At 47.3% G+C, this 115,343-nt stretch carries 101 protein-coding genes and 1 pseudogene (1 of these 102 running past the window's edge); 32 read left to right on the top strand and 70 right to left on the bottom strand.

Translation table 11 applies throughout. The features are described from left to right. The 3 genes from HXW94_RS01120 to fabG all read left to right on the top strand — a co-directional run. On the top strand, window positions 1-512 hold the 3' portion of the coding sequence (locus tag HXW94_RS01120) for an ATP-binding cassette domain-containing protein (RefSeq protein ID WP_178365050.1). Its footprint begins 250 nt before the window's first position; only the last 512 of its 762 coding nucleotides appear in the window; the start codon falls outside the window, past its left edge; the stop codon is at window positions 510-512. Next, window positions 493-1,413: a SufB/SufD family protein gene (locus tag HXW94_RS01115; protein WP_178365049.1), complete on the top strand. Its 921-nt coding sequence runs from the start codon at window positions 493-495 to the stop codon at window positions 1,411-1,413. The genes HXW94_RS01120 and HXW94_RS01115 overlap by 20 nt, the downstream gene beginning before the upstream one ends. A 235-nt stretch (window positions 1,414-1,648) precedes the next feature. Beyond that, on the top strand, window positions 1,649-2,386 hold the full coding sequence (gene fabG, locus HXW94_RS01110) for a 3-oxoacyl-ACP reductase FabG (protein ID WP_178365048.1): 738 nt from the start codon (window positions 1,649-1,651) through the stop codon (window positions 2,384-2,386). 85 nt (window positions 2,387-2,471) lie between these two features. On the opposite strand, the gene HXW94_RS01105 is transcribed toward fabG, so the two are convergent. The 5 genes from HXW94_RS01105 to HXW94_RS19760 all read right to left on the bottom strand — a co-directional run bounded on the left by HXW94_RS01105 (window position 2,472) and on the right by HXW94_RS19760 (window position 6,310). Then, a complete protein-coding gene (locus HXW94_RS01105; RefSeq protein ID WP_178365047.1) occupies window positions 2,472-3,542 on the bottom strand; it encodes a cytochrome c3 family protein in 1,071 nt (356 codons plus the stop codon). Window positions 3,543-3,962: 420 nt separating this feature from the next. Further along, window positions 3,963-4,787, bottom strand: coding sequence for an HAD-IIA family hydrolase (locus HXW94_RS01100; protein WP_178365046.1), 825 nt, complete (start codon window positions 4,785-4,787; stop codon window positions 3,963-3,965). A gap of 85 nt (window positions 4,788-4,872) precedes the next feature. Further along, window positions 4,873-5,661: an alpha/beta fold hydrolase gene (locus HXW94_RS01095; RefSeq protein ID WP_178365045.1), complete on the bottom strand. Its 789-nt coding sequence runs from the start codon at window positions 5,659-5,661 to the stop codon at window positions 4,873-4,875. Window positions 5,662-5,679: 18 nt separating this feature from the next. Continuing rightward, complete coding sequence (locus HXW94_RS01090; RefSeq protein WP_178365044.1) at window positions 5,680-6,216, bottom strand: GNAT family N-acetyltransferase; 537 nt, start codon at window positions 6,214-6,216, stop codon at window positions 5,680-5,682. After that, the gene (locus tag HXW94_RS19760) at window positions 6,185-6,310 is read right to left on the bottom strand and encodes a hypothetical protein (RefSeq protein ID WP_281357782.1); all 126 of its coding nucleotides are present in this window, start codon (window positions 6,308-6,310) and stop codon (window positions 6,185-6,187) included. Before HXW94_RS19760 ends, HXW94_RS01090 begins: the two co-directional genes overlap by 32 nt. Window positions 6,311-6,520: 210 nt before the next feature. On the opposite strand from HXW94_RS19760, the gene HXW94_RS01085 reads away from it, so the two are divergent. After that, the gene (locus HXW94_RS01085; protein WP_178365043.1) at window positions 6,521-7,798 is read left to right on the top strand and encodes an MFS transporter; all 1,278 of its coding nucleotides are present in this window, start codon (window positions 6,521-6,523) and stop codon (window positions 7,796-7,798) included. Between the two features lie 20 nt (window positions 7,799-7,818). On the opposite strand, the gene HXW94_RS01080 is transcribed toward HXW94_RS01085, so the two are convergent. From HXW94_RS01080 to HXW94_RS01060, 5 genes are all read right to left on the bottom strand, one after another. Continuing rightward, window positions 7,819-9,267 (bottom strand): cobyrinic acid a,c-diamide synthase CobB, encoded by a 1,449-nt coding sequence (locus HXW94_RS01080; protein WP_178365042.1) that lies wholly within the window; start codon window positions 9,265-9,267, stop codon window positions 7,819-7,821. 20 nt (window positions 9,268-9,287) lie between these two features. After that, window positions 9,288-9,545, bottom strand: coding sequence for a dissimilatory sulfite reductase D family protein (locus HXW94_RS01075; protein WP_178365041.1), 258 nt, complete (start codon window positions 9,543-9,545; stop codon window positions 9,288-9,290). Between the two features lie 104 nt (window positions 9,546-9,649). After that, on the bottom strand, window positions 9,650-10,798 hold the full coding sequence (gene dsrB / locus HXW94_RS01070; protein WP_178365040.1) for a dissimilatory-type sulfite reductase subunit beta: 1,149 nt from the start codon (window positions 10,796-10,798) through the stop codon (window positions 9,650-9,652). 15 nt (window positions 10,799-10,813) lie between these two features. After that, window positions 10,814-12,139 (bottom strand): dissimilatory-type sulfite reductase subunit alpha, encoded by a 1,326-nt coding sequence (gene dsrA / locus HXW94_RS01065; RefSeq protein ID WP_178365039.1) that lies wholly within the window; start codon window positions 12,137-12,139, stop codon window positions 10,814-10,816. A 202-nt stretch (window positions 12,140-12,341) separates the two neighbouring features. Then, window positions 12,342-13,010: a tetratricopeptide repeat protein gene (locus tag HXW94_RS01060; protein ID WP_178365038.1), complete on the bottom strand. Its 669-nt coding sequence runs from the start codon at window positions 13,008-13,010 to the stop codon at window positions 12,342-12,344. A gap of 239 nt (window positions 13,011-13,249) precedes the next feature. Between HXW94_RS01060 and dapA the strand changes: the two genes are divergently transcribed. Next, window positions 13,250-14,287 (top strand): 4-hydroxy-tetrahydrodipicolinate synthase, encoded by a 1,038-nt coding sequence (gene dapA / locus HXW94_RS01055; protein WP_178365037.1) that lies wholly within the window; start codon window positions 13,250-13,252, stop codon window positions 14,285-14,287. Window positions 14,288-14,342: 55 nt separating this feature from the next. Here the strand turns inward: dapA and HXW94_RS01050 are convergent, their stop codons facing one another. Further along, on the bottom strand, window positions 14,343-15,182 hold the full coding sequence (locus tag HXW94_RS01050) for a YkgJ family cysteine cluster protein (RefSeq protein WP_178365036.1): 840 nt from the start codon (window positions 15,180-15,182) through the stop codon (window positions 14,343-14,345). A gap of 276 nt (window positions 15,183-15,458) precedes the next feature. Here HXW94_RS01050 and galU point away from each other — a divergent pair, with 276 nt between their 5' ends. Then, window positions 15,459-16,334: a UTP--glucose-1-phosphate uridylyltransferase GalU gene (galU, locus tag HXW94_RS01045; protein WP_178365035.1), complete on the top strand. Its 876-nt coding sequence runs from the start codon at window positions 15,459-15,461 to the stop codon at window positions 16,332-16,334. Window positions 16,335-16,337: 3 nt separating this feature from the next. On the opposite strand, the gene HXW94_RS01040 is transcribed toward galU, so the two are convergent. The 3 genes from HXW94_RS01040 to HXW94_RS01030 form a co-directional block, all read right to left on the bottom strand. Further along, complete coding sequence (locus HXW94_RS01040; RefSeq protein WP_178365034.1) at window positions 16,338-16,937, bottom strand: lytic transglycosylase domain-containing protein; 600 nt, start codon at window positions 16,935-16,937, stop codon at window positions 16,338-16,340. Between the two features lie 7 nt (window positions 16,938-16,944). Further along, window positions 16,945-17,331: a hypothetical protein gene (locus HXW94_RS01035; RefSeq protein ID WP_178365033.1), complete on the bottom strand. Its 387-nt coding sequence runs from the start codon at window positions 17,329-17,331 to the stop codon at window positions 16,945-16,947. Between the two features lie 66 nt (window positions 17,332-17,397). Further along, entirely contained in the window at window positions 17,398-20,667 is a 3,270-nt protein-coding gene (locus HXW94_RS01030; protein ID WP_178365032.1) for a UvrD-helicase domain-containing protein, read from the bottom strand. A gap of 129 nt (window positions 20,668-20,796) precedes the next feature. Here HXW94_RS01030 and HXW94_RS01025 point away from each other — a divergent pair, with 129 nt between their 5' ends. Then, the gene (locus tag HXW94_RS01025) at window positions 20,797-21,762 is read left to right on the top strand and encodes a thioredoxin family protein (protein WP_178365031.1); all 966 of its coding nucleotides are present in this window, start codon (window positions 20,797-20,799) and stop codon (window positions 21,760-21,762) included. Window positions 21,763-21,878: 116 nt separating this feature from the next. On the opposite strand, the gene HXW94_RS01020 is transcribed toward HXW94_RS01025, so the two are convergent. Next, window positions 21,879-23,105: an HD-GYP domain-containing protein gene (locus tag HXW94_RS01020; RefSeq protein WP_178365030.1), complete on the bottom strand. Its 1,227-nt coding sequence runs from the start codon at window positions 23,103-23,105 to the stop codon at window positions 21,879-21,881. Window positions 23,106-23,263: 158 nt separating this feature from the next. After that, window positions 23,264-23,671 carry a hypothetical protein gene (locus tag HXW94_RS01015; RefSeq protein ID WP_218576516.1) on the bottom strand — a complete coding sequence of 136 codons (408 nt, stop codon included), beginning with the start codon at window positions 23,669-23,671 and terminating at the stop codon, window positions 23,264-23,266. Window positions 23,672-24,011: 340 nt separating this feature from the next. Here HXW94_RS01015 and HXW94_RS01010 point away from each other — a divergent pair, with 340 nt between their 5' ends. From HXW94_RS01010 to HXW94_RS01000, 3 genes are read left to right on the top strand one after another with little or no spacing between them, the layout of a single operon-like run. Next, complete coding sequence (locus HXW94_RS01010; protein WP_178365028.1) at window positions 24,012-25,643, top strand: hypothetical protein; 1,632 nt, start codon at window positions 24,012-24,014, stop codon at window positions 25,641-25,643. Between the two features lie 48 nt (window positions 25,644-25,691). After that, window positions 25,692-28,010, top strand: coding sequence for an ABC transporter substrate-binding protein (locus tag HXW94_RS01005; protein WP_178365027.1), 2,319 nt, complete (start codon window positions 25,692-25,694; stop codon window positions 28,008-28,010). Between the two features lie 2 nt (window positions 28,011-28,012). After that, the gene (locus tag HXW94_RS01000; protein ID WP_178365026.1) at window positions 28,013-28,453 is read left to right on the top strand and encodes a PaaI family thioesterase; all 441 of its coding nucleotides are present in this window, start codon (window positions 28,013-28,015) and stop codon (window positions 28,451-28,453) included. 135 nt (window positions 28,454-28,588) lie between these two features. On the opposite strand, the gene HXW94_RS00995 is transcribed toward HXW94_RS01000, so the two are convergent. Beyond that, on the bottom strand, window positions 28,589-29,128 hold the full coding sequence (locus tag HXW94_RS00995; RefSeq protein WP_178365025.1) for a gamma carbonic anhydrase family protein: 540 nt from the start codon (window positions 29,126-29,128) through the stop codon (window positions 28,589-28,591). Window positions 29,129-29,268: 140 nt separating this feature from the next. Here HXW94_RS00995 and HXW94_RS00990 point away from each other — a divergent pair, with 140 nt between their 5' ends. Next, window positions 29,269-30,375, top strand: coding sequence for a DHHA2 domain-containing protein (locus tag HXW94_RS00990; protein ID WP_178365024.1), 1,107 nt, complete (start codon window positions 29,269-29,271; stop codon window positions 30,373-30,375). A 274-nt stretch (window positions 30,376-30,649) separates the two neighbouring features. Here HXW94_RS00990 and efpL read toward each other — a convergent pair whose 3' ends face one another. Beyond that, complete coding sequence (efpL, locus tag HXW94_RS00985; protein ID WP_178365023.1) at window positions 30,650-31,216, bottom strand: elongation factor P-like protein EfpL; 567 nt, start codon at window positions 31,214-31,216, stop codon at window positions 30,650-30,652. Between the two features lie 464 nt (window positions 31,217-31,680). Between efpL and HXW94_RS00980 the strand changes: the two genes are divergently transcribed. The 4 genes from HXW94_RS00980 (at window position 31,681) to HXW94_RS00965 (ending at window position 37,664) form a co-directional block, all read left to right on the top strand. Further along, entirely contained in the window at window positions 31,681-34,224 is a 2,544-nt protein-coding gene (locus HXW94_RS00980) for a glycogen/starch/alpha-glucan phosphorylase (RefSeq protein ID WP_178365022.1), read from the top strand. After that, window positions 34,221-35,264 (top strand): putative nucleotidyltransferase substrate binding domain-containing protein, encoded by a 1,044-nt coding sequence (locus tag HXW94_RS00975; RefSeq protein WP_343054529.1) that lies wholly within the window; start codon window positions 34,221-34,223, stop codon window positions 35,262-35,264. Before HXW94_RS00980 ends, HXW94_RS00975 begins: the two co-directional genes overlap by 4 nt. 221 nt (window positions 35,265-35,485) lie before the next feature. Then, entirely contained in the window at window positions 35,486-36,712 is a 1,227-nt protein-coding gene (locus HXW94_RS00970; RefSeq protein WP_178365021.1) for an argininosuccinate synthase, read from the top strand. Between the two features lies 1 nt (window position 36,713). Then, a complete protein-coding gene (locus tag HXW94_RS00965; protein WP_178365020.1) occupies window positions 36,714-37,664 on the top strand; it encodes a radical SAM protein in 951 nt (316 codons plus the stop codon). A 113-nt stretch (window positions 37,665-37,777) separates the two neighbouring features. On the opposite strand, the gene epmA is transcribed toward HXW94_RS00965, so the two are convergent. The 10 genes from epmA to lpxC form a co-directional block, all read right to left on the bottom strand. Next, on the bottom strand, window positions 37,778-38,689 hold the full coding sequence (gene epmA, locus HXW94_RS00960) for an EF-P lysine aminoacylase EpmA (protein WP_178365019.1): 912 nt from the start codon (window positions 38,687-38,689) through the stop codon (window positions 37,778-37,780). 18 nt (window positions 38,690-38,707) lie between these two features. Continuing rightward, window positions 38,708-40,021 (bottom strand): histone deacetylase family protein, encoded by a 1,314-nt coding sequence (locus HXW94_RS00955; RefSeq protein ID WP_178365018.1) that lies wholly within the window; start codon window positions 40,019-40,021, stop codon window positions 38,708-38,710. A gap of 10 nt (window positions 40,022-40,031) precedes the next feature. Then, window positions 40,032-41,726, bottom strand: a complete 1,695-nt coding sequence (locus HXW94_RS00950; protein WP_178365017.1) for a hydantoinase/oxoprolinase family protein — start codon at window positions 41,724-41,726, stop codon at window positions 40,032-40,034. Window positions 41,727-41,819: 93 nt separating this feature from the next. Then, window positions 41,820-42,716 (bottom strand): selenium metabolism-associated LysR family transcriptional regulator, encoded by an 897-nt coding sequence (locus tag HXW94_RS00945; protein ID WP_178365016.1) that lies wholly within the window; start codon window positions 42,714-42,716, stop codon window positions 41,820-41,822. Between the two features lie 19 nt (window positions 42,717-42,735). Then, window positions 42,736-43,278, bottom strand: coding sequence for a pantetheine-phosphate adenylyltransferase (gene coaD / locus HXW94_RS00940; RefSeq protein WP_178365015.1), 543 nt, complete (start codon window positions 43,276-43,278; stop codon window positions 42,736-42,738). Beyond that, window positions 43,232-43,843 carry a 16S rRNA (guanine(966)-N(2))-methyltransferase RsmD gene (gene rsmD / locus HXW94_RS00935; protein WP_178365014.1) on the bottom strand — a complete coding sequence of 204 codons (612 nt, stop codon included), beginning with the start codon at window positions 43,841-43,843 and terminating at the stop codon, window positions 43,232-43,234. The genes coaD and rsmD overlap by 47 nt, the downstream gene beginning before the upstream one ends. Beyond that, window positions 43,843-45,201 (bottom strand): sigma-54-dependent transcriptional regulator, encoded by a 1,359-nt coding sequence (locus HXW94_RS00930; protein ID WP_178365013.1) that lies wholly within the window; start codon window positions 45,199-45,201, stop codon window positions 43,843-43,845. The genes rsmD and HXW94_RS00930 overlap by 1 nt, the downstream gene beginning before the upstream one ends. 33 nt (window positions 45,202-45,234) lie before the next feature. After that, window positions 45,235-47,457: a sensor histidine kinase gene (locus HXW94_RS00925; protein WP_178365012.1), complete on the bottom strand. Its 2,223-nt coding sequence runs from the start codon at window positions 47,455-47,457 to the stop codon at window positions 45,235-45,237. Window positions 47,458-47,479: 22 nt separating this feature from the next. Then, window positions 47,480-48,049, bottom strand: a complete 570-nt coding sequence (locus HXW94_RS00920; RefSeq protein ID WP_343054519.1) for a DUF4390 domain-containing protein — start codon at window positions 48,047-48,049, stop codon at window positions 47,480-47,482. Between the two features lie 28 nt (window positions 48,050-48,077). After that, a complete protein-coding gene (gene lpxC / locus HXW94_RS00915; RefSeq protein ID WP_178365010.1) occupies window positions 48,078-48,947 on the bottom strand; it encodes a UDP-3-O-acyl-N-acetylglucosamine deacetylase in 870 nt (289 codons plus the stop codon). An 89-nt stretch (window positions 48,948-49,036) separates the two neighbouring features. Here lpxC and HXW94_RS00910 point away from each other — a divergent pair, with 89 nt between their 5' ends. From HXW94_RS00910 to mtgA, 4 genes are all read left to right on the top strand, one after another. Further along, the gene (locus HXW94_RS00910; protein ID WP_178365009.1) at window positions 49,037-50,584 is read left to right on the top strand and encodes a YifB family Mg chelatase-like AAA ATPase; all 1,548 of its coding nucleotides are present in this window, start codon (window positions 49,037-49,039) and stop codon (window positions 50,582-50,584) included. Between the two features lie 287 nt (window positions 50,585-50,871). Further along, a complete protein-coding gene (locus HXW94_RS00905; RefSeq protein ID WP_178365008.1) occupies window positions 50,872-52,578 on the top strand; it encodes an IS1634 family transposase in 1,707 nt (568 codons plus the stop codon). Window positions 52,579-52,702: 124 nt separating this feature from the next. Continuing rightward, window positions 52,703-53,338: a flavodoxin family protein gene (locus HXW94_RS00900; protein WP_178365007.1), complete on the top strand. Its 636-nt coding sequence runs from the start codon at window positions 52,703-52,705 to the stop codon at window positions 53,336-53,338. A gap of 51 nt (window positions 53,339-53,389) precedes the next feature. Next, the gene (gene mtgA, locus HXW94_RS00895; protein ID WP_246293675.1) at window positions 53,390-54,082 is read left to right on the top strand and encodes a monofunctional biosynthetic peptidoglycan transglycosylase; all 693 of its coding nucleotides are present in this window, start codon (window positions 53,390-53,392) and stop codon (window positions 54,080-54,082) included. On the opposite strand, the gene HXW94_RS20260 is transcribed toward mtgA, so the two are convergent. The 7 genes from HXW94_RS20260 to HXW94_RS00860 all read right to left on the bottom strand — a co-directional run bounded on the left by HXW94_RS20260 (window position 54,083) and on the right by HXW94_RS00860 (window position 60,288). Next, window positions 54,083-55,201, bottom strand: a complete 1,119-nt coding sequence (locus HXW94_RS20260; protein WP_246293674.1) for a peptidylprolyl isomerase — start codon at window positions 55,199-55,201, stop codon at window positions 54,083-54,085. It lies immediately after the preceding gene. 78 nt (window positions 55,202-55,279) lie between these two features. Further along, complete coding sequence (gene iscB, locus HXW94_RS00885) at window positions 55,280-56,572, bottom strand: RNA-guided endonuclease IscB (RefSeq protein WP_178365006.1); 1,293 nt, start codon at window positions 56,570-56,572, stop codon at window positions 55,280-55,282. Window positions 56,573-56,983: 411 nt separating this feature from the next. Continuing rightward, window positions 56,984-57,733 (bottom strand): ketopantoate reductase family protein, encoded by a 750-nt coding sequence (locus tag HXW94_RS00880; protein ID WP_218576515.1) that lies wholly within the window; start codon window positions 57,731-57,733, stop codon window positions 56,984-56,986. 196 nt (window positions 57,734-57,929) lie between these two features. Further along, window positions 57,930-58,433 carry an RNA-dependent RNA polymerase family protein gene (locus HXW94_RS00875; RefSeq protein WP_246293673.1) on the bottom strand — a complete coding sequence of 168 codons (504 nt, stop codon included), beginning with the start codon at window positions 58,431-58,433 and terminating at the stop codon, window positions 57,930-57,932. Between the two features lie 103 nt (window positions 58,434-58,536). Continuing rightward, window positions 58,537-58,776 (bottom strand): group II intron maturase-specific domain-containing protein, encoded by a 240-nt coding sequence (locus tag HXW94_RS00870; protein WP_246293682.1) that lies wholly within the window; start codon window positions 58,774-58,776, stop codon window positions 58,537-58,539. After that, on the bottom strand, window positions 58,683-59,780 hold the full coding sequence (gene ltrA / locus HXW94_RS00865) for a group II intron reverse transcriptase/maturase (RefSeq protein ID WP_343054517.1): 1,098 nt from the start codon (window positions 59,778-59,780) through the stop codon (window positions 58,683-58,685). Before ltrA ends, HXW94_RS00870 begins: the two co-directional genes overlap by 94 nt. A 292-nt stretch (window positions 59,781-60,072) precedes the next feature. Beyond that, entirely contained in the window at window positions 60,073-60,288 is a 216-nt protein-coding gene (locus HXW94_RS00860; RefSeq protein WP_343054516.1) for a reverse transcriptase domain-containing protein, read from the bottom strand. Window positions 60,289-61,642: 1,354 nt separating this feature from the next. Between HXW94_RS00860 and HXW94_RS00855 the strand changes: the two are divergent. The 4 genes and pseudogenes from HXW94_RS00855 to HXW94_RS00840 form a co-directional block, all read left to right on the top strand. Continuing rightward, a pseudogene (locus HXW94_RS00855) lies at window positions 61,643-61,984 on the top strand (YihY/virulence factor BrkB family protein); the annotation flags it as partial. Window positions 61,985-62,049: 65 nt separating this feature from the next. Further along, window positions 62,050-62,778: an ABC transporter ATP-binding protein gene (locus tag HXW94_RS00850; protein ID WP_178365004.1), complete on the top strand. Its 729-nt coding sequence runs from the start codon at window positions 62,050-62,052 to the stop codon at window positions 62,776-62,778. A gap of 7 nt (window positions 62,779-62,785) precedes the next feature. After that, window positions 62,786-65,149 (top strand): ABC transporter permease, encoded by a 2,364-nt coding sequence (locus HXW94_RS00845; RefSeq protein ID WP_178365003.1) that lies wholly within the window; start codon window positions 62,786-62,788, stop codon window positions 65,147-65,149. Window positions 65,150-65,155: 6 nt separating this feature from the next. Then, window positions 65,156-66,376, top strand: coding sequence for an efflux RND transporter periplasmic adaptor subunit (locus tag HXW94_RS00840; protein ID WP_178365002.1), 1,221 nt, complete (start codon window positions 65,156-65,158; stop codon window positions 66,374-66,376). Window positions 66,377-66,454: 78 nt separating this feature from the next. On the opposite strand, the gene HXW94_RS00835 is transcribed toward HXW94_RS00840, so the two are convergent. The 20 genes from HXW94_RS00835 to HXW94_RS00740 all read right to left on the bottom strand — a co-directional run bounded on the left by HXW94_RS00835 (window position 66,455) and on the right by HXW94_RS00740 (window position 85,861). Beyond that, entirely contained in the window at window positions 66,455-67,642 is a 1,188-nt protein-coding gene (locus tag HXW94_RS00835) for a cation:proton antiporter (RefSeq protein ID WP_178365001.1), read from the bottom strand. A 103-nt stretch (window positions 67,643-67,745) separates the two neighbouring features. Continuing rightward, complete coding sequence (iscB, locus tag HXW94_RS00830; RefSeq protein ID WP_178365000.1) at window positions 67,746-69,038, bottom strand: RNA-guided endonuclease IscB; 1,293 nt, start codon at window positions 69,036-69,038, stop codon at window positions 67,746-67,748. A 245-nt stretch (window positions 69,039-69,283) separates the two neighbouring features. Continuing rightward, window positions 69,284-70,174 carry a F0F1 ATP synthase subunit gamma gene (locus HXW94_RS00825; RefSeq protein ID WP_178364999.1) on the bottom strand — a complete coding sequence of 297 codons (891 nt, stop codon included), beginning with the start codon at window positions 70,172-70,174 and terminating at the stop codon, window positions 69,284-69,286. Then, the gene (locus HXW94_RS00820; protein ID WP_281357780.1) at window positions 70,152-71,726 is read right to left on the bottom strand and encodes an alternate F1F0 ATPase, F1 subunit alpha; all 1,575 of its coding nucleotides are present in this window, start codon (window positions 71,724-71,726) and stop codon (window positions 70,152-70,154) included. The genes HXW94_RS00825 and HXW94_RS00820 overlap by 23 nt, the downstream gene beginning before the upstream one ends. After that, entirely contained in the window at window positions 71,692-72,453 is a 762-nt protein-coding gene (locus HXW94_RS00815) for a F0F1 ATP synthase subunit delta (protein WP_178364998.1), read from the bottom strand. The genes HXW94_RS00820 and HXW94_RS00815 overlap by 35 nt, the downstream gene beginning before the upstream one ends. A gap of 10 nt (window positions 72,454-72,463) precedes the next feature. Then, the gene (locus tag HXW94_RS00810) at window positions 72,464-72,739 is read right to left on the bottom strand and encodes a F0F1 ATP synthase subunit C (protein ID WP_178364997.1); all 276 of its coding nucleotides are present in this window, start codon (window positions 72,737-72,739) and stop codon (window positions 72,464-72,466) included. Between the two features lie 16 nt (window positions 72,740-72,755). Then, window positions 72,756-73,493 carry a F0F1 ATP synthase subunit A gene (locus HXW94_RS00805; protein WP_218576514.1) on the bottom strand — a complete coding sequence of 246 codons (738 nt, stop codon included), beginning with the start codon at window positions 73,491-73,493 and terminating at the stop codon, window positions 72,756-72,758. Further along, window positions 73,490-73,795 carry an ATP synthase subunit I gene (locus HXW94_RS00800; protein WP_178364996.1) on the bottom strand — a complete coding sequence of 102 codons (306 nt, stop codon included), beginning with the start codon at window positions 73,793-73,795 and terminating at the stop codon, window positions 73,490-73,492. Before HXW94_RS00800 ends, HXW94_RS00805 begins: the two co-directional genes overlap by 4 nt. Before the next feature lie 69 nt (window positions 73,796-73,864). After that, on the bottom strand, window positions 73,865-74,161 hold the full coding sequence (locus tag HXW94_RS00795) for an AtpZ/AtpI family protein (RefSeq protein ID WP_178364995.1): 297 nt from the start codon (window positions 74,159-74,161) through the stop codon (window positions 73,865-73,867). Next, on the bottom strand, window positions 74,154-74,546 hold the full coding sequence (locus tag HXW94_RS00790; protein ID WP_218576513.1) for a F0F1 ATP synthase subunit epsilon: 393 nt from the start codon (window positions 74,544-74,546) through the stop codon (window positions 74,154-74,156). The genes HXW94_RS00795 and HXW94_RS00790 overlap by 8 nt, the downstream gene beginning before the upstream one ends. Beyond that, a complete protein-coding gene (atpD, locus tag HXW94_RS00785; protein ID WP_178364994.1) occupies window positions 74,543-75,940 on the bottom strand; it encodes a F0F1 ATP synthase subunit beta in 1,398 nt (465 codons plus the stop codon). Before atpD ends, HXW94_RS00790 begins: the two co-directional genes overlap by 4 nt. A gap of 73 nt (window positions 75,941-76,013) precedes the next feature. Continuing rightward, window positions 76,014-76,238 carry a ChaB family protein gene (locus tag HXW94_RS00780; RefSeq protein ID WP_178364993.1) on the bottom strand — a complete coding sequence of 75 codons (225 nt, stop codon included), beginning with the start codon at window positions 76,236-76,238 and terminating at the stop codon, window positions 76,014-76,016. A gap of 62 nt (window positions 76,239-76,300) precedes the next feature. Then, on the bottom strand, window positions 76,301-76,909 hold the full coding sequence (locus HXW94_RS00775) for a DUF502 domain-containing protein (RefSeq protein WP_178364992.1): 609 nt from the start codon (window positions 76,907-76,909) through the stop codon (window positions 76,301-76,303). 215 nt (window positions 76,910-77,124) lie between these two features. Continuing rightward, on the bottom strand, window positions 77,125-78,558 hold the full coding sequence (gene lpdA, locus HXW94_RS00770) for a dihydrolipoyl dehydrogenase (RefSeq protein ID WP_246293670.1): 1,434 nt from the start codon (window positions 78,556-78,558) through the stop codon (window positions 77,125-77,127). A 113-nt stretch (window positions 78,559-78,671) separates the two neighbouring features. Beyond that, a complete protein-coding gene (locus HXW94_RS00765; protein WP_178364990.1) occupies window positions 78,672-81,527 on the bottom strand; it encodes an MASE3 domain-containing protein in 2,856 nt (951 codons plus the stop codon). Between the two features lie 18 nt (window positions 81,528-81,545). Continuing rightward, a complete protein-coding gene (locus tag HXW94_RS00760; RefSeq protein ID WP_246293669.1) occupies window positions 81,546-82,208 on the bottom strand; it encodes a response regulator in 663 nt (220 codons plus the stop codon). Window positions 82,209-82,492: 284 nt separating this feature from the next. Further along, window positions 82,493-82,912, bottom strand: a complete 420-nt coding sequence (locus HXW94_RS00755; RefSeq protein WP_178364989.1) for a response regulator — start codon at window positions 82,910-82,912, stop codon at window positions 82,493-82,495. Between the two features lie 275 nt (window positions 82,913-83,187). Further along, window positions 83,188-84,648 (bottom strand): DNA topoisomerase I, encoded by a 1,461-nt coding sequence (locus HXW94_RS00750; RefSeq protein WP_178364988.1) that lies wholly within the window; start codon window positions 84,646-84,648, stop codon window positions 83,188-83,190. 17 nt (window positions 84,649-84,665) lie between these two features. After that, the gene (locus HXW94_RS00745; protein WP_178364987.1) at window positions 84,666-85,079 is read right to left on the bottom strand and encodes a hypothetical protein; all 414 of its coding nucleotides are present in this window, start codon (window positions 85,077-85,079) and stop codon (window positions 84,666-84,668) included. A gap of 11 nt (window positions 85,080-85,090) precedes the next feature. Beyond that, window positions 85,091-85,861, bottom strand: a complete 771-nt coding sequence (locus HXW94_RS00740) for a ParA family protein (RefSeq protein ID WP_178364986.1) — start codon at window positions 85,859-85,861, stop codon at window positions 85,091-85,093. A gap of 205 nt (window positions 85,862-86,066) precedes the next feature. Between HXW94_RS00740 and HXW94_RS00735 the strand changes: the two genes are divergently transcribed. The 3 genes from HXW94_RS00735 to mfd all read left to right on the top strand — a co-directional run bounded on the left by HXW94_RS00735 (window position 86,067) and on the right by mfd (window position 92,576). Next, complete coding sequence (locus HXW94_RS00735; RefSeq protein WP_178364985.1) at window positions 86,067-88,007, top strand: formylglycine-generating enzyme family protein; 1,941 nt, start codon at window positions 86,067-86,069, stop codon at window positions 88,005-88,007. A gap of 29 nt (window positions 88,008-88,036) precedes the next feature. After that, on the top strand, window positions 88,037-88,924 hold the full coding sequence (gene xerD / locus HXW94_RS00730) for a site-specific tyrosine recombinase XerD (RefSeq protein WP_178364984.1): 888 nt from the start codon (window positions 88,037-88,039) through the stop codon (window positions 88,922-88,924). 169 nt (window positions 88,925-89,093) lie between these two features. Further along, entirely contained in the window at window positions 89,094-92,576 is a 3,483-nt protein-coding gene (gene mfd, locus HXW94_RS00725) for a transcription-repair coupling factor (RefSeq protein ID WP_178364983.1), read from the top strand. Window positions 92,577-92,677: 101 nt separating this feature from the next. On the opposite strand, the gene HXW94_RS00720 is transcribed toward mfd, so the two are convergent. Together HXW94_RS00720 and HXW94_RS00715 are read right to left on the bottom strand one after the other, a co-directional pair. Further along, window positions 92,678-92,845 (bottom strand): hypothetical protein, encoded by a 168-nt coding sequence (locus HXW94_RS00720; RefSeq protein ID WP_178364982.1) that lies wholly within the window; start codon window positions 92,843-92,845, stop codon window positions 92,678-92,680. Between the two features lie 191 nt (window positions 92,846-93,036). Beyond that, the gene (locus tag HXW94_RS00715; protein WP_178364981.1) at window positions 93,037-93,972 is read right to left on the bottom strand and encodes a DMT family transporter; all 936 of its coding nucleotides are present in this window, start codon (window positions 93,970-93,972) and stop codon (window positions 93,037-93,039) included. Window positions 93,973-94,411: 439 nt separating this feature from the next. Here HXW94_RS00715 and HXW94_RS00710 point away from each other — a divergent pair, with 439 nt between their 5' ends. The 3 genes from HXW94_RS00710 to HXW94_RS00700 all read left to right on the top strand — a co-directional run bounded on the left by HXW94_RS00710 (window position 94,412) and on the right by HXW94_RS00700 (window position 96,813). Next, window positions 94,412-95,170: a basic amino acid ABC transporter substrate-binding protein gene (locus HXW94_RS00710; protein WP_178364980.1), complete on the top strand. Its 759-nt coding sequence runs from the start codon at window positions 94,412-94,414 to the stop codon at window positions 95,168-95,170. Between the two features lie 118 nt (window positions 95,171-95,288). Further along, window positions 95,289-96,083: an amino acid ABC transporter permease gene (locus tag HXW94_RS00705; protein ID WP_246293668.1), complete on the top strand. Its 795-nt coding sequence runs from the start codon at window positions 95,289-95,291 to the stop codon at window positions 96,081-96,083. Then, entirely contained in the window at window positions 96,076-96,813 is a 738-nt protein-coding gene (locus HXW94_RS00700) for an amino acid ABC transporter ATP-binding protein (RefSeq protein WP_218576517.1), read from the top strand. Before HXW94_RS00705 ends, HXW94_RS00700 begins: the two co-directional genes overlap by 8 nt. Window positions 96,814-96,872: 59 nt before the next feature. Here HXW94_RS00700 and HXW94_RS00695 read toward each other — a convergent pair whose 3' ends face one another. Beyond that, window positions 96,873-97,577 carry a LysE family translocator gene (locus tag HXW94_RS00695; protein ID WP_218576512.1) on the bottom strand — a complete coding sequence of 235 codons (705 nt, stop codon included), beginning with the start codon at window positions 97,575-97,577 and terminating at the stop codon, window positions 96,873-96,875. A 91-nt stretch (window positions 97,578-97,668) separates the two neighbouring features. Further along, the gene (locus tag HXW94_RS00690) at window positions 97,669-98,577 is read right to left on the bottom strand and encodes a LysR family transcriptional regulator ArgP (protein WP_178364978.1); all 909 of its coding nucleotides are present in this window, start codon (window positions 98,575-98,577) and stop codon (window positions 97,669-97,671) included. 230 nt (window positions 98,578-98,807) lie between these two features. Between HXW94_RS00690 and HXW94_RS00685 the strand changes: the two genes are divergently transcribed. Next, window positions 98,808-99,422 (top strand): LysE/ArgO family amino acid transporter, encoded by a 615-nt coding sequence (locus tag HXW94_RS00685; RefSeq protein WP_178364977.1) that lies wholly within the window; start codon window positions 98,808-98,810, stop codon window positions 99,420-99,422. Window positions 99,423-99,941: 519 nt separating this feature from the next. Here the strand turns inward: HXW94_RS00685 and HXW94_RS20255 are convergent. Then, window positions 99,942-100,133 (bottom strand): helix-turn-helix transcriptional regulator, encoded by a 192-nt coding sequence (locus HXW94_RS20255; RefSeq protein WP_178365070.1) that lies wholly within the window; start codon window positions 100,131-100,133, stop codon window positions 99,942-99,944. A 781-nt stretch (window positions 100,134-100,914) separates the two neighbouring features. Between HXW94_RS20255 and HXW94_RS00675 the strand changes: the two genes are divergently transcribed. Next, on the top strand, window positions 100,915-101,766 hold the full coding sequence (locus tag HXW94_RS00675) for a PEP-CTERM sorting domain-containing protein (RefSeq protein WP_178364976.1): 852 nt from the start codon (window positions 100,915-100,917) through the stop codon (window positions 101,764-101,766). Window positions 101,767-101,843: 77 nt separating this feature from the next. Further along, window positions 101,844-103,922 (top strand): DUF3160 domain-containing protein, encoded by a 2,079-nt coding sequence (locus tag HXW94_RS00670; protein ID WP_178364975.1) that lies wholly within the window; start codon window positions 101,844-101,846, stop codon window positions 103,920-103,922. Between the two features lie 259 nt (window positions 103,923-104,181). Here the strand turns inward: HXW94_RS00670 and HXW94_RS00665 are convergent, their stop codons facing one another. The 10 genes from HXW94_RS00665 to potA form a co-directional block, all read right to left on the bottom strand. Next, the gene (locus tag HXW94_RS00665; RefSeq protein WP_178364974.1) at window positions 104,182-104,934 is read right to left on the bottom strand and encodes an acyl-CoA dehydratase activase; all 753 of its coding nucleotides are present in this window, start codon (window positions 104,932-104,934) and stop codon (window positions 104,182-104,184) included. 8 nt (window positions 104,935-104,942) lie between these two features. Next, window positions 104,943-106,223, bottom strand: coding sequence for a double-cubane-cluster-containing anaerobic reductase (locus HXW94_RS00660; protein WP_178364973.1), 1,281 nt, complete (start codon window positions 106,221-106,223; stop codon window positions 104,943-104,945). Window positions 106,224-106,406: 183 nt separating this feature from the next. After that, entirely contained in the window at window positions 106,407-107,738 is a 1,332-nt protein-coding gene (locus HXW94_RS00655; protein ID WP_178364972.1) for a (Fe-S)-binding protein, read from the bottom strand. An 81-nt stretch (window positions 107,739-107,819) separates the two neighbouring features. After that, complete coding sequence (locus HXW94_RS00650; protein WP_178364971.1) at window positions 107,820-108,305, bottom strand: hypothetical protein; 486 nt, start codon at window positions 108,303-108,305, stop codon at window positions 107,820-107,822. A gap of 14 nt (window positions 108,306-108,319) precedes the next feature. Further along, a complete protein-coding gene (locus tag HXW94_RS00645) occupies window positions 108,320-108,631 on the bottom strand; it encodes an IscA/HesB family protein (protein ID WP_178364970.1) in 312 nt (103 codons plus the stop codon). A gap of 519 nt (window positions 108,632-109,150) precedes the next feature. Continuing rightward, on the bottom strand, window positions 109,151-111,106 hold the full coding sequence (locus HXW94_RS00640) for a PAS domain-containing hybrid sensor histidine kinase/response regulator (protein ID WP_178364969.1): 1,956 nt from the start codon (window positions 111,104-111,106) through the stop codon (window positions 109,151-109,153). 315 nt (window positions 111,107-111,421) lie between these two features. Continuing rightward, entirely contained in the window at window positions 111,422-112,462 is a 1,041-nt protein-coding gene (locus tag HXW94_RS00635) for an extracellular solute-binding protein (protein ID WP_178364968.1), read from the bottom strand. Then, the gene (potC, locus tag HXW94_RS00630) at window positions 112,459-113,229 is read right to left on the bottom strand and encodes a spermidine/putrescine ABC transporter permease PotC (RefSeq protein WP_218576511.1); all 771 of its coding nucleotides are present in this window, start codon (window positions 113,227-113,229) and stop codon (window positions 112,459-112,461) included. The genes HXW94_RS00635 and potC overlap by 4 nt, the downstream gene beginning before the upstream one ends. A 4-nt stretch (window positions 113,230-113,233) precedes the next feature. Then, window positions 113,234-114,088, bottom strand: a complete 855-nt coding sequence (locus HXW94_RS00625; RefSeq protein WP_178364967.1) for an ABC transporter permease subunit — start codon at window positions 114,086-114,088, stop codon at window positions 113,234-113,236. After that, window positions 114,075-115,166, bottom strand: a complete 1,092-nt coding sequence (gene potA, locus HXW94_RS00620; RefSeq protein WP_343054511.1) for a spermidine/putrescine ABC transporter ATP-binding protein PotA — start codon at window positions 115,164-115,166, stop codon at window positions 114,075-114,077. Before potA ends, HXW94_RS00625 begins: the two co-directional genes overlap by 14 nt. Window positions 115,167-115,343 lie beyond the last annotated feature (177 nt).

Here is a 115,343-nt window from a genome sequence, read left to right as displayed (position 1 = left end):
GAGAGGGAATCGCTTATGGATTTCAGCATTCGGCTCGCTTTAAAGGGGTGACGTTCAGGGATCTTCTGGCCATTGCCGCCGGCACAGATGACGAAGGAAAATTGATGGATATCCTGGCCAGAGTGGGCTTCTGCTCCCTGGATTTTCTTGACAAGCCTGTGGATTCCACACTTTCCGGCGGCGAGATAAAGAAAATCGAACTTGCCACCACCATTGCCCGGCATCCGGGTCTGGCGATATATGATGAGCCGGATACGGGGATAGATCTTTGGACCATAGAGCCCATGGTTAAGCTGATCAAACGACAAATCACGGACTATGAGACAACAACTATTGTCGTCAGTCATAATAAGGCGTTTCTTGAAGCGGCAGACTGCCTGGTGCTCATAAAGGAAGGGCAGATTGCCTATACCGGCGATCTGGAGGGCGCCAAGCCGCTGCTCAGCGATTTAAGTGTTTGCAGGTATACAGACTTATGTGAAGGAGAAATTGATGCTCAATGCTATAGATAAAAAATTATTAAAGGCCGTGGCGGATCTGGACCACATGCCCAAAGGTCCATTCAATATCCGAAAAAATGGAAAACTTTTATCACGTGAGGTGTCCGGCAATATCAATATCGAATCCAATGAAGACGGCACCGGCATTGTGGTAACCGTTAAACCGGGCGTGATCGATGAATCGGTACACATCCCGGTGATCCTCAGCCAGGCCGGTCTTCATGATGTGGTATACAATACGTTTATCATCGGGGAAGGTGCCGATGTCACCATCGTTGCCGGATGCGGCATTCACTGCGCAGGCAGCGGAAATGAAGGTCACGAAGGCATCCATGAATTCCGGGTGGGTAAAAACGCCACGATACGCTACCAGGAAAAACATGTTGCCACAGGTGAGGGAAAAGGTAAACGAACCTTAAATCCGACCACAAAGGTATACCTGGACGAAAATGCCGTGGTCGAGATGGAACTGACCCAGATCGGCGGCGTGGACGAGGCAAAGCGGGTGAATGAAGCAGAATTGGGTGCAGGCAGCGCCCTTATTGTCACCGAGCGTATTTTGACGGAAGGACACCAGATCGCTGTATCGGAAAACAATATTGTTCTCAAGGGTGATAACAGTAAGACCAACCTGGTATCCAGATCCGTGATTAAGGAGGACTCTAAACAGGATTTCTACGCCAATGTGGAAGCAAGGGCCAAAAGCTTTGGTCATATCGAATGTGACGCCATCATTATGGACAACGGCGTGAATGAGACCGTACCGGCCCTGCGCGCCCTGCACCCGGACGCAGAGCTAACCCACGAAGCGTCCATCGGAAAAATCGCCAATGACCAACTGATCAAACTGATGAGTCTAGGCCTCACTTACGATGAATCCGTGGACAGAATCATCCGGGGGTTTCTGAAGTAACGACAATGGCGATGCCACCGCCATCTTTGGCCATCGATAACACGTGCGGTTAAAAACGCAAAGGGGATTGAAAATTTTTCCAATCCCCTAAATAAAAATGATGGGACAGGCGCGATGATTATGGATCAGAGCAATTTTTTGTAACTTTACACTGATATAAAAAATCGGTATAGTTTTATTTTTTCAGCTTAACAAAAACTGGATCATCGAGTCATACATTTAGGATAATCTTTGCATGTCCCAGAAAATAAATACAAAAACCGCCCTCATTACAGGAGCAAGCCGGGGTATCGGCCGGGCCACCGCCATTGAACTTGCAAGGCAGGGGTATTACACCTTTATAAATTACCACTCAAACAAAGAGGCTGCCGTCCAAACACTTGAACAGGTCCAGGCCACAGGTTCCAAAGGGGATATCATTCAGTTCGATGTAGCGGACAGGGAACAGTGCAAAGCCGCAGTTGATAATATCATGAGCCGGTGCGAAACCGTTGATGTGCTGGTAAACAATGCAGGGATTGTGGATGACGGCCTGTTCGTCATGATGAAGGCAGAGAGCTGGGACAATGTGATTCGAACCAGCCTTGACGGATTTTACAATATAACAAAACCGATCCTGAAAAAAATGGTACGTCAAAAACAGGGAGCCATTGTCTCCATCGCATCTTTATCCGGCCTGACAGGCAACCGGGGACAGGCCAATTACAGTGCGGCCAAAGCCGGAGTTATCGGTGCCAGCCGCAGCATTGCATCTGAAGTGGCACGGCTTGGCATTCGAATCAATGTTGTGGCACCAGGTCTCATTGAAACCGACATGACCAAGGATTTGCCCATGACCAATGTCAAAACTATGATTCCCATGGCCCGTGTGGGCCGGCCTGAGGAGGTGGCACAGGTGGTCAAATTCCTGTGTTCAGATGATGCATCCTACGTTACCGGCCAGGTGATCTCAGTCAACGGCGGCATGTTTTAAGAGCCAATGGGTTCCGGTAATGGGATGTGAGCGCGTAATGCACTCACCGCCCATACCGGAACAATATCCATTTTTAATCTATTCGCTATTCTTCGTATTTGTATTCAACTGCCAGTTTTTTCAAATCATCCTGTGTGAAGGGTTCGGCATAAAGCGCCATCTGGGTGAGAGGTTTTGTTTTTGGTTCGAAAGGAACCCACTGATCCCCTTTCTTTTCCAAAAAGGGCCAATCCAAAAGCTCTGGAACGGCAGGAATCACCCCCTTGTAAAATTCAAGTTTGTCGTCCTTAAATACGGCCGTGGTAAACCTTTGGGATGACGCAAGCGTTTTAACCGCTTCCGTGGCGTGGCATTGCTCACATTTTCTTCCTTCTCTCATAATTGAATGGGTCAAATAAGGCACATAAGAGACAAACGGTTCATTATTTTTCCCAACTAATGTTTGAATGGTTCCGCTTGTGACTTTTCCTTTGAATTTTACTAAAAGCAAAAAGTCTTTGACTTTCTTTGTAAAGCTTTTGGGCTTGGATTTTGTCTCAGCAAGTACGCCGAAGTGACAATTATAACATGTCATGGTGTTTTGTACATGACAAGCGTTGCATTCCAATTTGCCTTTATGGACGGTATGGGACCTGGTGTCAGGAGGCGCGGGATATTCTTCCGCGTCTTTTGTGTGACAGTTTGTGCATGCCGTATCCATTGCTCCGTCTTGCCTCATACTGGTATAAAATTTTCCATCTCCGTGAACTTCTCTTTTGCTATGACAATCCATGCAGTCCATGTCGCTTTCCGCATGGACCCCTTCGCATGCCATCGCCTCATCATACTTGATTGTGGCTTTCTCACGGGCATGGCATTTAAGGCAGACTTGCTTTGACCGGGCCGATTCGGCTGAATAAGCACACCCGTCTTCTGTTTTTTTGAGGTGACAATCATCACAACTTTTTACATGGCAATTTTTACACCCAAGGCTGTCATACGGCACGCCGGTTATCGCCATGAAACCATCTTTGGCCTCATACCAATAACGCATCCCTTCACCGGTGTAATGTAAGCTTGAGTGGAAGCAGTCCTTTTGTTCTTCGGCATCGACAGGCCCACCAAACAGAATCAGGACTGATGCAAAAAATAGGGTAAAACAAAATTTGCACTTCATCTTTTCTCTTTCTCCTTTCATTTTATTAATAACGAACTATAGCCAACAGTTTTGCCATAATGAAGCATAATTACGATAGACCCAATCACTAGGAGATCGCTCCAATAAACGCGCATAACGAATTTATCGAATCTCAATATCTTGTATCGAATTTAATTAGGTCATACAAAACATCAAGCGAAATCCTAGTTATGGACACCGTCCCATATTTTTCAAAATTCAAGGAAAAAGTCAATCAACAACATAAAGAATGCAATATTTTAAGTTCAGAGTATAGGAATTTCCCATTTCCCAGCACCCAGCACCCAGCACCCAGCACCCAGAACCCAGAACCCAGAACCTATAACCTAACAGCCCACCCAAAGGGCGCTAATTTAATCTATCAGCACGGGAATATTTTTTTGTCTTTGATTATGGCCGTTACAAGTCCTTTTCCACCCGCTCTCGTCTTGACAATATCGTATCAGGATCAATTTCACCCAAATGATTAAAAATATAATCCGGCTGATAAGGAAAACGGGTCATGTTCTTTCGGGTGGTCACGCCTGTAAGAACGAGACAGGTTGTCATGCCTGACTCCAGGCCCCCAATAATATCGGTATCCATTCTGTCACCGATCATAAAACAGTTTGCTGAATGAACGCCCATTTTTTTCCGGGCCCAGAACATCATTGCGGGATTGGGTTTTCCAAGAAAGTAAGGGGCAATTCCGGTCACTTTCTCGATAGGGGCAACCAAGGCACCACATGCAGGCACCGGCCCCCGAAGCGTCGGGCCGGTTAAATCCGAATTCGTTGCAATAAATTTTGCGCCTTCCCTGATCAGGTGTGTGGCTTCAATAATTTTTTTATAATCATATTCCTCGGTCTCCGCAAGCACCACATAATCCGGATTTTCTGAAGTAATTCTTATTTTATTTTTCTCAAGTTCTTCTATAATACCCTGTCCACCGATAACATACGCGGAACAATCCACCGGCTTTTGAATTTGTAGAAAACTTGCTGTAGCCATGGCCGAAGTATAAAAACAATCCGCTGTTACATTAATTCCCATTTTAGAAAGACGGGTCTTGAGCTGTCTGGGTGTGTAATAAGAATTATTGGTCAAAAATAGAAACTTGAAATTTTTCTGTTTAAGGCGCCTCACAAAATCCAGCGCACCGGGAATCAGTTTTGATCCTGTGTAGATGACACCATCCATGTCAAGAATAAATGATTTTTGATATGTCCGTTTATCCGTTCTCATCCTGAAAAATTATTATACACTCCCATTGCCACGCCTTGAATACGAATGAAAATTCTAAACCATATTTTGGAAGATTTTATTCCGATCATGGGCCTAAGAAATCAAGTAGCGCGGAATTAAATGCTTCCGGTTGTTCAATGTTTACCATATGACCGGCAGCGGACAACATGCACAGTTGGGCGCCGGGAATCCGCTCGGCCAGATCCGTTGATTTTTCCGGTGGAATCGCCTTGTCCTCCTGGGCACCCATAACCAATACCGGAATCTTCAACTGGGGCAGCAACGCCGATGAGTCGCCCCGATCGCGAATCGCCTCTAACCCCAAAACCAAACCGGCGGGAGAGGCGGCCGCCATCCAGCCGCGAACCGCATCCACCAATTCAGAATGCTCAGCAACAGTCCGGTCTGCAAAAAGAAGCGGGGTAAAAGCAGTTGGCACCGCATCCGGCCGACCGGCTTTAATCTCGGCGATCAGGTGGTTGCGTTTAGCCCGGGCGGTTTCATCATCGGCATCAGCGCGGGTAACGGTAAAACAGGCAGCGGAAAACCGTTCCGGATACCGGGCCAGCAGGTTAAGCATCACATACCCGCCCATAGACATGCCGCCGACCACGGCTTTCTCGATACTTAGATAATCCAGCAGCGCAATCAGATCATCGGCCAATAGATCCGTCGAGCCGGCATCAGTGCCCGCCGCACTCTCCCCGAACCCCCTCAGATCGGGAACGACAGCCCGGAAACCGGCGGCGGCCAAAGCCTGGGTCTGGGGTCGCCACATTTGCCGGCAAAGAGGAAATCCATGAATCAACAATACTGCGGGGCCCTCCCCTACGTCATCATAAGCCAATTGAATACCATTAAGCTCCGTTTGCATAAAACCTCCCGGAATATATTACCAATATTTTTGATCCATTAGAGCTTTAACGCACATTGTAGACCCATTTACAGGAGAAACATTTTCACTGATTAAAGATTGTGCAAGCCACCCATTCGGATAAGTCAGTTTTAAAGGCGCTTTTATTATTTCTTCTGAAATATTTTTAAAGCTGACTTTTGAATAAAAATCAGGATCGCCATATGTAAGTAAAAGCTCTACGTTGTTTTGTTTTAAATAATCAATTGCAAATTTTATTAGATTTTGACCTATGCCTTTTTTCTGGTGTTGTGTTGCAACGGCAACAGGGGAAAGGATGAAGGCATTCAGGTTGGTTTCCGTTGTAAAACGTGTAAAAAAAATAGAGGCTATGATTTTATTCTTATCAATCGCAACAAAGCAGAAGATATCTTCTGGTTTTGTTGTCTTTTGAAGTTCTTCAACGAGGTTACCAATAAGCGTACCTTCAGCAGGGGTTTCGGATTCAGTGAAAACATCTGTAAATAATTGTTTTATTTCTTCTTCACAGTTTGTTTTTAATATCTGATATTTCATCACCAAATTTTCCGGAAATGGTTATGGCAATGCCTTTGGGATGAATATAGCCGTCGGTGACTGCCTTTCCCATCACAATTAATAAATCCCGCATTTTCAAAATTTTTTCTGAATTTCCTGATTTTTTTGAACATAATAAAAATGATATCAATATGATAGCAAAATATCAAGGTGTTCTTTTGAGGAGGCAAACGACAAGCTCAGCCCACCGGGAGGATGCCCGGTTGAGACATATTTCAAGTGCTTGATAATCTTTTTATTCTCTGCTATACCCTGCTTGAAAAAATTGCAGGAGTACGGTTTCATGCAGCAGAAAAAAATTTTTTACGGCTGGACTATTGTTGCCGTGGCTTTTTTGATCGGCCTAACACAGGCCGGTGTATTCCAGAATGTCCTGTCTATCTTCCTCAAACCCATGGCCGAGGAATTTGGATGGAATCGTTCCATCATCACCGGTTCCATCGCTGTTGGTTCCCTAGCCGGCGGAATCCTGTCCCCTCTGGTTGGTCCTCATCTGGATCGCTATGGCCCACAAAAAGCGGCGTTCTGGGGAATTACCATTCTAAGTGCGGGCCTGATTGCACTTTCACAACTATCTTCAGTCTGGCAACTGTACCTGTTTTTCGGAACCGGCCGGATGATTGCGTCCGGTCTGCTGGCGCTGGTGGTCACAGTTAGTGTCTCTAACTGGTTTATTGAAAAACGGGGACGAGCCATGGGGATTTCCCAGCTGGGCAGCCGCATTGGCATCGCTTTTCTCCCCTTGCTGGTGCAGTATATCATTCTTTCTTATGGATGGCGGACGGCCTGGGCGGTATTGGGAATTATTGTATTTGCATTTTCAGCACTGCCAAGTTTGATTTTTCTAAAACGAAGACCGGAAGACATTGGATTGCTACCGGATGGGAACGCACCGGAAAAAAGTTTGGGAAGCAGTGAAGAAAGACCGGACGAAAAAAAACCGGCGTCTCGCTTTAACATAAAAAAAGAGCCGGTATGGACCCGGAAAACCGCCTTTCGTACCACTGCATTCCGGCAGCTGGTGTTTATCATGTGTGTGATTTATATGGTTGGGGCCGGCTCTAATTTTCACCTGTTTCCATTTATGACGGACCAGGGATTGCCGCCAACCATGGCGGTTTTGGTCATCACTGTTTTATCGGTTTGCGCCGCATTGGGTGGGGTGTTATTCGGCTTTCTGGCAGAGCGGATCTCTGTGAAAAAATTAATGGGAGGGGTTCTGATCACCATTGGAATCATCTTCTTTATGGTTTTCTGGGCTGTCAAAAAACCGGTATGGATGTTTATCTTTGCCGTTGTGTACGGAACGATTCGTGGCGGCGTTCTGCCATTAATTTTTCTACTTTGGACGGAATTTTACGGCAGAAAATCTTCCGGAACCGTGCTGGGGATTGCCGGCCCTTTCCGGTTGGCTGCAAACGCAGCCGGGCCCGTATCCGCGGCGATCTGTTTTGACTTTTTCGATAACTACTGGATTCCCTTCTCAGTGTTTAGTTCTCTCCTCCTCATGGCCGGATTTTTGTGCTTGATCGTAAAACCGCCCGTCAGCAAGCCGGTTTAACGGTGATGTGATGGGGATGGTTATTGGCGTGAGGCTTTAAATTGTCTGGCTTTAGCAATCAGAGCGGGTGCCCAGCTGGTGCTGGTGGAACCAAGGGCATGGATGTGGGTATAGGTGCCAAAGGTATTATCTTTAAAAAATCCGTCTTTCTTTTCAATAATACCTTTACCCCGGGTCATTTTAAATGCCATGGCCGTATTCTCATAATCAATGGAAATCACATTGGAATATCTGAATTCATGACCGCGCAGCACTTCTCCCATGGTATAAAAAGGATTTTCATTGACCACCTCAACCTCCGTGTATCCATGGCCCTGAGGACGCCTGGAAAGCCCGAATCGTAAAGGTAAAATCCCGGCCATGGGGTAAACGACATTATCAAGGCAAATGCTATCACCAAGGAATATCAGGCCGCCGCATTCCGCGTATATGGGCAGGCCTTTGCGTGACAGGGTTTTTAAATTTTCCTTGAACACATGATTGTTAGACAACTGGGTCGCATGCGTTTCAGGAAAACCGCCGCCCATGTAGATGGCATCAACGTCAGGGATGTCGGACTGGGATAAAGGACTGATGAATTCAATCTTGGCACCCAGATTTTCCAAGGCCTCAATATTATCCGGATAATAAAACTGAAATGCCGAATCCCGGACAACACCAATGGTCACAGTGGACTTATTTATTACCGGATTTTGGTTTTCTTTTGTGTTAATTTCCGGAACAGCGCCCTGCCGGGCATTGTCAACAACCGGCATACCCTGCCCCTTAAAACTAGTAGCCAAACGAAACAATTCATCAATATCAATATTGTCCAGGGTCACCTGCCTGGCCCGGGTCAAAGAGGCATCGCTTTCGCCGTGTTCTTCGGACGTGACAAGCCCCATATGGCGTTCAGGGAAATCTTCCTGCTTAAGCTTTGGTAAAGCACCAAGAACAGGTATATTGCAGAAATGTTCAATATTTGCCCGAATTTTTCCCTCATGGCGCTTTCCTGCCAAACGGTTAAGGATAACACCGCAAATATTGACACCAGGATCAAACCGCATGCAACCCATGAGTACCGCAGCCATGGTGCGGGTGGATTTTGTGCAGTCCAGCACCAGGACCACCGGCAAATCCAGCAGTTTGGCAAGTTCGCTTGTGGAGGTAGTCCCGTCAATGTCAATGCCGTCAAAAAGCCCGCGGTTGCCTTCGATCAAGGCAACATCACAAGATTGAGAATGGGTAATATAAGAATTTTGTACGACGGACTGGGCACACAGATAGGTATCAAGATTATAGCAGGGGCGACCGGCTGCCCGTGATAGCCAGCCGGCGTCAATATAGTCAGGTCCCTTTTTAAAGGGGGCCACTGTTATATTCCGGGATCTCCATGCGGCAGTTATCCCGAGGGATATTATTGTCTTACCTGAACCACCCCTGAGTCCGGCAATGACAACTCCAGGGACTTTTTCCCGACTGACGTTCATGAATTAAGCTGCAATTTTTTTTATTCTTCTTTCTCGGAAGCGTGCTGGATGCCGGCACCTTTGAGGCCATACATGGTAGTGGATCCGGAAGACCAGAATTCAAGAATCCCATCCTCAACCATTTTGTTGACAACCTTTTTGATCATTCTAGGTTTGTCATCAGGAAAAATTTTATAAAAATCTTTAATGTAGAATTTTGTTTTTGTTTTGGCCTTTTTTTCCAGCCAGTCAACTACTGCTTTGGTAGCCGCTTCTTTATCATCAAGAAGTTCGCTCATAATAAGACTCCTTTTTATTGAAAGGGGTGAACCGGAGAACAAAATGCCCTCCGGTCCATCCAAATTTAATTATGCTAAATTCAAAAAAATACTCGTAGCTATAATTAGAATTTAAAATTAGTGGACTGACGCCAGCTCATGTAGGCCTGCTGACGGAAGTCGTCAATCAGATGATGCGTGAAGTCAAGCTCACAAGCTTCAAAGAATTTTTCCCATCCAATTCTCTCTGCCCAGTCACCCAGCCGTTCGTATTTGTTGGCGCCGTTTGAATAGGCGTTAACCATCTTTTTAATGGCATCGGTCATGGACGGCCAGCGGGGCATTTCGTTGGGCAGGAAGGCCACAACAACCTTGGAGAACTTGGGATCGGAAATCCGGTTGGACACCTTACCACCCGCCATGAGAACGATACCGTCGCCTTCAGTGTCGGCAAGCGGCATGGAGGGGCACATGGTGTAGCAGTTACCACAGTACATGCAGCGTTCGTTTTTAACGTCAACTGATTTTACTTCAGTACCGTTGGGCAGGGTCACTTTTGAGGGTTTGATCGCTGCGGTGGGGCATGCAGCGACGGCCAGCGGAATTTCGCAAACCTTGTCCAGGTATTCATGGTCAAGCATGGGCGGTTTTCTGTGATAGCCGAGGATGGCGATATCAGAGCAGTGAACCGCGCCGCACATGTTCAGGCAGCATGCCATGGAGACACGAAGCTGAGCCGGCAGTTTCATCTGCTGGAAATCATCAAAAAGCGCATCCATGGTAACCTTTACGGTACCGGAAGCATCCGTGGCAGGGGTATGGCAGTGAATCCACCCCTGGGTGTGAACGATGTTGGTCACGCCGGCACCGGTACCGCCGATGGGGAATTTCTGGGAACCACCAGCAAACTTTCTGGAAGCCAGATCGTTCTTCAGGGGCTCTACTTTATCCTTGGAGTCAACCATGAACTCAATGTTGTTACGGGTGGTGAAACGTACATACCCGTCACAATGTTTGTCTGCAATGTCGCAAATTTCATTGATGTGTGTGGTGGACATCAGACGGCAACCGCCAACCCTTACGGTGTAGACTTCATCTCCGGAATCGGCAACATGAACCAGCACGCCGGGTTCCAGGATTTCATGATGATCCCATTTGCCTTTATTGTTTGCGATAACAGGAGGATAAAAGTCGTGATAGTCTCTGGGACCGATGTCGGTAATTCTGTTTTCCATCGGTTTTTGGGGGTTATACCCTGTAGAAATAAATGCCATTATGATTCTCCCTTTTTATCTTAAGTGATGTTTTCTGAATTCGTCAACGTCACGTTCCCAGCCACCCGGCACTTCGTCTTCTTTCCAGAAGATGTAGGGGTTGGTTCTCGGGTAGGCAACATGCTGGGGCTGAGCTTCAATGCCGGTTACTTCGAGAAGTTTCTGGAAGCCCTGGCGCATGATCAGCTCACCAAGACGCTCACGGTTCTTGCCTTCTTCCATCCACCAATCCCAGATGTTTTCAATGATTTCTGTAATTTCTTCGTAATCATTATCGGCATTGACTTCAACAAAGGGAACCAGCAGTGAACCCATCTGGGCACCGTCGAGGATCGGCGCCTTGGCACCGCAGAGAATGGACAGACCAGTCTCTTTACCAATCTTCAGGGCTCTAGGCATAACATTGATACAGTGCATGCAGCGGGTGCAGTGTTCATCATTAATGGTCAATTCTTTGTTTTCAAACTTCATGCAGCCTGTGGGGCAAAGGTTGATAACTTCTTTTTCAATGTCAAAGGGGCCCCAGTCTTTACCTTTGTGGGCACCGGCATTGGCAGGATATGCGGGATCTTGTTCAACATATTTGTTAACTGCGTCCTGATCAATACGGATATTGTCTTTCCAGGTACCGATGAAAGACATATCGGAACGTGCGATGGATGCAACACAGCAGTTGGGGCAGCCGTCAAATTTGAACTTAAACTTGTACGGGAAAGCCGGACGATGCAGCTCATCCTGATATTCGTTGGTCAGGAAATGGCAAAGTGCGGCGGTATCATAGCAGGAATATTCGCATCTGGACGTACCAAGACAGTCAGCAGGCGTTCTAAGGTTAGAACCGGAACCACCCAGATCCTGGTTGAAGTCATGGGTCAGTGTCCAGAACACTTCTTCCAACTGGGGAGTGGTGGTACCCAGCAGGATGATATCGCCGGTGGCGCCATGCATATTGGTTACGCCGGAACCCCTGAAATCCCACAGGTCAGTCAGTTGTCTGAGATATTCAGTGCTGTAATATTTACCGCAGGGCTGGTTTACACGCATGGTGTGAAAATGCTCAACACCGGGGAACAGATTGGGCTGATCGCAGTAACGGCCGATAACGCCGCCGCCGTAACCGAATACACCAACGATGCCGCCGTGTTTCCAGTGGGTCCGCCCATGTTTGTAAGAAAGTTCTACAACACCAAGAAGGTCGTCTACACAATCCTGGGGGATCTGGAATTCAACGCCTTTTTCGTTTTTGGCTCTGACTTCTGCCTGTTGTTTCAGGTCAGAAACAAAGCTAGGCCACGGGCCGTTTTCCAGCTCGTCCAAGAAAGGAGTTTCATGCTTAGCCATTTACTTACCTCCGTTAAAAGTTGATTTACATGCAACAATGAAAAGATTTTCCAAACTTTTCACCAATATTCTTTTTTCCTATTCATTTTAAAACGTTAGTGAAAAATAAACGCTTTAAATCAGACATTATAAGCAAATAAACATAGCTGATATAGAATTTATACGTCCGCATGTCAATAAAAACCTGTCATCGCAGGTGTGATTATACGCTCCGGTGGGGGGAAAGCTCATCCAGAAGTGCCGGGTTGACTTCAAAACCCAAATCCACGGCAATATCACAATGCTTGATGGCTTGTTTGTAATCTTTAAGTTCAAGATAGGCCACTGCCAGGTTGTTATGGGCAATGGGAAATTTGGACTGCACAGAGAGGGCCTGAAGATTGGCCTTGATCCCCTCTTCCACCAATCCTTTCATGAAGTAAGCCGTTCCCAGGGTGGTATAGGCTTGAACAAAATTTTTGTTATGGATAATGGCTTTTTTTAAATTTTTAATTGCCTTGTCCACCTTTTCCTCGTCTTCCTTAGGATTTTTGCCGTCCACCAGCTGCAGCAGAACAAAACCCATATTGGCATAACCTTCTGCAAAGCCGGCCCGGGCTTTGGTGGCCCGCTGGTTGAACCGGAAACACCCCTCAATGTCTCCCCGTTGAAGGCAAATCCCGCCAAGCTGAACATAGGCCTCTGCCAGGGTGGGGCTGCAGTCAATGGCATCATGGAGCTCTTGTTCTGCTTCCGCAAACTCCTGTTTTCCAATCAGCGCAACAGCCAGGTTATAGTGAGTTGTGCCACATTCGGCATTTTGGACCAGTGCTTGCCTGAGCCGTGCGATTTGCTCGTCTGCATTTTTGGGCAAATTTTTGGAATCGGCCATTTATGTCTCCTTTGGCTCTTTATATGACTTTATCATTGTGTTTAAACAAAATTTTAATATAATAAATTCTTTTATTCGGGTGTCAAGGTCTTTCGGGAAAACTTAAAATGCCTGCCCGGTAAGGCCCATGATCAGATTTAATTCTGATCATGGGCCTAAAGCATTGACACAACATTTTTTTTTGGCAAATTGTTTTATCCGCGCATGCAGCGCAAATAACCATCAGGAGTTTTTAAGTTATGAAACAAGGATGCTACACAGCACTCATCACCCCGTTCACCCCGGCAGGAGATCTGGACCGGGACGGCCTGTCCGGGCTCATCGATTTTCAGATTGAAAACCGGATTACCGGAATTCTTGCCACCGGCACCACTGGTGAAAGCCCGACATTCAAATGGGACGAACATAATTTAGTTATTGATCTGATTGCCAAACAGACCAAGGGTAAATGCAAGTGCATCGCCGGCACCGGCTCAAACAACACGGATGAAGCATTAGCCGGCACATCCCATGCTGCGGAACAGGGTGTGGACGCTGTCCTTCTGGTGGACCCCTATTACAATGGGCCGTCCTCCCTTGAAATCCGTCGGGAATATTATGAGCTCGTGGCAAGGGAAATCGCGGGGATGACTATTATTCCTTATATCATACCGGGACGTACCGGTGCGCAAATGCTGCCCCAGGATCTGGCCATACTTGCGGACAACTGTGCCAATGTCACCAGTGTCAAAGAAGCCACCGGAAATATAGACAACATGCGGCTGACCCGAAAACTTTGCGGGGACGGTTTCAATATCTTTTCCGGGGACGATGCCCTGGTCTGCCAAATCATGGCGGATGAACAGATCCGGGCCTGCGGGGCCATTTCCGTCATGTCAAACATTGCGCCGGCAACCATGACCCAAATGGTTGAACTGCTCAACCAGGGTAAAACCCAAGAGGCCCTTGCCCTTCAGACCGCATTGTCTCCTTTGCTGGATCTTGTGGTCATCACCACTGAAGAGGAAAGCAAGTACGGGCCTGTCACCTGCCGGGCCAGAAATCCCTTGCCCTTGAAAACCATGATGCAGATTCTTGGCATGCCGTGCGGCCCCTGCCGGGCACCCTTGGGGAAAGTCACCCGAAAAGGCTTTGATCTTGCGCTTTCCGCATTAAAAAAAGTGCAGGCGGACAATCCGGAAATTCTTGCGCCGGCAGCCGCTTTCTTTAACCTGGATATCGATGCCCGGCTGAATGATTCGGCGGTTCATGAAAACCTATGGTATGATAATTATTAAATAACACAGGCGCGCTACATAAAATTTTCTGTGGCGCGCCGGTTTACTTTATGCATTATTCTTTAGCAGCTGTTGCGTCCCCGTTTTTCTCTTTCGTATTAAACATCTCCTCTCCGGTATGAAAAAAGGTGGTTTTCAGCCATTCAAATCCAAACTGGAGCAATTTTACGTCATCATCCTTAATCTGAGCCACGCGTTCTTCCGGGATGTTGTACCTGGTAAGAAAAGAAGATTCAAACACGAACTGTTTAAATTTATCGATATTATAGCATACCATAAAAAACATCTGCTTGGCCTGTTCGGACAACTTCATACTGGACGGTAACGATTTTTTACGGACCATGAGATCCAGCCAGCCGTCATTGACCTCATCGCGCAGATCCACGCCCTGGTCTTCACGCCATTCCGCTACGGTCCATTCGTCGGGTTCATCAAAGCCTTTGCAATGGGGCTCCTTGATCATGAAAAAAAATTCGTCTTTATCATCTTTATCACCCTGCTCTCCGGAATAACTCAAAGATCCCACACCAAGGGGATAGTACCGGCAAGTGGTCGGCCGGTCTTCGTAAATCATGCATCCCTCTTTGTCCCGGACAAACGGGCAGGACTTGCGCTCATCATCCAGAAGTTTAAGCGTGACCACAGGCAAATCCGCTTTTTCAAGAAGCTGGGGCGTGGTAAATATGGACAGGAATTTCTCCGAATCTATATCCAACTTTTTGCGCATGGTTAAAATATCATAGGGGGTGAGCATAATATCAATTCCCCTGCAGCATTCGGTAAAACAGGACACACCTTTATGACATTTAAATTTGAACCGGCTTTTAAGGTTAAGTTGCTCCGGCGGAATTTCCGCCCGGATCCGGTTTGCATCGGTCTTATTTTCAGCGTTCATTCACTATTTCCTTATCAATTAATAACAAGCAATACAAAGGGCAGAAACTATACTGGAAATACGCAATAATGTCAATCGGATAGCAAGACCTTCCCTGTGAAAGCATCTGTAACGCCTGTGGGATTGTTCACTTTAGGTTTGACACAATTGTCCTGCTCCTCTAAAAACAAAGTAGTTTGAACATAAAAAACTTCAACAAGATATTCGGGTCTGTTCTGACAGGCCCTTCCCCGAACAGCAGGAAAAATTTCAGTATCAAACATTCAAGGAGGCATTATGAAAGTAAAAAAAGCGGTATTTCCGGTAGCAGGTCTCGGCACCCGGTTTATCCCGGCGACCAAGGCCATGGCCAAGGAGATGCTGACCGTGGTGGACAAACCAATTATCCAGTATGCTGTTGAAGAGGCGTTTGACGCCGGCATTGAACAGATCATTTTTGTCACGGGCCGGGGCAAAAAGGCCCTGGAAGACCACTTTGACCGCAGTTATGAATTAGAAACCATGCTCAAAACCAAGGGAAAAACAGACCTGCTGCGGCAGATCAATGAACTGGTTCCCAGAACCGGCACCATTGTATACACCCGCCAGCATGATCCGCTAGGGCTTGGCCATGCCATCTGGTGCGCCAGGGACATTGTGGGGGACGAGCCCTTTGCCGTGCTTCTGGCCGACGATATGATCCAGACCCAGGACAAGCCGGTACTTTCTAAAATGGTAGAAAAATTTGAACGCTTCCGGGCCTCCATTGCCGCTGTTATGGAAGTGGAAAAGGATCAGACGGATAAATACGGCATTCTGGATACAGGCCCGTTAGAAGAGGATATGGTAAAAATCAATGACATGGTGGAAAAACCCAAACCCGAAGAGGCGCCGTCCAACCTGGCCATTGTGGGCCGGTACATTCTTACCCCGAAAATATGGGAATATCTTGGAAAAAAACAGACCGGTGCCGGCGGCGAGATCCAGCTCACGGATGCGATGAAGGGACTGTTAACCGAACAGCCGATCTTTGGATATAAATTCAAGGGCACCCGGTTTGACTGCGGGGACAAGGTTGGATTTCAAATGGCCAATCTCTCCTACGCTCTTGAACGGCCGACAATGCGCGACCAACTTCTTGATTTCATAAAAACGATCAAGACTGAGCCTTGATTCTCAGCTGCTTTTATACCGTGAATACAAGGACATCACCCTTTGTACATAAGTCTGGGTCTCTTTATAGGGCGGAATATTCTTATATTTGTCCACAGCCGAAGGGCCCGCATTATAGGCAGCAAGCGCCAAGGCAAGTCTTTCATTATACCGATTGAGCATCCGCTTCAAATACCGGGTGCCGCCCATGATATTCTGGGACGGATCAAAGGGGTTTGAGATATTCAGGGCGGCATTGTTCCGGGGCATGATCTGCATAAGCCCCCGGGCCCCTTTACTGGACACGGCCCTGGGGTTAAAACCGGACTCCGCATGAATTACGGCCTTGATCAATGCGTGGTCCACACCAAAAGCCCTGGCAGCGTTGAGAATAATATTATCGTAGACATCAGGCCCGGCCTTGAATCTTCTTGTCCGGGTCTGTACCCTGCCTACCCTCTTTTCCTTGAGATAAAGGGTATACCCTTCGTCCGTAGGCGTATTGGTAAAATGCACCACCCCATCGGCGTCAATATACCGGTATATATCCCCCAAGGCTGTGCAGGGGTACATCATACACAGGCATATAAAAAGAAAGAATGCCGCCCAAGGATGCGGAAACATTATCTTCCTATTTCTTTTTGCCCTTTTCAACCCGATCCCTGTACGCTTTTAATGCAAGTTTCTCCGGAAATTTAGGGTTGGCCACGTATCGACCGGTATTTTCAAGAAATGCATTTACCAGATTTTCCAGCACGGCATCCTTTTCATGATCCATGATCATGTTGCGTTCCAGCCGGTAACGATATTCAATGGGAGATCCTAATGTATCCAAAATATCATTAAATTTACTATCAGACAACGGCTCAGATGCGAACAATGACGCTTCCACAGGAATCTTCATTGTCGCGGTCATAATCACGACCCAGGCATCTGCCCCGATTTTTCTTGAATCGTCAAAAATTTCAAGGCAGTGGCCATGGTTGAATTCTATTTTTTTATAAGGTGTCGGTTCCATTTTCAAATTTTTGCTTTGCTGATTCTCGATGATCGAGTGATTGTTATCACATGTTTTGGGAAAAATTTAAAATAATTCCAGTTGAATATCCCTGGATTTTTGTTTTTTAACCCGCTTTTTTGCCTTTTTATACCGGGCCAGTTCCGTTTCAATATCATCAACAAAACAGGACCGGATTCTTTGCTGCTCCCGGCCGAATATGCGTCTTTTTCGTGCATATGTCAAATAGAGCATCTCCTTTGCCCGGGTCATGGCCACATAAAAAAGGCGGCGTTCTTCATCCGGATCTTCCACGCTTTTTCCGTCCCGGGCAAAGGGGATCATGCCGTTCTCGCACCCTGTAAGAAAAACCACTGGAAACTCAAGACCTTTGGCCGCATGTATGGTCATCAAGGAGACCTTTTCAACCCGTTTGTCCAGAAAATCAGGGTCCTGATCCAGCCTTAAGGCGTCCAGAAGATCACAAGGAGAGGGATACCGGTCTGCCAGCGTGTTGAGCCGCTGCCATGCGGCTGCCAGTTTCTCATCGGTTTGGCCCAGGGCCGCGATATCGAGCCAGCCACCCAAGGTACCAAGCAGCGCGGACGTGTCCACGGGGTCTGAAAGCGCCTCAATCCCGGGTAAAAACTGCGCAAACTGCTGTCGGTCTGCGTCACTGCCACGGTTAAGAAAAATCCGCACCAGGGCTAACAGATCTTTTATGCCTGCCATGTGGATCCAGTGCTCCCGATCTGCGGTCTGAAAAGGAATGCCGGCCTTCTCAAAAGCCTTGACAAAGGCCAGAGCCTGCTGCCGGGTGCGGTAGAGAACGGCAAAATCGGAAAAGGCATATTCCCTGTCCCCCCCGGAATCCGGACCCGTACCCTTATCCATGGACAGAAAAGAGAGTCCCCCGACACCTTTTTCAATGATTTTTCCCACGGCAACCGCTTCGGCGCTTTCGCCGGCCGTTTCATTAATCGAAATTTTTTGTTTGCCGTCAACGCTTGCATAAATTTTATGTGCCTCATTTTTCACCTCATCGCCGGTACAAATGACTTGAAAAGAGGCGTCCAGGATGGTTTGAGTGGATCGGTAATTTTGACGCAGGCGGATCTTTTCACATCCGGGAAAATCCTGTTCAAACCGGTTGAAAAACCGGCTGTCCGAGCCTCTGAACCCGTAGATGGACTGATCGGGGTCCCCAATTACAAAAATGTGACTGTTTTCTGCAAGAAGTCTCACCAGCCGATACTGGCCCAGGTTCAGGTCCTGGTACTCATCCACAAAAATAAATTTATACTGTTCTCGCACCTGTTCCAGCAGGCCCGCATCCTGGGAAAAAAGCCTGAAGCAGATGAAAATCAAATCTTCAAAATCCGCCAGACCGCGTTCCTGAAGAGTCCGGTCATAGGCTTCGTACACCTCGGGCCATATCGGATCAAAATCTTCAATGGCGTTATCTGTTGCGTCCCCCTGACGTTCATCACCAGGTTCCTTTAATTGCTGCTTTTGGCGGCTGATCCAGGCATCCAGTTTTGACACGATTCTTTTGGGTACCTTTTTTTCGCCCGTCACTGCTTTGGCAGCCCGTGCCAGCACCTCCAGACGCAGATCGTCTTCCATAAGCCCGCGCTTGAAATCTGAATAACGCTTAAGCATTTGAAGGCAAAAGCCGTGAAATGTGGCCGCCGTAACAAGCTGACCGCCCTGGGGAATAAAGGATTCAATCCGGTCGGCAAGTTCGCCGGCCGCCTTATTGGTAAAGGTCAACGCCAGGATATTTTCAGGCGCTGCCTTGTTTTCCCGAAGCAGCCAGGCGATTCTGGCCGTAAGGGTACGGGTTTTTCCCGTGCCCGGTCCTGCCTGGATCACCACGGCCCTTGATGGGGATTTAACCGCCCTGCCCTGCTCCGGGTTCAGCCCGTCCAGGATATGTCCGGGAACAACCGGGGGCACGGTCTTTTCTTTTTCAGTTGAAGGCGATGCTGCATCTTTGCTTTGGGGCTTTGGGCGGGAACGCTGTGCGCCGTCACTTGTTTTTGGGGCTTTTTTACGGGGCAAAGGCGCGCCAAACAAGCTTTCTTCGCCCTGGAGATGCGCTTTTTCCTCCCGGGTAAAAATATTGACCTGTCCATACTCACCGTCATACCCGGGATCAATGTGAATATCCCCGTCTCTCACCTTTTGTATGGCCCGGGCCAGTAAGGGCACACCAGCACGTTCAATGATTTCAAGCGAAAGCTCTGTGAGAATGGCAAGTTCCGGCCCCAGGGCATTGACAGCCTTATCATAATGGGTTTTGACCTTTTTGGTATTGGGACCCACCCCCAAAATCTGGGATAAAATATCAGCCAGGGGCACCACATAGGAATAGGGATGCCGGTTTTCTGGTTTAAACCCCTCAGGTCTGTCGGCCAACTCCCGAACCCGGTAAAGGACCCCCAGGGTCAGGGGTTTCCCGCATTCAGGACAAATCCCACCCAGCGCCGCAGTCTCATCGGGATTGAGACATACCCCGCATTTGCGATGGCCGTCATAGTGGTATTTTCCCTGGTGGGGATACATATCCAGGGTGCCTTTGTAGGCGTTCAGATCATGGGTTTCAAGGGCACGTCGCACCGCATCAAAGGTTAGATCCGTATCAAACACCGACGCATTGCGGCCCATAAATTTTGGGGAATGGGCATCGGAATTGGATATCAGCCGGACCCTGTCCAGATCTTTCACCCGCCAGTTCATGGGCGGGTCTGATGACAGGCCGGTCTCACAGGCAAAAATATGGGAACTTAAATCACCAAAGCATTCCTCAATGGTATCAAACCCGGACTTGGACCCGAACATGGAAAACCACGGGGTCCAGATATGGGCCGGGATGAAAAAACCCTGGTCGGATGTTTCCAGCATGATCTCCAGCAGATCCCTGGCATCCAGCCCCAGAATGGGCCGGCCGTCGGATTTGATGTTGCCGATGGCATCCAGGCGGGCATTGAATTTTTTTACTGTATCCAGATCCGGCATATAGATCAGGTTATGGTTTTTGCGGACCCTTGCGTCCTTTTTATATATATTGGAAATCTCAGACTGAAGGATAAAACGCACAGGCCCTTTGCACGAAGCCGGTACATCGGCGTCAATCTGTCTTGCAATTTCATCTTTCAATGCAAACAGCCCGGGTTCGGCAGGCTCAAGCTTTGTCTCTATCTCCCGGATCCAGGCAGGATGGGTAAAATCCCCTGTGCCCACCAGGGTAATGCCTTTCACCTGGGCCGTGTGGTAGATATGTTCCAGATCCAGATTTTTGGCTGTGGCCCGGGAATATTTTGAATGGATGTGCAAATCTGCTATAAATCTCATGAAACTTGTCCGTGGATAATTATTTAATGTCAGGTTATTATGTACATGATTTGCCCTTAATTTAAAACCTGAATTCTGATAAGTATCAAACGAGACCGGTAACCCACCCAAGCCAACTGGAGGACAATTATGGACAACACGACAAAAGAACAAATCAAGGCATGGACGCCTTTGGGACGCCCAACCTTAGGCATTGCAGACACAGAACATCCCGAGCAAAAAACCTTCAAGGCGTTTGCTCGCCAATGGCAGGAGATCTCGGATTCCATATCCTGGACGCCCAGCAATAGACCTGCGGATCTGCCCGGCTTTTTCCTGAAAAAAAATATTCTATATTCCGCCCTGCCCCTGGAACGTGAACTGTCACCTTTTTTAAAAGGCCTGAACGCTCTTGACAAACCGAATCCGGGTGATGGTATTCAAAAAACATTGGATAATATCGAAGCGCCCTGCCGGCTGACCCTGTATATTGCCCTGCAATGCCCCCACTGCCCGGGAATGGTTGAGCGGCTCATCCCCCTTGCAGGTGCCTGTGAAAACATTCACCTTCACATCATTGACGGTTCCCTGTTCCCTGAAAAAGCCCAGAAAGATAAGGTCATGTCCGCCCCCTGCCTGATTCTGGATGATGATGCCGCCCGGTGGACCGGGGCTGTGACGGAAGAAGAAATTCTGGACATGATCGTCAACAAGGAGAGCATGGATCTGGATACAATGGCCCTGAAAACCATACTGGAGGATGGCCGGGCAGAGTGGATCACCGGACAGATGCTCGCGGCCGACCGGTTGTTCAAAGGATTTTCCGGACTGCTTCTTCACGACACCTGGTCTGTGCGTTTAGGGGCCATGGTGGTGGTGGAAGCCCTGGCCGAAGAGGCGCCGGCCCTGTGTGCTGAGCTGGAAAAAATTTTAATTGAGGCATTCAGCACCAAAGATGTTCCTGTCCAGGGTGACATTTTATACGCACTGGGAGAAATCGGCACCCCTGATACCCGGGACTGGATCGCCGCCCATCAGGCGGCGCTGTCCCACGAAGATCTTAAGGATGCGGCAGCAGATGCAATTCAATCTATTGAGGACAGGTTTAGTCTCTAAAAAATAAATTCAGGGAATCACCTATCTAAGGAATGAGACCGAAATAACTTAACCTGGGAGCGCAGGCGTCCCGCCTGATAGGAACGTCAATTCCTCTGGTGAAGTGTAGCGCCTCTTTAAATAAGCTCTGAAAGGTTAAAACTTTTTGATTCGTTAATTGTTATGATGAATCTTTTCATCAGCTCTTTGTCAAAACAATGCGCCATGCCCCGATCTCTTAACTTCAGCCTTACCTCGACTCTTTTTTTTGCTTCCTCTTCCAGCATCATCCGTTCTTTGAGTCTTTGTATTTTTACGTCACGCTCATTTCTTACGATTGCTTCAATTGGCGCTTTTTTATTCTGTCGAGCCTCTTGTTCAAACTTATTAAGCACTTCAACCTGGGGATTCTCACCCATCATAATTCTCAAGGCTTCAAAAGGAGTTTTCGCCTTTTTATAAGGTCGTTCGGCAGTAAGAGCTTCGAACACATCTATGATATGAATCGCTTTTGCAATTAATGGAATCTGATCTCCTTTTAATCCACAAGGATAACCGCTGCCATCTTCACTTTCATGATGGTATAAAATCGCCTGCATGGCAAATTTAGGCAACCCGCTCTCAAATAAAAGACTTAGCGAATAAGATGTATGGGACTGAACAGTTATATATTCAAGGTTATCCAGTTTTCCCCTTTTGTTGAGAATATTCTCCGGGATTTTTATCTTACCGATATCATGCATAAAACCTGCAACGGTTGCTTTTATCAGCAAACTCTTTAAATCAAGATCATAAGATGCTTTAAACAGATCTTTGTTGGCGTTAATGAATGCTGCAAGAATCCAACCGACTTTAATTGAATGCACATGGGTGTTATAATCATGCCCGATCAGTTCTGCAAGACATTCAAGAGAGTTTGAATCAGAAATAAAGTCGATCACCTGAGAAACAAGCTTTTCAACTTTTTCAATAGCTTTGGGACTAATAACAGAATCATTGTAATGGGAATCAAACACGTCTTTTATCACATTGGTGCTAACTTGAGTAAAGACTTTTGTTTTCTTTTTTGTTTCCAACTTGTCGAGCATGAGTATATAACCAAGATTTTCTTTGATGTGCGCTTCATATGATGTCAGGTGTTTCTTGTGAATATAAACAACCTTCCAGGATTTTAGTAACTTGATAACCGTTTCAATCGGTGTTGAATCAAAATCCATGATTAGGCATCGGAATCGATAAAGATTATCTTTTTTCGGATATCTTTCAAAGATAGCAAATTCTTCTAAATATTCAGGATTAAGCATTAGCGGGTCGATAGGATAAAAGGAGCTGCCATCGTCAAAATACTCTGTTTTTAAATCCATTCGCTATTCCTTTTGCAGTAACTTACAAATTGTCTTTTTATTATTACGGTAGCGGTTGTATAATGGTATTTATGCTCTCGCCCCGACCCATTTCAAAACAGCCTTTAATAGCAGATGAATATGGGTGCTGGGTGCTGGGTGCTGGAAATTCCATGAACTTATTCACCCAGAATTTGGATTATCGAGATATTGTTTATGGGGACAATGCGTTTTTCGATCTGGGTTGAAAAGAAAATGTATTTCCTTGCCTTGACATTTTTTAATACCAGATGGGTTCCTGTTTCCGACAAACCGGCAACATCCGCTTTTAAAAACGACTTGGTATTCAGTGCGGCATCTTTTTCCTTGAATACCAGTTTGACTGTTTTGCCCACCAGATTGAGATAGTCACCCACTTTTTCCAGTTTGAGCAACCCGTCTATTTTCAATTGCGCTTTTTTTGTCATGAGACAGCCTTTGTTTTTCGACTTCTTGTTATTTTTTCGGGCTTCATCATATTCAGCCATGAATGAGAAATTGGGTGAGATTACAGCAAATTTTTCACCACTCGACATAGAATTATGCAAGATAAGCCCTCCAATTCTGGTCTTTTTGACATCTTCCAGGAGGCAACATTACTCTTGAAATACGCAAAAATCAAATGAATTTAGATTCTTAACGATGAATCGTCAGCTAATTGTAGGGGCAGACCACCGTGTCTGCCCTAACGAGGGCAACCACAGAGGGATTGCCCCTACGAAAAATGGTCAAGAATAGAATCAAGCCGGATATTTCAATGATCGGTATAAAAAATGATGCGTCAGCACTGCAGTTCAGGAACAGGCATTGACAATTCCCACCCATATTCATAAAGTCAGATCAATTTAACCGAACCGGCCGAACAGCGCCCTTTTAAAAGGAGAAAATATGAAAGCGCCCAGGACCTGCGTCAGCCCCCAAGGGCGGTTTGTGGTGGGAATCCATGCGCCTGAATTTACTGTGGATAATTTCAGGCACAAGACCATTAAAGATATGCTTGGCCGCCTTCCTGACGGCGGGCCTGTGGAAAATTCGACCAATTTTCCCCAGGGCCAGATCCGGACAGACGCAGCGGATCGAATTTATGAAATCGCCAATGCGTTTCCATTCCGGGGAAGCACCTTTATCAATTCAGCCTGGGCGGACCGCAAGGCAGAGCGTCCTGATACCATAAAGCTTCCCCCCCGGCCGGACTGCTCCTTCACCACTTGCCTGGAACAATGGCAAAAGGACAAGGGGGTGCCGCAAGCGTCTGTGACCGAACTGCCGGCACGGCTTCCCCGCCCCCTGAAACTGGCCCTGGCCCAGGCATCTACGGACCCGGCGGATCTTTGTGCCCTTGCCGGTCTTGCCTGCGACTTTGTGTATGATAAGGGAGAAGACCAGCCCCCCACGGGTGTTGCCTTTGAAAAAAACGATCAAGGCAGAATCTTCCCGGTCATCCACGACCATGATCTTTATGATGTGCTTGGCAACAACCCGGCCCTGCCCGATGCCTATAAAGAAGTAATGGTCCTCAAACCCGGCATCCAGGGGAACAGCCCCATTGTGGGAGAAAGCCTGGACAATACCCATGTGTTTGAATATATGCGGGCCAACTCATATATTCCCTGGGGCCATTATGCCGACAACATGGCCAATGACCGGATCCGCTACCGGGCCAATGACCTGACCCCGTCTGATATGACAGGTATCCGGCATCTGTATTACCAGCGCATCTATGTACGCGTTGCCCGGATGCTTGGTGTGACGTTGCCGGCAACAGGCCGGTCTTTATCCTCTGATGAACTTGAGTCACTGCGCATGAAGATCACGGAAGCCCCGGCATCGGCTGATCACAGCCCACTGGACAAAGATGCGCCCGTTTTCACCGGGGCGTTATGGGGATGGAATTTCGGATTCGGGTTTGCCCAGTCCGGACACCGGCTGCATGCCTCTCACCAGATGATCCACCAGCAAAACGCCATGATTCCGGAACGTGTCCCGGACAGTGACGGCAAGCCATATGCCTGCTTTGCCTGTGGAGATCTTGTGGCTGACTTTATCCAGGATTACAAAGCCGCCCACAACGCAGATTTTTTCACCGCCTTTATCAAGGCCATTCGAAACAACCGGCGAACGGACATGAACCCGGACGGCCCCAACGACCTGGTGGTATGGGAAAATGACAAGGTCATGCTTTTTGCTCCCAAGGCCCAGGTGAGTGAATGGGAGCTGATGCTGATGACCAAAGCCCCCTGCCCCCATGTGCTTTGTGCCGATACCGCAACCCGTAATGCCCTGGACACCGGCATCCACATCGCCATCCAGACCCTGGAAACATTAGGCGCACAGATGGTCACAAGCGTAGAATTTTCAGGCCGGTTTAACAGCCCGGTCACGGGACAGCACCTTGTGTATTCGTTTGTCCCACGGCTGCCCTATGCGCCGGGCACCTTTTCCGAAGCCCAGATGCGTTTTATCGGTGGATGCTATCCAGAAGATTTTTCCTTTGCCTGCCGGAAGGTACTATCGCTCTGATGACCGAAGAAACAACCCTGTGATTCCATATTTTTTAAGGAAAACCCTGTGATAAAAAATCTGAACTATCTGCGGCTTTTACCGTCATCCCAAAGTGCCATGTGCTACACCCTGATCGCGTTGATATTGATTTTCAGCGGTAATGCGGCCAATGCGTCAGACAAAATATCCCTGCAGCTGGCATGGAAACATCAATTCCAGTTTGCCGGATACTATGCCGCGCACCATAAGGGGTATTATCGCCGGGCCGAACTTGACGTTTCCATCGTTGAAGGCGGTGTCGGCAAGTTTGCCAGAGAAGCGGTTCTCAGTGGTCGTGCGCAATATGGGGTCGCCGGCGCCGAACTGCTTTTGCACCGTAAAGACGGCGACCCTTTTGTCGTACTTGCACCTGTTTTTCAGCATTCGCCCTCGGTGCTTTTGGCCAGGAAAGATTCAGGCATCGTTAACCTTCAAGGCCTTATAGGCAAAAAAGTGATGCTGCTGCCCGGGAATAAAGACGCCGATATACTGGTGGCCTTTTTGAACGAAGATATATCGCCTGATAAATATCAACGGATCGATCAATCCTATAACCTTGAAGACCTTATTCAAAAGCGGATCGACGCGGTGAGTGCCTATGTGACGAATGAGCCCTGGCAAATGCGGCAAAAAGGTGTGGCACCGATGGTCATCTCCCCCATGGTTTACGGCGTGGATTTCTACAGTGATTGTCTATTTACCACAGAAAAAGAAATTAAATCGCATCCCAAACGGGTACAAAAATTTTTACATGCCTCTTTGCTTGGTTGGGAATACGCCATGGACCATCCCCAGGAAATTATTAACTTACTTGTGGAACGCTACAAAGTAAATAAGACCAAAGAACATCTGCAGTATGAAGCCCGGGAAATTAGAAAAATTATGATGCCTGATCTTGTTGAAATCGGACACATGAATCCGGGACGATGGCAGCACATCAAACGAACATACGAAAAACTGGGATTGATTGATGCCGCTTTTTCACTGGAGGGCTTTCTCTATACACACTATAAGCCAGACGATAAACAGATCAAACAGATTCTATCCGGTGCACTGGGCGTCATTGGTTTATTTGCTGTTGGTTGCGGGGTCTTATTTCTATTTAACCGGAGACTGGCAGCAGAAATTAAAGAACGCAAACAGGCCCAAAAAGAGATGGCAAGGCAAAAGGAAAGAGCTGAACAATATCTGCGTGTGGCAACGGTTATGTTTGTCAGCCTTGATCTTGACGGTAACGTCAATATGGTCAATGAGAAGGCCTGCGCCATATTGGAATGCAATAAAGAAGAGATTATCGGCCGGGACTGGTTTGATCTGTTTGTGCCTGACTCTGTGCAATATGATGTTAAAATTCTGTTTAAAAACATGATTAACGGCAATATCACCGGCTCGGAGTATTATGAAAATGAAATCATGACCTCAAAAGGGGAAATAAGATATATTGCCTGGCATAATACCACGGTCCGGGATGACCATGGGAAGATTGTCGGTGTACTATGTTCCGGTGAAGATCTTTCCGAAAAACGAACGCTGCAGGAACAGCTGATCCATTCACAAAAAATGGAATCCATCGGCAGCCTTGCCGGTGGGATCGCCCATGAATTCAACAATATACTTACAATCATTATCATTAATAATGAAATGAATATGCGCGAACTGTCCGAGTCAAATCCGGCCCTGCGGCGTGCAAAGAGAATCGAAGTGGCCGGGATACGGGGTAAGGATGTCGTGAAACAGCTTTTGACCTTCAGCAGGCAGGACAGCCCCACCCAACAGATCATTGACATGAGATCTATTGTGCAAGAGGCCATGGAACTTATTCGCTCATCAACACCGGCAAATATCGAAATTCAACTGAACATCGCAAAAGAAATTCACCCAATTTGGGGGAATGGAACGCAGATCAACCAGGTTATTATCAATTTGTGTAGAAATGCGATTGATGCAATGCCCGATATGGGTGGTCTTCTAACGGTGGCGCTGTTCAACGAAATTGTGGCAGACGGTTTTGTCAGGCCCCACCCCGCCTTAAAGCCAGGCAACTATGCAAAATTAGTTGTTACTGACAACGGCATTGGGATGGAGGAGAAGACTCTGAGCCGCTTGTTTGAACCATACTATACAACAAAACCAATCGGCAAGGGAACCGGTATCGGGTTAGCGGTTGTTCATGGGATTATCAAGAGACATCAAGGGTTTATAGATGTTCATAGTCAGATAGGCCGGGGGACGACGTTCACGCTTTTTTTCCCGGCTTATGAAGCAAACCGGCCGGTGCAGGAGGGCACAGCGCAAGTGGTTTATCCCAATGTCACCATTGACCCGGATCAGTTAAAAATGGATTAGCTATGTTTGATTACCCCTTATATCTAAAACAGCTGACAGCAGGAGAACCGGTCAATAACCCTTTTCTGGATTTTTTACAGATAAAGGTCGAAGCGGTTGAAAAAGGATATGCACGGTTCAGCATGGAAATCCGGCCCGAATTTATCCAGGGTGCCGGCATCATGCAAGGCGGTTTGGGTGTTGCCTTATCCAGTGAAGCAACCGCCCATGCGGTGATGAGTACCCTGGCCCCAGGCGAAAACCTGACAACTATTGAACTGAAAAACAACTTTCTTTCCATGGCGTCCAAGGGACGTCTGATCGCCGAAGCCACGGTGTTCAAACGGGGCCGGACACTTGTTCTTGTGGACTGCATCGTCAAAGATGACACAGGCAAAGATATTTCAAAAAGCAGTGCCACTTTGATGGTGATTCCGCCAAGGAATGAGACCGAAAGAATCTAACCTGGGAGCGCGGGCGTTCCGCCTGCATCGTTACTGCAGACGGGACGCCCGCGCTCCCGGATATAAATTAGCGCCCTTTGGGCGGGCTGTTAGGTGCTGGGTGCTGGGTACTGGGTACTGGAAATTCCTATACTATCACTGTGTGATTTCATAAAACAGAGCTTTGTCGGCAAAGGTTTTGGCGTTCCCTGCATAGTGGTTGGCGGAAGTTTTCATCATCTGCTTAATTTGTTCTTTGTCTTTATAGCTCTTTTTCACCTTTCCCGGAGATCCGATGACAAGGGAGTATGGCGGAATAATTGTTTTTTCCAAGACCACCGCCCCCGCCGCGACAACCGATCCGGTACCGATAACCGCCTCATTCATCACCGTAGCCCCCATACCGATCAGACAATCGTCTTCAATGGTGCAGCCATGGAGACAGCACTGATGGCCGATGGTGACACCGCTGCCCACCGTTAAAGGGACCCCTTCATCCGCATGGCACATGGACAGGTCCTGGACATTTGTCCTTTCACCGATGCTGATTGTGGCTGTATCCCCCCGGATTACCGTTTGAAACCAGACCGATGCGTTCTGGGCGATATGCACATCACCAATGATTTGAGCCGTTGGGGCAATAAATACGGAATCATGAATTTTGGGCTGGATATTTTTGTAGGCGTACAACGTCATTTTATCTCTCCTTTTAATCATTTTATTGAATTTATTCTGTTCAGAGCTTATATTTTTAATTTATTAAAATAATACCTGCCGTTTCAAAAGTACAACCCACAAAAGGAAAAATTAGTTGAAAAAAATAAAGGACAGCTTCCATGGAGAATAAAATAGAAGATCCGGTCAACCAATTTTTGTCTGATGCCCGGTCCAGGGCCCAAACCCATGATATTGACATGCTGGTTTTCGGCAACGAAGCGGCAGACCTGGATTCCGTGGTATCTGCCATCGGTCTTGCCTGGGTGCTGGGAAACGGCAAAAAGCCCTGTGCGGCATTGCCCTTGATCCCCATTAAAAGAGATGATTTCCGCCTGAAAACAGAAAGTCGGTGGGTACTCTCCCAAACAGGCATTGATGCGGACTCCCTTTTTTTCCTGGACGATCTCCTGCCATTAGACGCACTCATGTCCCGGGTCAGGGGATTTGCCCTGGTGGACCATAACCAGCTGGCAGACGGTTTTTCAAAATATGAAAAAAAAGTCAAGATCATCATGGATCACCATGAAGACTTAAACCTATACCCCAATGCCCTGCGCCAAATTGAACCTGTTGGTTCCTGTGCCACCCTGGTAAGCGAAAACCTGATCAATGGTAGTGGAGAGGACGCCGCAAAAAAAATTCCACAAAGCATGGCCGCTCTTTTGTTGGGGACCATTCTGATTGATACCGTCAACCTTACCCCCAACGCCGGGCGGGCAACCCCCAGGGACCATGCCGTGGTAGCGCATTTGCAACCCATCGCCGATCTGGACACAGACAATTTTTACCAGGGAATCCGTGCCGCCAAATCAGACATCAGTGGCATGGACACAAGGGACCTGCTCAGGCGGGACTGTAAAACATTTCGATTCAACAAGGTCAGCTGCACCGTTGCATCGGTACCTTTGGCACTTGAACAATGGATGGTCAGGGACATGAATCTTGCCAAGGGCATTGAAACCTATGCCGGGGAAATGCAGGCGGATATCTTGATGACCATGAACACCCAGCGCACCCCTGAATTTTCACGAGGGATCGCAGTGTTCTGCAAATCCCCCGTTCTTTTCACAACCATTTCCGCCATGCTGGCATCCAACCTTGATCTGGAAGTAATCCCCCCGCCACAGGGTTTTGCGTGCGGCGACGTTCATTTTTATCGCCAAGGCAACTTGAGCCTGTCCAGAAAAAAGCTTGAGCCTATGCTGGATAAATATTTTTGCTCATGATCATCATTTGGACCACCGTGTAGATTGGGTTAAACGAAGTGAAACCCAACATTTTGTAATTGTTGGGTTTCGTTCCTCAACCCAACTACCATAGGCTACCATTGGCCGAAACGATGATCAAGGCCATATTTTTCAAAACTCGAACAACCGTTACTTTACCCTATTGATCTGCTCGGCAAAACAATGAAACTAAAGAGACCAACAAGGCAATTCTAAAATGGGCGCCGCAGGCGCTTCACCTCTTGTTTCTTGTATCCTGTCTCTAGTTTCTTGCTCAAGCCCTGGATATATATTTTCTGGTTTCGGTATTGACCTTGACCATCTCTCCGTTTTCAAGATATTCAGGCACCTGGATTTCAATCCCGTTGGAAAGAGTGGCAGGTTTTGTCCGGGCCGTAGCACTGGCCCCTTTGATGCCCGGCGCAGTTTGTGTGATTTCAAATATAAGGGAGGCGGGGATTTCAATGGCCACCAGATTGCCGTCAATGAACATGCCCATAATATCTTCCATGCCGTCGGTAAGCCATACCAGTTCATCTTCAAGGCTGTCTTCGGCAATCATATACTGCCCGTATTCCACAGTATCCATGAACACATGCAGATCCCCGTCCGGATAGAGATACTGGACAGTTTTTCGTTGCAGATCCACGTCATCAAGCATATCATTGCCTTTATATGTATCTTCATATTTCTGCCGGGTCTTGATACTGCTGAACCGGACCTTGTAAAGGGTGACAGCGCCCCTTGCCGACGGGGTTCTTACATCAATATGTTTAACCAGGTAAGGTTCCCCGCTGATCTCCACCACCTGGCCCTTTTTTAAATCACATGCTTTTGGCATCTTTGCCTCTCCTAAAAAATAAACCTTTGATTGCTTTTATAATAGACATTATACCGATTTTGGCTAACTGTTTGATTTTATTATATTGTCTAAAAACACTCTTCTAATAAAATCAATGGGTTGTGAAAGATCGGTATAATGTCTAATGTACTATTCTTCTTCCGGCTTATGCAGTACCACTAAAGAATCCGGATCACGGTCTACTATTTTCAATGCAACTTTAGCCTGTAATGACAATCCCATTTATCCCCTCCCCCTTGTAACTTTTTGCACAATACTATATCCAGGGGCGCAGTAGTTCAACAACAATTCTAAATTTGTTTAAACTTCGGCAAAAACTTGATCATCAAGTGTTATCAGTTAAAAATGATGGAAAATTTTATGCGAATGGTGTATTTGAAAAGCAAACCATCGCTCCTAAGAAAAATCAAATGGCTGGAATCCCAAAGATTTTGGAGAATTAAATGACACGGACAAATACAACTGACTGTAACAGCCATACCAACGACAGCAATAACATTAAAAAATTGAAACGTGGTTTTGCCTACAAGCTCTTTTATCAGCAGGGGGTGTGGCCGCAAAACGCATCACTCAACGATTATTACCTGGCGGTGAGCTATACGGTGCGGGATAGAATGCAGAAAATGTTTCTCAATTCGATTCGAGCCCTTCAGGAAAAGGACAGTAAAATTGTCGGCTATCTGTCAGCCGAGTTTTTGATGGGACCCCATCTGCACAACAATCTTATCAATCTGGGTCTGTATGATCAAGTATCCCGGGCGGTTGAAGAGTCTGGGCTTGACATCAAGCAGATCATCGACCATGAGGAGGAACCCGGCCTTGGCAACGGCGGTCTTGGCAGACTTGCTGCCTGTTATCTGGATTCCTTGGCAACGCTTCAGATTCCAGCCATTGGGTATGGTATCCGTTATGAGTTTGGTATGTTCGATCAGGAGATTGAAAACGGATGGCAAAAAGAGCTGGGCGATCGCTGGCTTCATCCCGGCAACCCCTGGGAGTTTAAAAAGGCGCATATGGCGGTGGAGATCGGGTCCGGCGGATATACGGAGCGCTACACGGACGACCATGGCAACCTGAGGGTTCGCTGGGTTCCGGCAAGAATGGTCAAGGGAATCCCCTACGACACACCGGTTATAGGGTACCGGGTCAACAACGTAAATCTGCTCAGACTATGGAGCGCCGAGGCCCCAAAGAGTTTTGACTTTGACGATTTTAATGTTGGTGACTATCAAGGTGCGGTGCATGAAAAAATCATGGCCGAAACCATTACCAAGGTGCTCTATCCCAACGACGAGCAGTTCCGGGGCAAAGAGCTTCGCCTCTTACAACAGTATTTCTTTGTCAGCTGTTCCATGCAGGACATGGTTCGTATCCACCTGTTTCAGTTTCCAAACCTGGACAACTTCCCCGATAAATTTGCCGTCCAGCTCAATGACACCCATCCGGCCATTGCCGTGCCTGAATTTATGCGGCTTTTGATTGATGTTCACCACTATAGTTGGGAGCAGGCATGGGATATCGTCACCCACACCTTTGCCTATACCAACCATACGCTTCTTCCGGAAGCCCTGGAGAAATGGTCGGTGGATATGCTGGGCCGTTTGCTGCCCCGGCACCTGGAGATTATTTATGAAATCAACAGCCGATTCCTCGATCTTATCCGGATTAAATACCCGGGTGACGTGGACGTGGTACGGCGGATGTCCATCATTGATGAATCAGGCGAGCGTTATGTGCGCATGGCACACCTTGCCTGCATTGGCAGCCATGCAATCAACGGGGTGGCAGAACTCCACACAAGGCTCTTAAAAAATCATACCCTGGCTGATTTCCATCGTTTGTGGCCGGACAAACTTACCAATGTCACCAATGGGGTGACACCCCGCCGCTGGATGGTACTCAGCAATCCGCGTCTTGCCCGATTGATCAGCTCAGCCATCGGCGATGGCTGGATCACCGATTTGTATAAGCTCCGGAAGTTAGAACCGCTGGTCGATGATCCGGCATTCTGCGAAAAATGGCAGCAGGTCAAATTTGAAAACAAGCAGGATATCTGCGCCATGTTCTCCTGTGACTGTGGTCCGGTGTTTAATCCCTATGCCCTCTTTGACGTTCAGGTTAAACGGATCCACGAGTATAAACGTCAGCATCTTAACCTCTTGCACATCGTCAACCTGTACCACCGCCTTAAAAACAATCCTGATCTTGATGTCCCGCCCAGGACCTTTATCTTCGGCGGTAAGGCTGCGCCGGGCTATACCATGGCCAAGCTTATCATAAAGCTTATCAATTCGGTTGCCGATGTGGTCAACAGCGACCCCGACGTTAAAAATCGCCTGCAGATTCTGTTCATCCCCAACTTCAACGTGCAGATTGGCCATATGCTTTATCCCATGGCCGACTTGAGTGAGCAGATTTCCCTTGCCGGCAAAGAAGCGTCGGGCACGGGGAATATGAAGTTTTCCATGAATGGTGCCTTAACCATCGGAACCCTGGATGGGGCCAATGTGGAAATCCGGGAAGAGGTTGCCCCGGAAAATTTCTTCCTGTTTGGTATGGACGTTAACGCGGTCGAAGATTTGAGAAGGGCCGGTTATAATCCCCAGACAATCTATAACCAAAACGAGGGACTCAAAGCGGCAATTAATCTGATTGCCATGGGCCATTTTTCCCATGGTGATCAAGAGCTGTTCCGGCCTTTGATTGATTCCCTGCTTTATCATGATCCATATATGGTGCTTGCTGATTATCAATCCTATGTGGAATGCCAGCAGAAGGTGGGGGAGGTGTTTCAGGATCCCGGAAGATGGACAAAAATGGCCATACGCAATGCCGCTCGAATGGGAAAATTTTCCTCGGATCGCTCCATTGCCGATTATTGTCGGAAAGTTTGGAAGGTCAAGCCCTTGCCGGTTGAACTCAAGCTGCAGCGATTGCCGGAGAATGGGTTTAAATTTCCCCATCGCGATAAAATTGTGCGCACCTGATTATACGGAGGACGGTCTATATTATTGGTGATATCTACAAACACACGGATATTGACAGAATAAAAGAGGTAACGGCAAAGATTCCCGAGCTGCTGGTCAATCTGGTCGCTACCGGGGCAACAGCCATGAGCGCAGGGTACCTGATTACGTCCATCACAGATGCCGTCACGACCCGCCTGCTTCAGTTGGCCGAAAAAAGACTGGGGCCTGCTCCCGTGACCTACGCCTGGGTCGCCGCAGGCTCCCAGGCACGAGAGGAACAGATTGCCAAGTCGGATCAGGATAACATCCTGATCCTGGCGGATGATTACATTCCAGAAGAACATAGCAAATACTTCAGTCTGCTGGCCAGACATGTCTGTGAAGGACTCAACACCTGTGGTTACATTTACTGCCCCGGCGACATGATGGCGACCAACTATGATTGGCGCCAACCCCTGAAAGTCTGGAAAAAAAATTTCAACCAGTGGATTGACCGGCCTGAACCCGAAGCCCTGATGCTGACCAGTGTTTTTTTTGATTTACGTTGCATATACGGTAACCGCAGCCTGTTTCAAGCGTTGCGTGATCATGTGTCAGGCAAGACCCGCGGCAATCGTATCTTCCTGGCCCATATGACAAGGAACGCACTTTCCCGCCAACCACCGCTGGGGTTTTTCCGTAATTTTGTATTAATCAAAGGAGGGGAACACGACCATACATTTGATATCAAGCTCAACGGTATTGTCCCCATTGTGGACCTTGCCCGTGTCTACACCCTTGCCCAGTGCAGTAGCGCAATCAATACCCATGATCGCCTTGATTTGATGGAAAGCAGCAACGCTATCTCTAGCGACAGTGCCGGGGATCTGCACGATGCGCTTGAGTTTATAAGCAATCTGCGTATTCAGCATCAGGCAAGCCAAGTCAAAGCCGGCAAGGAAATGGACAACTTTGTGTCACCGGACAACCTGTCTCACGTTGATCGCAAGCACCTTAAAGAAGCATTCCTGGTGATTCGCAGCATGCAGTCAGTAATGAAGTCTCGATATCAACGGTAGGCCAGAGCCGTTTATTAATAAGATAAAAATATATTTTGCAAGATTATTTATGGCTCACCATAAAATTTAAAGCGGATACCGACGAACGATAAATTACATGCGATTGCCCTATGTGCTTGACTGTTATCTTTTTTTTTGCGTTAATAACTCCTGTCTGAAGTAATACAAGGACCGTAAAATAAAATTTGCGGCCAAATACAAAATGAATGAAGGAGTTTTTAATGGCAAAGGAAAAAGTGGTTCTGGCGTATTCGGGCGGACTGGATACGTCGGTGATCCTCAAATGGCTGCTGGAAAAGGGATACGAAGTATTTGCATATATGGCGGATATTGGCCAGGATGAAGATTTTCAGGCAGCAAAACAAAAAGCCCTTAAAATCGGTGCATCAAAAGTATTCATCGAAGATATGAAAAAGGAATTTGTCACCGATTATATATTCCCCGTTTTCAAATCAAATACGGTTTATGAAGGCCGCTATCTTTTAGGCACAGCCATTGCCCGTCCCATCATTGCCAAAAAGCAGATTGAAATCGCAAAGGAAGTCGGCGGCCAGTACGTATCCCACGGTGCCACGGGCAAAGGAAACGACCAGGTTCGGTTTGAGCTCTCCTACTATGCCCTGAATCCGGCCATAAAAGTCATTGCACCGTGGAAAAATCCGGACTTTCTCAATGCGTTCCAGGGCCGTTCCGATCTTCTGGCCTATGCGGAAAAGCATGGGATTGCCACCAAGCAGACCGCAGCCAAGCCTTACAGTGAAGATGATAACCTGCTGCACATTTCCCATGAAGCAGGTATCCTTGAAGATCCCGGCACAATATGCGATGAAAGCATCTATTGCCGCACCGTATCCCCGGAAAAGGCCCCGGATACCCCCACACGCATTACCATTGAATTCAAAAACGGCATCCCGGTCAAGGTCAAAAATCTGGAAGACGGCACCGAAAAAACAGATGCCCTGGATTTATTTTTGTACCTGAACCAGCTGGGTGCCGAAAATGGTATCGGCCGTCTTGACATGGTGGAAAACCGGTTTGTGGGTATCAAATCCAGGGGGGTTTATGAGACGCCGGGCGGTGCTATTCTGCACGAGGCACACAAGGACATTGAAGGCATTGCCATGGACCGTGAGGTCATGCGTCTTCGGGATATGCTGGCAACCAAGCTCGGTGAACTGGTCTACTACGGCTTCTGGTTCAGCCCTGAAATGGAATTTCTCATGGCGGCAATCGACAAAAGCCAGGAACTCATTGACGGTGAAGTGACCTTGAAACTGTTTAAAGGGGTGGCCTACCCGATCGCCAGAACTTCACCATCATCCCTGTACAACCAGGATCTGTCCTCCATGGACATCACCGGCGGCTACAACCAGGAAGATGCTGAAGGGTTTATTCGTGTCAGCGCCATCCGTCTGATGGCTCACAGGAATATTACAGGTAAAAAATAAAATGAAATATAATCATATATTCGGTCCGGTCCCGTCAAGGCGCCTTGGGCTTTCCCTGGGCGTAGATCTTGTCTATCACAAAACCTGTACCCTGGATTGTATTTACTGTGAGTGTGGGCCCACCACCAACCTGACCCTTACGCGGAAAGAATATGTTCCCTTTGATGAAGTTAAAGCAGAACTGACCCATTACTTTGAAAACCATCCTGACCCGGATTATGTGACCTTTTCAGGTTCAGGAGAGCCCACATTAAATCCGGACATCGGCAGGATCATTGATTTCATTAAAGAAAAAAGGCCAACAATCCGGGTCGCCGTACTGACCAATGCCACCTTGCTGTCCGACCCCGTCGTCAGAAAAAATCTAAGCAGGGCTGACCTGATCATGCCTTCCCTGGATGCCGTAACCCCCCAGACCTTTGAAAAGATCAATCGCCCGGCCGGGAATCTTGATATCCATGAGGTTATTGACGGACTTAAAACATTTGCCGCCTCTTTCCAGGGAAAAATCTGGCTGGAAGTGTTTATCCTGCCCGGCATCAATGATGATAAAGATGAACTTGAAATTTTAGGAAAAATCATCCGGGACATTAATCCTGCCCGGGTTCAACTCAATACCCTGGACCGTCCCGGGGCTGTACCAAGGCTTGAGCCCGCTTCAAAACAGGACCTTGACCGGGTAATTGGAATCATTCATGCGGCGAATGTGGAGATTATTGCCCGTATAAAGAATCTGTCATCAGGCGACCATATCAGCGACGAAAAAATGGAAGCCATGGTTATGGAAACCATTCATCGCCGGCCCTGCACCGTAGATGACCTGACTGCGGCGTTGAATCTTGAAACGGAAAAACTCAAAATTTTAATGAAACGGCTGATCCTGGAGAATAAAGTCGAATCTATTCAGCAGCAGCGGGGTATATTTTATCAGACCATAAAAGATCCCATGTAGAAAAATAGCTTCTTTTGCCCGAAAATTGTACAAAAAGAAAGAAGGCCGCTCACTTTGACTTCCAGACTGACTGATGAAGAGTTGTCGGCCATGCAGCAGGCTGTAAAAAGGCTCTAAAGCAACTCGCGCGGGAAAGCAACAACCTGTTCAATATCCGGGGCATTGCAGAACAGCATGACCAGACGGTCCATGCCAAGGGCAATGCCGGCAGCGGGCGGCATCAAGGTAAGGTCGGATAAAAACTTTTCGGGCAGAGGCAGTTTTGTTTTACCTTGCCTGACGCGCAGTTCATTTTCCGTTTCAAACCGTTTTCTCTGAAGTTCATGGTCGGTCAGTTCCGTGAATCCGTTGGCCAGCTCAATGCCGGCAACATACATCTCAAACCGTTGGGCCGTATCCGGTTTTTCAGGATGGGCCGCAGAAAGACTAGCCATGGATATGGGGTAATCATAGAGAAAACAGGGACGGGATGTGCCTAAATGGGGTTCAATGTCAAAACTTATAATCTCATCAAAACGCCCGGTATCAATGGCCTGGTTTAAAGAGACACCGGAAAAGCGCTCAAACGCCCGGGCAACCGTTATCCGCTCAAAGGGGTTTGCCAGCTCCAGGGACGTGCCTTGATAGACCAAGTGTCCCGGTGTGCCCACGCCTTGTGCAATGTGGCGCAAAAGGCCCTGGCACTGCACCATGAGGTCTTCATAGGTCTGGTGGACGGCATACCATTCAAGAAGTGTCATCTCAGGCAGATGACGCTGACCGCGCTCTCCTTGGCGAAAGCATTTGCATATCTGAAAAATTTTGTCTGCGCCCCGGGCCAGAAGCCGTTTCATACACAGTTCCGGAGATGCCTGCAGATATGCGCCCTGGGATGTCACCGGATCAATGTGGGCTTCGGGAATGATCGACGGGCACCGAAGCGGGGTTTCTACCTCAATAAATTCCATGGAACGGAAAAAATCCCTTGTCAATTCCATGACAAGGGATCTTTTTTTTAGATTTTCCAGCAATTGGGAGCTGTTCATCTTCTTTACGAACAAAAGCTATTGCTTGACCTCGTATAAATCCTTTGTCCGATCCTGGAGATAGATGCGCTGGTATTTGGTGATATCAGCCTGATCATAAAATTCATAGCCCTGCTCCCGGCAGGCTTTGCAGGCATTGATGGGGATATGAACACCCAGAATATGATTCCCCGGCGTGGCCTTGGAATCCACTTCAAAACTGCCGCCGCAATCCCTGCATACCCGGATCTTTTCTTTCTGGCGGTCAAAAATATTGTCCGTGTCATAAAAAACTTCACGATGACGGGTTATAATCTGTCCGGGTTCACCGGCGGCTTCTCTCATTTCATACCGCTGACCCCAGTAGGTCATGATCTGGTCGCAGGTTCTTTTGATGTTATCCGTAATACTCTCCGACTGCTTGAGCCTTTCCGGATCATAATCGGGTTCAACGACACCGGAATAGTCAATACCTGCCATGGCAAGGATAATGCCCAGGTTAACATACGGCAGGGCACCTTCAATGGCATATCCCCCTTCAAGCACCGCAATGTCCGGATTAAGCATATCCGTCAAGCGGGCATACCCCTGGGCCGAAAAATTCATATTGGTCAAAGGGTCTGTGTAGTGGTTGTCCTGACCGGCGGAATTTACCACAAGATCCGGCTTAAATGCCGCGATTACGGGCAGCACACAATTTTCAATCACATAAAGATATCCTTCGGTGGACGTACCCGGAGGAAGCGGAATATTCAAATTGGACCCCTTGGCATTGGGACCGCCCAGATCCCTGGGAAAGCCTGTGCCCGGATACATGGTCCGTCCGTCCTGGTGCAGCGAGATAAAGAGTACATCCGGATCATGCCAGAAAATATCATCGGAGCCGTCCCCGTGGTGGCAGTCCGTATCAATGACGGCAATGCGTTTGACCCCAAACTGAGAACGAATATACTCCACCATTATCGCTTCAATATTGATATGACAGAACCCCCGGCCGCCGTGGGTCACCCGCATGGAATGATGTCCAGGCGGTCTGACCAGGGCAAAGCCGTTTTTTACCTCGTTCAGCATAACGGCATTGGCAATAGCCTTGGCGCCCCCCGCCGATATCAGATGGGATTCGGTTGTAACGGTCTGTTCATCAGGTACACAGAAATGGGCTCTTTGTACATCCTTGGGTGTTACAATTTCAGGCTTGTACTCTATAATTTCGGGGACATCAAAAACCCCTTCCTCGCGAACCTGGTCCTGGGTATACAAAAGCCGCTCTTCCCTTTCAGGATGGGTGGGGTCAATGGCCCAGTCAAATGCAGGAAAAAAGACCAGCCCGGTTTTATGAGGTGCGTTTAACATGGTATCCCCTTTAATTGTCTAACGCCTGCGGGTTAAGCATTGATTCATACCCATGTATCAGGCCGGGTTTAAGCTGAATTTTAGTCCGAAAAATTTTCCCTCTGGGAGAAAAGTTGCGCACAATGTTGAATTCCTGAAATTCCACCATTTCCACCTCGTTGAGGGTATCAGGCTCAGCACCGGCATTTTTCGCCTTGTCTTTAAGCAGGCGGTAAGCGATTTCCAGCAGATCATCTTTGGAAAAGGATTTGGAAACAGGCTCAGAAAAATCCTCTTCATGGGCGGTAACAATGCCCTGTTCCGTATCCGCATTCACCGTAACTTCACATGTGGTCCTGGCAAGGGCTGCGCCAATGGCGTTTGCCACGGAAGCATAGGGAACCGCAATGGTCTCAAGCTGATACATATCCTGGATTTTCTTGGCGAAAAATCTGGCCGGTCCGCCCATGAGAAGAATCGTGTCCGGACTGAACGTGTACCCTTCAAGAAAATCATGAACCGTATAAACCGGCTTGGCATTCAAAGTATCTATCATCTCAAAGGTTTTTTTCAAAATGATGTTACAACAAATTTTAAATATGTGTTCCGCAGCTTCTTTTTCCGCCATGCCCAGCTGATCTGCAATAAATTTTATACCCTGCCGGGCCCGGTCCTGGTCCCCCGCTTCCATGAGCCCTAAAACCACCAGGGCGTCCGTGGGCGTGGGGACGGATCCGCCAAAGGCCATGGCCGGCCCCACACGGTCCGGTCCCACAGTGAGTTTGCCTTCGTCATTGACCCTTAAAGCCGAGTCTCCGCCAATGCCTTTGGAAAGCGTTCGCAAAGACCGAATCAGACTTTTATACCCTCCGCGCTGGATGCCCACGGGCTCAAGCAATGGGGTTTTATTCACCAGAAATGCAATGTCCGTGGTGGTCCCGCCAATATCAAGGACCACGGCATCCTGGCCTTCCGGGGCATAGGGAATCGCGCCGATGATACTGGCTGCCGGCCCGGATAAAACCGTCTGGGCCGGAAAATCCATTGATGCCCCCAATGTCATGGTACCGCCGTCAGCCTTGAGGATCTGAATGGGTACGGTAAGCCCCATCTCCTCAAGGGATTGTTCGACGGCCTGGAAAAAGTCTTTATGCAGGGGGTATACAGCCGCGTTCATGTAAGTGGTGGCAATACGCCGGGGAAAATTCAAATTACCGGAAACATGGTGCCCCAAAAAAATCTGTTTAAACTGATCCTTTAATATCCGCTCGATCAAAATTTCATGGGAAGGATTTCTGACACAAAATTTACTGACAACCCCCACATATTCAATGCCCGCCTTTTTGAACGTTTCACCCACCGTCTGAATTTCAATCTCATTGACCGGCTCTATTTCCCGGCCACGGTGGTTGATGGAGCCGGCTACGGCATAATATTGATCCCCGGTCCTGAAATTTTCAGGATCAATGCCCGGCCCGGCCGAAACGATCATGCCCACCGGTGTCACGGTCTGCTGGATAATGGCATTGGTGGTCAGGGTGGTGGAGATAACAACCCGCTTAATGCGTCCCGGATCAACGCCTTCAAGAATCAAAGCAAAACCTGAAAGAACGCTTTTAAATAAATTGTCCGGCTGGGTGGGCACCTTTACATGTTTTTGGACACCTTTTTCGCTGAGAAAAACAACGTCTGTGTGTGTGCCTCCGACATCTAATCCTAAAATCATCGTGACTTCCTTGGCATAAAGATTTGCGCCGAAATATACGGTATAAAAAAAGCTTGTCAGAAATTGATTAGCTTGTCAATGAAGTTTTAGGCCTTAGACCAAAACCTGTTCCTTTAAGAAATGAATAAATTTTTCACATATCGGAGACCGGGTTCTCTTCCGGGACAGGGTCAGGTAAAAATGTCTGGACAGGTCAAGGTCTTTAACACTGAGGGCATGCAGACGTCCCCTGGCCAGTTCCTCTGCCACTGCGATGGTGGAAAGAATGGAGATCCCCACATTGTTGAGAATACCCTGAATGACTGAAACGGAATTGCCCATGGTCACTGCAGGCGCAAGCCGGGATGCGTCAATCCCGGCCTTTTCCATGCCGGAGATAACGGTTTTCCAGGTACCGGATCCTTGTTCTCTGGCAATAAATGGCTGGGACAACAATGCCTTGCAGGTCACACTGGTCCTGTCCGCCCATTCATGACCGGAAGGCACAACCAGTTTCATTTCATCTTCAATCAATTTTTCCTGGACAATGTCGGGATCACTGGTTTTTGCCCCCACGACCCCCAGTTCCAGTTCACCGTCTTTGACGGCCCGGGTGATCTGGCCTGTGTCGCCGACCGTCAGAAGAATGGATACATCCGGAAAATCGGCTTTAAATGCCCCCATCATCCTGGGAAGAATATATCCGGCGGGGATGGATGATCCGCCAATAATCAGCTGTCCTTTGGTATGCCCTAAAAAATCGAGCATGGCGGACTGGGTTTCCTGTTTCAGCGACAGCATCCGTTTGGCATAGCCATAGAGGACCGCACCGGCCCGGGTCGGCTCGGTCACCTTGCCCAGCCGGTCCAGCAGACGGCATTGAAAATGTGCCTCCAGCTCCTTGATATGGGTGGAGACTGTGGGCTGGGACAAATGAATCTGTTCTGACGCCCTGGAAAAACTTTTCTGCTCAACCACGGAAACAAAAATATGAAGCTGCCACAAGTCCACGTTGATATATCCTCAATACTTATTCAGCGTTAACGCCTGGACGCCCTGTTTGGGCAAGTTTCTCTTTCACCCTGCGTTCCACGGGTTTGGGCACCATATCGGAAATGTCGCCGCCATACCGGGCGACCTCCTTAATGATGGATGATGAGGTAAAAATCCAACGCGATCCTGTCATAAGAAAGACCGACTGGACCTCCCTATTGAGTTTTCTGTTCATCAGCGCCATCTGAAATTCACTTTCAAAATCAGACAATGCCCGCATTCCCCGGATAATGGCCACGGCGTTCTTTATTCGGGCATATTCAACAAGAAGCCCATCAAAGGTCTCCACCTCAATCCTTGCGGGATCCAGCTCTACCAATGGGTCTTCAAAACATTCTTTGATGATGGAGATCCGCTCCTCGGGGGAGAACAACGGGCTTCTTTTAGACGCATTGTACAGCACGCCCACGGCCACATGGTCAAAAATTTCCTGGGCGCGTCTGATCACATCAAGATGTCCGTTTGTTAAGGGGTCAAAGGAACCGGGGTAAATGGCAATTGTCCGTTTTCGGGTACTCATACGCATCCTTGTTGTCTTTAGCGGATTTCCGCAAAAATGTAAGCGTTGTCCTTGAGTATTTTTTTTCCCGGTATTTGTCAAGGCTGTTTACGGGATAGCTAACGCTTTCTTTGGCGGACTGTTCCACAATGATAATTGCCCCGGGGGCCAGAAGTTCAGAAAACCCCGTTTTTCCAAGCACCTGCCCGGGATACCCTTTGTTATAAGGGGGATCCATAAAAACCAGGTCAAAGGGGGGATGGCATACCGGTAAAGACGCTTTGACCAGGTCATGGCAAATAATCCGGGCATGTTCCGTCATGCGGCATATTTCAATATTGCGTTTGATCACATTGCAGGAAGATTGAGCCGCATCCACAAACACGGCCGATTGTGCGCCACGGCTCAACGCTTCAAGCCCTAAGGCCCCGGTACCGGCAAACAGGTCAAGCACCCTTTTTTTTCGGATACCGGGGCCAAGGATATTAAATACAGCTTCTCTGACCCGGTCCGAGGTGGGACGGATATCCTTCCCCTGGATCTGAACCAGTTTTCTGCCCCGGCAGGTGCCACTGATAATACGCATCAGCTTTTAGATATTCTTTTTTTGATAAAGTTCAGGCTTGTTCCCATCTGTTTGGCGGCAGCCTGGAGATCCCCGTTCATCCGGTCCACCCTGAAATGGATAAATTCCATTTCAAAGGCGGCTTTTGCCTGGTCCAATTTTTCCATGGTAAAAAGCCGGGTGTGCCCGTCATCGATTTCAGGCAGATTGTCAATCTCAGGGTTGTAAGGTGCGGGGATATCATTTTTTCCGATAACGTCGTTTTCCACCATAATGGATAGGCGCTCCATCAAATTTTTAAGTTCCCTGACATTTCCCTTCCAATGCCATTGCGTTAAAAGCTTAAGCGCTTCTTCGGACAGCGTTTTTTTAGGTGCAGACGATTTTTCAGCCAGTTGACTTAAGAAAAAGTCCACCAGTATGGGGATGTCATCGCGCCGTTCCCTTAAGGGCGGCACATGGATTGGTATGACATTGAGCCTGAAAAACAGGTCTTCCCGGAACCGGCCTTCTTTAATTTCGGCGTCAAGATCTTTGTTGGATGATGTGATCACACGCACATTCATGTGCAGGGTGCGACTGGCACCAATGCGCTGGAAGGTTTTGGATTCCAGGGCCCGCAGCATTTTGGCCTGGGTACTGATACTCATATCCCCTATTTCATCCAGAAACAGGGTGCCGCCGGCAGCCAATTCAAATTTGCCTCTGTTTTTTGCTGTGGCCCCTTCAAAAGCCCCTTTCTCATGGCCGAACAGTTCGGATTCCAGATGATCTTCGGGTATGGCGGCACAGTTGATAATGATGAAAGGGCCTTCCGGACGTCGACTGAACTGGTGAATGGTTCGGGCGACCATCTCCTTGCCTGTGCCGTTTTCACCTGTAATCAAAATGGAGGATTCTGTTGGCGCTGCCGTCATAATTTCGCCGTAAAGTTTCCGGACTGCCGGGCTTGTGCCGGTGATGGAATTTTTTTTAATGGCTTTCTTGCGAAGGTATCGGTTCTCTTCCTCAAGCTTTCTGAAATTCAACGCATTGTTGATGGTAAGTATAACCTTGTCAATGGATAAAGGTTTTTCCAGAAAATCAAAAGCGCCGGATTTAGTGGCTTCCACAGCGGATTCAATGGAACCGTGGCCTGTAATCATGACCACCGGCAGACTGGGGTGATGCTGTTTGATTTCTTTAAGGGTGTCAATGCCGTCCATGCCCGGCATCCAGATGTCCAGCAGCACAATGTCCGGGGAATGGGAATCAATTTTTTTCAGGGCTTCATATCCATTGAATGCATGAATGACTTCGAATCCGTCATCGGAAAGAATCCCTTCCAGTGAATCAATAATGGTCGCCTCGTCATCAACAATCAGGACTGCCGGGTACATAGTCAACGCTCCTTTCTATATATCGTGTTTGCATCAGGACTCCTCAGCAGGCAGTTCAATGATAAACTTGGCGCCCTCGGGCTGGTTATCCTGAACCCGTATCACGCCGTTATGATCTGAAATAATAGAGTTTACAATGGCAAGCCCAAGTCCCATGCCCGTTTTCTTGGTGGAAAAATAGGGCTCGAACAGCTTGGTTTTTTCCTTATCTGAAATCCCCTTTCCATTGTCTGCTATTTCAATGCGTACAATTTTAAGAATAGGGTCATAGGAAAGGTCAATCACAATGGTGCCTTTTTTGTTTACAGCGTAAACCGCATTGTCAATCAGGTTGATAAAAGCCTGCTTCATGTGCTGATGATCCAATTTCAAGGTCGGAATGTTATCCTTGAACCGGGTCTGGATGTCCACCTGTTCCAATCCTTCCTTATACAGGGCAACGGTTTCAAGAATGATATTTTCAATGCGGGCCGAAGCAAAGTTGGTATCTGGAAATTTGGCAAAGGTGGAAAACTGATTGACCAGGTTCCGGATCAGATCAACATGCTCTACAATGGTGTCGGCACATCGGGTGAAAACGTCATCATCAATAGTTTTGCCGTATTTGCGTTTCAGGCGCTGGGCAGACAACTTAATGGGGGTTAACGGATTTTTCACTTCATGGGCAATGCGGCGAGCCACCTCCCGCCAGGCCACTAAACGCTGGGCTTTTTCAAGTTCCGTGACATCATCAAACACCAGTACAGCCCCCAGATTTTGGTCGGTATCGTCCTTGAGCGCGGTATAGTTCAATGAGAAATGTTTGGGCTCACCGGCTACGGAGACAGAAACAGGAATCTTGAAATGGGTGCCCCCCTGTTCTACCTGTTCAGATATTTTGTTGGCCAGAGCCAGGTATTCTTCCATCAGAACGTTTTTAAAATTTCTATTAAGAATATCATGGCTGTTAACATCCAGCATGGACTCGGCAGCTTTGTTTATGGTGGTGATGGTTCCCTCATTGTCCATGGAGACAACACCGGCGGAAATGTTTTTTAAGACGATCTCAATGTACTGGCGGCTTTTTTTCAGCTCTACATTCTGCTGTTTAAGCATACTTTCGGACAGGGCGATCTGCCGGCGACCGTCGGCCAACTGGCGGGTCATGGAATTAAAACTTTGAATCAGGGTGCCGATTTCATCATCGGTCTTGAAATCAATCTGATATTCCAGGTCACCGTCAATGATCCGCTGGGTGCCTTCGGCAAATTTCATAATGGGAATAGTGATGGATTTGGCAATCTGGAATCCAAACCACACCGCACAGAACACAACAAGGAGTGCCACAATGGACAACGCAATGTAGTAGGAAATCTGAGCGGGTTTCTTTGTCAATTTGAGCTGGTGATACTCCTCCACACCTTTAAGAATGAATCTTAAATTTTCAGACAGGTCCGGGGCCGTCAGGGTGGTGATTACAATAAATCCGGCAGCCTTGTTCGGCGCCAGGTCAAAAGGGATGGTGCATACGGTGCGTAAAAATTCACCCTGGTCAATGGTCTGATAAACGGTATGGCGCGTACTGCCGGCCGGGATGCCCCTTAACTCCGTGGTGGTCAGCAGCCCAAAGTGCATGCTTTCCAGCTCGCTGGCTAAAGAGAGACTCACCCGCTGGGCATCCGGGGTGTAGACTTCTACGGCATGACGGTTAAAAGCCCGCTGGATCACCTGGGTATACCGGGAGAGTTTCTCCTGATTTTCGGGCTTGAGCAAATCCCGGGAATGAATCTGAAACGCCCCCCTTTTAGCAAAAAAGACATTTTTTTCCTCAATATAATCATACAAGGTCTGTCCGACAGCCAGGGAGGCGTCCAGGGTTTGCTCCACAGGGGCATTGAACCAGAAGGCAATCGAGGTGGATATAAACTGGATGGAAAAAAAAAAGAGTACGCTGGTGGGTAAAAGGGCCAGTACAACAAAAGCAACCGTCAGGCGGGTTTTTATCTTGGAACCCAGGATCTTATTTTTTCTCTCATAGTAGAGCTTGGCAAGATTCCTGAAAACAAGCAGTAGAAGGGTAAGCAGCAATAACAGATTGATGTTTATCAAAATGAACATCAGCACGGTGGACGACAGTGACAGTCCCGTGTCAAAGGGCATAACACGGATTTCGATCACCGTCAGGACACCAATGACCAGCGCAAGGCATAAGATGATAACGCCTTCTCTTTTTCGGCCGGACCTTTTTTGTTCTGTCTCCTCGAATTTCTGGGTCATAGCAGCCTTTGCCTGTCAGGTGTTAATAGGTGAAATTAATCACATACCAGTCCGTTTCAAAATCCCAGTAAGAAACAAAGAAAAATACATAATGCAACGACAGGGGCAACGTGACTTTTTCAAGTTCAGCCTTGATCCGAATCCGGTACTTATCCCCTTTTACCAGCCGGCCAAGGGGTACCACCTTCAGGTTATCGATTTGGGTCATCCAGATCTTTGCCTCATCAAAGGATTTTGTAATTAACGGCGGGGCATCCTTCCATTCACAGACAACCGTGTATTCTTCTTTCATGGAATTGTATTTTATTGTTGCACGGGTTTTAATATCGATGATTTTTTTGTCAAACAGACTGCTTGAGGTTTTGTACAAGGTGATATAGAACGTAAACGACGTGGAAATGCCATTCTCAATGGCCTGGATATTTTTTTCATTAAACGCATTTTCCACCTTAAAATAAGCAAACAGATCGTCCCGCGTGTTGGCCAGTTTGATATGGGAAAGCACAGCTTTATCTCGGGCAAACGCGCCTCCTGGAAAAACAAAAATAAAGCTGGTAATAAAAAAAACAATTGCAAATAAAAATCTTGTCACCACACCTGTCATTATCATTGGGGGTTGATCAGCACTTTGCCGGACCGGTTTCCCAGGCCTGCTTTTCATCAAGGAATTTTTTTATAAACAAATGGTTCAGGTGATGCCCGGATTTATGGGTAATAATATGCCCCTGGATGGGCATTCCCAGAAGGGAAAAATCCCCAAGACAGTCCAGCAGCTTGTGCCGGACAAATTCATCCGGATACCGCAGCCCCCCTTTATTTAAAATTTTATCATTATCAATGACAATGGCATTGTCAAGGCTTCCGCCTTTGCCAAGGCTGAATTTTTTCAACAGCTCAAGATCTTTTACAAAACCAAAGGTCCGGGCACCGCAGATCTTTTGCTCAAAATTATTTTCCGCCTTGTCATAGACAATTTTCTGCAGGCCGATCAGCGGATGATTAAAATCAATGGTACAGGAAATTCTGAAACAGGATTCAGGTTCCACCCGGACCCATTTATCTGCTTGCCTGATTTCTATGGGTTCATTTACGATAAAAAGGTGTTTGGGTCTATCCTGCGCCACCAGGCCCACGTTGGTTATCGCCCGGGTAAATTCCCTGGCGGAACCGTCCATGATGGGGATCTCATAATCGTCAACCTCCACCAGGGCATTGTCAATACCAAGGCCTGCAAAACTTGCCATCAAATGCTCAATGGTCGAAACAATGGCCCCCTTGTCTCCGATCACCGTGGCAAGACTGGTATCCACTACCTGTTTAAAAAGAGCCGGGATATCAGGGGTTCCGGGAAGATCAAGACGCCGGAATTTAATCCCGTGGTTTTCCTTGGCCGGACGGATGGTCAGGCTTGTCTTTTTACCCGAATGGACGCCCGTTCCCGAAAGGCTCACCTTTCCGGCGATGGTTTGCTGATTATAAAAATTGTTCATTATCCCGTTCCAAAGTGTTTCGAATACGATAAAACGTGGTATATATAGCTGATTTGAAAATACAAAGCAAAACAAATGAGAAAAATATTATGATAGCAAAAATGAAATCCTGTGCAGTAAACGGGTTTGAGGCCATTATTGTGGATGTTGAAGTAGACATCACACTGGGATTGCCGGTATTCAACATGGTGGGACTGGCTGAGACCGCGGTCCGGGAAAGCCGGGACAGGGTCCGGTCTGCCCTGCAGAATGCCGGCTACACCTTCCCCATGGACAGAGTGGTGGTGAACCTGGCGCCTGCGGATTTCAAAAAAGAGGGGACAGGTCTGGACCTTCCCGTGGCGTTGGGAATTCTTTGTGCCCAGGGTTTATTCCAGGCATCTTCAGCTGCATCCTGGCTGTTTGCCGGGGAGTTGTCCCTGGACGGGTACCTGCGGCCGGTCAAGGCAACACTGCCTTTTGCCCTGGCCGCCCGGGATCATGGATTCAAGGGCATTATCCTGCCCAAAGAGAACGGTGCCCAAGCAGCGCTTGTTAAAGATATTGACGTTCTGGCCCCGGATCATCTAACCCAGGTGGTAGATTTTCTGGCAGGAAAGGCAAACCTTGCGCCCCTGGAGCCGGATCTGTCCTTGCTTCTGGAGAGCGATGGTGCGGATCAGGAAAATGATTTCTCGCATGTCCGGGGTCAGACCCATGTCAAACGGGCCATGGAAGTGGCGGCAGCAGGCCATCATCATATCCTGCTCAACGGTCCGGCAGGATCCGGAAAAAGCCTGATGGCAAAATGCCTGCCGGGAATCATGCCGGAACCCTCCTTTGAAGAGGCCATGGAAATCGCCAAAGTCTATTCGGTGGCCGGGGTGTCCCGGGAACCGGGGCAACCTTTGGGCGCAAGGCCTTTCAGGTCCCCCCACCATTCCATTTCCGATGCCGGTCTTGTGGGCGGCGGCACCGTGCCGAAACCCGGGGAAATTACGCTGTCCCATAACGGTGTACTGTTTCTGGATGAGTTACCTGAATTCCGGCGCAGTGTGCTGGAGGTGCTGCGCCAACCCATAGAGGAGGGTGTCATCACCCTGGCCCGGGCCAATGCCAAGGCCACTTATCCATGCCGCTTTATGCTGGCAGGTGCCATGAATCCCTGTCCCTGCGGCAATCTCACCAATCCGGACAGGGAATGCACCTGCACCCCGGCAAAAATTGAGCAGTACAAAAACAAAATCTCAGGTCCGCTCATGGACAGGATGGACATCCTTGTGGAGGTTCCCCGATTGTCCTTTAATGAAATGACCGCAGACGGAGACCGGGAGTCCTCCAAAGCCATCCGTAAACGGGTGGAAAAGGCCCGGGACATCCAGGCCCGCCGATTTAAAAAAGTCGGGACAATATGTTTTTCCAATGCTGACATGGGCCCAAGGCTGTTGCAGCGATTCTGTCCCCTGAATGCCCAAAGCCGCCAAGTGGTTGAACAGGCCATGAAACAGTTTAACCTTTCCGGCCGGGCCTATGCCTCCATATTAAAACTTGCCAGAACCATCGCGGATCTGGCAGACGCACCCGATATACTTAAACCTCATGTGCTTGAGGCGGTTCAGTACAAACGCCTGGATCAGGCCCGGGATGACTTTAGTTAATCATCTATATTGATAGCGCCCCAGCCGCCCAAGGCGGCACCAAACCTATAAGTAACTAAAACAGTAGGATACCGTTTTAGTTACTTAGCCCGAGTTTACGAGTTATGAGCTACCTTTTGAAATAAAAACTGTAATTTCAAATAATTAAAAAATATTTTTGTACCCCCTAACTTTAAATTAATTAAAACCATTATCCCTATTGACTGTGAGTGCGCAAATGTGTTATTTGTACCCCCTGAAATATCAAAGTACACCTTTTTTAAGGGGCTATTGAGGACAATATTAACATGGCGTATATAACTCGTAAACAAATTAAGGGGACCACTTACTATTATGCTGAAGAGAGCGAACGGATTAACGGAAAGACGCGGCGAAAGTGGCAAAAATATTTAGGCCCTTTGCACAAGATAATGGCTGCAATGGACGGTCTTCCATCCAATCCACAATATGCAGAAATATTTGAACTTGGCTGTCCGGCAGCATATTTGAAGATCGTTCAAGAATTCAAGATGATCAAAATTCTTGACGACATCTTTCATAAACGCAGCCAGGGGTTGTCTACCGGTTTTTATTTAGGATTGGCCGCAATTAACAGAGGAATCCAATCTGTCAGCAAGCGCTCTATGTGGGATTGGTATAAAAATACCATTTTATTAAGATCCTTTCCGGAAGTGGATAAAAAATCATTGAGTTCTCAACGTTTCTGGGACAACATGTCAACCATTAGTGAAAATAAGATCAAGCGGGCATGGATGAACCTTATTAACTCCGTCTTGGAGCAGGAAAAGATTGACCTCTCCAGTGTTTCCTATGACGGTACCAATTTTTATTCTTTCATACACTCTTTCAATACGCGTTGTTCTTTGGCTCAGAGAGGGAAAAATAAACAGGGTCGAGGTGATCTGAAACAAATCAATTATGCCTTATTTTGTACTCGCCAAGAGCATTTTCCGCTTTACTTTGATGTATACGAAGGAAATCGTCATGATTCCAAAGCATTTGAAGGTGTTATAGATAATTTTTTTAACGCTTTTTCAAACAGGGTTTTCAGTGAAAAAGGGATGACAATTGTTTTTGACAAAGGGAATAACTCTGATACAAATTTTAAAAGGTTCATAACGGACTCAGGATTCCACTTTGTCGGCTCAGTGAAACTGGATGACCATAAAGAATTGGCTATGATTTCTAATGATGATGACTCCCTTAAGCCATTGTCCCATCCTCGTTTAGATCAAGTAAAAGCGTTTCGGACACAAAAAAAGATGTACGGCAAAACCCTTACGGTGATCGTTACTTTTAACAACTCTCTATACTCATCTCAACTTCAATCAATTAATAATGAAGTCAACAAATGTGTTGAAAAATTAAGCCTACTCTCCTTAAAATTAGAGAATCGCATTGCAGGAATAGTCACAAAAGGGAGAAAGCCCACAAAAGACTCCGTAAGAAAACAAATTGCATCAATTCGCTCCGGTCAGCATATGAAAAAGTTAATTTCAGTTGATCTTACCGAATGTAATGGAATTCCACGAATCAGTTACCACCTGGATAATGCTGTTTTTGCTGAACTGTGTGATACATATCTTGGTAAGAACATTATAATCACTGACAATGCGCATTGGGCAACTGAAGAAATTATTGTATCATATCGCAGCCAATACATAGTTGAAGATATTTTTAAACAGATGAAGGATAGAAAAACAGGGAGCTGGTGGCCAATGTTCCACTGGACCGACCAAATGATAAGAGTCCATGGTTTGTATTGTTCTATAACCTTGCTGATTCGGGCTTTAATGATGAAAAGAATTCAAAATGCCGGAATCTCAATGTCCATTAATAAAACTCAAGAAAAGCTCTCAGAAATCCGGGAAGTCATAAATGTATTCCCTCAAAAAAGAAAAAAGAAGATATCCCAATCTGTAGTTTCTAAAATGGATGAAACCCAGAAACGACTATTTGAAATTTTTGAAATGGAAAGTTTTTTATCAAATTAGGGAGGACGCACACCGTCTAATTTTTTTTATAAAATCAAATAGTTGAAGTTTGGATTCTTAATAACTCGTAAACTCGGGTTAGAAGATGAGATGGTATGAACAAAACACAAAAAGGAGAATACGTATGAAAGTTGTTGGATTTAACGGCAGCCCCAATAAAAAGGGAAATACCGCCTGTTCACTGAACATCGTTTTTGAGGAACTGGAACATGCCGGGATTGAAACGGAGATGATCCATGTCGGCAAAAAAAAGATACAGGGATGCACGGCCTGTCTCGGCTGTGTAAAAAACCAGAATGAAGCATGTACCCTTGATGACGATCCGGTTAATGAATGGATTCAGAAGATAAAGGCGGCCGACGGCATTCTGCTTGGCTCTCCTGTTCATTTTTCCGGTGTTGCCGGAACGATGAAATCCTTCCTTGACAGAGCATTTTTCGTTGCTTCGGTTAACGGTGGTCTGTTCCGAAACAAGGTCGGCGCCGCTGTTGCCGCTGTCCGTCGATCAGGCGGAATTTCAACAGTTGACGCCCTTAATCATTATCTCAATTACTCGGAAATGGTCATGCCCGCTTCAAACTACTGGCATGTGGCCCACGGTCTTGCCCCGGGGGAAATGAAACAGGATGGGGAAGGCAAACAAATCATGGCGGTTTTAGGTAAAAATATGGCATGGCTCATGAAAATTATTGAACATGGAAAACAACAATTTCCCGCGCCTGAACCGGTTGCCAAAATCATGACCAATTTTATCAGGTAATTTGAATTGAGTGTAACGGGGTTGATCATAAGATGAGCCACTGAGGATTGGATGAAAAAAAAATTAATGACCTGGATAAAAAGAGTTATTGCCGGACTGGTTATCTTCGTGGTGGCAGCCACCTTTCTCCAGGTCGTTGTTTTCAAGTTTTTCAATCCGCCCTTCACGGTAAACATGGTCTATGAAAAGGCTGTTGCCGCTCACAAAAAAATGGTGTTTAAGCCCAGGTCCTATGAATGGAAAGATATCGCGCAGATATCCGTGTATCTGCAGCAGGCCGTGCTGGCCTCCGAAGACCAGCGCTTCATGCGCCACCATGGATTTGATTTCAGAGAAATAAAACTTGCCCTGCTGGACATCATTAACCACAAAGGATTCCGGGGGGCATCCACCATCACCATGCAGACGGCCCGCTCCCTTTTTCTACCCTCAAGCCGTACATTTGCCAGAAAAATTGCCGAAGCCTGGTACACGGTTATAATTGAATTGATCTGGGACAAAAAAAGGATTATGGAAATGTATCTGAATACCGTGGACTGGGGAAGGGCCAATGTAGGTGCCCAGGCCGCAGCCCGGGCTTATTTCTCCTGTGATGCCAACGCATTAACGGCACAACAGGCAGCGCTTCTGGCCGCCATATTGCCAAGTCCCCACAAATGGTCTGCGGTCACCCCCGGCCCCCATGTCCTGCAACGCCAAAGGCGTATCTTGGGACAAATGCAGAACATGCCTGTACTCCAATAATTACTCTTTGAAATCCACCAACTCGACATCAAAGATGAGTGTGGACTTAGGCGGGATCGCACCGGGATATCCCCGCTCCCCATATGCCAGGGGATAAGGAATCAGCAGTTGCCGGGCCTCACCTTTTTTCATGCCTTCGATTCCGATATCCCAGCCTTTGATCACCTGACCCTTGCCAAGGACGAACTCAATGGGTTTGCCCCGGTCCCTGGAGGAATCAAACTTTTTGCCGTTGGTGAACAACCCGGTATAATGCACCTGCACTGCGGCCCCGGAGGTAACGGCAGGGCCGGTGCCGTCCTGCACCGGTACATACATCAGACCGGATTCGGTTTCCACGGCATCGGGATATTTTTCATGCATCTGTTTTTTAAACGCTTCCAGATCGACGGCTCTCCTGTTTGTGATAGTGGCTTTCCTGTTTGCAATAATGGCATCAAAACCAGCCTGGTCTGTCCTGAAAGCCTTTGCCTCGCCACCGATTGCCAGAATCTCAACGGTTTTAATTTTATCCCCTTTTTCAATGGCATTGACCACCCCCATGCCCTTGACCACCTTGCCGAACACCGTGTGTTTGCCGTCCAGCCAGGGTGTGGCTTTGTGGGTAATGAAAAATTGGCTGCCATTGGTGCCGGGGCCGGCATTGGCCATGGACAAAATTCCGGGACCGTCATGTTTTAATTCTGGGCTGAATTCGTCCTGGAACCGGTATCCCGGACCGCCCCGGCCCGTGCCTTCAGGGTCCCCGCCCTGGATCATAAAATCAGGGATCACCCGGTGGAATGTCAGTCCATCGTAAAACTTTTCGCCTTTTTTTACATTCGTATCCATTTTACCCAGGGTAAGTCCGGCAAAATTGGTCACAGTCAACGGGGTTTGTTTGTAATAAAGCTGTAGAAGAATAATCCCTTTGTCTGTATTCATTTTTGCATACAGCCCGTCTGAAAGATCCGCATCGCCCTGGGCCATGGCACCGGAAGGGATCATGGTCAAAGAAAAAAGAACCCCCCAGACCAGGATGGATCTTAATACTTTAGAACAAAAATGATTGCACAAACAAAAAAAGCGTTTCCGGCTTAGCCGGGCTGTTTCATTATCATATTTCATAAAATGCGGCAAGGAAACCCCTGAGTCTTTAGCTCAGGGGAGGAATTGCCGCCCTCCTTATAATTAAGATATTAGCCCAGGCACCGGACCTTAGCACGTCGTATTGTAAGAATAGCCGTCAGATGCGTGAAGCAGCCTGCAATATTTCCAGCTAATGCCCTGTACTGTTTTGTCCACTGTTTTAATGTTAAACGAACCGCTTTTTCTGACAGCGACACGCCCGGTGTACGTTCCAACCTTTTTGCCGGAAGTGACAACCGCCTTGACGATGTCGCCCGTCTGAAATCCTTTGACTTTTTTCTCAGTTGACTTTGCTGTTGTCCGGGGGAATCCGAATTTGTTCATTCTGCACATCTGCCTTGAACCATGACCGTCTGCCTTTACAATCAACACGGCCTTATCGATCTGAAACATCTTTTCAGGTGTGCTTTTCCCAACACAGGCGGCATCGAGCCAATGCGTTTTGTGAAGTCCCCTGGTCGTCCGGTTGAATTTTGTCAGACCGCCGGAGCCTGTTTCAACCGGCAGTCCGGTTTTTTTCAAGGTACGGAACAAGTCCCATCGGGTCGTGTTGACGGCACCCGCATCCTTGAGCGGCACTTTGGACTGCTTTTGAATTCGTTTCAACAGTCGCGGTTTCCTTGAAAGGAACTGTTCTATGGGCTTGTTCCCCTTCTTCCTGTTGCACGCTGTACAGGCCAGTGTCAGATTGCTGACTCTGTTGGAACCGCCTTTCGATTTCGGCACGATATGTTCAATCTCCAATGGGATATCTGTTTTTCCGCAATAGGCACACCTTCTGTCCCATTTTTCCAGAAGGTATTCCCGTACCTCATACCCCATGAGTTCCCCCTGCTGATACGCGACACCGGATATTTCGGGATTCTGTATTTTCTGCATGTCAAACCGAACCAACTCCATTGAAATTGCCTGAATATTGCAAAACCGGCACAACCGGTTGACCCAGGTTTCGATATTGTGAACCCGGCTTTTTAATGAAGGCGGCAGCCATCCTTCCGCCCTGATCCGGTTATCAAAGCGCGGCTTCCGGTATCGCGTTTTCCGGTTTCTCCGGGATCTTCTGATGGCTCGTCTTGATTCCAGATTATTTTTGATCTGTTGGCCTCGATGTCTCAGTTCCATGGCAAAAACAATCTCTCCGGTATCGTCGTTAATCACGGCAATTCCGGTCTCTCTACTGCCCGGATCAATCTTGATCCGCAATGGGTTTGATGCCACGTCCAAGACGTTCTCTTTCAAAATGATCGTGAAGGGGAACTGTCTGAAAACTGAGGCTTTTCCTTCTGTCAAAAGCAGTCTTGCCTTTGCCGGATGCACCGGATTCTGCGGCTTTTTGTTTGTATCCAGAACAAATACACTCAATTTTAAAATCCTCTTGTTTCCAAGGTAATGTTTGCCGCGTCAATGTTATGACCGGGTTTGGCGCAAGCAGCACCGGCTTAACCCCTTAAACCTGTTTAACCACTTACCGTAGAACCTGGAGCTGGCGAGCACCCCAGGGTACCTGTTTCCGATCTAACGTAGTGCTCGAAGCACTTAGACTGGTCAACTTTGGGGCTTTTTCAAGCCCCTCGGTCTTTAGCCGAGGGGTAGTTGACCTGATGTATCCTGAATTTAATTTTTTATGTTGCCGGGCAACTGGAACAATTGAAATTTTCGGTCCTGATTCCCGGTACCTGAATCCAATTTCGGATCGGATATTAACATGTTTTTTCCAAAATACAAACGCCTTGGATATAGAAACAGCAATTCTAAAATTATCGGGATATATTATTATTGGTTGGACTCCATAACCCGGATCAAATTTAAAAAAGTGCTGTTCACAGGTGTGGGGATTGCGTCCTCTTTGCCCATAACCTCAACAGCACCTCCAAAAATTTCCACTTCTGTTTTTCTTTTGGCCTCCATATCCTGGAGCATGGATGTTTTTCCGTCCGGGGATAAGGTATTGAGCATCTCCATCCACTGGTCAATATCTGACGACTGAAGATTGATGCCCCTGTGCCGGGCCAGGGCCATTTTTATCCGTTCCAATCGATCGATGTCATCTGCATTGGAAAGCGCCGGATCATTACCAAATATAATTTTGCCTGGATTGGCAAAGGTAAAACAATTATTTTGATGCACCGCATCAATACCGACGGCAATGGCAGGAACAATCTTTTCGTGGCCGCAGACATGACCAATCAATTTTTCACTTTCAAGCCCGTTCATCACGGAAAGAATCAGTGTGTCCGGCCCTGTCAGTGCGTTGATATCTTTGAGTGCCGGTTCTGTCAGATGGTGGTGTTTCAGGGTGACCAGTACCAGATCAAAGGGACGGTCCACCCGGTCGGGATGCACCACTGAAATCTTGTAATCGCTGCCGTTAACGTTGATGATCGCACCATCAAGCCGAGCAAAGCGATCCCCCCGGGCTGCAAAAAAAACACGCATATCTGAATTGTCTGTAAATAAACCGGCATATGCCGCGCCCATGGCACCGGCCCCGAAAATGGCGATTCTGTCTATGGATTTCAACATTTTTTCCTGACGTCTTTTAGGGTTATTAATGTTTCGTTTTACTTCCGGGTAGAAGCATCGGTTACCCGATGCCTCCCCCACAGATCCGTACGTGCGGAACTCCCGCATACGGTTCCTCAGCTTCAGCTCTTTTTACCGAGCTGAAGATCAAACGGGTTTCCCCGTTTGACGCATAACTGTGCTATCCTATCGACACTCAGAAACTATGGATTATTTTTGGCTTGGGTAGTGGATATTTTGCAGCCAGCTCTTGAAATTTCACTTTTCCTTTGTGACATCTTCTGCTCAGCCAAAATCTCCAGGCCTTTGTAACATAGTAATGTGCTTTTGAAAGCGCTTTATAGTTACAAATCACTCCAAAGTATTGATAATACCCTCTGAGTTTACTGCACAGAGAATCATGCTGTTCCTGTATAGGTTTATGCCTGTTAACTTTGCACCACTCCCATACTCTTTTATTGAATCGGCTGAGCCTTTTCTGAACTGTCTTTTTCTTAATCACCCAGTAGTTCTGTCGTGATTTGCCCCAGTAAAAGGTAAACCCAAGAAAATCAAATGTCCCAGGCTTGTTTCCCTTACAGCTTTTAGTTGTTGGTCGACCGAAACGTATCAGTTTAGTCTTATCCGGATGTAATTCAAGGCTAAAACGGTTGAACCGCTTTCTCATTACCGTCATGGCTTTAACTGCATCTGATTCCAACTCAAAACCGGCTATAAGTCGAGTAGCCCGAGGGAACCGCCCCCTCAGGCCCTCACAGAACCGGACGTGAACGTCTCCGCTCATCCGGCTCCTATTGACCAGCCTATGCATAGAGTAGTCTCCAATGGGCAAACAAATTTGGCTGTCTTCGTGCAATACGAGCCAGCCATTGACTTGCCCTTCGTCGATGTCCTCTAAAACGTTTGTATTTCCTCGTTGCCCAAATCACCAACCGATGATCGAGGCACCTTAAGGCCGGGTAGAGTGCAGATTTATAAAACCTGCCATAGTAGTTAATCCAGCCTTGAATGACAGGATTGAACATATGGGATAAATCTTCCAGGCTCTTGTCACTGCGCCTGGGCCAATTCCACTTTCGTGAGGTTTGCCGAATTGCTTTTGCTGCTTTATTGCTGATAGCAGGAGAAAAATTAATGAAGAATTTTCGGCATCCTTCATAAGTACTTTACACTTTCTGACGCAAGCTCCGTTTTCCAGGGGCTTCATCCAAAAAGTGTAAACTACTTTTATGGGGATATGAAGGATGCCGAATTTTCCCCATCGATTCTTTGATTTCCGAGTACGAAATGTATAACCCAGAAAATCAAAACTTGTCAGGGCATAATCCTTTTGCCGGTCTGTATCCTTGCAGTAGACTATTTTCGTCTTCTCCGGATGTAATTCCAGTCCCACATTCTCCATTCGCTCATTCAGCTTTCTAAACAAATATTCAGCCTGGGCAAGGCTTTTACAGTGGCACACTGCATCATCCGCATAACGCTCAAACGGTATGGTCGGGCACTGCCTTTCCATCCAGTTGTCGAATGCATAATGCAAGAAGAGATTGGCCAGCAAGGGACTGATAACTCCTCCTTGCGGGGTTCCCTTCTTTGGATAGAATAGTGTGTGGTCTGTCATCATCACAGGGGCTTTCAGCCACCGTTCTATATACAGAAGCACCCATTTGTCATCCGTGTGATGCCGAACTGCTTTCATCAAAAGATCATGGTCAATATTATCGAAAAATCCTTTAATATCAAGATCCAATACCCAGTCATATTTCCAGCAATTCTCCCGGGCTTTCCCAACTGCATCCAACGCAGATTTCTCTGGTCGATAGCCATACGAATCCGGATGAAAATGTTTTTCCAATTCCGGCTCCAATTGCTGTTTGACTATCTGCTGAGCGATTCTGTCCGACACGGTCGGTATTCCCAACGGTCTCATACGACCGTCTCCCTTGGGTATTTCCACCCTCATTACCGGAGGAGGGAAATAACTGCCGGAGGACATCCGATTCCAGAGTTTGTAAAGATTGTCCTTTACAAAAGCCTGTCCCAAGTTCACGCCACCTTTATGCCGGAGGCCGCACGGCCAGTAAACAGGTAACCGCCGAACTTATCCCGGGTTAACGACTCCCCCCCGGTTTTGACCTCATCCATACGCTTTCGACACTTCAATAGTGATTCACTTGCGTTCGTCTCCTTGGGACCTACCTGACAGAATCTTGTTCTGCCTTTTCCGTAACGCTCACCACCCCGGCTCTTAACCGGCGCAGCTTACGGTAGTTTGAAGCCTCCACCTGCATGGCGGCTTCGAGGGGCCTTCCCTCATCTTTTGTGCAGCATGGCTGCACTGTTCATTGCAACAGTGTCTGCCTTCGTGGCACACAGTCATCAGCAAACCTAATGATAAAACTTCGACCTTTCATTCTTGGCTGGACTTCCTTAACAAACCAGTCGTCCAGCACGTTATGGAGAAAGATGTTGCTCAGTACCGGAGATATGACACCTCCTTGTGGCGTGCCGGATTCTGAATGGTAGTATTTTTCCTCTTCCATTACACCTGCCTTCAACCACTTTCCCAATAACCGGATGATTCCACCATCATTGACCCGTTGCTTTATGAATTCCCTTAAATGTCCGTGGTCAATCCATGTCTGCTATACGGTGCTGGTTGTTGTGAGTGGTCTGTTCCACACTTTTACGGTTCTGTTCTGATGTGGTTTGTGACCTCTGTGTGTCTTCCATAGTTCTTCACCTTAAAACGTTATGCCCGGTTTCACCTTCCCTACAGTGGGTCGCTTGGACATCACTTCCCCACCTTACCAATCAACGGATTTCCGTTGATTACCGGTACTATGTTCCACTAAGACTGCCTAAAGTCCATCTCAGGTTTGTTTGCTATTCGCTCTCCTCGCCTGATACCTTGTGTGTTCCCCTTATTTGTAGCTCCAGAATACATTCCAAAGATGCATTCCAGACTTGCTCAGGAGAGGAGAACGATCGTCCTGAACACCGGGAATTTTTGGTACGGATTTCCTGGAACCGTCACTAATACAAGGAAACTTTGGGCTCTCTCAAGTTTCCGAGTTACCCCTTTGAATACATGCCCTGGTCTCAGACTACGGTGGTGTCCTCTATTCTGGCCTGAACGTATAGAGAACTGCTGCCTTCCGTTTTATCGAGAACGTCGGCTTTCATCACCACGCTTGGTGGAAATTTATCCAATGACCACAATAATACTTTTTTCGGAGCTCAATACAGGGCCTGCATCCTCACTCATGCCCGGCTTAGGATTCCCGTCACCGGGTTTACCCTCGGGCTTTGCTACTGAACTGCTGGCTGGGCTTTATTCAGATGGGACTCTCACCCATTGGGTAACAATAGCAAATTTCCTGGCTTTCCTTTTACCTCCTTTCCCAATGCTTCGGGCTTACTTGACGCAACGATTATCAAGTTTTTGTTAATTCTGACCATGGGCCTAAGGAGAAAAAATATCAAAAGCGTGCTGAACAGATACCGGCAATTCGGATATGATATTTTCCGGATTTCGTTCAAGGAATTTGTCCGGGACCGGTGCAGCCTGCAGGCATCTGCCTTAACCCTGTATCGTGAAGTTCCATATAAAATATAACATAAAATAGTTGACAATAGAGTAAAACACGCCTATTACACCGATAATGCGAATGTTAATGCCGGCAAAAACATAGCCAAACGTTTTGGAAATGTTGAGCTAAAGGACTTAACAGATTTTCGCAAAATGAAACCGGTTTTGTTTTAAGCGGTTTCCGGATGCTCGTAGTGCATCCGACAGGTTAGAACTGAGCTATACGCTTCGAGAGATAGGTGGTTCGCCGCTGACAGTCAATCAACCTGTTTAAGACCAATATCTATATTTCTCTATGGAGTTGGTAACTATTTACCTTTTTTTATATGTTCATTCCCAATAAAAATGTAAATGTCCGGGCCGCTCTGGCCGGAGGTGTCATTGCCGGCACCATTTTTCAGCTGGGCCAGATAGCCTATCTGCAATTTCAGGTGGGGGTTTCCACCTATAATGCCATTTACGGCAGTTTTGCAGCCATACCGTTGTTTTTGTTGTGGCTGAATGCGTCCTGGACCATTGTGCTGTTCGGCGCTGAAATCTCCTTTGTCTGGGAACATTTTGATGTGCTTCAGACAGATGACCCGGAATATGCGCACATCAGTGTGCGGGTGAAAAAATTGATCTTCCTCAGGATAATGGTTGACATTCTGCTTCAGGCATAGATGGGCGTGGTCTTTTTAAGCCATTTCGCAGGCTGTTTGGCAGATCCACTGAATAAGGTGATACTATGCCGGATGAATCCCCAAAAAAAACTTTTCCCGCATTCTCTATCAAGGGGCTGACAAAAGTGTACGGCGAGGGGCCGGCGGCTGTGCATGCCCTGCGCGGGGTTGATCTCGAAATACCGGCAGGGGAACTTGTTGTGCTGCTTGGCCCCTCGGGAAGCGGTAAATCTACCCTTTTGAATATCATTGGCGGCCTGGACAGGGGAACCAAAGGCGCTGTGTTCTTTCAGGATCAGGACATGAGTGCTATGACCGATAGAGCTTTGACAAGATACCGCCGGGATTATGTGGGTTTTGTCTTTCAGTTTTACAATCTGATGCCAAGTCTTACGGCCTATGAAAACGTGGCGCTTGTGACCGAGATTGCCCGTTCCCCCATGGACCCGAATGACGCACTTGGGCTGGTGGGCCTTGGTAACCGGGCAGATCATTTTCCATCCCAGCTTTCCGGCGGAGAACAGCAGCGTGTGGCCATTGCCCGGGCCGTGGCAAAAAAGCCCACGGTCCTGTTCTGCGATGAGCCAACCGGTGCCCTTGACAGCGCCACCGGCCGCTCTGTATTAAAAGTGTTAAAGAATATCAACGAAGAACTGAAAACAACCGTGCTGATTGTGACCCATGCTGCAGCGACTGCGGACATGGCAGACCGGGTAATTCATTTCGCCGATGGTGGTATTCGAGAGGTCGTGGAAAACAAAACAAAACGCAACCCGGAAGATATTCAATGGTGACCCATACATGAGCCCTTTAAACCGCAAACTCCTGCGTGACTTGTGGCGTATCAAAGGCCAGGCCCTTGCCATCGGTGCGGTCATTGCTGTGGGCGTGCTGATGTTGGTCATGATGTCGGGTCTTGTGACCTCCCTTGATGAAACAAGGCGTGCGTATTACGAACGGTATCGCCTTGCCGATGTTTTTGCGCCGGTCAAACGGGCGCCGGAGCATATGATTGCGGATCTTGCCGCCATCCCCGGCGTTGCTGCAGCCGAGGGACGGGTCACTGGAAGTGCCCTGATCGATCTTTCCGGCAGGGACCTGCCGCTGCAAGCCCAGGCAGTCTCACTGCCTGAATTCAGAGAGCCACGGATAAACGATATTTATCTCACCGAGGGGCGCAGTCTGGAAAGCAATCACCCTGACGAAATTTTGCTCTTGCAAAGCTTTGCTGGGGCCCACGGGCTTAAACCCGGTGACACAATTGCCGCCACCATGAACGGAAGACGCCGCATCCTGCACATTGTTGGACTTGCCAAATCCCCCGAGTTTCTCTACACCGTTGCCCCCGGAGAACTGGTGTCGGACGATTCTCGTTTTGGCGTCATATGGATGAGCCGCAAGGCCCTGGAAGCCGCCTACGACATGGAAGGCGCCTTTAACGAGGCACTCCTGCTGCTTACCCCTAACGTCAGGCTGCCCGCCGCCCTGGATGCAGCAGACAGGATTCTCAAACCCTATGGCGGGACCGGCGCCTACGGCCGCAAAGACCAGACCTCCAACCGTTTTGTCAGTGAGGAAATCGATGGTCTGCGTACCATGAGTACCGGGGTTCCACCCATATTTCTTGCAGTGGCTGCTTTCCTTTTATACATTGTTATTTCACGCATGGTGCAGGCCGAACGGGAACAGATCGGCCTGATCAAGGCATTTGGATATTCTGATTTTGAAGTGGGTGTCCATTACTTCAAGCTTGTGGTGGCCATCGCCGCAGGAGGGGCTTTGGCGGGCTGTCTTTTTGGCATTGCAGCAGGACGGGCCATGGTCAACCTTTATCTTGCCTATTTCAAGTTCCCTTTTTTGGTGTTCAAGCTCGATCCGGCTGCTTTTGTAACGGGATTTCTTGTCAGTGTCGGGGCGGCTTCCGCCGGCGGCCTTTTTGTACTGCGCCGTGTCTTTGCCCTTACCCCCGCAGCGGCCATGCGTCCGCCGATCCCCCCGGATTACAGCCGTGCCGGCGCCCTTGGCAAGGCTCTCGATGCAGTCCTTGATCAGCCCAGCCGCATGGTTCTTCGCAGACTGACACGGCATCCTGGACGTATGGCCGGCGCAATGATCGGCATCGCTTTTGGCATGGCATTGTCCGTTGCCATGATCGGCATCATGACAGGCTTTTCCCATATGATCGACCTGACATTTAATGTGATCGACCGCAGCGATGTGACCGTCACCTTTAACGAGGCAATGTCGGACAAGACGGTTTTCGAACTGCAAAGCCTTTCCGGCGTGATCGAGGTGGAACCGGTGCGCGTCGTACCCGTTGTGCTGCACCACGGACGCAACAGTCATCGGGGCGTTATCAATGGTTTGGTGCCTTTGCCTCGCTTAAACCGGGCCGTGGACAGCAGGATGGCCACAATTCATCTGGGTAAAGGAGGCATCATTCTGGCACAGGCGCTGGCGGATATCCTTGCCGCCCGCCCCGGCGACATACTCACCGTAGAGGTTCGGGAGGGCCGCCGCCCGGTGCTGTTTATTCCCGTAGCCGGTGTTGCCGATACACTGCTGGGTGCGCCGGCCTTTATGCAGATTAGTGCGCTAAACCGCGCCTTGGGTGAACAAAATCGCATTTCCGCCGCCTGTATGCGCATTGACAGCATCCAAAGTGCCCGGATTTACCGGACCCTCAAGCAGATGCCGTCGGTGGCCGGGGTTAGCCTGAAAAGCGATGCCAGGGCTGCACTCCAAAAACAGATGGATACCGGAGCCGGGGCCATGCGCTATATCATGGCGGCAATTGCCGCTGTGATCACTTTTGGTATCGTCTATAACGCAGCACGCATTGCCTATGCTGAACGTGCCCGGGATCTTGCAAGTCTGCGGGTAATCGGTTTCACCAAAGGCGAAGCTTCCTTTGTGCTGCTTGGGGAACTTGCTGCCGTCACCCTTGGCGCCCTTCCCATGGGTGCAGTTCTCGGCTATTTTCTTTCGTTTGGGATTGCCAAGGGGTTCAGCACAGACTTATATCAGATACCCGCGTCTTTCTCGCCGGAAAGCTACGGTACTGCGGCCATCGCGGTCATGGGTGCCGCTATTGTGTCAGGCTTCCTGGTAAAACGCGATATGGATAAGGCGGATCTTGTCTCCGTCCTCAAGACAAGAGAGTAAAACAAAATGAAAAAAAAAATTTCCCGAAAAATCATAATATCAGGTGTTATCATTGCAATAGGCGCAGTGTTGACATATGCATTCTGGCCCCAGCCCATGGTGGTGGATATGGGCGAAGTTAAACGCAGCCATATGCGGGTCACCATTTCTGAAGAAGGACGAACCCGTGTTCACGACGCCTATGTGGTATCCACGCCGGTGGCCGGGCGGCTTCTGAGGATGGATGTCGAGCCTGGAGATCTGGTTGTTGAAGGAAAAAGTGTGATCGCAAAGATGGAGCCGTCCTATCCCACGCTGCTGGATGTTCGCAGCAAAGCCCAGGCCGGCGCAAATCTATCCGCGGCAAAAGCGGCCCTGGAACTTGCTCGTACAGAACAGGACCGGGCGGTTGCAGATAAGGAACTTGCAAATCTCCAGCTTAAGCGTATGCGCCATTTGATATTATCCGATTCCATAAGTCAGCTAGAGTTGGATCGTGCAATACACGAGACACGGATTACCTCGGCAGCTCTACGCAATGCACAAGCCGCCATTGCTGTTCAAAAAGCTGAGGTTGCCAAGGCCCGTGCCCAGCTGATCAGTTTTGGTAACAATTTGTCAAAAGGCGTTGAACGGACAGCTGTAATTCCAATCCATGCGCCGGCAACCGGTTCAGTTCTTCGCATCATCCAGGAAAGTGAATCGACCTTGCCGGCTGGTACGCCTGTCATTGAGATCGGGAACATTGAAAACGATCTCGAAGTGGTGGTTGAACTTTTATCATCCGACGCCGTTAAGGTCTCCCTGGAAGATCAGGTGATCCTTACGGATTGGGGTGGCCCCCATGACTTGAACGGGCTTGTTGAGAGGGTAGATCCCTGGGGCTTTACAAAAATTTCCGCTCTTGGAGTGGAGGAGCAGCGTGTAAATGTTATTGTTAGCTTTGCTAATCCACCCGAATATTTAAATAGACTCGGCCATGGCTACCGCATTGAGGTACAGATCGTCATTTGGGAGGATAAAAATGCCATTACTGTTCCCTCTAGCGCTTTATTCCGACAAGGACGAGATTGGGCGGTTTTTGTGGTGATAAACGGTATGGCTAAACTGCGTCGTGTCCAGATCGGCCAAAACAACGGCATCAAAGCCCAGGTAAAGGGCGGTTTAGAGCCGGGCCAACTGGTTGTCCTCTATCCCTCGTCTGAGCTAACCCATGGAACACAGGTTTCCAAAAGGGAGATCAAATGATGCACACAGGATAACCTGATAAAGCAGCGCGGCACCCCCCATTTTTTTAACTTTTTTGTGTTTTGAGCCATGCTGCAATCATTTGTTTTCATTACTGATTTTATTGAGCACGTGCCGGGTAATCACAGGTCCGATTATTTCGAAAATTACAGTAGAGCCGATGACAACCGGTAATATCAGATCCTTTAATTCAGGAAACCGATCTGTTGCCAGCAGTGCCATTCCCAGTGCCACACCGGCCTGGGGAAACAGGCAGCACCCAAGCCATCTTTTTACCACAGGATCTGCATTGAGCAGGTGGGCGGAAAGCCTGGCACCGCTGTAAAGACCTGCCATTCGGGCAATAACATAAAGCAGCCCGATTACGCCTGCAGCAGTCAGTTCTTCTATGTGCAAAGAAGCACCGGCCAACAGAAAAAAAAGGATCATAAACGGCCATTCAATTTCGTTTATTTCATTGAACGGATGCTCATGGTGACTGGCCAGTGTGGCCACGGTACTTCCCATGACCATGGCCGCCAGAATAGGGGACAAATCAAGCAGCACGGCACTGCCGGCACAGATGATCACCAGTCCCAGGGCTTCCGCCTGGGTAGGTTCTCCCGGATGGACCCGGCCCGTAAGAAAGGCCATGGGCAGACCGATAAGCAGCCCCAGAACAATACTGCCTGCGACCTCTCCACATCCGGTTAAAAATGCATCTACTGCACCGCCCTGGCCACTGATTGCCGAGGCTGCCGCCAGCAGAAAACTGAAGATCAGCAGGCCCCATGCATCATCAATGGCAACAATACCCAGCAAAATTTTTGTAAAGTGTGATTTTTTTCCGCTTTCCTTCACCACATCGAAAATGGCTGCCGGCGCACTGGCCGGAGCAATTCCGGCCATTATCAGAACAAACGCCGGGGCCGTCCCCCATAGAAATAATACCGCACCCACCAACAGACTGGCCCCCATTGCCTGACCGACCGACATCCACAACACAGATTTTCCCCTTTCACGGATAGCGGAAACCGTGATCTTTTCACCCAGAAGAAATCCCACCATGCACAGGGCAATATGGGTCAGCAGAGGAAACCATTCATCGATAAACCGGTGGGGCAGCAGGTCGAGTCCGGCAGGTCCGAAAAGCAGCCCGCAGAGCAGCAGAAGGGTTACCCGGGGAAGCGGTGTGTAGCGGCCAGCCAGATCGGCGGCAAATCCCAATAAAAAAATGCCGCCGATTGAAAGCAGCGTGCTTGACATTTGGGTCATTTCAATCTGCATTTTGTTTCATCATAAAATGCGGCAAGGAAACCCCTGAGTCTTTAGCTCAGGGGAGGAATTGCCGTCCTCCTTATAATTAAGATAGTAGCCCAGGCACCGGACCTTAGCACGTCGTATTGTAGGAATAGCCGTCAGATGCGTGAAGCAGCCTGCAATATTTCCAGCTAATGCCCTGTACTGTTTTGTCCACTGTTTTAATGTTAAACGAACCGCTTTTTCTGACAGCGACACGTCCGGTGTACGTTCCAACCTTTTTGCCGGAAGTGACAACCGCCTTGACAATGTCGCCCGTCTGGAATCCTTTGACTTTTTTCTCAGTTGACTTTGCTGTTGTCCGGGGGAATCCGAACTTGTTTACCCTGCACATCTGCCTTGAGCCATGACCGTCTGCCTTTACAATCAACACGGTTTTGTCGACCTGAAACATCTTTTCAGGTGTGCTTTCCCCGACACAGGCGGCATCAAGCCAATGCGTTTTGTGAAGTCCCCTGGTCGTCCGGTTGAATTTTGTCAGACCGCCGGAGCCGGTTTCAACCGGCAGTCCGGTTTTTTTCAAGGTACGGAACAAGTCCCATCGGGTCGCATTGACGGCGCCCGCATCCTTGAGCGGCACTCTGGACTGCTTTTGAATTCGCTTCAACAGTCCCGGCTTTCTTGAAAGGAACAGTTCGAGTGGTTTGTTCCCCTTCTTCCTGTTGCACGCCGTACAGGCCAGTGTCAGATTGCTGATTCTGTTTGAACCGCCTTTCGATTTCGGCACGATATGTTCAATCTCCAATGGGATATCTGTTTTTCCGCAGTAGGCACACGTTCTGTCCCATTTTTCCAGAAGGTATTCCCGCACCTCATAGCCCATGAGTTCCCCCTGCTGATACTCAACACCTGATATTTCGGGATTCTGTATTTTCTGCATGTCAAACCGAACCAACTCCATTGAAATTGCCTGAATATTGCAAAACCGGCACAACCGCTTGACCCAGGTTTCGATATTGTGAACCCGGCTTTTTAATGAAGGCGGCAGCCATCCTTCCGCCCTGGTCCGGTTATCAAAACGCGGTTTTCGGTATCGCGTTTTCCGGTTTCTCCGGGATCTTCTGATGGCTCGTCTTGATTCCAGATTATTTTTGATCTGCTGGCCTCGATGTCTCAGTTCCATGGCAAAAACAATCTCTCCGGAATCGTCGTTAATCACGGCAATTCCAGTCTCTCTACTGCCCGGATCAATCTTGATCCGCAATGGGTTTGATGCCACGTCCAAGACTTTCTCTTTCAAAATGATCGTAAAGGGGAACTGTCTGAAAACCGCGGCTTTTCCTTCTGTCAAAAGCAGTCTTGCCTTTGCCGGATGCACCGGATTCTGCGGCTTTTTGTTTGTATCCAGAACAAATACACTCAATTTTAAAATCCTCTTGTTTCCAAGGTAATGTTTGCCGCGTCAATGTTATGACCGGGTTTGGCGCAAGCAGCACCGGTTTAACCCCTTAGACCTGTTTAACCACTTGCCGTAGAACCTGGAGCTGGCGAGCACCCCAGGGTACCTGTTTCCGATCTAACGTAGTGCTCGAAGCACTTAGACTGGTCAACTTTGGGGCTTTTTCAAGCCCCTCGGTCTTTAGCCGAGGGGTAGTTGACTCTCTTATCCTACCCGGGGTTTTGATCCAGGGCTTCAAATCCTGAAACAATATCCAGCAGCTCTTCTGTGATGGACATCTGGCGCAGCTGGTTGTACTGGCTTTCAAGGTCGTCCATCAATTCTTCAATATTTTTCTGGGCCCCCTGCATGGCTGCCAGACGGGCCGCATTTTCACTGGCCAGAGATTCCACAAAGGCTCTGAATATGCTGATAAAAAGATATTCCTGGATCAGTCTGGACAACAGCCGGCCCGGTTCCATGGTGAACATGGGCAGGCTTTTAGAATCCCAGGTGCGATAGCGGTGCTGTGCCAGCCACTGCTCGTCGATGGGCAGCAGGTGAACCGTATGGGGGGTATATCCGGCAGCGGATTTTGGCCGGGCATGAAACAAAAGCACATGGTCCACAGCTGTTTTGGTCTGCCAGGTGTCAATGGCCATCAGAATTTCGCCCACATGGGGGGTGATGGTATGCACGGAACCGGGTACCTCCCTAATATCACTGCAATTCATGCCGGCATCTGCCAGCAGCCCCGCTGCCCGCATGCCCACACATATCACAGGCATCTGCCCGGCATCCCGGTCGCCCTGCGTCAGCTGGTCCAGGGCATGGGAACTCACCTGTTCGTTGAGGGATCCGCACATGCCCTGATCTGATCCGAATATGACGGCCCCTGGGGTTTTTCTGGTAGACCGCCGGGTATACAGCCGGGTATCCGGATCATGGCGCAGCACAATACCCAGGGCCATGTCAAGGGTATGGGCATATGCCACAAGGGATTGGGATGCCGCTTCATACTGGCGAATACTCACCGCTGCCAGCGACTTCATGGTCCGCACCACCGAGTGCAGGTCACCGGTGCTGTCTATTCTGCGCTTAAGCTGTTCCAGGGTCTGCATCAGCGTCTTCTTTTTTGAGGGGTTTTACGGCATCTTGCGCGGCTTTAACAAGGGTGTCAATGGCTTTTTCATCAATTTTTTCCCCGGCGGTGATTTTTTCCATTACCCCCTGGTGGTCGGTGTTGGCAGCCTTTCGTATGTTCTTCTGGGCATCAGAAATATCAGCCAGTTCAATATCATCCAATACCCCGTGGGTCAAGGCAATCAATACGGCAATCTGGTCCGCTGCCGGCAGCGGGGAATACCGGTACTGCTTCAAGATTTCGCGTATCCTGCGTCCCCTGGACAGTTTTTTACGGGTAGCTTCATCCAGGCGGGCACCGAACCTTGAAAATGATTCCAGTTCTTCAAACTGGGAATAGGTCAGGCGCAGGTCTCCGGCAACCGTTCGGTAGGCCGGCAGCTGAGCTTTGCCTCCCACACGAGATACGGATTTTCCCACATCCACGGCCGGTAGTATGCCTTCTCTGAAAAACAGCGGTGACAGATAAATCTGCCCGTCGGTGATGGAAATCAGGTTTGTGGGAATGTATGCGGAAATATTTTGTGCTTCGGTTTCAATGATGGGCAGGGCACTCAAAGAGCCCCCGCCCTTGTCTGCAATCAGATGCGTGGAGCGTTCGAGCAGCCGGGCATGAATATAAAAGATATCACCGGGATAGGCTTCTCTGCCGGGGGGGCGGCGCAGCAGCAGGGACAACTCGCGATAGGCCCGGGCATGGCGGGTCAGATCATCATATACAATCAGGACATCTTTTCCCTGGTGCATGAAATGCTCGGCCATGGCTGTGGCCGTATAAGGGGCCATAAACTGCAGGCCCGGCGGATCTTCTTCCGTGGAAACCACGGCAAAGGAATAAGACATGGCATCTCTTTTCTTGAGTTCGGCAATGACCTTGGCAAGTGCGGATCCCCGCTTGCCGATACCGCAGTAGATGCAGATCACATCCTTTCCCTTCTGGTTGGCGATGGTATCCAGCGCAATGGCGGTTTTTCCGGTCTGCCGGTCCCCCAGTATCAGTTCTCGCTGTCCTCTGCCGATGGGGATCAATGTATCGATGACGGTGATGCCTGTCTGCAAAGGGGTGTCCACCGGAGCACGGTCCATGATTTCCGGGGCCGGCTGTTCCACCGGCATAAGGGATGTCGCTGAAAGGGATTGTTTGCCGTCAAGGGGTTTTCCCCTTGCATCCACCACCCGGCCGATAAGTGCGTCCCCCGTGGGAACGGACATCACCTTTTCCGTGCGGTTCACCTCGTCGCCGGCACGCAGGGTATCGGTTTCATCCAGCATGATCACCCCAATGAGGTCCATGTCCAGATCAAATGCCATGCCATATGCATTCGGCGGACACACCAGCAGCTCCTCGGACTGCACGCCTTTGAGACCCGCCACGGTTATGATGCCCGAACTGATGGATGCAATGCGGCCAAAATCGCGCGCATGCAGTGCAGGATTATGGCTGTCCAGTATGGCGGCCATGGTGGATACAAAATCATCCATGACCTGTGCTAATTCATTGTTTTTCCGGTTCATGATCTTTTCTTTCAATGGCCTGGTCCATCTGTTTTTCCAGGGCGCCGACATAATCGTGGGCATGCCAGGTCATTTTTTTGCCGCCGGCGGCAACTGCAATCCCGAACACCAGTTCCGGTCTGACCTCAAATGCAATATTTCCCAAATTCGGCAGCTTTTGCGACAATGCTTTTTGAATGGATTTCTGCTGGTTTTCGGACAGTTCAAATCCCGTCGTCACCTGCGGCTTTGTTTCCGCCTTTTGCGGCAGATCTGCTTTGTCCAGTTCTTCAAACCGGGACAAAAACTTTTTCACTGCCTGGTCCTGGACCCGGGTATCAGCCAGATGGGACAGGGTTTTTTCCACCGTATCAAATATAAGACGGGCCGCCTTTTTTTGAAAGCCGTCAAAAAAAGAGGCTTTTTCCTGTTCCAGTGCTTTGCGCCACTGTTTTTTCAACCCGTCCACTTCCTCTTGGGCCTCTTGGATCAAAGAGTCCCGCCGTTCTTTGGCTTCTTTGTCCGCCTCTTTCAACCTGGCATCCCGGTCATCTTCCAAAGATTGTCTCTTTTTTTCAAAGGTTTTTTGGGTCTCTTGTGCAGCCGCTTTTTGTTCCGCGGCCTTGTCAAAGCGTTCTTTGATATTGTTTTCCCGCTGGTCCATGGCCTGTTTGATCCGGTCGAACAAAAATATTTTCAACAGCACCAACAGAATCAAAAAATTCACTACCTGGGCCCCCACTGTAAACCAATCAATCAACATGATATCCCTCTCAATTGGCAGCTGAAATCACATAATCCCAGAACGGGTTGGCAAACAACAGGATCATGGAAACCACAAAACAGTATATGGCGGTTGATTCGATCATTGCCAGTCCCACAAACAAGGTGCGTGTGATGGTGTTTTTTTCATCCGGCTGCTGGGCAATGGCGCTCAAGGCGCTTGCCACGGCACGGCCTTCCCCGATGGCCGGCCCGATGGCCCCCACTGCAATGGTAATGCCGGCTGTGATAACAGATGCCATACCGATAAAACTGATACTGCTCATATTAAATTCTCCTTTACTAATTGTTACGCGATGATCGCGTGTTGTTTTTTTTTCTATCTGTCTGCTTCTGGTCCTGGACCTGGGTGGCGGATGCGATATACACCATGGCCAGAACGGCAAAAATATAGGCCTGAATCATCCCGGTCAAAAGTCCGAGCAACTGCAGAATCACCGGAAAAACAAAGGGAATAATGGCCAAAAGAATGGCCACGATTTTTGAACCGCTCATGATATTGCCGAAAAGCCGGACCGCCAGGGCCAGGGTCCGCGATAATTCGCCCATGATATTGAAGGGCAGCATAAATACCGTGGGCTGAATATACTGTTTGAGATAATTACCCAGGCCCTTTTGGGCAATGCCGAACAGCGGCACGGAAATGAACACGCAGATGGCCAGGGCCGCCGTGGTGGAAAGGGATGCGGTGGGCGATTCATATCCCGGTACCACGGTGAGCAGGTTGCAAAAAGCAATAAAAATAAACAGGGTACCGATAAACGGCATATATCTGGTTGCTTTCTGCCGGCTGATCTCACTGATCTGGTCCTGGATACCGGTAACCAGCATTTCCATTATGTTCTGCCAGGCACTGATCTGCCGGTCTGTGGACAGTTGTCTGGTGATGAGCCATGACCCGATCACCAGTACGGCCATGACCGCCCAGGTAAACACAATGGTCAGGTTCAAGGTGATAAAATGAAATTGGAAAAATATCACCTGGTCCGGGGTAATCTGCTTGATATCCATAAAATTCATCTGAGTGATCCTTTTGTATACCCGATCGCTTTGGGCCGAAGATTAAAAATACATATTTTGCGCATGATCAATATGCCGGCAAGGCATGCTGTCATACCAATCCATTCGCCGCCTGACACCATAAAAACAGCGGTGAGTGTGACAAAAGACCGCAAAACAAACCCCGCAGCAAACATCACCCCCCGGGACCGTTCACCGGTCAGCCGGTGTATGGTCAGCCACAGCCCCCCGAAATGGAAACTTCCGATCACCATACCCGCAGGCAGGCAGTACAGCACTTGTTGTAAATCACCGGGTATCATCAGCATCCTTTTTTTTGTTAGATAGTGCTCTTTTCACATTTTCTGGGTTATATCCTGCTGGGTTATCGCCTACTCTTTTTTCCGGCTTTCGCGTTTTACCCAGTACCATGCATTCCAGCACCCGACCATAACGCCGGTCAACAGCAGGGTCAATGTCCAGGACGGCCGGCCCGGCCAGGTTTTGTCCAGCCAAAGCCCCAGAAACGTGCCCAGGATGGTGGGGATCGCCACAGACCATCCCACCAGGCCGAACATGCCCAGGCCGAACCAAACAGGATGCTGCGCATCTTTGCGGGCAGCCAGTTTGCGTTTCTGCTTTTTTTCAATGATTTTTGAAAATTCTTTGCCTTCGTTTGTATCAACCATTTTTCTGAAACTCCAAAAAACGGCGGATAAATCCGGCTTCAATGCGGGTGGCTGACGTGCGCATGTTTTTTTCCTTTTGTTTTTGCTGTAAAAAATCTTTTTCCACAGTATTTTTCAAGGATGCCAAATCTTTATCCCTCACGGCCCTGCGCGTGGAGATGAAAACCGTATCTTCTTTTTTCACCAGCACGCCTTCCATAACCGCCATGTGCTGCTCTTTGCCGTTTTCATCATGAAAACTTACAATACCTGATGCCAGAGCGGTCACAAAATCCACATGCCGGGGAAACAGGCCGAAAGATCCGTTCACCCCTTCGGCAATGATTTTTTGCACCTGGATGTCCAAGAAAACATGGGTGGGAAGCATCACCTTGAGTTTCATCATGATGTTTTGGCCTCATCGATACTGCCGATCATATAAAGCGCTTGTTCAGACCGGTCTGAAAATTTGTCATCCAGAATCTGGCGGCATCCCTCCAGGGCATCTTCAATACTGACGGACCGGCCTTCATAACCGGTGAACTGTTCAGTCACAAAAAACGGCTGGGTCAAAAACCGTTCCAGGCGCCTGGCCCGGTGAACGGTCTGGCGGTCTTCTCTGGACAGCTCTTCAATGCCCAGCATGGAAATAATATCTTTAAGGTTCTCATATTCAGCCAGGTTTTTTCGAATTTCAGCGGCAATGCGGTAGTGTTTTTCTCCCACAATATCAGGGGTCAGCATGCTGGAGTTGGACTGAAGCGGATCAATCGCCGGATAAAGGCCTTCCCCCGCTTTTTTCCGGGACAAAACAATGCTGGACGACAAATGGCCGAAGGTGTGAACTGCGGCAGGGTCTGTAAAATCATCCGCAGGTACATATACGGCCTGCACCGAGGTGATGGACCCGGTGGTGGAGTTGGTGATCCTTTCCTCTAGCTGCGCAAGTTCGGTACCCAGGGTGGGCTGGTATCCCAGCCGTGAGGGCAACCGTCCCAGCAGCCCGGAAACTTCCATGCCTGCCTGGATAAACCGGAAAATATTATCGATGAGCAGAAAAACATCCTGGTTGAGATCATCCCTGAAATATTCCGCCATGGTCAGGGCGGAATGGCCCACACGAAACCGTGCTCCCGGCGGTTCATTCATCTGTCCGAACACCATGATGGTTTTGTCCAGTACACCGGCCTCCTGCATCTCATGGTACAACTCTTCCCCTTCTCTGCACCGTTCCCCGATCCCGCAGAACAGGCTGACCCCTTCATGGATGCCCACCATATTGTGAATCATCTCCATGATCAGAACGGTTTTTCCGACACCGGCACCGCCAAAGAGCCCGCTTTTACCGCCCTGTTCCAGGGGAGAAAGAATGTCGATCACCTTGATTCCGGTTTCAAAAATCTTTGTGGATACTTTCTGCTGGTCCATTGTCGGAGGAGATCCATGAATGCTCCGAAAAGCGGTATCAGAAACCGGTTCCTTCTTATCGATGGGATCTCCAAATACATTCAAAGCCCGTCCCAGCAGTGATTTTGCCACCGGCACCTCAAGGTGGCGCCCGGTATCCCGGATATCGGATCCCAGAACAAGTCCCTGGGTTTCGGTCAATGCAATCCCGCGGATGGTATGATCATCGAGGTGCAGAACCACTTCAATGCGGATAGTGTCATCTTTGCCGCAGGTCAGCATATTGTGTACAAGGGGAATACCATCTGAAAACCGGGCATCCACCACATTTCCTCTGATCGAAATGACCACTCCTGTATTTGTATTCGCATCTGATGTTATATCTGAAGACATCGTTGTTCTGCACCTCTTATGTCAAATAATTATCAAATCTACTGCCGTTCAGTTGTTATCTTCCTTAAATGCGCTACTTGGGTTGCCAGTTGTGTTCCCCTTTTTTATATTTCTGTTTTACTGCTGTCCAGGCAATTTTATGAGAAACTGCTTCCCGGGAATCGTTTCCCTGTCTCTCTTCGGGGTCCTCATACTGCTCCCAGGCATTGTTAAACGCCGCCAGATAGATTTCTCTAGCGTGTTTGGGCAGTACCTGTCGAACCGATTTCGGCAGATCATTCAAATTCTTATAAGGCATATCGCCGCTCCTCAATGGTTTGTTGCGTTTATCAGCGCCGACTAGCGTTAGCCTCCGGACGGCTATGTATCCTGTGATTCAGGGGCGGAAAGTCCGGCCGTCAAAGACCAGCGCATTCCCTCTTCTATGGAGATATCCAGATAACGGACACTGTTCTTGGGAACGATAAAACAATACCCTCCGATCTGAGAACTCCACTGGACGTACACCACCAGGTGGTCATCCGGCAAAAAACCCTCGGGAAGACCATCAGTCCCTTCTCTTGTAACGAATCCCAGGGTTTCCATATTTGTATTAGGAACGGTGACCATCACCGGCCTGCCTAATTTTTTTTCCATATCACCGCCCACCAGCCCCATTAAATCCTTGACAGGGGCATACACATTGCCGAAAAGCGGAATTTTACGCAGGGTTTTGTCGGCTGTCCTGAAGAGTTTGCGGGTCAGCCAGGGGTACATGAGCAATCCGGCAACAAAAACCAGTGCAATGATCGTTAAAAGACCCATACCGGGAATATAAGCCCCCGGCGGCAGTATCGTGGTCAATATACCTTTTACCGCTCCTTCGGAACTGCGGATCATCCACACCATAACATACAATGCAACAGCAATGGGCAGCACGATGGAAAGGCCTTTGATAAACAGCTTTGATAAGGTACTGTGTAGGTTCATGCCATTATTTTCTCCATCTGAGTCGAACAGATTGAATAAATTTGGTATACGGAAAGGATAGTCTTTGCAGGCCGATAAATGAATCCGTAAAAACCTGTATATCTGATGAAATAAAGCTGTAACTCGATAATCCAGTTTTTGGTGATAACAACACCTTGACTGGCATCATCATATGCTGTCTCGACTATCCGATATAGTGCCTGACCTTTCAAAATTCAGACCTCTTTACGTTGACCTTTTTTTCCAGGGGGCATCATGGCATCGGTGATGGAACCGTCCACCATTTCAGAGGCAAAGGCAAATGTTTCCGACAGGGTGGGATGGGCATGGATGGTCCTGGCGATATCCCGGGCATTCGCCCCCATTTCCAGGGCCAGCACTGCTTCCTGAATGAGTTCACCACTATTGATGCCGCAGATGCCGGCCCCTACGAGCCGACCGGTTTCTTTGGAGAACAAAACCTTGGTGGTCCCGATTGCCGCATCCGCTGACAGGGCCCGGCTGCTGGCGCCCCAGGGAAATTTCCCCTTTTCGTATTCAATATTGTTTTCTTTGGCGGCTGTTTCCGTCAAACCGACCCAGGCCACCTCGGGAATGGTGTAGGCTACCGAGGGAATGCCCATGGCGTCAAAGGCAGCAGCGCGGCCTGCACAGACTTCGGCGGCTACTTTTCCCTGGTGGGTGGCCTTGTGAGCAAGCATGGGCTCTCCCACCAGGTCGCCGACGGCGAAAATATTGTCAATTTCGGTGCGCTGCCGCTGATCCACCCGGATAAACCCGTTCGGGTCAGTGCTCAAACCGGTATTTTCAAGGCCGATACGCCCGCTGTTGGGCCTGCGGCCCACAGCCACGAGAACAGCATCGTATTCCCCGGTCTTGTCCTCCCCAGCCTGTTCAACACCCACGGTCACCGCCTCGTCTTCCGTACTGATACCGGTGACCTTTGCCCGGGTCAGAATGGTGTATAGCTTTTTGAGCTTGAGAAAAAGCGGCTGAACCAAATCCTTGTCCGCCGGCGGAAGAATCCGGTCCGCCATTTCCACAATGGTAATTTCCGATCCCAAAGCATGATAAACCTGCGCCATTTCAAGGCCGATGACGCCCCCGCCCACCACCAGCAGGCGTTTGGGAATAAAATTAAGATCCAGGGCATCGGCGGCATCCCAGATCAAGGGGTGATCCGGTTGATCCGGCAGTGTCACCGGCCTGGACCCTGTGGCCACGATACACCGCTCAAACCGGATCTGCTCTTCACCCTGCGCCGTCGTGACCTTCAGGGTATGCCGGTCCTCAAACACCCCGGTACCGGAGAATCGGACAACCTTCCGTGATTTGGCCAGTCCGTCCAGGCCGTCGGTGAGCTGTTTTATCACCGCATTCTTTTTGGCGCGCAGATCGTTAAGATTAATATCGGGCGGCCCATACCCGATGCCGAATGCTGTTATATTCCGGGCTTCTTCAATGACCTTGGCACAATGCAGCAGGGTCTTTGAAGGGATGCAGCCAGCGTTGAGGCAGACACCGCCAAGCTGCTTTCTGTTTTCCACCAAACAGACATGGAGGCCGAGATCAGCGGCACGGAATGCCGCTGTGTAGCCCCCTGGTCCGCCGCCCAACACCAAAAGATCAAATGTTTTTTTTTCGCTCAAGGATATTCCTCCCATACTTGGACATGTCCGATTTTTTTTTGGGTTCTCAACTGTTAGCAAAAATATAGTCAAATGTTGCCTTAATATGACAAATTTTGGCATCCTTCATATTTTTAAACAACCGTTACAGCCTTCTGAATGGCCGCCACCATCTCGGAAGCAGTACACCCTTTACTAATAAAATTTACGGCACCGGCAGAAATAATGTCCCGGGCATACGCTTCTTTCTCATACATGGACAGGGCCAGAATTTTTATTTCAGGGTGCGCCTTATAAATACGGCGGGTGGCTTCAATGCCGTTCATGCCCGGCATATTGATATCCATGAGGATCGCATCGGGCTTTAATTTCCCGGCCAACTCCACAATCTCCATGCCATCATGGGCCTGGCCGATTAACTGGATACCGGCAGTTTCCTTAAGGGCCTGGAATACGCCTTTACGAAAAATCGCATGATCGTCTGCCAGCAACACCCGGATATCTTTTTCCGATGACCGCTTCCCGACAGCATTATCATTAGGGGCGGCAGAGTTGTTCGCAGGGTTATCATCTGTTGAAATGGACGTTTTTGTTTCCTGTTCATACGGCAAGACAATATCAAACCGGCTGCCACGGCCCGGGCTGCTTGTGATCTTAAAGGTTCCGCCGATCAATTGAATCCGCTCCTGAATGCTGAACAGGCCAAGTCCCTGATTCATATTATTGGAAACAGTAATGCCGGAGGGATCAAATCCCTTGCCCTCATCTTGGACACTGAGACAAAGATGATCCTCACCCTCTTTTTTAAGCCTTACTTTGGCCGCTGATGTTCCGGCATATTTGACCGCATTAAATAGCAGCTCGCGAACCGACTCAAACACCAGCAGCACAATATCTTCGGAAAGTGACACGCCGGATATTTGTGATGTAAAATCCATATGAAATTGATGACGTTCCTGCATTCGACCGGCAAGCCATTTTAAACCGGAAATCAGCCCGCCCCTGTAAAGTGCCGGCGGACTTAAGTCCGCGCTTAATGAGCGCGCCATCTGGATGCAGGTGCCGATGGTTTCTTCTATTTTTTTAGCCGCGTCACTGAGCTGCGGGTCCTGGAGTTGTCGTTCCAGACCACTTAAATGCAGCTTGGCTGCAGCCATATACTGCTGGATACCGTCATGCAGAATTTTTGCCACCCGCCTGCGTTCTGCCTGCTCGGCCATGGTAAGCTTTCCGGCCAGTGCCCTGAGCTGGCCCGCCCGGGCCAGCATCTCTTTATGGGAATTGTGATACCGGGTTTCTGCGTCCATGCGCAGTTCAATCTCTTCTTCAAGGCGCTTGATGGTCTGGTACAGGGAACGGGTCCGCTCCTCAATTTTTTCTTCGAGACGTTCATTGGCATTTTTAAGCTTTTTCTGGTACTCCTGCTGCACGCTGATATCGCGAAATACGAACACAAGCCCAGTTACCTCTTTTTTTTCATTTTCAAGCCGGCTGATGGTCTCTTCAACCGGAATCCGGGTATCGTCCCGCCGCACCAGCATCCCTTTGCAGGCAAGCGGCATCGGTAAATCCTCGGGAACATAGAGTTCCTGTATCTGTGTATATGAACAATTCCGGGATTCCAGGTCTATGGAAAACACCTCTTCAATTCTTTTTCCTAATGCATCCGCCTGCGCCCACCCGGTGAGCTTTTCTGCAACAGGATTAATAAATGAAATCCGCCTGTTTTCATCGGTTGAGATGACACCGTCTCCAATGCTGTTTAATGTGGTTTTAAGCCACTCACTTTGAACAAAAAGGGCATCAAGGGCTTGTTTTTTTTCTGTGATATCTTCAATAATCGTAACAAATTCGCCGTGCCTGACACAATATGCGTTAACGGAAAACCATTTTCCAAGCTGGTCTGAGCGCCCCTCAATACGAACAGGCTTACCGTCCATGGCCACCTTACCGAAAACGGCAATCCAATTGACCGGGTCCTTTTCGATGTCCGGCATCAACTGTTTGACCCTTTTGCCGACCACATTTTTAAAACCGGTCAGTTCTTCAAACGCGGGATTGGTTTCCAGAAATTCATAATCCGCGGGTATCCCGTTTTTATCCCAAATCACCCGGTGTCTGGCAAACCCATCAATCATATTTGAAAACAAGGCCTGATAACTCTCCCTGCTGTCGGTAAGATTTTTGAACAATGTACTGTAAGGCCTTGAAAGACCGGTTTCAATCAGGGCTTTGTAAAGGCAATAATAGGAGACGATCTTGAAATAATGTCCCAGCATAATGGCCGGCCCATACACCCCGACATAGGTTGTAAACAGCAGTTCAGAAATAATGGTAACGATGATGGATGCCTGCAGCCAGTTGAAAAGCGTACTCTCGAACCGGTTCCGGTTGTGCTGAAGTGCTGACAGCGCCAGCCCCAAAATCAGGCAGATGATGTATTCGCTGTTTTTTTTGAATGCGGTCAGCCCCCCGGCATCTTCAAGATAGCAGTCGGGAAATATCTGCCAGTGGAAAATGGAGAGCAGAATTAAAAGCGTGGCTGCAGAAAAACCAAAGAGATAAATTTGAGCCTTGATCCGGCTTTTAAATAAAAAAAATGCCCCTAACAAAGAAACGCTTTCAAGGTAGCGGGCTGATATCCACAACTGGGTCGGCACATTGGGATCAATGCCCGGCAGGATATTGACCCCTTTATATGTCATGGTGTGTGTCAGATCCAATATCCCCACAAAAAGATAAGCGATTCCCACAAAAGAGAAAAATGATTTCTCTTTGAAAAAGGGCCGGGCATTCCAGGTAACCATGAAAATACTGCAGGCGGTTACCACCGCAAACATTTCGGCAAGGGTATGAAAAAGCAGAAAATTGTAAAATGAGCCGATATAAAAGGCCATCAGCATGACAATAAAGGTTGCCGCTTGAACAGCAAGCCGTTTCCTGCTGCTTTCAGTTTCTCCATAGGCGTGTGAAAAGAGAGTTCGGGACATATAAAATAATTTCGTTTATTAAACAACAAGGCCTTTTTCAATGGCAAAAGCAGTTAATTCAGAAACATTGTGCAGATCCAATTTATTCATAATGTTGGAGCGATGACGCTCCACAGTTTTTGGACTGATATATAAGAATCCGGCTGCCTCTTTGCTGGTATACCCCTCGGCCACCAGTTTAAGGACCTCTCGCTCCCGCTGGGTCAGGCTGTCCCAGGCGGTTGTTTTTTTTAGCTTTCGGCGGCCGTCCAGAAATCCTTTCATGACGGTGCCGGTAATTCCAGGGCTGATATAGGTCTTTCCGGATAGGACTATATGGATTGCTTTTAACAGCTCTTCCTGGCATGAATCCTTCAAACAATATCCCGAGGCGCCGGCATCAAAGCACTCCAGGATAAATTCATCCGAATCGTGAATGGTCAATGCCATAATTTGGGAATCCGGCCTCTGGCGCTTGATTTCTTTAATGGCAGAGACCCCGTCCATCCTGGGCATGGACAGATCCATCATGACCAAATCCGGTGGTTCTTTAAGCGAAAGGGTTGTTTCAACGGCGGAAAATCCGTCAGCGGCCTGAGCCACTACTTTAAGAGCCTTATCTGAATTGATCATCAGGCACAACCCTTCACGAAACAGGGTATTATCTTCAGCAACTACAATCTTTTTCATAAAATGCGGCAAGCCCCCCCCCCCTGAGCCTTTAACTCAGGGGAGGAATTGCCGTCCTCCTTATAATAATTTAGTTTTAGATTCCTGAAAGATAGTGAATTTTATATGTTATGACATAGTTTGAACATTCGTACCTAATTATAGTTGCGGTCACATGATTTGATGTTTTTTTGAGGTTTTTATTTTAATATTTACAGTAGTTTAGTGCTGCCTTTTTGGGTTTGAAGTCATATGATCGGAACTATAGTGACTGATATTACCATGCCCCTTTGAATATACCAAATAGAATATGATTTTTATCTTTTGCATTGGTCAGCATATCGATGTTCTTCACTTTCCACCGTTTTTTTATATCTTCGTATGGCCGAAATCAGCTGATCTGGGGCGTCGCTCTTACTCAAGTATGCCTTTGCACCGACCTTTCGCATGGCCTCAGCAAGCTCCGGATCCGTGTGCATGGAAAAACCGATCACACAAATATCCGGCTGATGGGCCAGAATCAATTCAGTTACCTCAGTCCCATGCATATCACCTAAATCCATATCCATAATGATGACATCCGGGATAAGGGTTCGCGCCAGCTTTATGGCCTGCTTTCCATCCTCGGCTTCTCCTATTATCACAAAATCAGGTTCCAGCTGCAATATAACCTTGAGTCCCTCCCGCAGGGCAAGGTGATCATCAACAATTAAAATTTTGATATTTTTTTTTGTCACGGACGCCTCTTTTTTTCACTTGTGGATTTTCGCTATTACACGAATAGTGTCCCCGCCGCCCAAGGCGGCACCAAATCTATAAGTAAATGGAATTTAACACTGGAAAAAGTCATAGAACAATGGGGGAAACCCCGCGTTTCGGCAGACGGATGTATGTACTCAATGATCCGGTTTTTGTTAATTTGGGGATTGGTTCTAACATCGAAGAGTATAGGAATTTCCAGCACCCAGCACCCAGCACCCACCACCCAACAGCCCACCCAAAGGGCGCTAATTTATCGCCGTCGTTTAACGCGTCTGACCAGCTTTTTCTTTTTTGGGGGAGGTGCTGTTGGTGCTGAAATGGCGGCCATGTGCTGAATGGGTGCCAACAGGTTGTCCTGGGAATAGATGCATGAAACCCTGGGACATTTAAGTCCCGGGGTGCCTGACGGTGTAAGATATTCAATCAGATAAGGATTTTTACACAAGGGGCATTCAAAATGATAGGGTTTATTCCAGGAGACAAATCGACAATCCTTGCGGTTGCAGGAGTAAAAAATTTTCCCTTTTTCCGTGGTCTTTTCTTCAACCCGGCCGTCACGACACAAGGGACAGGGCATGGCTAAAGTTTCCTCAAAGTCAGCGATTTTGGATTCAATATCATCTTGGGTTTTTGTGTGTTCTGCTTGTTTTTCTGCACGTTCTTTTTCTTCTGCTTGTTTTTTTGACGCTTCTTCTTTGCGTTTCAATTCTTTCTCAAGTGCTATAAGTCTGGCTTCCTTTTCAGCCATTTGCTGTTCCTTTGCCGTAATTGCTTCCGCTTTTTGCTTGGCAGCTATGGCTTGAGCCCGGGCCTCTTCGGCAGCTTTTTCCTTTTCTTCAATAAGTTTAAGCTGTTCTGCAAATTTCTGTACAGTAAGCTCGGCTTCTTTGATTTTCTCCTCTTTCTCTGCCAACTCTTTTTCAAGTTTCGCAGCTTTCAGGGCTGTCTTTTCATCTTCCCTGATTTTTTGTTTTTCAGCCTCAATTTTTTCAGGGCTTGGCGCTTTGTCAAAAAAATTTTTAACTTTTACTTTTTTCTGATAGCCATCCGTTCGTTCTCTTCTCGACTTTATAAGTTGGGACAACTTGTTGAGTTTTTCCCTTTTCAACCGGGCTATAATTTGCTTGGACTGCACCGTGACGGTTTTGTGATCCCCTTTAACCATTTCGGTTGCCCGTTCCTGTGCGCGGTCTTTTGTCACCGAAACGCCACGGGTTTTAAGCGTTGTTTCAAAGCTTTTTTTTGCAAGGTCAAGGCTTTTTCGGCCGGTATTGACTTCGTCATTTATTTGAAGGATAAAAGCAATCAGGTTAAGACCCTGCATACCCGGAAACATGGAGTCTAAAAAACCGACCATCATAAAAGCAGGCATTTCTGCTTTAAACGCACCATTAGAAAGGACGGTGATGTACCCGGATCCCAGGACGGTTGATATGGCATTATCAAGGTACTCATCCTGATCAAGTCCGATGTCCACAAGTTCAGACATAAAGGTTTTGCGGTTAAAACGTTCCGGAGGAGAGTCTGCATACGCTTTGATTTCACGTTCCCGATCCACGCTGATGATGATACAGGCAATGGTGGCAAGGTTGAAAGACATCAGCGCCATATTGGAATCTACATCAAGAAGCGCGGTGATCTCCTTGACTAAAATTTCATCCAACTGTTTTCTGACAGACTCTTGCTTGATGGTGCTGTTGCCCTCCGGCATATTTATCTCCTTCCCCTTTACGCGTTATTATTAATTTCAGAGATCAAATCAGCAATCTCAACAGCAATTTCCTCTACGTTGTTTTTATCCGGCTCGCCGCTAGGCGTTTGAGTCGTTGAGGCGTCTTGCATTTCCAGGTCTTCGGTATTTTTAGGGGCTTCTTCTTCCCTGGTGGTTGACATGGATAAGCATTTACCAACACGGTTGAAAATTACCGAAAGGGGAACCTTGATTTGAAAATCAAATTTGTAAGCGATTTCATTGTTGTAAACGATAAGATTTCCATCCTTGTATTCAATGTCATCCTGAACTTCAAAATTATGTTTGTCAAGCAGCATCTGCTCGATGACATCCCAGTCAAGTTCAGCATTGATGGTGTCAATAAACTCTTTTTCACTCTCCTGGATGGATTCCGGATTAGTCAACTTCAATGGGCGTCTCCTCATTTTAAATTGAATGCAGGGCTAATCTCCCGGGCGACCGCCAAATAAGCCTGGGACGCCTGTCCTTTAATGTCGTACAAAGACAGCGGACGAAGAAAAGGGGAGGGCTTGTCAAGCATGTCATCGTCAGGGATCATGGTTTTATATATCAGGGGACGAATCTGTTCAAACACTTCGGAATCCGCATGATTTTTCATCTGTTTTTTGCTCTTGCATCTGTTGAACAGTATACCTGCAATGCTTAACGGTATCTTGTGGGATTGGCGTATATATCGGACAATTCTAATCAGTGAATGAAAATCACTGACCCAGTCTTCATCCGGGATGACCACTGCCGCAACCCAGTCTGCTGCCGTTAAAGCGGCGATGCTTAGATAGCCGCAGGATGAAGGCGCATCAAGAATAATGATGTCGTAATCATGCTCAATTTCATCAATAATAAGACGAAGAAGCTTTTCGTTGTCTATATGTCTGGTAAGTTTAAGGGACATGGAAAAAAGGCCGAAACCGGCAGGCAGGATATCCAGTCCGTCAAGATCGGTTTCGGATACGGCATCGGAAACATGTATTCTGCCGGCCAGCACCTGTGCAAGGTCATGATTATTCCCTTTTGAAGCCATCTTATGCCATTGGGACACACTTGCCTGGGGGTCACAGTCAACCAGCAGCACTTTTTTTCCATAAAGCGCCATAGAAGCGGATAAATTAAGGGCTGTGATACTCTTGCCGGTACCGCCCTTGAGTCCTGAAATAGTTAATACATTTCTCATTTCTTTTTATCTTTTTAACATATTCATAAAAAATTTATCAACGCCAAATCATATCGTATCCAGATTTTTTATATGCATTCAGCAAAATATATTGTATATTCATCCGGTTAAAAATTTTTTCCGCCTTGAATTTGAACAAATTCCTTAAAAATTTGATAGTCGAATAAAAACACTAAAACATATATCTTAAAGAGGATTTTAAGGTTTGGCCAATGTATCCATCACCCTGTCCGGCATTACCGAGGCATTAAAAAATCTTAACTACCGCCCCGGATCCGTCAAGGATAAGGCGATTCGAACCATAGCTGCATATTATGTTTCCGAAGATAGCATTCAGGCACTTTCGTACATTGACGGGGACAGTATTATTCGTCAAATCTGGCGCGTCGGGGATGATCCTGCAAAAATAAAATCCAAAAGAAGAAATTTTTTCAGTCTTAAATCGTCCATCAATGCCGACTTGAAAAAATTGTCCATAAACGGTCTTAATTCTGAAGATATAACGCTGACTGAATCAAATATTTTTGATATGACGGCAGATGCTAAAAATAATCTTCTGCAATCTTTTAGCAATGCTGTAAAAACCGATGAATTTGATCTTACCACGGCCGCGGATGTGCTTAACGCTGTAGGTGAGTTTCTGGATAAAATTCAATCTCCTGGTGCAGATAATGAATCAACAGGTATCATAGAAGAGATTAAAAAGGTATTGAACCGGCTTGGCGCCGGAATTTTTGATGACAACGAAGGGGCCGGTAGTGATGGTGATGGTGATGGTGATGGTGTAGGCCCCCTTGAAGATGACGTTGGGATCGAGGAAGTTGATGAAAATGCTGAGATTGAGGAGATCGACGAGGATCTCCTTGATGAGCAGATTGAAGAAATTGACGATGATGTTGAAATTGAGGAGATCGACGATGACGAGTTTGAAGATGTCGAAGAAATAAATGAAGACCAACAGATTGAAGATATCGAACTTGACGAGGATGAAGACCTTGAAACGGTCGACGAGGATCTCCTTGATGAGCAGATTGAACAGATTGACGATGACGAGTTTGAAGACGTCGAAGAAATAAATGAAGATCAACAGATTGAAGATATCGAACTTGACGAGGATGAAGACCTTGAAGAATTGGAAGAGATTGATGAAGATACGGAAATAGAAGATGTTGAGTTGGATGATGATGAGTCCCTTGAAGAGATAGAAGACATAGACATTGACGAGGATCAGGAATTACAAGAAGTCGATTTAAATGCGGACGAGGACTTGGAAGAGCTTGACGAACTTGATGAAGAAGAGCTCAAAGCCCTTGAGGCGTTTAGAAAAGCCCGGGAACTTGCTGAACAGTTTGATGATTTTCTGGGAGAGCGTGAAAAAAAATTCAATGCATATGTCACTATCCCCGAAGGTACCTATACCATTGGTACGGAAAAATCCTTGAAATCCAGTCTGGCATTACAACCCTTTGACATGCCCAAGGTGTATATGGGCAAATATCCGGTGACCAATGCGTTATTTGAAATTTTTATTGAACAGACCGGATATGTCACCACAGCTGAAAAAAAAGGCGTTGGAACGGTTTACCATTCCCGGTTTAAACGACAAGGGGGGAACGTGGTCTGGCGCAAACAGGCCGGATCTTCCATTGTTAAAGGGGCCTGTTGGTACCAGCCGCTAGGACCCGGCTCCACCCTTTACGGCAAAAGAAACCATCCTGTGGTTCAAATCAGTGTGGATGATGCCTTTGCCTATGCCGCCTGGATCGGACGGCGCCTGCCTACGGAAGCCGAATGGGAGGCTGCTGCACGCACGGATGTGTCTTTAAAATACCCCTGGGGCAATCAATTTGATCCAGGCGCATTGAACATTGAATCTTCAGGTTTTGCAGATACAACGCCGGTGGACGACTATGACCATGCGGCCAATATTTTCGGCATGACTGATATGTTAGGCAATGTCATGGAATGGACAGCCGACACCCAGCCGTCCCCTTTTGCCGGCCGTAAAGCCAAATTGTTCAATGTGGCCAAGGGCGGGGCCTGGAATGCCAAAAACTCCGTTAGCATCAGTTCCCGGGGCCTGTTCCCTTCTGATACCACGGCCAACACTATCGGATTTCGGTGTATCTCCGAATTATTCCAGTAACACCCATTAAGACCCATGAAGGATAAACCATGCATGAACTGGTAGATACGTATATAGATTATCTGACCATAGAAAAAGGGCTTTCCGCCAACAGCATTACAGCCTATGGCACAGATCTGGCTTCATATATCAATTACCTGTCCGACAACGGGATTGAGGATCTTGGTAATGCCGACACCACCGCCATTCTTGGATGGCTGGTTTATCTTACCCGCCAGGGCCTGTCAGCCAAATCCAGAGCCAGACACCTGATCTCCATCAGGGGGTTTTATAAATACCTGACAGCAGAAAAACGGATCTCCCTCAATCCCTTGAAAGATATTGATATTCCCAAAACCGGCCGGCATTTGCCGGGTGTTATCTCCGTCAATGAGGTGGAAGCACTTTTGGACGCCTGTGATGTCACAACACCTAAAGGGCAAAGAAATCTTGCCATGATGGAAATCATGTACGGGGCCGGGCTCCGGGTTTCAGAACTCATACATTTAAAAGTCGTTGACGTGAATCTGGACGCAGGTCTTGTCAGGGTCATGGGCAAAGGTGCCAAAGAGAGAATTGTGCCCATTGGTTCAAAGGCCAAAGACGCGGCGAGGGGTTGGCTGGATCAAGGGCGTCCCAAGGCATTAAAGCAGCTGTCAAGTGACTTTCTGTTTATTGCCAGGGCGGGCAAGCCCATGACCCGCCAGGCATTCTGGAAAATTATAAAAAAATATGCGCTTGTTGCCGGCATTGCCCGGCCTGTCTCCCCGCATACCCTGCGGCACTCTTTTGCCACCCATCTGATAGAGGGTGGGGCAGACCTGCGCTCGGTCCAGACCATGCTTGGTCATTCCGATATTTCAACCACCCAGATTTATACCCATATTTCACGCGATTACCTGATTAAAATGCATCATGAATTTCATCCCAGAAAGTAATGAAAAAAGCAGCAATTCTAATTTTATTCTCTCACAAAGCCCCAAAGACACAAAGGGTCACAAGAAAGAGTCATATTTAGAATTGATGTGAAAAGCGTTTAGAACTTGCGCACTTGGTATCCGGATGATAAATTCCCAATTTTGTTTTAAAATTGCTCAGGTGGTTTAAATGATTGATGCCATGTTGAATTCGTTGAAAAAAAACAAGCATACCATGCTTGCCACAGGTGACAGCTATGCCCCGAAAGCATGGATAACCGCCCAGCTGTTTGCCGGCTTGAACCAGCCTTTGGCCGTTGTTTTACCGGATGCCGAAAAAGCGGCGGCATTTATTTGTGATCTTCAATTTTTTATGCCGGCCGACCATCAGCGCATTATTTTTTTTCCAGGCAGCCATTACCCGGGTGTCAAAAATATTTCCTTTCACAAAGAGACATCCGCCGCAAGACTTGCGGCCCTGTTCAGCATTAGTGAGACCATCCGGGACAGGTTTATTCTGGTGACTTATGTTGATCCGCTTTTATCTTTTCTGATGCCCAAAGAGGTTATGACAAACAGTTTTGAACTGGTCATGGCCAATGAAGAAATTGACAGGGACGGATTGCTGGAAAACCTTGAGGCAAGCGGATATACCAGATCTACTCTTGTGGAGGACCCGGGGGAGTATGCGGTCAGAGGCGGTATTGTTGACATATTTTCTCCGGGACTGAAACAACCGGTACGCCTTGATTTTTTTGGGGATCTTGTGGAATCCATACGCCATTTTTCGCCTTATACCCAGCGTGGCACAAAGGAACTTGCTGAAACCATTCTCGTGCCGGCCACGGAAGCCGTGATCACAAAACAAAGCTTGCCCCATGTCCAGGCCCGTCTGCGAAAGGCAGGCGCCCAGGCCGGGCTTACGGCGGACAGAATCCGGGAACACGTCAATCAGATCCGGGACAAGGGGCGGTTTGACGGCATTGAGTCCATGCTGCCCATTGTGTATGATTCTTTGGATACGTTGTTCGATTACCTGCCGGAAAATACGGTTTTCGTTCTGGATGATGCCGATGAACTGCCCACAAAAGCACAAGCGTTCCATGACGGTTTAAGCCATCATTTTAATGCCCTGGCCGAAGAAAAAAAAATAAGCCTGCCGGCGGAATCAATTTGCCGGGACTGGCAAACCACCGAAGAAAAAATTTTTGCATCTAAAACCCTTTGTTTTAAAACGCTCATGCTGGAACAGGACAAGCGTAAAGCAAACGTTCTTTCCCTGAAATGTTCAGATAACCGGGCGCTGTCGGAATCCCTGCGCAACAGGCCGAAAGATGCCACACCGTTAACCCCTCTGGTGGAATGGATTACGCGACAGCAGCAGGAGGTTCAATACATTTTGTTTGTACTCAGCCGGGATGCCCAGGCCAAGCGGTTGAATGCACTTCTTGCGCCCTACGGCATAGCACCGCAATTTTGCCGCAATTTTGCCGCTCTTTTCGACATGACTCCCGGCGTGTATTTCACCGTGGGTACGTTAAGCGCCGGCTTTGTCCCGGACCTTGAAAATTTCAGTATTGTGACCGAAGATGAGATTTTCGGCAGAAAACGCATCCGTCGCAGGGTCTCGGCAAAACGAGACTTAAAAGCGGAATTCATTGCTCCGGAAGAGCTGAAAAACGGAGACTTTATCGTTCATTTAGAACATGGGGTAGGGCGGTATGAGGGCCTTTTCAGCCTTACCGTATCCGGCATCACCCAGGATTTTATTCTGGTGGTTTACCAGAATGATGACAAGCTCTATGTCCCCGTGGACAGAATGGAGGTGATCGGCAAGTATATCGGGGTGGACGGCTATACCCCCGTGCTTGACAAAATAGGTTCCAAATCCTGGTCAAATTCCAAGGCCAAGGCCCAGGCCGAAGTTGAAAAAATGGCCGCCGGCCTGCTTGATCTGTATGCCCGGCGTAAAGTGGCCAAAGGATTTTCATTCAGCCGTCCGGATAACTACTACAACGATTTTGAAGCCGGCTTTCCCTATGAAGAGACAAAGGATCAGCTCCGTGCCATAGACGATGTCCACCTGGATATGGAAAAGGATATGCCCATGGACCGGCTGGTTTGCGGGGATGTGGGCTATGGAAAAACCGAAGTGGCCATCCGGGCCGCGTTCAAGGCGGTGAATGACGGCAAACAGGTGGCGTTGGTGGTGCCTACCACCATCCTGGCCGAGCAGCACCTGAATACGTTTCGGGACCGTTTCAAGGATTATCCGGTGACCATTGAATGTCTGTCCCGTTTCCGCACAAGAAAAGAACAGGCCGATATCTTAAAAAGAACCGCCGCCGGTACCGTGGATATTGTCATTGGCACCCACAGACTGTTACAAAAGGATGTCATTTTTAAATCTCTGGGGTTGTTGATCATTGACGAGGAACAACGGTTCGGGGTCAAGCACAAGGAAAAACTGAAAGAGAAACGGGCTGCAGTGGATGTCCTGGCACTGTCTGCCACACCCATTCCAAGAACACTGCACATGTCTTTGACCGGTATGCGCGATATTTCCGTGATTACCACCCCGCCCGCAGACCGGCAGCCCATCATTTCATACATCACCAAATATGAAGATGGCCTGGTCCGGGACGCTGTTATCAAAGAGCTGGATAGAAAGGGCCAGGTCTTTTTTGTACACAACAATATAAAGACCATATTCAAAACAGCTGAAAACATACAAAAACTTGTGCCCGATGCAAATATCGGTGTGGCCCACGGCAGATTGTCCGAAACCGAACTTGAAAAGGTGATGGAAAAATTCATCAGCCGGCAGATCAATGTGCTGGTCTGCACCACCATCATTGAATCAGGGCTGGACATCCCCAGTGCCAACACCATGATCATAGACAAGGCAGAACGTTTCGGCCTGTCCCAGATATACCAGCTGCGCGGCCGTATCGGCCGGGGGGACAACCAGGCTTACGCCTATCTGTTTATTTCAGATGAGTCCCGGCTTACCAAAGATGCCCGAAAGCGGCTGGCAGCCCTCATGGCGCACCGGGATCTTGGGTCCGGATTCCAGATCGCCATGAAGGATCTTCAGATTCGCGGGGCCGGTACCGCTTTGGGCGCATCCCAGTCCGGTCATATTGCAGCTGTGGGCTATGATATGTTTCTTAAACTTTTGGATCACGCCGTCAAAGATATGAAGGGCGAGCATGTAACCGAACCCCTGCAACCTGAAATCAACGCATCCATGTCATCGGGATTCCCTGATGATTACATCGAATCGGTGGAGCAGCGTCTGACAATTTACCGAAGACTGTCCCGGCTGTCCCGGGTATCGGATATTGCCGATATGAAAAAAGAGCTGATTGACCGGTATGGCAAACTGCCAAAATCTGCTGAAAATATGTTGCTGAAAATTATGCTTAGAATTTTTGCCGTCAAGGCCGGAGTCAAACGTCTGGATGTTACCCCGGATGTCCTGGTCCTGGAATTTTCTCCCGACCATATGACCCGCCCTTTAACTGACATTGAAACTGTACTGAAAAAAACAGTGAATGCAAAGTTTGTCAAAAAAACAAGTGTCCGCATCCAGCTTGGACATAAACGCAGTAATATGTCAAGGGCGTTGCTTGAGACAAAACAGATTTTGTCATCTATTCGGTCAGCTTAGACTCGACTATTAAATTAGCGCCCTTTGGGCGGGCTGTTAGGTACTGGGTGCTGGGTGCTGGGTACTGGGTACTGGGTACTGGAAATTCCTATACTCTCAAGTTATATGATTTTCCTGCCGATCTTTGCAAGACCCAGAAGACAAAATCCGACCCCCATCATAGAAGCAGAATTAAAATTTGTCGGGGTGTAAGAAATAATGTCTGCAAATGCAAACGTACATGTAAAGATACAGATTGTTACAACAATAAAAAAAATAACTGTTTTCATCTTTAATCTCCTGGTTTAAATGTCAACTTTATCTATTTTTAATATTGTTTTAAAATGCAACATACATGCCATTATATAAATTTCTTTATATACAGTATGTTATGTTTTTTGAAAGAGAACATGGGTGTGGTATTTAATAATTATTTCCTCAATTATTGGGTAAAAAAAGTAACAAAATAATGGTAATTATGTTAATGATCAGATTTGGAAAGCGCAGGGTCGGGTGAAAATTTATATTTCAAAACATGGCTCTTTTTTTTAAACTTAATTTCCGAAAGAATCATTCCGAGAAGGATCAACCCCGCACCGATCAGGCCCTTTACGCCAATATTTTCGTCAATCAGAAAATAGGCGCAAATTGCTGCAAAAACAGGTTCAAGGCAGAATATCAGGGCTGTTGAGGACGGACTGATAAACTGCTGCATACCTGTCTGAACCAGAAATGCAAATATCGTTGCAAACAACACGCAGATAATAAGGGCATCACGGATTTCAGGATACCAGACAAGTGCATCATACCCTGTAAAATATGCGATGAGCAGACTCAGCAAACCAATCACAGCCAACTGAATTGTTGTCAGCCAGTAGACATCATATTCCCGGGCATATTTTCCGGTATATATAATATGAATCGCAATGCAGATCGAACAGGCAAACCCCAGGAGATCGCCCTTATTAAAAGACCAGTTTGTTCCTGTTGCACATAAAAGATAAAGCCCCATAAAGGCGAGTCCGGCACCGGCAAGCGATTTTGCCGCGATCGCTTTTTTAAAAATAACGGCATATAAAAGGGGGACAAAAATAACATTCAGCCCAGTCAAAAAAGCCGTATTTGATGCTGAAGTATATAAGAGCGCCAAGGTTTGCAAAGCAAAACCGCCGAAAAGCATTATCCCTAAAACGCTACCTTTTAAAAGGGTTTTGCCGTCTATGGGCCGTTTCAAAAATGGCCACAGGAGCAGGAGAATACATGAGGCGGCAAGAAACCTTTGGGCAAGAAAAACAAATACGTCTACCTGATTAACCGCATCTTTAACAACAACAAATGTAACGCCCCAGAAAAATGTTGTTAAAATTAGAAGAATATATGCCCCTGCGATTTTTAATTTTTTATTTTGAAGGATCATAAAATTATCACTTGTTTTAAAGGTTGTGGTTTCTCAGACCATTATTTTTTTATCACAAAAGATACTCTAAAATTGTCTTAGGAATGGGTCTTAAATAACTTGCCCGTTTTTCTATATCCGGGAGCGCGGGCGTCCCGTCCGCAGCAACGATGCAGGCGGGACGCCTGCGCTCCCAGGTTAAATTAGCGCCCTTTGGGCGGGCTGTTAGGTACTGGGTACTGGGTACTGGGTACTGGGAAATGGAAATTCCTATACTCTTAAATTATTTCCAACTCATTCCTTAGCGTCATCAAAAATCAGGCTGGATTATTAACCACAATTCAAAAACAAAGGCAAACAAAAAACACGCTGCGTCTTTTTTTTTGTTTGACTTCAAAAAATCTAATGCGTAAATATCAGCTTTAATTTATTTTGAACTTAACTTATACAGGAGAATGTTATGAAACGATTTAAATTGATTACAATGTTGAGCGTTAGTTGTTCTTTACTTTTAATGGTAATGTCTGGAGGCGTTTTCGCCGTTGAAACTGAAAAAATTATTACCGTTGCATCGGACGCAACATGGCCGCCAATGGAAATGATTGATGAAAATAAAAATCTTGTAGGTTTCAATATTGATTACATGAATGCGGTTGCTAAAGAAGCAGGATTTAAGGCCGTCATCAAAAATACGGCATGGGATGGAATCTTTGCCGGCGTAGAAGCTGGTAAATACGATGCAATCATCTCTTCAGTAACGATCACGGATAAACGTAAAAAAGCAATGGATTTTTCAATGCCCTATGTAAATGCAGGTCAGGTACTTGTTGTTCCTGTTGCGTCGCCTGCAAAAGTTATTGAAGATCTTAAGGGTAAAAAAGTTGGTGCCCAGATTGGTACAACCGGCGCAATGGAAATCAAGAAAGTGAAAGGCGTTGAGCTGAAATCCTATGATGAAATCGGTCTTCCTTTTGAAGACATGGCAGCGGGAAGAATTGATGGGGTTGTTTGTGATACACCCATCGCAGCTAATTATGCACTTCAGAAAGAAAGCTACAAAGGTAAATTTAAAATTGCCGGTAAACCTTTTACCAATGAAAATTACGGCATCGTTGTTAAAAAAGGAAACAAAGCGCTTCTTGACTTAATCAACAAAGGTATCAAGTCTGTACAGGCGAAAGGTATCGACAAGCAACTTGAAAAAAAGTGGCTGAAGTAATTTAATTACTGTACACAAAGCCTGATCCGATTCTTTTTGATCAGGCTTTTTTAATGGCGTCGTAAAAATTTCCATAGCCATGGAATGGTCATCCATTTAGACAAGGAAAGAAAAAAAAATGCCAATGTCCGGTAGTGCTGAAAAACCCAAAAAAGTAGAAATTTCTGAAGGCGGGGCAATTCCCAAAAAAGATGATGTCGGATTGTTTACTGCCTGGCGGGTGGCCTTTGTCGGTGCCATATCAATTATTATTGCGCTCGTCTATTTTAAACCTGAACCGTATTTTGATATAATAAAATTTTTACCGGATGGGATTTATGTAACGTTTAAAGTAACCATTGCATCAATTCTTTTGTCACTGGTATTTGGTCTGATTGCAGGGCTTGGAAGAATCTCCCAAAATATGTTCATCAACGGAATTGCGTCCCTTTATGTTGAAATTATCAGAGGAATTCCGCTTCTGGTTCAGCTTTTTTACATCTACTTTGCATTGGGGAAATTTGTTAAACTTCCTGCTGAAGTCTGCGCAATCATTGCCATGTCGATCTGCTACGGCGCCTATATGGCGGAAATTTTCAGGGCCGGTATCGACGCCATCCCCAAAGGCCAGACAGAAGCAGCCAGATCACTTGGGATGACTTCGTCACAGACAACGAAGCACGTTATCCTGCCACAGGCAGTAAAAACCATACTGCCGCCTGTTGGAAATGAATTTATCGCCCTTTTAAAGGATTCTTCTCTTGTCTCAATCCTTGCAGTCTCCGATCTTTTAAGGCGGGGGAGGGAATACGCATCCGAATCATTCGATTATTTTGAAACATACACAATGGTAGCCCTTATCTACCTTGTAATCACATTGATCCTGTCAAAACTTGTGGGCATTATGGAGGATAAGATAAGTGATGATGAATAGCAAATCCCTTGTACATATAGAAAATGTCAGTAAATTCTACGGTGACTTAAAAGCGCTCGACAATGTTTCACTGGACATTCATGAGGGCGAAACGGTTGTTATCATCGGGCCGAGCGGTTCCGGTAAAAGTACACTTTTAAGGTCAATCAACAAGCTTGAAACGATTGATGCCGGTAAAGTTATCATTGATGGTGTTGATATTTACGATGAAGCAACCGATATCAACAAGGTTCGTGAAGAAGTGGGAATGGTCTTCCAGTCTTTTAACGTCTTCCCCCATAAAACGGTTATGGAAAACCTGAACCTTGCCCAGACTGTTGTCAGAAAACGAACCGCTGAAGAAGCAACCGGGATTTCGAAAAAACTGCTTGAAAAAGTCGGTATTTTTGAAAAAGCAGATGAATATCCGGGTAAACTTTCCGGCGGTCAGCAGCAGCGGGTTGCCATTGCAAGAGCCCTTGCCATGACCCCGAAAATAATGCTCTTTGATGAACCCACCTCAGCCCTTGATCCTGAAATGATTGGTGAAGTTTTAGATGTTATGACCAAACTGGCCAAAGAAGGGATGACAATGGTTGTTGTCACCCATGAAATGGGGTTTGCAAGAGAAGTTGCAGACAGAATCATTTTCATGGATCACGGTGCCGTTGTTGAACAGGGAACGCCGGATGAATTTTTTGATCACACTGAAAATGACCGTGCCAAGCTGTTCCTGAGTCAGATTTTGTAAACGACCCAATGCTAAGGAACGGATTTTAAATAACTTGCCCATTTTGTCATAAATTTATATCAAAAGCGGTCACTCGATGCCAATTTAATGCCTAATCCAACAAATAAAGCACCAAGGCCACGATCCATCCAACGGGAAACTATTGTGTTATTGCTGAGATAACCTGTTAATTTACCACCAACAAGAATCAAAGGAGGCTCAACAAAGGCTGCTACGAAAATAATTAGAGAACCATGGAGGAAAAATTGTGCGCCAACGGGTCCTGCGCCAGCTTCAACAAATTGCGGAAGAAACGCCAGGAAGAAAACAGCAACTTTAGGATTTAATACGGATACCAGCACACCCTGTCTGAATATCGGCATCAGACCTTTTGGAGAAATTTGACCATTAACAGATATACTGGTTCCTTTAGACCGTAGAGGCTGTATTCCAAGCCAAATAAGATACGCAGCACCAATCCATTTAATTGTTGAAAATGCCAGGGCTGAAGAGGCCAAAACAGCAGATAAGCCCAGCGCCGCAAAAATGACATGGATAAATGCCCCAGTCCAAATACCAAACATTGCTGAAAAACCCGATCTCACTCCTCTTTTTGCCGTCTGACCAAGTATGAAAGCCATATCCGGGCCTGGAGATATGTTTAATAGAACAGCAGCTGTAAAAAATGCTACCCAATGGCTCAAAGAATACTCTAGTACTCCAACTTTGGTTTTTCTTGGCACATATATTGCTTTGCAGTATTCTGGCCGAATATTGTACTTCAACTTTGGTATGCTTCAGAACAACATTCTGTATACGAAGCTATTATTGAACTAAGCAAAATGCATACCTGGAAAAACCAAAGTTGGAGTACTATCAAACATTATTTGCAAATCCTCTATTTTTTGTAAATTTTGCAAATCCGGTTAAGGTTTCCGTCAGGTTGTCCAGCAGATCTGATTTCAGATTCCAGCAATGCCAGTAAAGGTCTACAGGTACATTAAAATCGGGCAGCAGGTCAATGATTTTTCCACTTTCTAAAAGTGGTCTGCTTTGCTGGTAAGGCAGGGCGCCGTAGGCCAGGCCTTGTGTGATAAAATCTGCAAATTTCTCTACTGAAGGGACATAGTGGGCCAAAATATATGAAGATTTCAGGCCTACAGCTTTCAGCAAAAGTTTGTGGTGCAGTGAGTCATGCCTGTCAAAAATAACCGCCGGGGCATGCTGAACATTTTCGGCATTCAGGCCTTTGGGAAACCAGCGGGCGGCAAACTGCGGTGTTGCACTCATGTGGTAATGCATGCGGCCGATGTATTCAATTTTTGATCCCTGCATGGGTTGCGCCAGGGTGCTGACGCAGCCCATTACTTCCCCGTTTTTAAACAGTTTATGGGTCTGCTCCTGGTCGTTGACACGAATATCAAGCAGCACCTTTTCCCGGGTTAAAAACGGGCGGACTGCCTCTAAAAACCACAAAGCAAGGCTGTCTGCATTGACACCTATGGTCAGGGATGAAAATTCCCTGGTACCGGAATCATTTATTTGCCTTGACAGATCATCCTCAAGCCTTTTGACCTGAAGATAGTGTTTGATCAGTTTTTGACCGCCAACGGTCGCTTTGGGCGGGGTGGTGCGTGCTATCAGCACCTGGCCTGTTGCCTGTTCAAGCTGCTTTAGGCGCTGGGAAACAGCAGACTGGGTTAAGTGCAATACCTTGGCTGCCTTGTCAAAACCGCCTTCCATGGAAATCATGGCCAACGCTTCAATGAGTTTATAATCAAACATGAAGTATTATTAGTAAAATTTATGAAAAATAAAAACAATTAATTTTACTTTTCGACTCTATTGTCATATTTTTGCCTGGGCTTGATTCTATTGTAGGCCATTTTTCGTAGGGGCAATCCCTCTGTGGTTGCCCTCGTCAGGGCAGTCACGGTGGCCTGCCCCCACAGCGGTCGACGTTAAAACCAATGCCTTTTGCCTCATTTAATACATTAAAATTTCAAGGAGAAGAAATGATAGCACCATTTTTACAGGGTTTTGGTACCGGCGGCGGATTGATTGTGGCCATTGGCGCACAAAACGCCTTTGTTCTTTCCCAAGGCGTTCGCAAAAATCATCATTTCATTATCGCATTGATCTGCATTATTTGTGATACGGTTTTTATTTCAGCAGGTGTTGCAGGCTTCGGCTCTTTTGTGTCCGGTAACCCCGTTTTTTCGCAATGGGTGACCTGGGGCGGGGCAGGTTTTCTTATTTTTTATGGTTTCGGGTCATTTCGTTCCGCTGTGAAAGGCGGGCGGTTGCAGGCCCGGGACAACGCCGTACCGTCATTGGGAGCTGCGGTAATCGCAACGTTGGCGGTTACCCTGCTCAACCCGCATTTTTATCTGGATACGGTCATTCTTCTGGGCAGTATAAGCAGTCAATTTCACGGGCAAATGCGCCTGTATTTCTGGATCGGGGCGGTTTGCGCATCTGTCATATGGTTTATTAGCTTAAGCCTTGGCGGACAGATGCTGGCGCCCTTGTTTCAAAAACAAATATCCTGGCGAATCCTTGACAGCCTGGTTTGCGCAACCATGTGGTTTATTGCAGGATCGCTGATTATGCATCAGGTTTCAGTGTAACATGGCGCTTAATTTTTCAAAAATTGATGCCATCATTGCACTCAGGAGATAAAAAAAATGCAAATGTGGTCTGCGAAAAGAATAAAAGAAGCCATTCTTATGGCACTGGCTGTATGATTGTTGTAGCATTTGGTGTTTTCGGACCTTGGTCATATTTTAGGCCATACGGATTTCCGGTAGGTTGGGTTGAGGAACGAAACCCAACACCGATAAGTTGTTGGGTTTCACTTCGTTCAACCCAATCTACGCTGCGCTCCCAGGTATAGTTTAATGCCTATTTAAGCCACTGAATACATTATATTCCAGTTCAGCTTCTCCGATCATGTCCTGGATAGCAAGCTTACCCCACGTTTTTTCCGACATGCCAATAATACGAGCAATTTTAGCCTGGGGTGTCTAAATCTGCCATTTTCGTTTGCGCACTTTTTGGCCCTCTTTTGAGTTTTGAGTTGTTGAAATGCCTTTCAGAATAGGTCGTTCAACAGATTTTAGGTATATCCAAAAAGCGGGCAAAAATAATCATCCGAAAAGCGGGTTTTTAGACAGCCCAATTTTAGCCGCTCTTTTGACTGATGGCGTCCGACGGCCTTTTTCCAGGTCGCAAAGGCTTTGCGGGGAAATTCCAAGCGCTTTTGCAAAAGCCGATTGTGAAAGCGCTTCACCTTCTCTATGTGCTTTAAGAGCCTTGCCGAAAGTTAGTGGCCCAAAAATTTTCTTTCATCTGTTTTGTGCCGTATTCAATAGTCATGTTTGTTTAACTCTTTTTTTGACTTGAGGCTACTGAATGTGGGTTATTACATGGTTTTCATAAAAACATTACATATTTTTCATAAAAAGCCTTGACTCCCATAATCCTCGGTAAATAAAAAATACGTCTTTCAAACATCTCTATATAAATTCTTCATATTGCCAATACCTTCGCCAGTCTCAAAAAAGGATTAAAACTGCTTAAACCTAAAAGTATAAAATATTAATTTTATTGGATTATAAAGAATTGTATTTTGAACCCAAAACATAAAAAATATAATTTGGCAAAGGTGTTTATTGCGTATAATATTATTTAATTAAAAAGTTTATATGGAAAAGTAGTCTTGTTTTGGCACTTAATTTGCTTGATTCTGAAACAAAGATCGATAGAGGCTGGAAAACCAGTCATTTTATGTCATGATTCTAAATCTAAATTTTAAAAATTCAAGGATTATAAACTCGAACATCGAGTAAAATAAACCGACCGATATTGATGATCTGAAAACTTCTCGTCTGTGATTAAATTGAATACTTTCTCCATCTCCAATGACCAACTGTTTGAACTGTCAGATAGAGTCTAATTAAGAGTTTTGATTTAGACGGCATCTAATTTTTAGAAAGGAGGTGATGAATTAAGAAGAATTTTTTCTGTCGATTTGTGCTTCTTGTATTCGACTTCTACTTTTTTTAACAAGACAAATTAACTGTTTAACAAAGACAACTATGCACTTAAAGGAGCTAAATTATGTTAGTAAAGAAAAAGTTTAAGTTTTTATTAACGTTATTCTGTTGTAACATAATAATATTCTTATCGGCTTTCAATGTTCTGGCAACTACTTGGGATATCGAAAAGGACAAGACTCTATATGGCACGCTGAGTCAGTATTCAACTACCGTTAATCCAGATATGGCTTGCGGACCAACCGCAGCTGTTAACTCTTTTGTGTATCTTCAAAACAAGTATTCCGATATATATGACCACTTACTTGTACCAGACTTGAATAACACACCAGACATTTACGAAACGGAAGAAATGATTGCAGTCGCAGACATACTCGCAGATTCAGACTACATGAATTTGACTACTCAAGGCACGTATGGGGACTATTTTATTTATGGAAAATGGAAGTATATAGAAGAGGTGGCGCCCGGCACGACCACATATCAAGCGCAATATTCTTGGAACGGCTGGTCTACTAATCTGGGCTCCAAACCTGACTGGGTTGATGATGGGACCATTCCGAGTTGGGACTTTTTGTATAATCAATTGGTAGCATGCGAGGATGTGGAGATACTTATAAACGGGGACTTCGATCACTATCTTACCCTCACCTCTCTTTCATGGGATGATGTAGCTAATACCGGTAAGATCGACTACATCGACCCTGGGACGGGTAAGTGGAACGAATCTAATCTTTGGTTAGGTGGCGACGGTTATTTGCATACCGATTATTATGGACTCAGCACCCCTAATAATTATGACTCTATAATTACTATGGCGGTAAAAGAAAGCCCTGTACCGGAACCTAGCACCATTCTCCTTATGGGAATCGGCCTGCTCGGATTCGCTTGTCGATTTAGGAAAACGTCGGCTTAAGTTGAATGATTGTGTCCTAAAGGAGGGGACATTGGGTTCCCTCCTATTTAATTTCATTGCCATATTGTGTGAATTACATGAAAAAAACAATTATTTCCATCTGGCTTATATTATATATCATCCTTGCTCCCTTCTGTTCACTAAATATGGTTGCAGGAGCAAGTGAAGCGAAAACTTACGAAATGCTCAATCTAAACGAAAATGCAAAAAGACTACTGGAGAAGAATAGCTTTGTGGTCGTACCTACCAAGGCATACAAAGACATGAGCGAGGCCTATGAGGTTTTACGAAAAAATAATTTTCCCATCTTTTTGACCACTGACTCCATCCTGCATACCATGCACTTACTCTTTGACTACCTTTTAAGAACCATCGAAGTTGATCATCTGATGAGCGATTTGAAACAACTGACCAAATCTATGATAAAGGCATCTTACGATGACTATAGGACAATAAAAGATGGAGAGGTCAAAAAGGCCATTTATGCAAATATCGCCTTTTTTTCCGTGGCAGCCGGATTATTAAATGAAAAAGAGGCTATTCCTCCGGATGTTAATGACATAGTCGACGCTGAGATAAAACTTATCAAGAAACATGAAGGATTCAAAAATTCTCCTGTTTTTGGCTGCCTGGAAGATTACAGCCAGTATGCCCCCCGAGGACACTATACCCGCAGTGAGGACTTCAGATCTTATTTTAAAGCCATGATGTGGTTTGGGCGGATGGGTTTTTCTCTCAATCCAAGTGAATCGCTTGAAATAACGGAAGGATTGGCTAATCAAATGACCAGACAGGCATTGTTAATCGTAAAGGCATTAAACGATTCAAGCCTTGAAGGCATGGCCGCATTGGAGGTATGGGAGAGAATATATGAACCGACCACCTTCTTTTTAGGAAAAACAGATGATCTAAATGTCTATGATTATAAAGATATTGCGCTAAAAATATACGGAAAAATACCGGGTCTAAAAGATCTGGACGATGAATTGAAGCTTGATAGGTTCATGTCTGAGGCCAGAAAATTACGAAGACCTAAAATTCTTTCCACTTTTGTCTTGGATATTGAAGACGATAAAAAAGGCGCCGAAGATGTTACCCTTGGATTTCGGTTTATGGGGCAGAGGTTTACTCCTGATTCATATATATTCCAAAATCTGGTCTATCCCAAGGTGATGCTTTATACCGGCAACTCAAGACCCTTCACTTGGGTTATGTCAAGAAGGGGTCCGATCCGGGGCTTTCCTCGAGGCTTGGATATCATGGCAGTGTTGGGTTCAGTACATGCTGAAAATATCATCAAAAAGGAAGGCGATAACGAGTATAAAAGATACAATGAACAACTGGCAAAACTAAAAAAAGAATTCGAACAGAAGAAGGAAGAATGGTCATCCAATTTATACTGGAATTGGCTTTATTGCCTAAAACCCCTTCTATCTCCCTCAGCAGCTCCTTTGCCTCTCTTCATGCGTAGTAAGGCCTGGACAGGCAAAGCGCTGTATACCGCCCTCAGTTCATGGGCAGAACTTAGACATGATACCATCCTTTATGCAAAACAGAGTTACACTATGGCAGGCACTGGGCTGCGCCCCCGGCCTCAACTTACCCATGGATATGTAGAACCGTATCCTGAGGTATATGCCAGGGTTATGCGAATGATAGAACAGATGAGAAAGGGCATGGTTTTGCGGGGGCTCCTCAATAAAAGGATAGAAGATAAGTTAATACAATATGAAAGATTAGTGGGTATACTCGAGACCATTTCAAAAAAAGAGCTTACCGGAGAGGCATTAACGGAAAACGAATATAAGACCATCTGGAACATAGGTCCGACTCTAAAATCCTTAACTGAATTTTCTCATAACATCATGCCAAGAATCGCCTCAGATACTGATGGTAATATGGCTGTGATAGCCGATGTTCACACCGACCCCAATTCAAGACAGGTGCTTGAAGAGGGCGTCGGGTTTCCCTTTATCATCTATGTCAGGGTTTCTATTGAGGGAATGGAAAAGATATTACGGGGGCCTGTATTCTCCTATTACGAATTCAAAAAGCCTATGTCCGATCGGTTGACCGATGAACAATGGAAATGGATGCTTAAGGAAGGTCAGGAACCCCACTTGCCGAGATGGACAAGTGAATTTATCGGAAAATAAGATGCAAAAAAATTGATTAGAAAAATGGGCATCCTTCATAACTACTTTACACTTTTTGAAGCCAAGCCCCGTTTTTCAAGGTCCTTTCCAAAAAAGTGTAAAGTACTTTTATGGGGATATGAAGGATGCCGAAAAATGTTGCATTTTTTAAACATCTTATCATGACAGCGACACTTTGTCTTTTTTACATAATTTCAGCTGATTTAGAGCTATAAAATGCTCCATAGACAAGGGTGATTTTGAAAGTGTCACTGTCGTGTTATTGTTTTGCAGCCATAATCATGGCTGCCCCTAAAGCGCCCATCATCTGAGGATGATCGGGTACAAGGATCTCTTTGCCCAAGGCATCCGCCATCATCTGCACCATACATGGATTTTGGGCCACCCCGCCGGAAAATACGATGGGCCCTTGGGCCCCCACGCGGTTCAGCATGCCCACGGCACGCTTGACCACACTCGAGTGAAGACCCCGGGCAATCTCCTGCCGGTCCTGGCCCTTGGCAATGAGCGATGTCACTTCAGACTCGGCAAAGACGGTACACATGCTGTTGATTTGAAGATCTTTTTGGGCCGCAAGGGCGGCCGGACCAAACTCATCCAGGGAAAATCCCAGATTATGGGCCATGATTTCAAGAAATTTTCCCGTACCTGCCGCACACCGGTCATTCATTTCAAATTTTACCACCCGGCCCTGGTCGTTAAGCCGGATGGATTTACTGTCCTGGCCGCCGATGTCCAGAATGGCAAGGGCCTCGGGGAATTCACACCGGACACCTGCGGCATGGGCTTTGATTTCCGTGACCGTTGATGCATCATCATACGCCACTTCAAAAAGGTTGCGTCCGTAACCTGTGGCCATGATTTGGTCAAATTTGATCCCTTTCATTACCTTCCGGGCCTGGGAAATGGGATCAAATCCGGTATCGGTCTGGCGGGTTTCGATAACCTTTTCGTTTTCAACCAGTACCAGCTCAATGCTTCTGGAACCGATATCAATGCCTGCGCAAATCATTAATTTCCTTAATCTGAAATTTGTTCGATAAAGGCTTCCACCCGGGTCTTAAGCTGCCCCACGTCCTCCATGCCGTAGTCGGTTTCAATCCTCATACAGGGAATGCCTAAGTTTTCAAGTGTATTTTCCACAGGAATGGATTCCATAATATAGGGCTGACAGAACTGCAGACCGTAATGGATCACCCCATTTGCACCATAGGCTTGGGCCATGTCAACAATATGGTCGCTCCTTTCCTGGTTGGGGGTAAAAATAGCGCAATCCACCTTGAAATACCGGTCCGTGAAGGCCTCCATCAATTCATCCAGGCTTTGCCCTGAATCATCGGTCAGATTCCGGGTGCCCCGTTCGCCCACGCAGGCTTCCTCGCCCACGATCACAGCACCGCTGGTTTCAATGATCCAGGGCAGTTTCCAGTTGGGTACGGCCATGGGACAGCCGGAGATAAGAATTCTAGGGGTTTTGGATGGAAATGCGCCCTGGTTCTCTTTTATCCGTACCTCAAGTTCGTCGCATATTTTGTTCACGGATTCAGTGAACCGGGCCGGATTGTCGTAAAAGAAAACCTGGTTGGCCAAAAGTGCGTCAAGGCCTGAAATGGGCGCGGGATCTGCCTTTCTTAATATTGCCAACCGGTGCAGGGCGGCTCGTTTGGCATTGACCACCTTAATCCCTTCTTTAAGGGCCTCAACGGTGATTTTATTGCCGGTCAATTCCTCCACTGCTGTTTTGAACCGTTCAAATTCTTCCTTGAGCAGCGCACGTCCCTGGGTCGATTTCACCTGGGGCAGGTCCATGACATAAAGGTTGTCCACCATACCGGCAAAGATTTCATAGGCTTTTTTCTTGCCGTCACAGGTGTTTTCTCCCACAATCATGTCCGCGCATTCAAGGTAGGGACAGACCTTGCCAAGTTTGAAGCCAAAGGAAGACTTGATCAATGAGCAGGTGTTTCTGGGCAAATGTTTTTCCACTTCTTCAACGGCAAAATCCGCCCCGGAACACAATCCGATCAGGGTGGCACCGCCGGCAAGAACGATCTCTTCGGGGACAAACACACAATAGCTGCCGATGATCTTGCGATTCTGTTTTTTTTCGTCCAAAAGTTCCTTGATCCGCAAGCCATGAACCTCACTCATGACAAAATCAAAATACCCCATGCCTTCGGGGCGATTTTTCTGGGCCAGGTAAATATCCCGGTAGCCTTGTTCCAGAACGCCGAGCAAGGCGTCATGGGCACTTAAATCCATACCAAGGCTTTCCCACATGGGGGTATAATCTTCGCGCATTGTATGCTCCTTTTTTATGGCTTAAAAAGAAATAATATAAGGAAGGCAGATGTTTGAAGCAAAGCGAAAATATAAATAGAAAAGGTAGAATCAAATTGAATTTTTCGATAGGAATGCGGGGACATGGTATCGTGAAGATAAAATAGATCCTGCCCCCGGAAATCTAAAATGTCACATAATGTCTTAATATTCGTCTTCTAATTCCTGGCCTTCCGGCATGTTAAGTGGTTTCAGGTCCGGCCCCAGATATGTCCGTTCCGTCGCACCAAGTACGCCCAGGGAAAACGCAATCAGTGTCCATAAATGAATGGTATGGTATTTACATTCATAGTGATCCGCAAGTTTATGAATTTGATCATGGCAGTTGTGACAGGGCGTAACGCAGTAGTCGGCAGCGGTGGCCAGGATCTGGTCTTTTTTGATTTCACCATATTTCAAACGTGCGTCGTTATACCCGGATTGAAGATATCCACCGCCGCCGCCGCAACAAAAATTGTTGGAATAGTTCGGCGTCATATCAACGAAATTTTCTTCACCCACACAGGTTTTGATAACAAAGCGTAAATCATCGGCCAGGGGGTCACCAAAACTTTTGCGAACCTGTTGACAGGGATCCTGGCATGTAAATTTGATTTTTAAGTCTTTGTTCCAGTCGGAATTGGGTTTCAATTTACCTTCCCGTATCCATTTGGCATAATATGGAACAATGGGTGCAATCTCAAGACCGGTCTTATCGATATTGTATTTTTGCTGGCCCTTCCATATGGCATAGGTGGCGTGGCCGCATTCGGTGTTTAAATACACCTTACAACCTAATTCCTTAGCAGATTCAATGGAGTTTCTTGCGGTTTTTTCCCAGCTTTCATCATCGGCAAGGAACATGCAGTAATTTTCTCCACCCCAGCCTCGTGTGGCGTAGGTCCAGTCTGCACCGACAATATGCAGGATTTTCCACAACGGAACCATCTCCTCGGGTTCCGTGCCTGGTTCACGGGAATTCTGGCTTAGAAAAAAATGAGCACCTTCTTTATTGACCGGGGCTTCAAGATCTTCCCAGCCCGGCTGGTCTTCACGAACTTCGTCAAGAATGTCCCCAACCACCCATTCAAAGTCCTCTTCAGAGATACCCATGGCGCTGCCACAGCTATTTCTCATGGCCATGTCACAGGAGCCTAAAATGCCTTTGGGTCTTTCTTCCCGGGGCCATAAATTCCGGGCCTCAAAGATTATTGCCGCGATGTCGATATTCATGGGGCAGACATAAACACACCGCTGGCATTGGGAACACATCCACACCCATGGGTGCATGGTCAGTTCTTCGTCCATGCCCAGCGCCACCATTCTGACAAATTTGCGCGGGTCCATATTTTCAAGCCCGGTTGCCGGGCAGCCGGACGCGCATACACCGCATGTCAGGCACATATTGAGATTCACACCATTGGGCAGTTTATCCATCAGTTTTGTTTTAAACGCTGACTTTGTTCCATGATCAATTTTTTTTGCTACCTCGGTCATAATATTCTCCTTTGAAAAGTTTTTTTATTTTGACATCAGCATTGTTTGTAAATTTCAGATAATTCGCTAACACTCCGCGTATCAACCGGCCACAAGACCGCAGAAGATTTTTCTCAGGTATTCCTGGGGAATGGGTGTCAGGTATTTATCGTCAAAATCCGGTTCCCGGCCCGGCGACCGAAATATTTGAAAATCAAAGGGTTTCTGGGTATCACGAATGGTGAATGTGGTCATTTTAATTTCAGCATTCCAGGGCTGTTTTTTTGAATTATTCTTCAACCAGGCATCACAGCTTTCGTGATTGCCTACATGCATGACGTAAATGCTTTGTTTGGTGCGGATGCAAATCAGACGGTATCCTCCACCAAGATCATATTTCCAGGAATTTTTCACCCGGGCATCTGAATATGCCCTGAATAGTCCGGATGTCTGGGATGTCCGGCCTTTAATCATGGCCTCAATGATTTTTTCGGCACGGCCCGCAGCAATGAACGGGGCATTGGCCTGGCCTTTCATTGCCGCAAGCTGTTTTTTTAATTTGGGATGAAGGTGGACTTTGTCAACCATACTTAGCCTTTCGGTTAACTAGTGCATGTCCCGCCGCTGCACCCCGTACATCCGCCTGTCGGTTTCAGGCCGGATTCAAGGCGAAAGCCGGTTCCTGCGAAATCAATATCCACCGGGCTTGCCTTTTCTAAAAGATCCTTATCCATGATGTATTCCACATCATCAAAGGTAAATACGGCATCGGTCTCTTTTTTTTCATCCAAGGCCATGGCAAGGCTTGGTCCAGCGCACCCGGCGCTGTTAAGAAAAATTCTGATGGGCGCAATTTCTTTGCCTTCAAAGTACATCCTGACCTGTTCCCGGGCAGGTTTAGTGACATTGATCATCTGATTGACTCCTTTACATTTTAAAACCAGAAACGATTCAAGACCTATATAAAATAAGGAGGTTTGGCAAATTGAAAATCCTTATGTACTTGTATTCTCATTATCGGGATATTCAATTTTGCGCATCAGGAGCGATCAACTATAGTCATTTTCTTTTTAAAACTTGATTGTTATTTTTCATTTTGAGCAACTAATTTTTCACTTTCACAATATCATTCTTTCTGCTATAATTCCTTAAGTTCTTTGAAAAGATATAGGGTTATGCTTTACAGACCTGAAGCATGTAAAATCTTTTGGGCTATGTGCATAAAACAACCGCGAAAACCAAGCTTTGTGTTGTGCATCACAAAAAAGCAATAAGTAGTAAATACCGTAGGTTCTACGGAATTTTAAGCCTGTGGAGAGGAAATGAGACCTAAGCAGTTTGTTCGGGCACACTCTATGAAGCAGGAATTTCTCATCATTCATACTCGACGGGTAAGAATGAGTAAGAAGAAAGGAACAGGGGGGCAGATGTGTTCAGTTATTATCGAGTACGTCTCGGACTTTTTTTGCCAGTTCGTTTTTATTTAACGGCTTCATCAGAAATGTTTTTATACCCATTTCCGATGCTGTTGTTTCAGACATCCTTGAACTGTAGCCCGTACATATCATCGTCGGCATTCCAGGTTTTACAGTTAAAATTTCGGCGATGAGCCGGTCTCCTGGTAATTTGGGCATTGCCATATCAGAAATAATGAGATCGAATCGATTGGGTTCAGATTTTATCATTTCAAGCGCTTCAACAGGATCCGTTGTTGAAAAAGCGTTATATCCCAATGCCGCCAAATGCCGTTTACCGAGTTTGGCGATCGAGGGTTCATCATCTACGTAGAGGATACGTTCACCTCTTCCCGGCAGCGTCGTGTTTTGCTCAGATTGTGCTTCAACAGGTCCATCGTGTGCAGGCAGCAGAATAGTAAATGTGGTTCCCCGGCCTTTGATACTATCACATGTGATTGATCCATTATGATTTTGAACAATTCCATGGACCACGGACAACCCAAGCCCACTGCCTTCATCAACATCTTTTGTTGTGAAATAGGGGTCAAATATTTTTTCAAGTATGTCTTTATCCATACCACTCCCATTATCCCGTACCAGCAGTCTGACATATTTGCCTGGTGCCGGTTTGTTTACTGAAGGTCTATTTGAAGGGGGTATAACTGTGCCGGAAAGCTCAATATCTATTCTTCCACCGGAGGCGGGCAGCGCATAAACAGCATTGTTGACAAGATTGATCAGGATTTGATTGATTTGGGTTGCATCACCAACAACAGGAAAGCAGTCCGGGGAAAGATCTTCCCTGATTTCTATATATGTGGGTGTTGTCGATTTAATGAGTTTCAAGGATTCTTTGACGACAGACCGAATATTCATAGACTTTTTAATTGAATCATCCTGCCTGCTGAATGTGAGCAGATGTTTTACAATATCTCTTGCACGCAGGCCTGCCACATGGATCTCTTTACAGTTTTCCCTGGAAAAACTCCATTCCGGCAGGTCTTCCATTATCAACTCATTATTTCCAATGATGATACTCAGGATATTATTGAATTCATGTGCTATGCCACCGGCAAGCGTGCCTATGGATTCCATTTTTCGAGACTGCATCAATTGGGCCTGCAGTTTTGCATGTTCAGCCTCAGCCTTTTTGCGGTCGGCAATATTTCGAGCAATTCCGAAAAAAAACACATCCTCACCGACCTGGAATTTTTGCCCGCTCACTTCAACCGGAACCAGGGAACCATTTTTGTGCAAATGTGTAGTTTCAAAAATGATGGGTGCATCCAAAGGTGTTTCTCTCCAGAATTCATAAAACCCTTCAACGCTGAAATTGGGATCGATACCACCAATATCGAGATTAAGAATTTCTTCACGACTACGGTTCAACATACTGCAGGCTGCAGGATTCACATCGGAGAATCGCCCGTTTTCTGAAATCAAATAAATGGCATCCGAAGCCGTTTGAATGAGATGTCTGTATTTTTGTTCACTTTTCTGTAGAGCGATCTCTGCATTTTTTTGGTCTGTAACATCATTATATATTGTTACAATTTCACCGGTTGGAAGCTTGAAAATATAATTTTCATAGTAGTTTGAAAATATGTCATCCTCATATATTTTGACAGGAAAAACGCATGGTTCCCCTGTTTCCCAGACCCGCTTCATAGCAGGAATCAAGCCATAGTCATCAATGTTGGGTCTTAGGTCAAACAGGCTCTTGCCGATAACCTGACCCAAGGTTTTCCCCTCAATCTCAAGACTTTTTTTATTGAACTTTTTGACAATATAATCAGATCCTTTTGAACCGTCATGAAGGACTTCATAAATCGCAGATCCACTGGTCATATTGTCGTAAAGGCCTTGAAAAAGAGCTTCATTTCTGGCCAACGTCGCCTTAATATTAATGTTGGTATCATTTTTAGATTTCATTTTAGGGTACCTGCTTTGAATTTGAATATCCCCCTCATACCCCGTCGAACACAACTAACAATGAAAAATGTGAGTTATGAGTATTGAGGAAAACAGCTTGTTTTTAATCTCACTACTCATAACTCAAAACTCAAAACTTTCATATAAAAAAAAGTGATGGCCTTGGTCATATTTTAAGCCATACGGATTTCCGGTAGGTTGGGTTGAGGAACGAAACCCAACGCCGATAAGTTGTTGGGTTTCACCTCGTTCAACCCAACCTACGCTGTACCCGATGTTATGACCAAGCCCAAAGTGATCAATGGAGTTAGGGTGCTAGTTGCCGGTGCGAAGCTTTTCCCAGTACTTCTGATAAATCTCAATGGCCGGTCCCACGTCATTCTGGAACTCCCCTTGCTGGATGACCTTCGCGTCAGGAAAGATGGTCCGGTTGCTGCTGATGTTTGAATCCAGCAGGGCAATGGCCGGCTTTACCGGGGTGGGGTATCCGTACTCTTCGACACAGGCTTTGGCCACGTCGGGATTCATCATGAAGTTGATAAACGCATGCGCGCCTTTGGGGTTTCTTGCCCCCTGGGGGATGACAAAGCTGTCCACCCAGAAGCTTGCGCCTTCTTTGGGATATACATACCGGATGGCCGGGTTTTCTTTTTGGGCCATCCAGGCTTCGCCATTCCAGATCATGCCGATGCCGACCTCGCCTGCCAGAAAGGGCAGTCTCGGGGAATCGGAATTAAACAGCAGCACATTGGGCATCAAATCCTTGAGCAGCAGGTAGGCCTGTTCAATTTCCCCAGGATTCGTGGTGTTCCCGGAAAACCCCTTGATGCGCAGCGCCATGTGAAACACTTCCCGCAAATCGTCCTGGAGCAGCAGTTTGCCTTTAAATTCCGGTTTCCACAGATCTTTCCAGGATGTGATCTGTTCTTGGGGGATTTCGTCGGTGTTCACGGCAATGCCGGTGGACCCCCACATATAGGGAATGGAATAGTTGTTGTCCGGGTCATAATCTTTGTTCAAAATGTCCGGATCAAGGTGCTTCATGTTGGGTAAACGGGTGTGGTCCAGTGTCATGAGCATGCCTTCCCTGCCCATCTTTGAAACAAAGTAGGTTGAGGGTACCGCCACATCATACCCGTCTTTTTTAATCAACTTGAGTTTGGCATACATGGTCTCATTGCTGTCATAGGTGGTGTAAACCACCTCAATGCCGGTCTTTTCGGTGAATTGTGCAAGCACTGATTCGGGCAGATATTCCGTCCAGTTGTAAACATAAATTTTTTCTGCGGCCAGGGCCTGGATGGCGGCAACCACCACGACAGTAAGAATAATAAGAGATTTAAATAAAGGCTTCATGCGATTTTTTTCTCCTTCAACATTAATTGACTGACAATAACCAATGCAAGGGAGAGCAACACCAGAAGGGCGGCAAGGGCGTTCACTTCAGGTTTGACTCCCACTTTAACCATTGAAAATATTTTTAACGGCAATACATCGTAACTTGGACCTGTAACAAATGAACTGATGATGACATCATCCAGGGACAGGGTAAAGGCCAAAAGCCAGCTTGAAATGAGCGCCGGCCGCATCATGGGCAGAATCACCCGGGCGAGAATATTTTTTTCCGATGCCCCAAGATCCCTGGCCGCATCAAGAATATTGGGGTCAAAATCCTGCAGCCTTCCCGTGATGGTCATGATGGTAAAGGGCAGGCAAAAGGTGATGTGCGAAAACAGCAGGGACCAGAACCCCAAACCGATACCCAGGGAGATGAAAAGGACAAGAAAGGCAATGGCCAGGATAATGTCCGGTGCCATCATCAGGGTCATGCTTGTGCCCTGGATGACTTTTCGTCCGAAAAACCGGTACCGGTTCAGTCCGACGGCGGCCAGGGCGCCAATGATTGTGGCCAGGGTCGCCGCGCATACCGCAATGACAATGGAATGCCGGGCCGCCGCCATCAGGGAATGGTTTTCCAGCATGGCTGTGAACCATTTAAAGGTAAATCCGTCCCATTGCAGGCCGTATTTATTCAGGTTGAAGGCATTGGCAATCAATACGCCGATGGGCAGGTAGAGATAGAAAAAAATGCCTGCAAAATAAAACAGCCTGAGCATGCTCATCCGCTTATTTCCTTTCCCGGCTGAAACGGTGTAACAGCAGTCCGTATCCGATCAGCATCAGCGCCATAAAAATAATGAGTACAATGCTGGTGGCCGAGCCCAGGGGCCAGTTCCTTGCGTTGAGAAACTGCTGCTGGATCAGGTTCCCCACAAGCAGTTGACGCGCACCACCTAACAGGGAGGCCACATAGAAAAGCCCCATGGTGGGGACAAATACCATGATACAGCCGGCCATAATACCGGGCAGGGTCAGGGGAAAGATAATCTTTGTAAATGCACTGACCGCCCCGGCGCCCAGATCCCGTGCGGCTTCAATCAGCTGGAAGTTCAGCTTTTCAATGGTGGCATACAGCGGCAGCACCATAAAGGGCAGCATCAGATAAAAAAGGCCTGCCAATACCGCATAATCCGTATACATGATTTTCAATGGGGTGTTGATGAGCCCCAGACTTAAAAGGGATTTATTGAGTATGCCGTGGGTGCCCAGCACCATGCGCATGGCATAGGTCCTGACCAGGGAATTGGTCCAGAAGGGAATCATCAGCAGTATAAGAACCGACGTCCGCCATTTGGGGGGCATCCGGGCCGTGTACCAGGCAAAGGGATAGCCAAAGCCCAGGCACAGCAGCGTTGTTGCCAGCGCCAGTTTTACTGAACGGATGAAAATAATAATATATCCGGGCTCGATAAACAGTTGTGAATAGGCCTTTAAGGTGAATGAAAATTGGACCAGATCTGCCGGGTCCATGGTCAGAAAACTTGTCATGACAAGCAGCAGCAACGGCGTAACACCAAACAGGATAAACCATCCTGAGATCAGCAGGATAATGAAGAACCGGGTTTTGTCAGCAATTTTCATCAGGCAGAACGACCTCCCAGCCTTTAACCCAGGAAATATAGACCCGTTGGCCCACCGTGTAGTCAAAATCCGGGTCATCTTCATCAAAAAATTTGCAGGTTGTCAACAAAAGACCATCATCAAGACGGACCCGTGTATCCAGGGTGGCCCCCCGGTAACTGCGTTCAACAATGGTGCCGGCAAAGGTTTTTATATCCTTCGGGGGGATCTCATAAAGCCTTAAATCTTCGGGCCGAAGCAGCAGCACCACCTTGTCGCCCGGCTGGAATTGCCGCCGGGTGTGCGCCGTGATCTGCCGGCCAAAAATGGTGACCGCCACCTGGCCTGAACCGGAAACCGCGCGGATCTCCCCCGGGAAAAAGTTTATATCGCCGATGAACCGGGCAACATACAGATTTTCCGGTTCCTCGTAAACCTGGCGGGGGGTGCCGAGCTGGGCAATTCTGCCTTCCTGCATCACCAGGATTCGGTCTGACATGGACAAGGCCTCTTCCTGGTCATGGGTGACAAAAATAAAGGCGATGCCAAGCTCCCGCTGCAGTTTTTTCAGTTCAATCTGCATTTCCCGGCGCAGCCGTGCATCCAGCGCTGAAAGCGGTTCATCCAGCAGAAGAATTTTGGGTTGATTGACAATGGCACGGGCCATGGCCACCCGCTGCTGCTGCCCTCCGGAAAGCTGATGGGGATACCGTGACGCATATTCTTTCATTTTTACCTGCTCAAGGGCTTGCATCACCCGCGTCTCAAGTTCCCGGCCCTTGATTTTTTTGATTTTCAGGCCAAAGGCAACATTGTTGAACACAGTGAGATGGGGGAACAGGGCATAGCTTTGAAATACGGTGTTTACCTTGCGTTTTTCAGCCGGCAGGGAAAGCAGATTTTTTCCATCAAGAAAGATGGTGCCGGTATCAGGCTTTTCAAAACCGGCAATGATACGTAACAGCGTTGTTTTGCCGCACCCCGAAGGGCCTAAAAGCGTAATGAACTCACTGGTTTTTACTTCGAGGTCAAAATCCTGAAGGATTGGCTGACCGGAAAAAGACTTTCCCAGTCCGCCGATAGAAAGAACCGATCCCACCAGCATCTCCTTTACCTGTGTTGGTGTTGAATGTGTGTCGTTACAGCAATGGGCGCATTCCCATTTTCCCGGTTAGCGTAGGCAGATTATCCGGAAATACTGAAAATATAGTGTTTGTTTAATAATGCATATAAAAACAATTAGTTGTATCCGGAAAGAGACCCTGCAATCCCATTT

It is taken from the genome of Desulfobacter latus, from assembly GCF_013389365.1.
GTDB lineage: Bacteria > Desulfobacterota > Desulfobacteria > Desulfobacterales > Desulfobacteraceae > Desulfobacter > Desulfobacter latus.
The sequence above is the reverse complement of the archived record's forward strand: the minus strand, read 5'-3'. Positions and strand labels throughout refer to the sequence as shown.

What these genes read in the sequence shown, in the direction of transcription:
- HXW94_RS00840 (WP_178365002.1), top strand. Translation starts at nt 65,156, where the DNA reads ATGAAAAAAAAAATTTCCCGAAAAATCATAATATCAGGTGTTATCATT.
- HXW94_RS00710 (WP_178364980.1), top strand. Translation starts at nt 94,412, where the DNA reads ATGAAACGATTTAAATTGATTACAATGTTGAGCGTTAGTTGTTCTTTA.
- HXW94_RS00780 (WP_178364993.1), bottom strand. Translation starts at nt 76,238, where the DNA reads ATGCCTTATAAGAATTTGAATGATCTGCCGAAATCGGTTCGACAGGTA.
- HXW94_RS00685 (WP_178364977.1), top strand. Translation starts at nt 98,808, where the DNA reads ATGATAGCACCATTTTTACAGGGTTTTGGTACCGGCGGCGGATTGATT.
- lpxC (WP_178365010.1), bottom strand. Translation starts at nt 48,947, where the DNA reads ATGAACAATTTTTATAATCAGCAAACCATCGCCGGAAAGGTGAGCCTT.
- HXW94_RS01115 (WP_178365049.1), top strand. Translation starts at nt 493, where the DNA reads ATGCTCAATGCTATAGATAAAAAATTATTAAAGGCCGTGGCGGATCTG.
- HXW94_RS00645 (WP_178364970.1), bottom strand. Translation starts at nt 108,631, where the DNA reads ATGATCAATGTCACTAAACCTGCCCGGGAACAGGTCAGGATGTACTTT.
- HXW94_RS01010 (WP_178365028.1), top strand. Translation starts at nt 24,012, where the DNA reads ATGAAAGCGCCCAGGACCTGCGTCAGCCCCCAAGGGCGGTTTGTGGTG.
- fabG (WP_178365048.1), top strand. Translation starts at nt 1,649, where the DNA reads ATGTCCCAGAAAATAAATACAAAAACCGCCCTCATTACAGGAGCAAGC.
- HXW94_RS01075 (WP_178365041.1), bottom strand. Translation starts at nt 9,545, where the DNA reads ATGAGCGAACTTCTTGATGATAAAGAAGCGGCTACCAAAGCAGTAGTT.
- HXW94_RS00905 (WP_178365008.1), top strand. Translation starts at nt 50,872, where the DNA reads ATGGCGTATATAACTCGTAAACAAATTAAGGGGACCACTTACTATTAT.
- HXW94_RS00815 (WP_178364998.1), bottom strand. Translation starts at nt 72,453, where the DNA reads ATGTTGATTGATTGGTTTACAGTGGGGGCCCAGGTAGTGAATTTTTTG.
- HXW94_RS00800 (WP_178364996.1), bottom strand. Translation starts at nt 73,795, where the DNA reads ATGATACCCGGTGATTTACAACAAGTGCTGTACTGCCTGCCTGCGGGT.
- HXW94_RS00950 (WP_178365017.1), bottom strand. Translation starts at nt 41,726, where the DNA reads ATGATTTTAGGATTAGATGTCGGAGGCACACACACAGACGTTGTTTTT.
- HXW94_RS00655 (WP_178364972.1), bottom strand. Translation starts at nt 107,738, where the DNA reads ATGACCGAGGTAGCAAAAAAAATTGATCATGGAACAAAGTCAGCGTTT.
- HXW94_RS01095 (WP_178365045.1), bottom strand. Translation starts at nt 5,661, where the DNA reads ATGCAAACGGAGCTTAATGGTATTCAATTGGCTTATGATGACGTAGGG.
- galU (WP_178365035.1), top strand. Translation starts at nt 15,459, where the DNA reads ATGAAAGTAAAAAAAGCGGTATTTCCGGTAGCAGGTCTCGGCACCCGG.
- HXW94_RS00990 (WP_178365024.1), top strand. Translation starts at nt 29,269, where the DNA reads ATGGAGAATAAAATAGAAGATCCGGTCAACCAATTTTTGTCTGATGCC.
- HXW94_RS00910 (WP_178365009.1), top strand. Translation starts at nt 49,037, where the DNA reads ATGATAGCAAAAATGAAATCCTGTGCAGTAAACGGGTTTGAGGCCATT.
- HXW94_RS00925 (WP_178365012.1), bottom strand. Translation starts at nt 47,457, where the DNA reads ATGACCCAGAAATTCGAGGAGACAGAACAAAAAAGGTCCGGCCGAAAA.
- HXW94_RS00720 (WP_178364982.1), bottom strand. Translation starts at nt 92,845, where the DNA reads ATGAAAACAGTTATTTTTTTTATTGTTGTAACAATCTGTATCTTTACA.
- xerD (WP_178364984.1), top strand. Translation starts at nt 88,037, where the DNA reads ATGCATGAACTGGTAGATACGTATATAGATTATCTGACCATAGAAAAA.
- dapA (WP_178365037.1), top strand. Translation starts at nt 13,250, where the DNA reads ATGAAACAAGGATGCTACACAGCACTCATCACCCCGTTCACCCCGGCA.
- HXW94_RS00845 (WP_178365003.1), top strand. Translation starts at nt 62,786, where the DNA reads ATGAGCCCTTTAAACCGCAAACTCCTGCGTGACTTGTGGCGTATCAAA.
- HXW94_RS00930 (WP_178365013.1), bottom strand. Translation starts at nt 45,201, where the DNA reads ATGTACCCGGCAGTCCTGATTGTTGATGACGAGGCGACCATTATTGAT.
- dsrB (WP_178365040.1), bottom strand. Translation starts at nt 10,798, where the DNA reads ATGGCATTTATTTCTACAGGGTATAACCCCCAAAAACCGATGGAAAAC.
- HXW94_RS01080 (WP_178365042.1), bottom strand. Translation starts at nt 9,267, where the DNA reads ATGAACGTCAGTCGGGAAAAAGTCCCTGGAGTTGTCATTGCCGGACTC.
- HXW94_RS00750 (WP_178364988.1), bottom strand. Translation starts at nt 84,648, where the DNA reads ATGCCGGAGGGCAACAGCACCATCAAGCAAGAGTCTGTCAGAAAACAG.
- potC (WP_218576511.1), bottom strand. Translation starts at nt 113,229, where the DNA reads ATGAGCATGCTCAGGCTGTTTTATTTTGCAGGCATTTTTTTCTATCTC.
- dsrA (WP_178365039.1), bottom strand. Translation starts at nt 12,139, where the DNA reads ATGGCTAAGCATGAAACTCCTTTCTTGGACGAGCTGGAAAACGGCCCG.
- HXW94_RS00635 (WP_178364968.1), bottom strand. Translation starts at nt 112,462, where the DNA reads ATGAAGCCTTTATTTAAATCTCTTATTATTCTTACTGTCGTGGTGGTT.
- rsmD (WP_178365014.1), bottom strand. Translation starts at nt 43,843, where the DNA reads ATGCGTATTATCAGTGGCACCTGCCGGGGCAGAAAACTGGTTCAGATC.
- HXW94_RS00625 (WP_178364967.1), bottom strand. Translation starts at nt 114,088, where the DNA reads ATGAAAATTGCTGACAAAACCCGGTTCTTCATTATCCTGCTGATCTCA.
- HXW94_RS00660 (WP_178364973.1), bottom strand. Translation starts at nt 106,223, where the DNA reads ATGCGCGAAGATTATACCCCCATGTGGGAAAGCCTTGGTATGGATTTA.
- HXW94_RS00715 (WP_178364981.1), bottom strand. Translation starts at nt 93,972, where the DNA reads ATGATCCTTCAAAATAAAAAATTAAAAATCGCAGGGGCATATATTCTT.
- HXW94_RS00805 (WP_218576514.1), bottom strand. Translation starts at nt 73,493, where the DNA reads ATGAATTTTATGGATATCAAGCAGATTACCCCGGACCAGGTGATATTT.
- HXW94_RS00790 (WP_218576513.1), bottom strand. Translation starts at nt 74,546, where the DNA reads ATGATGAAACTCAAGGTGATGCTTCCCACCCATGTTTTCTTGGACATC.
- HXW94_RS00810 (WP_178364997.1), bottom strand. Translation starts at nt 72,739, where the DNA reads ATGAGCAGTATCAGTTTTATCGGTATGGCATCTGTTATCACAGCCGGC.
- HXW94_RS00970 (WP_178365021.1), top strand. Translation starts at nt 35,486, where the DNA reads ATGGCAAAGGAAAAAGTGGTTCTGGCGTATTCGGGCGGACTGGATACG.
- HXW94_RS00965 (WP_178365020.1), top strand. Translation starts at nt 36,714, where the DNA reads ATGAAATATAATCATATATTCGGTCCGGTCCCGTCAAGGCGCCTTGGG.
- HXW94_RS00665 (WP_178364974.1), bottom strand. Translation starts at nt 104,934, where the DNA reads ATGATTTGCGCAGGCATTGATATCGGTTCCAGAAGCATTGAGCTGGTA.
- HXW94_RS00825 (WP_178364999.1), bottom strand. Translation starts at nt 70,174, where the DNA reads ATGCAGACCCTGGAACAGCTTAAGCGCAGAATAGACAGCACCGGTGAC.
- HXW94_RS01105 (WP_178365047.1), bottom strand. Translation starts at nt 3,542, where the DNA reads ATGAAGTGCAAATTTTGTTTTACCCTATTTTTTGCATCAGTCCTGATT.
- HXW94_RS00980 (WP_178365022.1), top strand. Translation starts at nt 31,681, where the DNA reads ATGACACGGACAAATACAACTGACTGTAACAGCCATACCAACGACAGC.
- HXW94_RS00850 (WP_178365004.1), top strand. Translation starts at nt 62,050, where the DNA reads ATGCCGGATGAATCCCCAAAAAAAACTTTTCCCGCATTCTCTATCAAG.
- HXW94_RS01050 (WP_178365036.1), bottom strand. Translation starts at nt 15,182, where the DNA reads ATGAACGCTGAAAATAAGACCGATGCAAACCGGATCCGGGCGGAAATT.
- HXW94_RS00995 (WP_178365025.1), bottom strand. Translation starts at nt 29,128, where the DNA reads ATGACGTTGTACGCCTACAAAAATATCCAGCCCAAAATTCATGATTCC.
- HXW94_RS00835 (WP_178365001.1), bottom strand. Translation starts at nt 67,642, where the DNA reads ATGCAGATTGAAATGACCCAAATGTCAAGCACGCTGCTTTCAATCGGC.
- atpD (WP_178364994.1), bottom strand. Translation starts at nt 75,940, where the DNA reads ATGTCTTCAGATATAACATCAGATGCGAATACAAATACAGGAGTGGTC.
- HXW94_RS00955 (WP_178365018.1), bottom strand. Translation starts at nt 40,021, where the DNA reads ATGTTAAACGCACCTCATAAAACCGGGCTGGTCTTTTTTCCTGCATTT.
- HXW94_RS01000 (WP_178365026.1), top strand. Translation starts at nt 28,013, where the DNA reads ATGTTTGATTACCCCTTATATCTAAAACAGCTGACAGCAGGAGAACCG.
- HXW94_RS00765 (WP_178364990.1), bottom strand. Translation starts at nt 81,527, where the DNA reads ATGTCCCGAACTCTCTTTTCACACGCCTATGGAGAAACTGAAAGCAGC.
- mtgA (WP_246293675.1), top strand. Translation starts at nt 53,390, where the DNA reads ATGAAAAAAAAATTAATGACCTGGATAAAAAGAGTTATTGCCGGACTG.
- HXW94_RS00670 (WP_178364975.1), top strand. Translation starts at nt 101,844, where the DNA reads ATGAAAAAAACAATTATTTCCATCTGGCTTATATTATATATCATCCTT.
- HXW94_RS00700 (WP_218576517.1), top strand. Translation starts at nt 96,076, where the DNA reads ATGAATAGCAAATCCCTTGTACATATAGAAAATGTCAGTAAATTCTAC.
- HXW94_RS01090 (WP_178365044.1), bottom strand. Translation starts at nt 6,216, where the DNA reads ATGAAATATCAGATATTAAAAACAAACTGTGAAGAAGAAATAAAACAA.
- coaD (WP_178365015.1), bottom strand. Translation starts at nt 43,278, where the DNA reads ATGAGTACCCGAAAACGGACAATTGCCATTTACCCCGGTTCCTTTGAC.
- HXW94_RS01040 (WP_178365034.1), bottom strand. Translation starts at nt 16,937, where the DNA reads ATGTTTCCGCATCCTTGGGCGGCATTCTTTCTTTTTATATGCCTGTGT.
- HXW94_RS00775 (WP_178364992.1), bottom strand. Translation starts at nt 76,909, where the DNA reads ATGAACCTACACAGTACCTTATCAAAGCTGTTTATCAAAGGCCTTTCC.
- mfd (WP_178364983.1), top strand. Translation starts at nt 89,094, where the DNA reads ATGATTGATGCCATGTTGAATTCGTTGAAAAAAAACAAGCATACCATG.
- HXW94_RS19760 (WP_281357782.1), bottom strand. Translation starts at nt 6,310, where the DNA reads ATGCGGGATTTATTAATTGTGATGGGAAAGGCAGTCACCGACGGCTAT.
- HXW94_RS00705 (WP_246293668.1), top strand. Translation starts at nt 95,289, where the DNA reads ATGCCAATGTCCGGTAGTGCTGAAAAACCCAAAAAAGTAGAAATTTCT.
- HXW94_RS00690 (WP_178364978.1), bottom strand. Translation starts at nt 98,577, where the DNA reads ATGTTTGATTATAAACTCATTGAAGCGTTGGCCATGATTTCCATGGAA.
- HXW94_RS00675 (WP_178364976.1), top strand. Translation starts at nt 100,915, where the DNA reads ATGTTAGTAAAGAAAAAGTTTAAGTTTTTATTAACGTTATTCTGTTGT.
- efpL (WP_178365023.1), bottom strand. Translation starts at nt 31,216, where the DNA reads ATGCCAAAAGCATGTGATTTAAAAAAGGGCCAGGTGGTGGAGATCAGC.
- HXW94_RS00740 (WP_178364986.1), bottom strand. Translation starts at nt 85,861, where the DNA reads ATGAGAAATGTATTAACTATTTCAGGACTCAAGGGCGGTACCGGCAAG.
- HXW94_RS01020 (WP_178365030.1), bottom strand. Translation starts at nt 23,105, where the DNA reads ATGGATTTAAAAACAGAGTATTTTGACGATGGCAGCTCCTTTTATCCT.
- HXW94_RS01030 (WP_178365032.1), bottom strand. Translation starts at nt 20,667, where the DNA reads ATGAGATTTATAGCAGATTTGCACATCCATTCAAAATATTCCCGGGCC.
- HXW94_RS01025 (WP_178365031.1), top strand. Translation starts at nt 20,797, where the DNA reads ATGGACAACACGACAAAAGAACAAATCAAGGCATGGACGCCTTTGGGA.
- HXW94_RS01100 (WP_178365046.1), bottom strand. Translation starts at nt 4,787, where the DNA reads ATGAGAACGGATAAACGGACATATCAAAAATCATTTATTCTTGACATG.
- HXW94_RS00640 (WP_178364969.1), bottom strand. Translation starts at nt 111,106, where the DNA reads ATGAAATCTAAAAATGATACCAACATTAATATTAAGGCGACGTTGGCC.
- epmA (WP_178365019.1), bottom strand. Translation starts at nt 38,689, where the DNA reads ATGAACAGCTCCCAATTGCTGGAAAATCTAAAAAAAAGATCCCTTGTC.
- HXW94_RS01060 (WP_178365038.1), bottom strand. Translation starts at nt 13,010, where the DNA reads ATGGCCGATTCCAAAAATTTGCCCAAAAATGCAGACGAGCAAATCGCA.
- HXW94_RS00900 (WP_178365007.1), top strand. Translation starts at nt 52,703, where the DNA reads ATGAAAGTTGTTGGATTTAACGGCAGCCCCAATAAAAAGGGAAATACC.
- HXW94_RS00880 (WP_218576515.1), bottom strand. Translation starts at nt 57,733, where the DNA reads ATGTTGAAATCCATAGACAGAATCGCCATTTTCGGGGCCGGTGCCATG.
- HXW94_RS00795 (WP_178364995.1), bottom strand. Translation starts at nt 74,161, where the DNA reads ATGGTTGATACAAACGAAGGCAAAGAATTTTCAAAAATCATTGAAAAA.
- HXW94_RS01035 (WP_178365033.1), bottom strand. Translation starts at nt 17,331, where the DNA reads ATGGAACCGACACCTTATAAAAAAATAGAATTCAACCATGGCCACTGC.
- HXW94_RS00650 (WP_178364971.1), bottom strand. Translation starts at nt 108,305, where the DNA reads ATGGTTGACAAAGTCCACCTTCATCCCAAATTAAAAAAACAGCTTGCG.
- HXW94_RS01085 (WP_178365043.1), top strand. Translation starts at nt 6,521, where the DNA reads ATGCAGCAGAAAAAAATTTTTTACGGCTGGACTATTGTTGCCGTGGCT.